Source organism: Gloeothece verrucosa PCC 7822 (genome assembly GCF_000147335.1).
In the GTDB taxonomy this organism is placed as follows: Bacteria; Cyanobacteriota; Cyanobacteriia; order Cyanobacteriales; family Microcystaceae; genus Gloeothece; species Gloeothece verrucosa.
In genome coordinates this window covers 2,261,888-2,377,230 of sequence record NC_014501.1, presented here as the reverse complement: position 1 = coordinate 2,377,230, position 115,343 = coordinate 2,261,888, and the positions used below count along the sequence as shown (strand labels likewise).

Annotated in this window: 97 protein-coding genes and 1 tRNA gene (2 of these 98 running past the window's edge); 39 read left to right on the top strand and 59 right to left on the bottom strand. The window is 40.0% G+C overall.

Annotated features, from left to right (window positions below):
- The 9 genes from CYAN7822_RS10435 to CYAN7822_RS10395 all read right to left on the bottom strand — a co-directional run.
- A protein-coding gene (locus tag CYAN7822_RS10435; RefSeq protein ID WP_013322225.1) for an LON peptidase substrate-binding domain-containing protein crosses the window boundary here: on the bottom strand, positions 1-405 show its 5' portion. 237 nt of this gene lie to the left of the window's left edge; the window shows 405 of its 642 coding nt (coding positions 1-405); its start codon is at positions 403-405; the stop codon falls past the left edge of the window.
- A gap of 273 nt (positions 406-678) precedes the next feature.
- Positions 679-996, bottom strand: coding sequence for a 30S ribosomal protein S10 (gene rpsJ, locus CYAN7822_RS10430; protein ID WP_012597472.1), 318 nt, complete (start codon positions 994-996; stop codon positions 679-681).
- A gap of 118 nt (positions 997-1,114) precedes the next feature.
- Complete coding sequence (gene tuf / locus CYAN7822_RS10425) at positions 1,115-2,347, bottom strand: elongation factor Tu (RefSeq protein WP_013322224.1); 1,233 nt, start codon at positions 2,345-2,347, stop codon at positions 1,115-1,117.
- A 158-nt stretch (positions 2,348-2,505) separates the two neighbouring features.
- Positions 2,506-4,581 (bottom strand): elongation factor G, encoded by a 2,076-nt coding sequence (fusA, locus tag CYAN7822_RS10420; protein ID WP_013322222.1) that lies wholly within the window; start codon positions 4,579-4,581, stop codon positions 2,506-2,508.
- Between the two features lie 154 nt (positions 4,582-4,735).
- Complete coding sequence (gene rpsG / locus CYAN7822_RS10415; RefSeq protein ID WP_013322221.1) at positions 4,736-5,206, bottom strand: 30S ribosomal protein S7; 471 nt, start codon at positions 5,204-5,206, stop codon at positions 4,736-4,738.
- 75 nt (positions 5,207-5,281) lie between these two features.
- Entirely contained in the window at positions 5,282-5,653 is a 372-nt protein-coding gene (gene rpsL / locus CYAN7822_RS10410; protein ID WP_013322220.1) for a 30S ribosomal protein S12, read from the bottom strand.
- A gap of 134 nt (positions 5,654-5,787) precedes the next feature.
- Positions 5,788-6,117 (bottom strand): HesB/IscA family protein, encoded by a 330-nt coding sequence (locus CYAN7822_RS10405; RefSeq protein WP_013322219.1) that lies wholly within the window; start codon positions 6,115-6,117, stop codon positions 5,788-5,790.
- A gap of 127 nt (positions 6,118-6,244) precedes the next feature.
- Positions 6,245-6,661 (bottom strand): phosphomannose isomerase type II C-terminal cupin domain, encoded by a 417-nt coding sequence (locus tag CYAN7822_RS10400; RefSeq protein ID WP_013322218.1) that lies wholly within the window; start codon positions 6,659-6,661, stop codon positions 6,245-6,247.
- Between the two features lie 278 nt (positions 6,662-6,939).
- Positions 6,940-9,159, bottom strand: a complete 2,220-nt coding sequence (locus tag CYAN7822_RS10395; protein ID WP_013322217.1) for a SulP family inorganic anion transporter — start codon at positions 9,157-9,159, stop codon at positions 6,940-6,942.
- 30 nt (positions 9,160-9,189) lie between these two features.
- Between CYAN7822_RS10395 and CYAN7822_RS10390 the strand changes: the two genes are divergently transcribed.
- From CYAN7822_RS10390 to CYAN7822_RS10375, 4 genes are all read left to right on the top strand, one after another.
- Positions 9,190-10,206 carry an ABC transporter substrate-binding protein gene (locus tag CYAN7822_RS10390; RefSeq protein WP_425365338.1) on the top strand — a complete coding sequence of 339 codons (1,017 nt, stop codon included), beginning with the start codon at positions 9,190-9,192 and terminating at the stop codon, positions 10,204-10,206.
- Positions 10,207-10,265: 59 nt separating this feature from the next.
- Positions 10,266-11,078 carry an ABC transporter permease gene (locus CYAN7822_RS10385; protein WP_173362904.1) on the top strand — a complete coding sequence of 271 codons (813 nt, stop codon included), beginning with the start codon at positions 10,266-10,268 and terminating at the stop codon, positions 11,076-11,078.
- Positions 11,079-11,111: 33 nt separating this feature from the next.
- Positions 11,112-11,885: an ABC transporter ATP-binding protein gene (locus CYAN7822_RS10380; RefSeq protein WP_013322214.1), complete on the top strand. Its 774-nt coding sequence runs from the start codon at positions 11,112-11,114 to the stop codon at positions 11,883-11,885.
- A 238-nt stretch (positions 11,886-12,123) separates the two neighbouring features.
- Positions 12,124-12,582, top strand: coding sequence for a DUF29 domain-containing protein (locus tag CYAN7822_RS10375; RefSeq protein ID WP_013322213.1), 459 nt, complete (start codon positions 12,124-12,126; stop codon positions 12,580-12,582).
- A 112-nt stretch (positions 12,583-12,694) separates the two neighbouring features.
- Here the strand turns inward: CYAN7822_RS10375 and CYAN7822_RS10370 are convergent, their stop codons facing one another.
- Complete coding sequence (locus CYAN7822_RS10370) at positions 12,695-13,117, bottom strand: hypothetical protein (RefSeq protein WP_013322212.1); 423 nt, start codon at positions 13,115-13,117, stop codon at positions 12,695-12,697.
- Between the two features lie 188 nt (positions 13,118-13,305).
- On the opposite strand from CYAN7822_RS10370, the gene CYAN7822_RS10365 reads away from it, so the two are divergent.
- The 6 genes from CYAN7822_RS10365 (at position 13,306) to CYAN7822_RS10340 (ending at position 20,616) form a co-directional block, all read left to right on the top strand.
- Positions 13,306-14,748: a sensor histidine kinase gene (locus tag CYAN7822_RS10365; protein WP_041933202.1), complete on the top strand. Its 1,443-nt coding sequence runs from the start codon at positions 13,306-13,308 to the stop codon at positions 14,746-14,748.
- A gap of 87 nt (positions 14,749-14,835) precedes the next feature.
- Positions 14,836-16,590, top strand: a complete 1,755-nt coding sequence (locus tag CYAN7822_RS10360) for a MotA/TolQ/ExbB proton channel family protein (RefSeq protein WP_013322210.1) — start codon at positions 14,836-14,838, stop codon at positions 16,588-16,590.
- A gap of 14 nt (positions 16,591-16,604) precedes the next feature.
- Positions 16,605-17,066 (top strand): hypothetical protein, encoded by a 462-nt coding sequence (locus tag CYAN7822_RS10355; RefSeq protein WP_013322209.1) that lies wholly within the window; start codon positions 16,605-16,607, stop codon positions 17,064-17,066.
- A complete protein-coding gene (locus CYAN7822_RS10350; RefSeq protein ID WP_013322208.1) occupies positions 17,063-17,764 on the top strand; it encodes a hypothetical protein in 702 nt (233 codons plus the stop codon). Before CYAN7822_RS10355 ends, CYAN7822_RS10350 begins: the two co-directional genes overlap by 4 nt.
- 331 nt (positions 17,765-18,095) lie before the next feature.
- Positions 18,096-18,767: a phosphatase PAP2 family protein gene (locus CYAN7822_RS10345; protein ID WP_013322207.1), complete on the top strand. Its 672-nt coding sequence runs from the start codon at positions 18,096-18,098 to the stop codon at positions 18,765-18,767.
- Positions 18,768-18,786: 19 nt separating this feature from the next.
- Positions 18,787-20,616, top strand: a complete 1,830-nt coding sequence (locus CYAN7822_RS10340; RefSeq protein ID WP_013322206.1) for an ArnT family glycosyltransferase — start codon at positions 18,787-18,789, stop codon at positions 20,614-20,616.
- An 86-nt stretch (positions 20,617-20,702) separates the two neighbouring features.
- Here CYAN7822_RS10340 and CYAN7822_RS10335 read toward each other — a convergent pair whose 3' ends face one another.
- Positions 20,703-21,215, bottom strand: a complete 513-nt coding sequence (locus tag CYAN7822_RS10335) for a roadblock/LC7 domain-containing protein (protein ID WP_013322205.1) — start codon at positions 21,213-21,215, stop codon at positions 20,703-20,705.
- A 180-nt stretch (positions 21,216-21,395) separates the two neighbouring features.
- Here CYAN7822_RS10335 and CYAN7822_RS10330 point away from each other — a divergent pair, with 180 nt between their 5' ends.
- Positions 21,396-24,224, top strand: a complete 2,829-nt coding sequence (locus tag CYAN7822_RS10330) for a GAF domain-containing protein (RefSeq protein WP_041933201.1) — start codon at positions 21,396-21,398, stop codon at positions 24,222-24,224.
- Between the two features lie 80 nt (positions 24,225-24,304).
- Here the strand turns inward: CYAN7822_RS10330 and CYAN7822_RS10325 are convergent, their stop codons facing one another.
- From CYAN7822_RS10325 to CYAN7822_RS10270, 12 genes are all read right to left on the bottom strand, one after another.
- A complete protein-coding gene (locus CYAN7822_RS10325) occupies positions 24,305-25,474 on the bottom strand; it encodes a citrate synthase (protein WP_013322203.1) in 1,170 nt (389 codons plus the stop codon).
- Positions 25,475-25,583: 109 nt separating this feature from the next.
- Entirely contained in the window at positions 25,584-26,081 is a 498-nt protein-coding gene (sixA, locus tag CYAN7822_RS10320; RefSeq protein WP_013322202.1) for a phosphohistidine phosphatase SixA, read from the bottom strand.
- Between the two features lie 5 nt (positions 26,082-26,086).
- On the bottom strand, positions 26,087-27,325 hold the full coding sequence (locus CYAN7822_RS10315) for a DHH family phosphoesterase (RefSeq protein ID WP_013322201.1): 1,239 nt from the start codon (positions 27,323-27,325) through the stop codon (positions 26,087-26,089).
- A gap of 1,137 nt (positions 27,326-28,462) precedes the next feature.
- Complete coding sequence (locus tag CYAN7822_RS10310; RefSeq protein ID WP_013322200.1) at positions 28,463-29,440, bottom strand: permease; 978 nt, start codon at positions 29,438-29,440, stop codon at positions 28,463-28,465.
- 476 nt (positions 29,441-29,916) lie between these two features.
- Positions 29,917-32,745, bottom strand: coding sequence for a tetratricopeptide repeat protein (locus CYAN7822_RS10305; RefSeq protein WP_013322199.1), 2,829 nt, complete (start codon positions 32,743-32,745; stop codon positions 29,917-29,919).
- A 99-nt stretch (positions 32,746-32,844) separates the two neighbouring features.
- A complete protein-coding gene (locus tag CYAN7822_RS10300) occupies positions 32,845-33,282 on the bottom strand; it encodes a hypothetical protein (RefSeq protein ID WP_013322198.1) in 438 nt (145 codons plus the stop codon).
- Positions 33,283-33,490: 208 nt separating this feature from the next.
- Positions 33,491-34,306 (bottom strand): J domain-containing protein, encoded by an 816-nt coding sequence (locus CYAN7822_RS10295; RefSeq protein ID WP_245602723.1) that lies wholly within the window; start codon positions 34,304-34,306, stop codon positions 33,491-33,493.
- A gap of 365 nt (positions 34,307-34,671) precedes the next feature.
- Positions 34,672-35,352, bottom strand: coding sequence for a lecithin retinol acyltransferase family protein (locus tag CYAN7822_RS10290; RefSeq protein WP_013322196.1), 681 nt, complete (start codon positions 35,350-35,352; stop codon positions 34,672-34,674).
- A 17-nt stretch (positions 35,353-35,369) separates the two neighbouring features.
- A complete protein-coding gene (locus CYAN7822_RS10285; protein WP_013322195.1) occupies positions 35,370-36,104 on the bottom strand; it encodes a superoxide dismutase in 735 nt (244 codons plus the stop codon).
- 80 nt (positions 36,105-36,184) lie between these two features.
- On the bottom strand, positions 36,185-37,180 hold the full coding sequence (locus tag CYAN7822_RS10280) for a GntR family transcriptional regulator (RefSeq protein WP_013322194.1): 996 nt from the start codon (positions 37,178-37,180) through the stop codon (positions 36,185-36,187).
- A 127-nt stretch (positions 37,181-37,307) separates the two neighbouring features.
- Positions 37,308-37,568 (bottom strand): BolA family protein, encoded by a 261-nt coding sequence (locus tag CYAN7822_RS10275; protein ID WP_013322193.1) that lies wholly within the window; start codon positions 37,566-37,568, stop codon positions 37,308-37,310.
- Between the two features lie 45 nt (positions 37,569-37,613).
- The gene (locus CYAN7822_RS10270) at positions 37,614-38,237 is read right to left on the bottom strand and encodes a tetratricopeptide repeat protein (RefSeq protein WP_013322192.1); all 624 of its coding nucleotides are present in this window, start codon (positions 38,235-38,237) and stop codon (positions 37,614-37,616) included.
- Between the two features lie 136 nt (positions 38,238-38,373).
- On the opposite strand from CYAN7822_RS10270, the gene rpsP reads away from it, so the two are divergent.
- Positions 38,374-38,622, top strand: a complete 249-nt coding sequence (gene rpsP, locus CYAN7822_RS10265; protein ID WP_013322191.1) for a 30S ribosomal protein S16 — start codon at positions 38,374-38,376, stop codon at positions 38,620-38,622.
- A complete protein-coding gene (locus tag CYAN7822_RS10260) occupies positions 38,615-39,037 on the top strand; it encodes a KH domain-containing protein (protein WP_013322190.1) in 423 nt (140 codons plus the stop codon). The genes rpsP and CYAN7822_RS10260 overlap by 8 nt, the downstream gene beginning before the upstream one ends.
- A gap of 182 nt (positions 39,038-39,219) precedes the next feature.
- Here CYAN7822_RS10260 and CYAN7822_RS35625 read toward each other — a convergent pair whose 3' ends face one another.
- Positions 39,220-39,393: a DUF1328 domain-containing protein gene (locus tag CYAN7822_RS35625; protein WP_013322189.1), complete on the bottom strand. Its 174-nt coding sequence runs from the start codon at positions 39,391-39,393 to the stop codon at positions 39,220-39,222.
- Positions 39,394-39,613: 220 nt separating this feature from the next.
- On the bottom strand, positions 39,614-39,796 hold the full coding sequence (locus CYAN7822_RS10250; RefSeq protein WP_013322188.1) for a CsbD family protein: 183 nt from the start codon (positions 39,794-39,796) through the stop codon (positions 39,614-39,616).
- A gap of 877 nt (positions 39,797-40,673) precedes the next feature.
- On the opposite strand from CYAN7822_RS10250, the gene CYAN7822_RS39000 reads away from it, so the two are divergent.
- Positions 40,674-42,698, top strand: a complete 2,025-nt coding sequence (locus tag CYAN7822_RS39000) for a calcium-binding protein (protein WP_013322187.1) — start codon at positions 40,674-40,676, stop codon at positions 42,696-42,698.
- A 140-nt stretch (positions 42,699-42,838) separates the two neighbouring features.
- Here the strand turns inward: CYAN7822_RS39000 and CYAN7822_RS10240 are convergent, their stop codons facing one another.
- Positions 42,839-44,506, bottom strand: coding sequence for an MFS transporter (locus tag CYAN7822_RS10240; RefSeq protein WP_013322186.1), 1,668 nt, complete (start codon positions 44,504-44,506; stop codon positions 42,839-42,841).
- 23 nt (positions 44,507-44,529) lie between these two features.
- Here CYAN7822_RS10240 and CYAN7822_RS10235 point away from each other — a divergent pair, with 23 nt between their 5' ends.
- The gene (locus CYAN7822_RS10235) at positions 44,530-45,054 is read left to right on the top strand and encodes a phosphoribosyltransferase (protein ID WP_013322185.1); all 525 of its coding nucleotides are present in this window, start codon (positions 44,530-44,532) and stop codon (positions 45,052-45,054) included.
- Positions 45,055-45,288: 234 nt separating this feature from the next.
- Complete coding sequence (locus CYAN7822_RS10230; RefSeq protein ID WP_013322184.1) at positions 45,289-45,699, top strand: response regulator; 411 nt, start codon at positions 45,289-45,291, stop codon at positions 45,697-45,699.
- Between the two features lie 134 nt (positions 45,700-45,833).
- Here the strand turns inward: CYAN7822_RS10230 and CYAN7822_RS10225 are convergent, their stop codons facing one another.
- Complete coding sequence (locus CYAN7822_RS10225; RefSeq protein WP_013322183.1) at positions 45,834-46,391, bottom strand: COP23 domain-containing protein; 558 nt, start codon at positions 46,389-46,391, stop codon at positions 45,834-45,836.
- Between the two features lie 287 nt (positions 46,392-46,678).
- Between CYAN7822_RS10225 and CYAN7822_RS10220 the strand changes: the two genes are divergently transcribed.
- A complete protein-coding gene (locus CYAN7822_RS10220) occupies positions 46,679-48,796 on the top strand; it encodes a serine/threonine protein kinase (RefSeq protein WP_041933200.1) in 2,118 nt (705 codons plus the stop codon).
- A gap of 12 nt (positions 48,797-48,808) precedes the next feature.
- Here CYAN7822_RS10220 and CYAN7822_RS10215 read toward each other — a convergent pair whose 3' ends face one another.
- The 3 genes from CYAN7822_RS10215 to CYAN7822_RS10200 form a co-directional block, all read right to left on the bottom strand.
- Complete coding sequence (locus CYAN7822_RS10215; RefSeq protein ID WP_013322181.1) at positions 48,809-50,485, bottom strand: serine/threonine-protein kinase; 1,677 nt, start codon at positions 50,483-50,485, stop codon at positions 48,809-48,811.
- 350 nt (positions 50,486-50,835) lie between these two features.
- Positions 50,836-51,411: a Uma2 family endonuclease gene (locus tag CYAN7822_RS10205; RefSeq protein WP_013322179.1), complete on the bottom strand. Its 576-nt coding sequence runs from the start codon at positions 51,409-51,411 to the stop codon at positions 50,836-50,838.
- Positions 51,412-51,498: 87 nt separating this feature from the next.
- Positions 51,499-52,101 carry a hypothetical protein gene (locus CYAN7822_RS10200; RefSeq protein WP_013322178.1) on the bottom strand — a complete coding sequence of 201 codons (603 nt, stop codon included), beginning with the start codon at positions 52,099-52,101 and terminating at the stop codon, positions 51,499-51,501.
- Between the two features lie 147 nt (positions 52,102-52,248).
- On the opposite strand from CYAN7822_RS10200, the gene CYAN7822_RS10195 reads away from it, so the two are divergent.
- From CYAN7822_RS10195 to gcvP, 5 genes are all read left to right on the top strand, one after another.
- Positions 52,249-53,373 (top strand): EndoU domain-containing protein, encoded by a 1,125-nt coding sequence (locus CYAN7822_RS10195; protein WP_245602722.1) that lies wholly within the window; start codon positions 52,249-52,251, stop codon positions 53,371-53,373.
- A gap of 157 nt (positions 53,374-53,530) precedes the next feature.
- Complete coding sequence (gene pheT / locus CYAN7822_RS10190; protein WP_013322176.1) at positions 53,531-55,960, top strand: phenylalanine--tRNA ligase subunit beta; 2,430 nt, start codon at positions 53,531-53,533, stop codon at positions 55,958-55,960.
- Between the two features lie 173 nt (positions 55,961-56,133).
- Positions 56,134-56,982 (top strand): PEP-CTERM sorting domain-containing protein, encoded by an 849-nt coding sequence (locus CYAN7822_RS10185; protein ID WP_041933198.1) that lies wholly within the window; start codon positions 56,134-56,136, stop codon positions 56,980-56,982.
- Between the two features lie 636 nt (positions 56,983-57,618).
- Complete coding sequence (locus tag CYAN7822_RS39390; protein WP_013322174.1) at positions 57,619-58,311, top strand: PEP-CTERM sorting domain-containing protein; 693 nt, start codon at positions 57,619-57,621, stop codon at positions 58,309-58,311.
- Between the two features lie 278 nt (positions 58,312-58,589).
- Entirely contained in the window at positions 58,590-61,529 is a 2,940-nt protein-coding gene (gene gcvP, locus CYAN7822_RS10175; RefSeq protein WP_013322173.1) for an aminomethyl-transferring glycine dehydrogenase, read from the top strand.
- Between the two features lie 156 nt (positions 61,530-61,685).
- On the opposite strand, the gene CYAN7822_RS10170 is transcribed toward gcvP, so the two are convergent.
- From CYAN7822_RS10170 to CYAN7822_RS10125, 10 genes are all read right to left on the bottom strand, one after another.
- Positions 61,686-62,348: a DUF2290 domain-containing protein gene (locus CYAN7822_RS10170; protein WP_013322172.1), complete on the bottom strand. Its 663-nt coding sequence runs from the start codon at positions 62,346-62,348 to the stop codon at positions 61,686-61,688.
- Between the two features lie 6 nt (positions 62,349-62,354).
- Positions 62,355-64,478, bottom strand: coding sequence for a DEAD/DEAH box helicase (locus CYAN7822_RS10165; protein WP_013322171.1), 2,124 nt, complete (start codon positions 64,476-64,478; stop codon positions 62,355-62,357).
- A 106-nt stretch (positions 64,479-64,584) separates the two neighbouring features.
- Positions 64,585-65,160: a Uma2 family endonuclease gene (locus CYAN7822_RS10160; protein ID WP_041933634.1), complete on the bottom strand. Its 576-nt coding sequence runs from the start codon at positions 65,158-65,160 to the stop codon at positions 64,585-64,587.
- Positions 65,161-65,264: 104 nt separating this feature from the next.
- Complete coding sequence (locus CYAN7822_RS10155) at positions 65,265-65,867, bottom strand: Uma2 family endonuclease (protein ID WP_049802689.1); 603 nt, start codon at positions 65,865-65,867, stop codon at positions 65,265-65,267.
- A gap of 75 nt (positions 65,868-65,942) precedes the next feature.
- Positions 65,943-66,644 (bottom strand): class I SAM-dependent methyltransferase, encoded by a 702-nt coding sequence (locus CYAN7822_RS10150; protein ID WP_041933197.1) that lies wholly within the window; start codon positions 66,642-66,644, stop codon positions 65,943-65,945.
- A 40-nt stretch (positions 66,645-66,684) separates the two neighbouring features.
- A complete protein-coding gene (locus CYAN7822_RS10145; protein ID WP_013322167.1) occupies positions 66,685-68,883 on the bottom strand; it encodes a ComEC/Rec2 family competence protein in 2,199 nt (732 codons plus the stop codon).
- A 112-nt stretch (positions 68,884-68,995) separates the two neighbouring features.
- On the bottom strand, positions 68,996-69,481 hold the full coding sequence (locus tag CYAN7822_RS10140) for a DUF4079 domain-containing protein (protein ID WP_013322166.1): 486 nt from the start codon (positions 69,479-69,481) through the stop codon (positions 68,996-68,998).
- A 393-nt stretch (positions 69,482-69,874) separates the two neighbouring features.
- Positions 69,875-70,375: an SH3 domain-containing protein gene (locus tag CYAN7822_RS10135; protein WP_013322165.1), complete on the bottom strand. Its 501-nt coding sequence runs from the start codon at positions 70,373-70,375 to the stop codon at positions 69,875-69,877.
- A gap of 41 nt (positions 70,376-70,416) precedes the next feature.
- Positions 70,417-71,931, bottom strand: a complete 1,515-nt coding sequence (locus CYAN7822_RS10130; protein ID WP_013322164.1) for an AAA family ATPase — start codon at positions 71,929-71,931, stop codon at positions 70,417-70,419.
- A 145-nt stretch (positions 71,932-72,076) separates the two neighbouring features.
- Positions 72,077-72,580 carry a YceD family protein gene (locus CYAN7822_RS10125; protein WP_013322163.1) on the bottom strand — a complete coding sequence of 168 codons (504 nt, stop codon included), beginning with the start codon at positions 72,578-72,580 and terminating at the stop codon, positions 72,077-72,079.
- Positions 72,581-72,770: 190 nt separating this feature from the next.
- Between CYAN7822_RS10125 and bchM the strand changes: the two genes are divergently transcribed.
- The 6 genes from bchM to fxsT all read left to right on the top strand — a co-directional run bounded on the left by bchM (position 72,771) and on the right by fxsT (position 79,830).
- The gene (bchM, locus tag CYAN7822_RS10120; protein WP_013322162.1) at positions 72,771-73,457 is read left to right on the top strand and encodes a magnesium protoporphyrin IX methyltransferase; all 687 of its coding nucleotides are present in this window, start codon (positions 72,771-72,773) and stop codon (positions 73,455-73,457) included.
- A 233-nt stretch (positions 73,458-73,690) separates the two neighbouring features.
- The gene (panB, locus tag CYAN7822_RS10115) at positions 73,691-74,467 is read left to right on the top strand and encodes a 3-methyl-2-oxobutanoate hydroxymethyltransferase (protein WP_013322161.1); all 777 of its coding nucleotides are present in this window, start codon (positions 73,691-73,693) and stop codon (positions 74,465-74,467) included.
- Between the two features lie 131 nt (positions 74,468-74,598).
- On the top strand, positions 74,599-75,699 hold the full coding sequence (locus tag CYAN7822_RS10110) for an acyl-CoA dehydrogenase family protein (protein ID WP_013322160.1): 1,101 nt from the start codon (positions 74,599-74,601) through the stop codon (positions 75,697-75,699).
- Between the two features lie 38 nt (positions 75,700-75,737).
- Positions 75,738-75,809 (top strand) — tRNA-Gly (locus CYAN7822_RS10105).
- A 443-nt stretch (positions 75,810-76,252) separates the two neighbouring features.
- Complete coding sequence (locus CYAN7822_RS10100) at positions 76,253-76,759, top strand: hypothetical protein (RefSeq protein ID WP_013322159.1); 507 nt, start codon at positions 76,253-76,255, stop codon at positions 76,757-76,759.
- A gap of 119 nt (positions 76,760-76,878) precedes the next feature.
- Positions 76,879-79,830 (top strand): FxSxx-COOH system tetratricopeptide repeat protein, encoded by a 2,952-nt coding sequence (gene fxsT / locus CYAN7822_RS38410; protein ID WP_083786845.1) that lies wholly within the window; start codon positions 76,879-76,881, stop codon positions 79,828-79,830.
- A gap of 148 nt (positions 79,831-79,978) precedes the next feature.
- Here the strand turns inward: fxsT and CYAN7822_RS10090 are convergent, their stop codons facing one another.
- Both CYAN7822_RS10090 and gorA read right to left on the bottom strand, forming a co-directional pair.
- On the bottom strand, positions 79,979-80,269 hold the full coding sequence (locus tag CYAN7822_RS10090) for a hypothetical protein (RefSeq protein WP_013322157.1): 291 nt from the start codon (positions 80,267-80,269) through the stop codon (positions 79,979-79,981).
- 191 nt (positions 80,270-80,460) lie between these two features.
- The gene (gene gorA / locus CYAN7822_RS10085) at positions 80,461-81,816 is read right to left on the bottom strand and encodes a glutathione-disulfide reductase (RefSeq protein ID WP_013322156.1); all 1,356 of its coding nucleotides are present in this window, start codon (positions 81,814-81,816) and stop codon (positions 80,461-80,463) included.
- A gap of 71 nt (positions 81,817-81,887) precedes the next feature.
- On the opposite strand from gorA, the gene dacB reads away from it, so the two are divergent.
- Positions 81,888-83,366, top strand: a complete 1,479-nt coding sequence (gene dacB / locus CYAN7822_RS10080; RefSeq protein ID WP_013322155.1) for a D-alanyl-D-alanine carboxypeptidase/D-alanyl-D-alanine endopeptidase — start codon at positions 81,888-81,890, stop codon at positions 83,364-83,366.
- 36 nt (positions 83,367-83,402) lie between these two features.
- On the opposite strand, the gene CYAN7822_RS10075 is transcribed toward dacB, so the two are convergent.
- Entirely contained in the window at positions 83,403-83,867 is a 465-nt protein-coding gene (locus tag CYAN7822_RS10075; RefSeq protein WP_013322154.1) for a hypothetical protein, read from the bottom strand.
- A gap of 498 nt (positions 83,868-84,365) precedes the next feature.
- Here CYAN7822_RS10075 and CYAN7822_RS35615 point away from each other — a divergent pair, with 498 nt between their 5' ends.
- Together CYAN7822_RS35615 and CYAN7822_RS10070 are read left to right on the top strand one after the other, a co-directional pair.
- Entirely contained in the window at positions 84,366-84,512 is a 147-nt protein-coding gene (locus tag CYAN7822_RS35615; RefSeq protein WP_013322153.1) for a ribbon-helix-helix protein, CopG family, read from the top strand.
- 174 nt (positions 84,513-84,686) lie between these two features.
- Positions 84,687-85,271, top strand: coding sequence for a Uma2 family endonuclease (locus tag CYAN7822_RS10070; protein WP_013322152.1), 585 nt, complete (start codon positions 84,687-84,689; stop codon positions 85,269-85,271).
- A gap of 65 nt (positions 85,272-85,336) precedes the next feature.
- On the opposite strand, the gene CYAN7822_RS10065 is transcribed toward CYAN7822_RS10070, so the two are convergent.
- The 6 genes from CYAN7822_RS10065 to CYAN7822_RS10040 form a co-directional block, all read right to left on the bottom strand.
- On the bottom strand, positions 85,337-86,731 hold the full coding sequence (locus CYAN7822_RS10065) for an NAD(P)(+) transhydrogenase (Re/Si-specific) subunit beta (RefSeq protein ID WP_013322151.1): 1,395 nt from the start codon (positions 86,729-86,731) through the stop codon (positions 85,337-85,339).
- Positions 86,728-87,024, bottom strand: a complete 297-nt coding sequence (locus CYAN7822_RS10060) for an NAD(P) transhydrogenase subunit alpha part 2 (RefSeq protein ID WP_013322150.1) — start codon at positions 87,022-87,024, stop codon at positions 86,728-86,730. Before CYAN7822_RS10060 ends, CYAN7822_RS10065 begins: the two co-directional genes overlap by 4 nt.
- A gap of 81 nt (positions 87,025-87,105) precedes the next feature.
- Positions 87,106-88,266, bottom strand: a complete 1,161-nt coding sequence (locus CYAN7822_RS10055; RefSeq protein ID WP_013322149.1) for a Re/Si-specific NAD(P)(+) transhydrogenase subunit alpha — start codon at positions 88,264-88,266, stop codon at positions 87,106-87,108.
- Positions 88,267-88,835: 569 nt separating this feature from the next.
- Positions 88,836-92,555, bottom strand: coding sequence for a helicase-related protein (locus CYAN7822_RS10050; protein ID WP_013322148.1), 3,720 nt, complete (start codon positions 92,553-92,555; stop codon positions 88,836-88,838).
- Positions 92,545-95,679, bottom strand: a complete 3,135-nt coding sequence (locus CYAN7822_RS10045; protein ID WP_162052171.1) for a hypothetical protein — start codon at positions 95,677-95,679, stop codon at positions 92,545-92,547. Before CYAN7822_RS10045 ends, CYAN7822_RS10050 begins: the two co-directional genes overlap by 11 nt.
- 348 nt (positions 95,680-96,027) lie before the next feature.
- Positions 96,028-97,407 (bottom strand): MFS transporter, encoded by a 1,380-nt coding sequence (locus tag CYAN7822_RS10040; protein WP_013322146.1) that lies wholly within the window; start codon positions 97,405-97,407, stop codon positions 96,028-96,030.
- A gap of 549 nt (positions 97,408-97,956) precedes the next feature.
- On the opposite strand from CYAN7822_RS10040, the gene CYAN7822_RS10035 reads away from it, so the two are divergent.
- Positions 97,957-99,069 (top strand): glycosyltransferase, encoded by a 1,113-nt coding sequence (locus tag CYAN7822_RS10035; protein ID WP_013322145.1) that lies wholly within the window; start codon positions 97,957-97,959, stop codon positions 99,067-99,069.
- Between the two features lie 232 nt (positions 99,070-99,301).
- Positions 99,302-100,717 carry a glycosyltransferase family 4 protein gene (locus CYAN7822_RS10030; protein WP_013322144.1) on the top strand — a complete coding sequence of 472 codons (1,416 nt, stop codon included), beginning with the start codon at positions 99,302-99,304 and terminating at the stop codon, positions 100,715-100,717.
- 60 nt (positions 100,718-100,777) lie between these two features.
- Here CYAN7822_RS10030 and CYAN7822_RS10025 read toward each other — a convergent pair whose 3' ends face one another.
- Both CYAN7822_RS10025 and CYAN7822_RS10020 read right to left on the bottom strand, forming a co-directional pair.
- Positions 100,778-101,452, bottom strand: a complete 675-nt coding sequence (locus tag CYAN7822_RS10025; RefSeq protein WP_013322143.1) for a hypothetical protein — start codon at positions 101,450-101,452, stop codon at positions 100,778-100,780.
- Positions 101,453-101,487: 35 nt separating this feature from the next.
- A complete protein-coding gene (locus CYAN7822_RS10020; RefSeq protein ID WP_013322142.1) occupies positions 101,488-102,186 on the bottom strand; it encodes a hypothetical protein in 699 nt (232 codons plus the stop codon).
- Between the two features lie 237 nt (positions 102,187-102,423).
- On the opposite strand from CYAN7822_RS10020, the gene CYAN7822_RS10015 reads away from it, so the two are divergent.
- Positions 102,424-103,638, top strand: coding sequence for a M20 metallopeptidase family protein (locus CYAN7822_RS10015; protein WP_013322141.1), 1,215 nt, complete (start codon positions 102,424-102,426; stop codon positions 103,636-103,638).
- Between the two features lie 22 nt (positions 103,639-103,660).
- The gene (locus tag CYAN7822_RS10010) at positions 103,661-105,025 is read left to right on the top strand and encodes a TrpB-like pyridoxal phosphate-dependent enzyme (protein ID WP_013322140.1); all 1,365 of its coding nucleotides are present in this window, start codon (positions 103,661-103,663) and stop codon (positions 105,023-105,025) included.
- 4 nt (positions 105,026-105,029) lie between these two features.
- On the opposite strand, the gene CYAN7822_RS10005 is transcribed toward CYAN7822_RS10010, so the two are convergent.
- Both CYAN7822_RS10005 and CYAN7822_RS10000 read right to left on the bottom strand, forming a co-directional pair.
- On the bottom strand, positions 105,030-105,242 hold the full coding sequence (locus CYAN7822_RS10005) for a hypothetical protein (protein ID WP_013322139.1): 213 nt from the start codon (positions 105,240-105,242) through the stop codon (positions 105,030-105,032).
- 200 nt (positions 105,243-105,442) lie between these two features.
- Positions 105,443-106,846, bottom strand: coding sequence for a hypothetical protein (locus CYAN7822_RS10000; protein WP_013322138.1), 1,404 nt, complete (start codon positions 106,844-106,846; stop codon positions 105,443-105,445).
- A gap of 231 nt (positions 106,847-107,077) precedes the next feature.
- On the opposite strand from CYAN7822_RS10000, the gene CYAN7822_RS09995 reads away from it, so the two are divergent.
- The 4 genes from CYAN7822_RS09995 (at position 107,078) to CYAN7822_RS09980 (ending at position 110,974) form a co-directional block, all read left to right on the top strand.
- Positions 107,078-108,367 carry a glucose-1-phosphate adenylyltransferase gene (locus CYAN7822_RS09995; RefSeq protein WP_013322137.1) on the top strand — a complete coding sequence of 430 codons (1,290 nt, stop codon included), beginning with the start codon at positions 107,078-107,080 and terminating at the stop codon, positions 108,365-108,367.
- 300 nt (positions 108,368-108,667) lie between these two features.
- Positions 108,668-109,060 carry a type II toxin-antitoxin system RelE/ParE family toxin gene (locus CYAN7822_RS09990; protein WP_013322136.1) on the top strand — a complete coding sequence of 131 codons (393 nt, stop codon included), beginning with the start codon at positions 108,668-108,670 and terminating at the stop codon, positions 109,058-109,060.
- The gene (locus tag CYAN7822_RS09985; protein ID WP_013322135.1) at positions 109,047-109,559 is read left to right on the top strand and encodes a helix-turn-helix domain-containing protein; all 513 of its coding nucleotides are present in this window, start codon (positions 109,047-109,049) and stop codon (positions 109,557-109,559) included. Before CYAN7822_RS09990 ends, CYAN7822_RS09985 begins: the two co-directional genes overlap by 14 nt.
- Complete coding sequence (locus CYAN7822_RS09980) at positions 109,556-110,974, top strand: KGGVGR-motif variant AAA ATPase (protein ID WP_013322134.1); 1,419 nt, start codon at positions 109,556-109,558, stop codon at positions 110,972-110,974. The genes CYAN7822_RS09985 and CYAN7822_RS09980 overlap by 4 nt, the downstream gene beginning before the upstream one ends.
- Positions 110,975-111,132: 158 nt before the next feature.
- Here CYAN7822_RS09980 and CYAN7822_RS09975 read toward each other — a convergent pair whose 3' ends face one another.
- The 6 genes from CYAN7822_RS09975 to CYAN7822_RS09950 form a co-directional block, all read right to left on the bottom strand.
- On the bottom strand, positions 111,133-111,906 hold the full coding sequence (locus tag CYAN7822_RS09975) for an ABC transporter ATP-binding protein (protein WP_013322133.1): 774 nt from the start codon (positions 111,904-111,906) through the stop codon (positions 111,133-111,135).
- Positions 111,907-111,976: 70 nt separating this feature from the next.
- Positions 111,977-112,801, bottom strand: a complete 825-nt coding sequence (locus tag CYAN7822_RS09970) for an ABC transporter permease (RefSeq protein ID WP_216701595.1) — start codon at positions 112,799-112,801, stop codon at positions 111,977-111,979.
- Positions 112,802-112,881: 80 nt separating this feature from the next.
- Positions 112,882-113,928, bottom strand: coding sequence for an ABC transporter substrate-binding protein (locus CYAN7822_RS09965; protein ID WP_013322131.1), 1,047 nt, complete (start codon positions 113,926-113,928; stop codon positions 112,882-112,884).
- Positions 113,929-114,008: 80 nt separating this feature from the next.
- Positions 114,009-114,698, bottom strand: coding sequence for a hydrogenase nickel incorporation protein HypB (gene hypB, locus CYAN7822_RS09960; RefSeq protein WP_013322130.1), 690 nt, complete (start codon positions 114,696-114,698; stop codon positions 114,009-114,011).
- Positions 114,682-115,059: a hydrogenase maturation nickel metallochaperone HypA gene (gene hypA / locus CYAN7822_RS09955; protein ID WP_013322129.1), complete on the bottom strand. Its 378-nt coding sequence runs from the start codon at positions 115,057-115,059 to the stop codon at positions 114,682-114,684. Before hypA ends, hypB begins: the two co-directional genes overlap by 17 nt.
- 3 nt (positions 115,060-115,062) lie before the next feature.
- On the bottom strand, positions 115,063-115,343 hold the final stretch of the coding sequence (locus CYAN7822_RS09950; protein WP_013322128.1) for an agmatinase family protein. The gene runs 925 nt beyond the window's last position; 281 of the gene's 1,206 nt are visible here — the last part of the coding sequence; its start codon lies off the right edge, out of view; it ends in the stop codon at positions 115,063-115,065.

Here is a 115,343-nt window from a genome sequence, read left to right as displayed (position 1 = left end):
CACATCCCGCAGTAAGTTTTCTACTTCTTTGGCTAGAGGTCTAAGGTCTTCTGTGGGAGACTCATCTTCTATCCATTCCACTAAGCCAACTCGGTAAGGTTTTTCGCGAACATATTCAAGCACTCGGAATCTTTGTTGTCCAACGGTCAAAATTTTCATGCGATCATCGGGTAGGCGTTGAAAACGAATGATTTCAGCACAACAACCCACGTTAGCGATCTCCCCTCGCACCGGATCTACCATCAAAACACCAAAACGGCGATCATCATCTAGGATGGTATTCATCATGATGCGGTAGCGAAATTCAAAAATATGGAGGGGAAGAGGACGACCTGGAAACAGAACCACTTCCGGAAGGGGGAACAGGGGAAGTTCTCTAACTGCAATTGAAGAAGAGGATGCCATTGTACCTTTAGAATGCGATGCTTATGCTGTCCTCTTTATACTTTAACGGATTTTTAAGGGTTAGTCCCCGGTTATTCGTTTTTAGTCTGAAGATTTCCTTGATCTGGGGTTAGTGATTCAACCTAGATGGCTTTGTCTGTCTACTGCATTAATAAGGCAACTAATTTTTATCTCTAGTTAACCTTTAACAGTTAACCGTGAATAGTGAGCAGTTAAAAAAGTTAAAAAGAAGATATTAATAACTGATAACTGTTAACGGTTAACTGTTAACTATTAAAGCTTAACTTCAATATCAACCCCGGCGGGTAAATCCAATTTCATCAAAGCATCAATCGTTTTAGAGGAAGGTTGATAAATGTCAATAATTCGGCGGTGAGTCCGAGTCTCGAAGTGTTCTCGGGAGTCTTTGTCAACGTGGGGCGAGCGCAGGACACAGTAAACTCTTCGCTTAGTAGGTAAAGGAATTGGTCCTATTGCTGTAGCGTTTGTTCGATTAGCTGTATCGACAATCTTTTCACAAGAAGTATCTAATAAACGACGGTCAAAAGCTTTCAGACGGATGCGAATTTTTTGCTGTTGAAGTGTAGCCATAGTTGTTTTTTTTGAGTTTTCAAGGTTCAGAATTTTAGGATTAACAGAGGATTAATGACCAGCTATCAGAACAGAAAGGTTACTGAATTACTGGTCATTGTTGAAGGTTTAAGTTGTCCTACTTAATAATTTTAGAGACAACACCCGCACCGATGGTACGTCCCCCTTCGCGGATAGCAAAGCGCATCCCTTGCTCAATAGCGATCGGGTTGATCAGTTCTACGGTCATTTTAATCCGGTCACCGGGCATCACCATTTCTATAGATGCGCCTTCGTCAGAGGTGTAGTCTTTAATCGTGCCGGTTACGTCGGTAGTCCGAACGTAGAATTGAGGACGATAATTTTTGAAGAAAGGAGTGTGACGACCACCTTCTTCTTTGGTGAGAACGTAGACTTCCCCTTCAAACTCGGTGTGAGGTTTGATAGAACCGGGTTTAGCAATAACCATACCCCGTTCGATCTCATCTTTTTGAACACCCCGCAGTAATAGACCAACGTTATCCCCAGCTAATCCTTCTTCGAGGACTTTTTGGAACATTTCTACCCCAGTTACTGTGGTACTCCGGGTATCTTTTTTAACACCCACTATTTCAACGGTTTCGCCGACTTTAATCTTACCGCGTTCAATCCGTCCAGTAGCAACAGTTCCCCGACCACTGATGGAGAAAACGTCTTCTATTGCCATTAAGAAAGGCTTGTCAACATCCCGTTCAGGAGTGGGAATGTAGGCATCTACTTCATCCATTAAGGCGAGGATTTTGTCAACCCACTGGTTGTCTCCTTTTTTGATGCCAGGAGTTGCGGTTAAAGCATCTACGGCTTCTTTAGCAGAACCAATAACGATAGGAATGTCATCTCCAGGGAATTGATATTCACTTAATAATTCCCGAACTTCTAGTTCTACGAGTTCGAGCAGTTCTTCGTCGTCTACCATGTCTGCTTTATTTAAGAAGACAACCAAGCTAGGTACACCAACCTGTCTGGCTAAGAGAATATGCTCACGGGTTTGAGGCATGGGACCATCAGCAGCAGATACTACTAGAATTCCGCCGTCCATTTGAGCCGCACCGGTGATCATGTTTTTCACATAGTCAGCGTGTCCTGGACAGTCTACGTGAGCATAGTGACGTTCGTCAGTTTCATACTCTACGTGAGCGGTATTGATAGTAATACCCCGTGCTTTTTCTTCGGGAGCCGCATCAATATCATCGTATTTTCTGGCTTTGGCTTTTCCTTGTGCGGCTAAAGCCATAGTAATTGCTGCGGTTAAGGTGGTTTTCCCGTGATCAACGTGACCGATAGTACCGATGTTGACGTGAGGTTTAGTCCGTTCGAATTTTGCGCGTGCCATTTATTAACTATTCCTTTTGAGATCTTTTCACTGGTTGTTCATTTTTCATTATCAATGATTAGGTTGGCGGTTTTGGGTTTTAGAATAGAGATTTTTTTGATTGCTCTAATTTCTAATCCCCAAAACTCTTCACTATTCATTGAGCATGATTGATTGTGTTAGGCGTTTCCTTTGCTTTTAGAGATGATCTCTTCAGCAACGTTACGAGGGACTTCTTCGTAGTGACTGAACTCCATCGAGAAGATTCCTCGTCCTTGTGTGTTGGAGCGAATATCGGTCGCGTAACCAAACATTTCTCCGAGAGGGACTTTAGAAGAAACTTTGCCTAGTCCTTCCTCAGATTTCATGCCTTCAATTTGACCCCGACGACGGTTGAGGTCTCCTATTACATCGCCAAGGAAATCTTCAGGGACTTCTACTTCTACTTTCATCATGGGTTCGAGGATAACTGGAGAGGCTTTGCTAACCGCCTCTTTAATGCCCATTGAACCGGCAATTTTGAAAGCCATTTCTGATGAGTCTACTTCGTGGTAAGACCCATCGAGTAGGGTCACTTTTAAGTCAATCACGGGATAACCGGCTATAATTCCGGTTTCACAGGTTTCTTTAATCCCCTGTTCTACCGCAGGAACATATTCTTTGGGAATCGAACCTCCTACAATTTTGGAGACGAATTCAAAGCCGCTACCGGGTTCTGCTGGTTGCACTTCCAGCACCACATGACCATATTGACCTTTACCACCACTTTGACGGATGTATTTTCCTTCTGCCTTGGTGGTTTTGCGAATGGTTTCGCGGTAAGCTACCTGGGGTTTACCGACGCTTGCTTCTACCTTATACTCTCTGAGCATCCGGTCTACGAGAATTTCTAAGTGTAATTCTCCCATTCCGGCGATTACCGTTTGATTAGTTTCAGGATCTGTGTTGACTCTGAAGGTCGGATCTTCTTCGGATAAAGCTTGTAAAGCTTTGCCCAGTTTTTCCATGTCCTGCTTAGTTTTGGGTTCAACCGCTACCGATATAACAGGTTCAGGAATAAAGAGGGATTCTAGGATGATCGGATTCGCTTCATCACATAAGGTATCGCCGGTGATGGTATTTTTTAACCCAATGGCTGCCCCTAAGTCTCCGGCTCGCAGTTCATCGACTTCAATGCGATCGTTAGATTTTAAGACGATGAGGCGAGAGATTCGCTCTTTTATATTTTTGGTTGAGTTATAGACATAACTGCCTTTGCTCAGAACCCCTGAATAAACCCGTAGGAAGGTTAGTCTTCCATAAGGATCTGCTGCTATTTTGAAGGCTAGGGCTGAAAAAGGCGCGTTATCATCGGCTGTTCTAGACGCTTCTTCTCCATTGGGTAATACACCCTTAATGGCCGGAACGTCTAAGGGAGAGGGCAAGTAGTCTACTACTGCATCCAGTAGAAGTTGTACCCCTTTATTTTTGAAGGCAGAACCGCAAAGCAGGGGCATAATTGCTCCAGTAATTGTTCCTCTTCTTATGCCCTGTCTTATTTCTTCCTCGGTTAATTCCTCACCTTCTAAATATTTTTCTAATAATTCTTCTGAGGTTTCTGCTACTGCTTCAATTAGAATGGTGCGAAATTCTTGGGCTTGATCTACCAAATCTGCTGGGATTTCGGCATCTTCAATTTCTTTACCCAAATCATCTTTATAAATTTTCGCTTTCATCCGCACCAAATCTACGATGCCATGAAAATCACTTTCACTGCCAATTGGGATCTGAATGGGAACTGCATTAGCTCTCAGGCGATCTTTTATTTGGTCGTAGACTTTGAAGAAGTTTGCCCCGGTTCTATCCATTTTGTTAACAAAGGCAATACGGGGCACGTTATAGCGGTTGGCTTGTCGCCATACCGTTTCTGATTGGGGCTGGACACCTCCCACTGAACAGAATAGGGCAACCACTCCATCTAATACCCGCATGGAACGTTCTACCTCAATGGTGAAGTCTACGTGTCCGGGGGTATCAATGATGTTGATTCGGTGATCTTGCCAACTGGTACTAATGGCCGCGGCGGTGATGGTGATTCCTCTTTCTTGCTCTTGGGCCATCCAATCCATAGTGGCAGTTCCTTCATGAACTTCACCGAGTTTGTGAGCGATTCCCGTATAAAATAGGATTCGTTCAGTCGTTGTTGTCTTGCCCGCGTCTATGTGAGCCGCGATTCCGATGTTGCGTACTCTCTCCAGCGGGATACTACGTGCCACAGCAACCTCCTTTATTTTTTCCTGCTAGTTGTGTTATTTGTACTATTTTTTTTACACTATTTACAATTCTATACTTTTCTTTGCGAAAATTTTTAAGCGGCAGAGTAGGGTTATCCACCGCCACGTCCCGAATGCCTTCGGTGATTACAAGTAATCAATATCTATAATGAGCGAAGGCTTTGTTAGCTTCGGCCATCCGGTGAGTTTCTTCGCGTTTTTTAATGGCTCCTCCCGTTTCGTTGGCAGCATCCATTATTTCGGATGCTAATTTAGCGGCCATGGTGCGACCATTTCTATTGCGAGAAAAGGAGATTAGCCAACGCAGAGCTAATGTGGTGCCTCGTCCTGGGCGAACTTCCATCGGGACTTGGTAGGTTGCCCCTCCCACCCGACGCGCTTTCACTTCTACTAAAGGCGTAATGTTTTTAACCGCTTGCTCAAATACTTCGAGAGCGTCTCTACCGGTTCTTTCTCCTACATTTTTTAACGCATCATAAACGATGGTTGAGGCTAGGGATTTTTTCCCTGAGCGCATTACCCGTCTGATGGTCATGTTTACTAAATAGCTATTAAACACGGGGTCTGGCGGAATGGGTCGCCTTTTAAGGTTTTTTCGTCGAGACATGGTTTGTATTTTTCCTTTTCACGCGATGAGACTTTTAGGGGTTTTTTCCCTCCAATGTTGGCTCTGTTGAATGTTTTATTTGGGACGTTTAGTTCCGTATTTAGAGCGCCCTTGTTTGCGGTCTTTTACACCCGTCGAATCCAATGTCCCCCGGATGATATGATATCTTACCCCAGGTAAATCTTTTACCCGACCGCCTCTAATGAGAACCACTGAGTGTTCTTGTAAGTTATGTCCTATCCCTGGAATGTAAGCTGTTACTTCAAACCCCGAGGTTAAACGAACCCGGGCTACTTTGCGTAAAGCCGAATTGGGTTTTTTCGGAGTTGTGGTGTATACTCTAGTACAAACTCCTCGGCGCTGAGGACATTGTTTTAGCGCTGGGGATTTCGTCTTTTTCTGGATTTGAGAGCGTTCACTACGAATTAGTTGTTGAATTGTGGGCATGAGTCAAGTAATTAAAGCTTGAGTATAATCTCCCAATCTTTATTCTAGAATGGTCAGCAACTTATAATCGTAACTAAATTCATGATGGTGTGTCAAGGGCAAAAAAAATGGCAACCGGTTGGTTTCTTGCCGGTTTACACCGCGATGTTAAAAGATAAGCCGCAACCGCAATTTTCACTCGAGGAAGGATTATGGAAACGAAAGCTACCCCCCATTAAATCTTCAGCATAATCTATGGTGAGCTTTTTAAGATAGTGATGAGTGTCCGCATCAATAATGATGTTAATACCCAGACTTTCATAAATGTGATCGCCGATTTCCGGTTGGGGACAGAAGTCTAGTACATAATATAACCCTGAACATCCGCCGGGTTTTACCCTCACTCGAAAATAACTATTGCCTAAAGAGCGGCTATGTTGTAAACGTCTGATCTCATTGGCGGCGGCACCGGTTAAGTCAATCATGGGCAAAAAGGTTTTTATAACTTAACAAATAACTTCTTAAGAGCAAATTTTACTTTTCTTTATCTAGTGATAGCTCCCTAGAGAGTGACGTACTCCAGGGAGAAAAATCCGCAGTTATATTTTAGCTTTAGACATGACGGGCATAGTCATCTTGAAAACGGATGATGTCATCCTCTCCCAAGTATTCACCATTTTGGACTTCGATCAAGATCAATTTAATGACTCCTGGATTTTCTAATCGATGGGCAGTACATTGAGGAACATAAGTTGATTGATTAGCCGATAAAACTTGCTCGTTATCTCCACAAATCACTTTAGCTGTCCCGGAAACCACAATCCAGTGTTCACTGCGATGATGGTGCATTTGTAAGCTTAGGCGATGTCCTGGATTAACTTCTATACGTTTAATTTTATAGCCTGCGGCTTCCTCTAAAGTGGTAAAAGACCCCCAAGGACGCATTTCTGTCACTGGTGCTTTTGTTCTTGTAATGGATGTTAAAACGGAAAGATCTGATACGGGAGAGGTTTCGGTAGATTGAACCATGATTATAACTCCTGAATACTTATAGTTAGTTACTGAGAATTTAAATGATCTTAATTTAAGATAACAGTTCAGTCTGAGAATTTGTCATCAGAAACTTTTGTTATTTTTACACGTATAAGTAGCGGGCATTGACAAAATATGCTAGTATACTCTTACGTAAATTTTCGGACTTCGTTTTTCAGGCTTCGCTAAAGTCAAGCGGAGCTAAACTCGGCTAAGGTTTCGAGAGTTAGTCATAAATCTTCATAAGCGGCTAAAACAAAACCCTTGACTTGAACTTAAGCCGACTCAAGTAAATCTTGTTGAACTCGTTTAAATCGTTTGACTAGCAATTGAGCAATAAAACGATGAAAAGCGACGGCTAAGGGAGCGTCAAATTTCTCCATTTTCTTGAGATTTTCTTGAGATAAGAAATAGGCGCAACTCGGTCTATCAGCCACCACAGAAGCTGAACGAGGCGAGTCATCATAGATGCCCATTTCTCCCAAAATAGTACCCACTTGAAATGTCCGCAGACGTTTGCGTTGTTGAGAAGAAGTTTCGATCATAACGGTCACTTGACCAGATTCTAAAAAATATAGTCCATCAGAGGGTTCGCCCTGTTTAAAAATTAATTCACCGGACGAATAATCTAAACAAATCAAATATTTCATAAATTTAAACACTTGTTCCGGTCTAAGGAAAAGTTGAGTGAGTTGTTCAGCTAAAGTTTGTGGACTTTCTTGAAGATTAATAAATTCTTCTAATAATTGATTTTCACACCATTCTAATCCTCGATCTAAAGTAGGTAAAAGCAAGGCAAGTTTATGTTCATCATCTAAACAATCAGCTTGTAAAAGCCTTTTTCCAATCGAGTTAGGAATGGTGGTATAAAGAATAGATAAATTATTTTGTTGAGCTAAAATTTTTAACTTAATAAAGCTAAATATAGCCGAAGAATCTAAGCCGCTTACATGACGAAAATCTAAGATAACATAGCGCAAAGGCATTTTTTGAGGATCAGCCATGCGGCGACGAATTTGATTCACTAAGTGATTGGCAGTGCCAAAAAAAATAAAACCTTGTAGTTTAATGACATGAATTTGATCAGTTAAGCTTTTGAGCAAATTTTCTTGAGACTGAAAACGCTGTACATTACTTTGGCAATTGGCTCCTGAAAGTTGTTGTTTAATCACATCAGTGAGACTGTAGTTGATGACAAAAATTACTACAGCTAAGATCAAACCAATAGCCACTCCTTGAAGAAATCCGACAAAAACAATAATAACAGCAATCAACAGAACAACAAAAATATCTGCTTGAGCAAGTTTGAAGCGAGATTGCTGAATCCATTCTCCAAAAAAATCTAAGCCAAGAAACAATAACATTCCCCCAAAAATGGGTTTAGGGATCAAGCTAAATAACGAGGCTCCGCCAATCACAACAATTAAACAGACTACAGCCGTCAAAAAGCCCACCAAGCGAGTTTTAGCCCCCATTTTATAAGCCAAAACAGAGTCAGCTAAAATCTGATAACCGACCATTCCCCCCAAGGTACCAGAAATAATATTAGCTATGCCGGCAACTTCTAATTCTTGGTTAATTTCAATATCTTGTTGACTGACAATTTCTAGACTACTGACAGTCAACATAATAGAAACAGCACTAACAATCATGATAGTGATTAAATTTCCCACTTGTCCGAAAACCGCCATCCAGTTAACGTGATTCAAATTTGATAATTTAAAAGGTTGCCAGATCCCCCCTTCGGGAAATTGACTAAATAACCATCCCGAGGACTGTAATTCGGCAATTGTTACGCCAGTTGCCCAGACATAAAGGTAAAATATAATAATAGATAAAGCTAATATACCGGGTACGCTTAGGGGATGATTGGTAGTTCGAGAGATAACAAATAAGCAAGCTCCCACGATTAAACCAAACAGCCAATGAACTATAATATTGGATTGAAAAAATACCGAGAAGTTAGAAAAACTGGGGCTAATATCTGTCATCACTTGCATAGCACCTTGAATTAATAACCATCCCGTGCCAGCTAAAAATCCTCCAATAACCGGATAAGGAATAAAGCGAATTAATCCCCCAATTTTTAATCGTCCTAAAGTTAATAAAAATACACCTGTCAGAACAGAAGTAAGCGCAATAACTGTGATGATCGTATAAAAAATTTCCTCTTCATTGATGCCGGATGTTGATGACATTTGCTCTTGAATCGCTACAGCACTGATGGCTAAAATAGCAGTGGGTAGGGCATCGCTATCAGCAATCATACCCGGAAAAGAACTGGTTAAAGCGATCACTCCTCGAAAAACCACAGCACTGATCAAAGCAATACCTATTCCTGCGGCAATATGATTAGTTAGATTTCCCGAAAAAATCAAAGCCGCATAGGAGATCGAAATCATAATGCCGATTGCGCCACTGATGACACTTACTGCTAGGCTAGGTATTAGATCGTTGAATTCAAATGATATTGGTAACTTAGTTGTACGCCACATAAATTATAGTAAATCCCTGGTTGATTAATGCTGAAAATTCGTCAAATACTCTCGGTTTTCCTGTTATTCTCCCTCAGTTTGTTATTAGTAGTTGGTTGTCAAATTTATCGAGGGGATCAAGTCCTCAACGAAAAACCCATTGTCATTGGCTATAGTACGTGGGTTGGTTGGTGGCCTTGGGCGATCGCCGAAGAGGAAGGATTATTTACAGCCAATAAAGTCAATGTTCAACTTAAGTGGTTTGACGGATATTTAGAGTCTTTACAAGCTCTAGCGGCCGGACAACTCGATGGAAATTGTCAGACCCTTAATGACACCATAGCTTTTGCGGCTGATGCCGTCAATGGTGAAGTGGTAGTTTTAGTAAATGATAATTCTGCCGGCAATGATAAAATCATCGTTTCAGAAGAAATTAACAAAGTTGAAGACCTGAGAGGAAAAAAAGTGGCTGTAGAAGAGGGAGTTGTGGATGATTTTCTCTTAGCGTTAGCTCTGGAAAAACACGGAATGTCTAGAGAAGATGTAGAAATTGTTCCCTTAGAAACTGGGGCAGCAGTGTTATCTTTTGTAACAGGAAAAGTCGATGCTGTTGGGGCATTCGCTCCTTTTTGGTTAACCGCCTTTCAACGGTCAGGAAGTAAAGAGTTAGTTAGTTCAAAAGATTTTCCCGGCGCAATTGCCGATCTTTTAGTGGTGTCTCAAAAATTCATTGATGAACAACCTCAGCAAGTTCAAGCTATCGTAAAAACTTGGTTTGACATCCGTGAATTTATGCAAAAAAATCCTAAAAGAGCCAATGAAATTCTTGCTAAACGTGCTAATGTTACGGTAGAAGATTTAAAGAAATTTGAAGCAGGCGTTAAATTTTTTACTCTCGAGGATAACCTAGAAGCTTTTAGCCCGGGTAATAACATGAAACATATGCCTTATGCTGCCCAAAAAATCGGAGATTTTCTCTTAAAATTTAAATTTACTGAGAAACTACCCGACATAAATAAAATATTTAATAATCATTTTGTTAAAGCCTTGGCAGGTAAACAATCTTGAGGATAAAGTGTAAATAGACACCTTCCATCAAGATAAACTTGACTCTTTCCATGACGGTTATTAGCTCTATTTCTAAAAATCTTAAACCGACTGTCTTTTGGCGCATTGCAGAAGATATCCCTCGATCTCTTCATTGGTTTTTGATGGGATCATCCATATTACTTCCTCTAGCGATTTGGCAATTAATCTGTAATTTCACTGAGATAAAACCGGTTTTTTTGCCTTCTCCTTTAGATGTTTGTCAAGCTTTTATTCATCTTTGGCAACAAGGATTAATACTAAAAGATACCTGGATTAGTTTTTTAAGAGTTTCTTTAGGATTTTTCTTAGGCGCTATAGTAGCAGTTCCCCTAGGAATTTCTATGGGAGCGTTCGCTAGTATTCGGGCATTAGTTGAACCCATTATGGGCGTAGTTCGCTATATGCCTGCCCCGGCTTTTATTCCTCTTTTAATGATCTATTTAGGCATTGATGAACCTTCTAAGATTGCTCTGATTTTTTTAGGGACAGTCTTTTTTAATACATTGATGATTATGGATGGTGTTAAATTTATTCCCAAGGAGTTAATTGAAGTGGCTTATACCTTGGGAGGAAATCGCTTTCAAGTGGTGCGGCAAGTGATTATTCCTTATGTTATCCCCAATATTATAGATACTTTTCGCATTAATATGGCAGCCGCTTGGAATTTAGTCGTGGTGGCGGAATTGGTGGCGGCACAAACGGGGTTGGGTAAACGAATTTTATTAGCTCAGAAGTTCTTAAAAACGGATGAGATTTTTGCTTGTTTAATTGTTTTGGGTGTGATCGGTTTTGCGATTGATTTATCTTTTCGTTTTTTAGCTCGTTTATCTTGTAAATGGGCAGTAGATTGAGGGTTGATTGATGAATGGTAATGGTGAGGGATTATGCACTTAGAAATTGTCAATTTATACAAGGATTTTTCTTCTGAACAAGGAGAATTAGCAGTCTTAAAAGAAATTAATATGCACCTAGAAATAGGAGAACTTCTCTGTGTGGTGGGTGCATCCGGCTCAGGTAAGTCCACTTTGCTAAGAATGATTGCAGGGTTAGATTACCCAACCCGAGGCAGAATTCTAGTGGATGGGGTGCCGATCATTGGACCTGGACCTGATCGCGGCATGGTCTTTCAGCACTATACTCTTTATCCTTGGATGAATATTCAGAAAAATGTCGAGTTTGGTTTAAAATTACAACACATTCCCCCGAGAGAAAGAAGGGAAATTGCCTCTTATTATCTTCATGTGGTTGGGTTATCGGAATTTGCCCAGTGTTTTCCTAAAGAATTGTCTGGAGGAATGCAGCAACGAGTGGCGATCGCTCGGGCTTTAGCTTGTCGTCCTAAAATTTTATTGATGGATGAACCTTTCGGCGCTTTGGATGTACACACTAAGGAAATTATGCAACATTTTTTGTTACAAATTTGGCAAAAGACCGGTTGCACAATTTTGATGATTACTCATGATGTGGATGAGGCCGTATTTTTATCACAGCGTATTTATGTGTTAAGTTCTCGACCCGGAACTGTGCAGCGCGAAATTAGTATTAAGTTACCCCCCCAACGAGATTATAAGATTAAACGTCAGGGAGAGTTTTATCGTTATACAGAAGAGATTATGGATTTATTGAGGGTTAGGCCGGAGGAAATCAGAGTGAGTTAAGGTGGGGTTTTTAGATTTTTTTTAGGTAAAAATATGGGCTATTGTATATATTTGGCAGCTTGTCGATTACTGTCGGGGTTGAGTTGAAATTTAAGTTTCTCGTATTCACGCCGCACCCTCTAAAATACAGTTAGTCAAGCCGCCTAAGACCTGTGATCAACCAGCCGAGAAGATTTTAGATCACAGCGATGTTAAGCGGCTCTAGTCAATTTGTCACTTTATAGAGGATAAAAATTGTATGGATATTCAGACCAAAAAACTTTATGATACCGATTACAATCTCTGGCTATTGACTACAGCCCAATTATTACGAGAGCGCCAACTTGACCAGATTGATTATGAGAATTTAATAGAAGATTTAGAGGCGATGGTAAGAAGCGACAAAAACGCACTCTTCAATAATTTAAAACAGCTATTAATGCACTTGTTAAAATGGGAATTTCAAGCCTCTAAACGTAAAAATAGCTGGAGATACAGTATTGTTGAGCATTGTCAAAGGATTAACAAGGCTTTTAAAGACAGTGCGAGTTTAAAGCCTTACTTCAATGAGATTTTTGATGAATGTTATGAAAAAGCTAGATCATTAGCCTCTGCTGAGACAGGAATCCCTAAAAAAGATTTTCCTGTTGAATGTCCTTTTACAAAAGAATATGTTTTAGATGCTGAAAATTTGTTTGTTGTTGGCGAGGACGAATAACCCCTACAAAAACATCTCTAGGATGGGTTAGGACGTAGATCAAAATTTATCTGTTGATTATTAAAATGCTCCCCAGACCTAATCCACTCTACAACTTGTTGGTTTAAGGTTATTAAGCTTTACCAAAAGCATTTTTTACATTGGGCTGATTCAGATAATATATGATAAAGACGGCAATCGCCACGTTAACGAGCGCTCCTGTCATTTCAAAAAAGCCGCCTGATTGAAAGAATCGAATCACATTGATTAAAATATTGACAATTTGAATAATATATGTTACACCATAAGCCCAATCTTTAAGGGTAAAAAGTCCATAGCTAACGCCGATGGCTAACACACTAATAAACCAAGAAACAGCAGTGGTTACCAGCAGCACAGCACCTCCTCCGGTAATTTGGGCATTACCCGAAACAACGCCGCCAGTGAGCAACAGGCCACCCAAAAGAAAGAGGATTAAATTAAAAATAATCCCCCAAATTCCCCCGACTAAATTTAAGACAGCGAGAATAATTACACCTACAGGACGGTTGTTCATATTTCTTTCCCTTTATGTTAATTTCTTATTTGTTCTTAAGTTTACCGCTATTGACGAGCCGCCTGACATCTTTTCAGCAAAAACTCAGCTTTACATCAAGGAAAAATCATCTTTATGGGTCATACTCTAATATATTGAGCGTGCAGTGTGGAACACGAGCGTTGCACCCCTGTCTTCTATTACTATCGATGAAGTTTCTTGATCGCCTTTTCCAACCTCTCCTTAGACTTCCTCACCAGATTAATGCTACCTCGTTACGAGTTCGTCTCACCCTTGGAGTAGCAACTGTTTCTGCACTGGGGTTAGGAACTGTGGCGGTGTGGATCAGTTGGAAAATGCAAAATATACTCATAGAAACTCATAAACAAAATATTCGCTACATCACTGATCGCTTTCCTCATGATGTGGAAATTTACAGCGATATGGTAACCCTAGAAACTGGACTGCAAAAAGCCATTGATAATTTAACCGATAATAAAACCTTACTATGGGCAAAAAATCCTCAAGGCCAAATTACGGCCGAGTCGATGCCGCTTAAAATGGGCAGTAATGGCCAAAATTTACTCGCCTTTAAGCAAATTTTCTCTCAACCCGAGCTACAATACCTCAATGGACGTTACTGGTTACTGTGTACTAATTCGCTCAAGGTAAAAGGAGTCAATTTAGGTCACATTTATATCGCTCAAGATATCACCGGCGATCAAGTCATGTTTTTTAGTCTGATGATCAATTTAGGCATGGCTACCGTGATCGCCATTGGTATCATGACAGTGACTATTGCTTGGTATGTTAGGCATTCTCTGCAACCTTTACAACGAATTTCTCAGTTAACCGAAAGTATTTCTGCTGAAAAATTGGGAGAAGCACGTATTGACTTAAAAAATGCGCCCCGAGAAGTGAAACAATTAGCTCACACGTTTGACCAAATGTTAAACCGTCTTTCCGAGGCGTGGGAACATCAAAGACAGTTACTTAGTGATGTTTCCCATGAATTACGAACGCCTTTAACCATTGTTTCGGGTTATCTTCAAAGCGCCTTGCGTCGTGGGAATAATTTAACAGCTACTCAACGGGAAGCCTTAGAAATTGCCCTTTCTGAAGCTGATCGTACCATTCAATTGCTACAAGATTTGTTAGACCTGGCCCGGGCCGATAGTGGGCGGATGCACTTTCATCTAGAACCCATTATCCTCAATGATTGGTTAAAAGAGGTAATGGAAAAAACCCAAAAATACGCTGATCGGCAAATAGATTTTGTCATTCCTTGTGATCCTATAACCATTCAAGCTGATCCGGTTCGTCTCAGACAGGTGTTATACAATCTCATTGATAACGGCGTAAAATATTCTGATGCTCAAACGCCCATTACGGTTAAGTTAGAAGCACAACAGCACTCCTGCATTTTACAGGTATGTGATCGGGGTATCGGTATTTCTTTGCCGGATCAAGCTAGAATTTTTGAACGGTTTTATCGAGCAGATGAAGCACGAAGCCGCAGTACGGGAGGAACAGGGTTAGGTCTTGCGATCGTCAAAACCCTTGTAGAGGGAATGGATGGTCATATTTCTTTATCTTCCCAACCGGGACAAGGGAGTATTTTTTCCATCACTTTGCCGCTTTTGCAGAAGTAGCAGGTGCGTTACACTGAGACAATTAACAGTGATTAGTTATAACTTTTAACTAAAGACCGCCAATTTAAGATCTTGAGCTATTAAAAAATGAAACAAAAACGAGGTGCTAATTTTTCTCCTACATCTGGAGATTCTGAAAGAAAGAGATTAGAGGTCAGTTTTGGGCTTATTTTAACCCTTGCTTTGGCCTTGTCTATTATTATTTATGTGGCTGTTCTACCTTTTCGAGCTTCTTATCTGGGGATTTTACTTTATGATCGAGGATGGACTCAGCCGTTAGCCATTTGGTTTGCTTGTATTGTTGCTACCTTAACGCTGATCAAGTTAATCAAAATTAATCGGGAATTTCGCTCACTTAAGCGGATTTGGATCTCCGATGTGATTAACTTTAATAATCCTCAATCTTTAGAAGTTTTAACCTTTCAAAAAAATCTCGCTAGAGAAAACTCGTTGGTGGGCCTACGCTGTAGCCGCGTCATTGCCGCTTATAGTCAATCTAATAGCCGCAAGACCGCCAGCGAATTTGCCCTAGATGATGCTTCTTTTTATGTCAGTAGTTCAGAATCTTCTTATGCTTTTCCTCGGATTTTAATCTGGGCCATTCCGCTCTTAGGTTTTATTGGAACTGTGGTAGGAATTAGTCAAGCGGTGAATGGCTTTAATGGATTTTTAGAAAAGTCTAGTGATATTGGACAAATTAAACAAGGTATTGGCACCGTCACCAGTGGGTTAGCGGTGGCTTTTGATACCACCTTATTAGCTTTGTTGCTCAGTGTATTAGTGATGATTCCTATGGTGTTGGTCGAACGATATGAATCTCGATTATTGCTGGCTATTGATATTTTTATTAACGATGAATTACTGCCTCGCTTTAAAGAAGAAAGCAATAGTTTAGAGCAAAAAAACCTTAAGGAAGCCGTTAATCAAGCCATTCAAGAGTCTTTTCCTCGGGCACAAGATTTGATTGAACCCGCCCATGAATATGCTAAACAAGCGGTGACTGATTTAAGACTCATTTTAGGAAATGAATTAACGGAAATTCAAAAAAATAATCAAAGTTTTATCACTCAACTGAATGAAATTAATCAACTGAGTTTACAGGATAGACAAGGGTTTACCACTTTTCTAGAAAGACAACAACAAGCCTATCAGGATTTAACCGGGCAAATTAACCGTTTATTCGAGGGGTTAAAAATTAACTATACGGATTCTCTAGAAAATCAACAGCAAGTTAACCAAGATTTAATTAATCAAGTTAATGGTTTAGTAGAGAAATTGACAAGTAATTACCGAAATTCTCTAGAAAATCAACAGCAGGTCAACCAAGATTTACTGACAAAAATAAACAATCTCGTAGAACAACTGAAAGTTAATTACACAGGTTCTCTCGAGAATCAACAGCAAGTTAACCAAGGTTTACTGACACAGATTAATCATCTAGTGGAACAACTGAAAGTTAATTACACCGGTTCTCTAGAAAATCAACAGCAAGTTAACCAAAGTTTACTAACACAGATTAATCATCTGGCTGAAAGCTTGAAGAGCAACTACACGCAATTATCCGGTGCTTTAACGACTCAATCTCACCAAATGACTGAGCAACTTAAACAGGCGGCTAATCTTCTCGAAACCCGAATTCAATCTTTAGAAAATGCGGCTTATAAACTCTCTGATATCACCCAATTAAAAACCAGCTTAGATCATTTAATTAAATCCCTAGAAAAAGTCGAGCCAGTGGAACAAGTCATTAAAGAAGCTATGTCACAAATTAAAGAACTTAAACCCAGTTTAGAAAAGTTAAGTAAGCCTCGGATTATTACCTTTGCTGAGTCAGATGAATAAGGAGATAAACCCGTATGCGTCGTCGTCGGTTTTCCCGTTCTTCTACTGAAGTCGAATTGTTTCCTTTCTTGTCTATCTTAGCCTGTACGATAGGAACACTAATTTTATTAATCATTGTTTTAACGACTCAAATGTTTGGCGAAGATGGCGCAGTGACTATTGTCGCTAAAGGAGAAAATGGAAAAAACTCTAGTAAACTTCCTAATTATATAGAATGTAAAGGGGACGGAGTAATTATTTATCCCAGCAAAAAATTAGTTAAAAAAGCTAATTTATATAGTCCATCTTCTCCATTTAAAACCTTGCTAGAAAAAGTCAAAAATCATAAAAATAAAGAGTATTTAATTGTGGTGGTACGTCCCGATGGATTTGATATTTTTCAAGAAATTAGGGAGGTGATAGAAAAGCAAGGAATCGACATGGGTTATGAACCTATTGAAGAAGGAATTAAAGTTAAATTTGAGGCAAAAAAATGAGAAGAAGGCAACATCGTACTTTAAGTTTACCTACTCAAAATTTAGACTCATTTTTAGATATTCTCACTAATACAGTGGGTGTATTAATGTTTATTAGTTTGTTTATTACTCTGGTCAGCGTGCAAGGCGGTAAAATTATTCATACCCCCTTGGTAGCTAAAACTAACAAAAAACCTCACTTTTTTGAAGTGAATAAAAATCGGGTTATTTTTATCGATGATGAAGAAGTTCAGCATCAGTTAGGATTGTTAACAAAATCTTTACCCTCTTGTCCTCATCCTAAGCTTCCTGATACGTCCGATGCCTCGGCTTATCAAACTTATACTGAGCGGCTACAAGATTATGAACAGTGCAAACTTAAGTCCGTTGAAAAAATAAAGAATTTTCAAGTTACCACGAACTCTTATAATGTTCGTTTATATGACTTAAATGCTTTGTTGTATGAGCCGCTCAATGAAAAAGTCGGTGAGACAGTAGAACAATTTACTGAACCTAACTCTGAATTCGAGTCAGTTTTACAAAAACTCAATCCTAAACAAGATTATTTAGCTTTTATTGTCCGACAAGATAGTTTTTCCGCTTTTCGCCTTGCTAGAGAAAAAGCCATCAAAAAAGGATTTGATGTGGGATGGGAGCCTCATAATAGTGACAATCCCATTGTATTTGGTTCTAAGGGCCGAGAAATCGGCGTTCAGTAAACCCAATCCCCAGAAATAGACTGGGGGAGAATGCGAGTTCCGCACCAAGCTCAACCTAATGGCGGGCAAAGGATCACGAAACTATTTTTTAAACGAGTCAGTCATTACTCTATAGGCTGAAAAAAGCCTTAAATACCAATATACTGTTTAAGTGAGGAAATCAGATTGTATAGCAGCCGCTCTTGCGGTTAGGACATTTTTCAAACCTCAAACCTAATAACAGTAAGCTTTTAACCTTCTGCCTCTTGCCTTCTGCTTCTTCCTATATATAACCTTGATCAAAAAAGGAGTATTACCTCATCAATATTCAATTAATGATTAGCTCAACAACATGAAAACCAGACATAAATTAAAATCCCTTTCATGGATAGAGATTTTTGGTAAAATTAATTTAATCATTTCAGGAATTTGTGGTTTATTTTTTCTTTGGCTGACGGTATTAGCCGTAGAAAAAAACGTACAGTTAAAAGAATTTGATGAAAATTTTTTGGTGCAACTGAAAAATAGTTTACCGCCGCTATTTATCTATGTGGCTAAAATCTTCTATTGGGTGGGAGATGCAGAAACTTCAGCCATTGTTGTTTTAGTCAGTTTAGCAATATTATGCTGGAGACGTTATTGGTTAGAAGCCCAAGTGGTTGCAGCATCTTCTTTAGGGGTTCTGATCTTAATTGATAAAATGGTTAAACCCTTGATAAGGCGCTCCCGTCCCCTAGGAAGATTAGTTGATGTGGATGGTAGAAGTTTTCCCAGTGGTCACGCGACTGGTAATTTTCTTTTATATTTTTTATTAGTTTATATCCTTTCGGTTAGATTTCCCAAATATACCCCCTATTTCTACGCCACCGCCATAGTAACTATTATTTTAATGGGCATATCAAGTATGTATTTAAGAGTGCATTGGTTTACAGATATCTTAGGCGGTTATAGTCTAGGCTTTATTTTATTAACCCTTTCTATAGGGCTTTTAAAAATTACCGATAAAAAATATCAAAAATCTTAGTTTTTAGCAAAAATTAAAAATGATCAAAGCGCAGCTAGATACCCCTTCTAATCAGCGAAAAAGCCGGGAGCAAGAATCTAAAAAACTCTGGATTTTTTCCTTACTTTGGTTATTCCTGATTAGCTGGATTGGTTTTTTTGGGAATTTGGGCAGCATTGGGCTAATGGATAAGACAGAACCCATGTTTGTAGAAGCCGCCCGTCAAATGGTGGTGACAGGGGATTGGATTACCCCTTATTGGAATGGGGAGACGCGCTTTGATAAACCTCCCCTCACTTATTGGTTAATCGCCATCGCTTTTAAACTCTTTGGAATTAATGAATGGGCGGCTAGAATTCCCTCAGCTTTGATGGCCATGGCCTTAGTTATGCTTGGCTTTTACACCCTACGCTACTTTGGAATTTCTAATCCTTTATCTCCTCCCGAAAGTCCTAAAGACGATTCTAAACTGTGGCTGAGTGCTTGGCTAGGTTCTGGAATCATCGCCCTTAACCCCGCTTGGATTGCTTGGGCTAGAACAGGTGTATCAGATATGTTTCTGGCTAGTTCGATGGGGATGGCACTTTTATCCTTTTTTCTCGGCTATGCAACAGAAGAAAAAGAAAGCCCTATTCGGGGGTTTTCTGCTAAAGATGGGTGGTATATTCTTTTTTATGTATTTATGGCTCTGGCCGTCTTGGCTAAAGGTCCCATTGGCTTGATTTTACCCGTGTTTATTGTCAGTACCTTTCTGTTTTATCTGGGGAATTTCAAGGAAGTTTTACAAGAAATGAAATGGCGGCGGGGCGGCTTAATTTTTTTAGTGATTGCCGTTCCTTGGTTTATTTTAGTGACTTTGGCCAATGGACAAAAGTATATCGATGTGTTTTTTGGCTACCACAACTTACAACGTTTCACCAGTGTGGTTAGTCATCATCCGGGGCCTTGGTATTATTTTATTCCTGTGGTTTTGGTGGGGTTAATTCCCTGGTCAATTTATTTACCGGTAGCGGTTACTCAACTCGGTTTTTGGCAAAGGGATGTTTGGCGTTCTTCTTTGCGTTCAACTCATCTCGGTTTATTTTGTCTATTCTGGTTTGCAGTTATTTTTCTGTTCTTTTCTGCCTCTTCTACCAAACTTCCTAGTTATGTTCTGCCAGCTATGCCAGCAGGGGCTATTTTAGTGGCGCTTTTTTGGATTTCTTTATTTGATAAAAAGAATAAAAAGAAGTTTGCTAAATATAGAAGGTTTTTTAAAGCTACTGCCATTGCTAATCTGATTATTTTACTTGCCCTTGCGGCAGCGAGTTTTTATAGTCCTAGTTTGGTGGATGGAGACCCCAGAAAACCGGGATTTTCTAGTATGTTACAACAATCCGGATTGCCCATTCTTGGGGGTTTGATCTGGGGACTTGTGACTTTGGGGACTATATTTTTGTTATTACGGCGACGAGATTGGCGCTGGTTGTGGATACCAAATTTAATTGGGTTTATGGCTTTTATTAGCTTTATTGCCCTGCCGGTTGCTCGGATTAAAGATACTGATAGTCAACTTCCTCTGCGACAAATTTCCTCTGTGATTACTCAAGTTCGACAACCCAAAGAGGAGTTAGTTTTGCTTGGATTTATTAGACCGAGTTTAGTCTATTATACTCGGCAAAATGTCAAGTTTTTTAATAATCAACATCGCTTGATTGAGGATTTACAAAGTGAACTGAATGATGCTTCCTCACCGACTATCTTGTTAATTACTGAACAAAAATATCTCGATAGATTAGGGTTAACTCCTCAAGATTATGAACTTTTAGATCAACAAGGCGTTTATCAACTTCTGCGGATCAATAAAAACTTGCTTTTGTCTAAAAAGTAGAACTTTTGAACTGCTATGACTGAAAAAATTGGTGGTTAAGATCACAGCCATGTAAAAACGCCGCCTCTGGTTCACTTTATTGGGCTTTATACTGGCAGTCCTCGATAGCGAATCCTAGTATTTTTAATTCCTCGGTTATTTTTGGGTATGTTTGTCGAATTAGAAGCCGATGAAGCTGGAAAAACCACAGGTTTAGGTAAAGGTTCTTCCTGAAGCGGCACTGTAGGCAAATCGGCATTTGTTTGCAGTTGCTCTTGTAACATTTTAGCCGCCAGATGGATTCTCCTTTCTAATAAACCAAAAGACAGAGAGTTACTGGATTTAACTAACAAAAATACTTCCGGATAACAAGCGGTAAAAATCAGATTTCCCTCGCCGCTTCGAAGGCTAATACTTTCAATTTCTTGAGTGTCTAATTGTTGATAAGTGTTTTGAGCAAGATGAAGAAATATTCCCCCGAGGATCATAGCTGTATTAATATCTATACCGATGGGTTCGGTGAGAAGCTGTCCGTTGGATGAAATCAAAACAACGCCCTCGATTTCTTCTGTTTGAGACATGAATTCAGCTAAAATGGCATTAATCTTATAAATGTTCATAGACAGATTATTTTGGCAGCCCCGAAAATTAGCACTTACGATTTTAACAATTAAAGCCCAAATAGTCTCAAGAACAAAAGTTACTAAAATTTCCCAAAAAATGTAGATAGATTTTTCGGTTATTTTGCATTAAGATAGTCAGCTAATTGAAGATTGAGAAGAGAAAGAGACAAAAGATTAATGAGCATAAGGAGTCTAAAAGCTAAATTGATAACGGGAGCGGTGGTTTTAACGGCTTTACCTGTCTTAGGTGTTACAGGAGTGAGCTATTTAGGCACTCAGTCTTTGAAAGAGCAATTTGTCCCTGCTAAACCAGTGGATGTTTTAGACAATCAAAAAACCCAACAAGCATTAGAACGACAATTATCTTTGATTGCATGGGTATCGGGATTAACAACCTTAGTAAGTGCTGCGATGGCTATCGCCTTGAGTGATCGTCTTTTGCGCCCTATTTTAAAATCTTATCAAACTTCCACTAGCCTAGTAAATCGGTTGCATTGCTCGCCAGTGGTTGACCCCGATGAAACCCGACAAAACGAACTGAGCGGCTTAGAAACTAACCTCAATCTCATCGCCGCAGAACTACCGAATCTTTTATGGAGACAAGAAGCGGCTGATGAACCGTTTCAAGTTCTGATGACTATCAGCCGCCACATTTGGGAATCCTTCTCTGAGGAAAATGTTCTTAGAACAACGGTAGAAGAAGTCCGTCAAGCCCTCAAAACTGATCGGGTGGTGATTTTTCGTTTCGAGGATGATCGGGAGGGAACCTTTATTGCTGAATCAGTGGCTCCTATCTGGCCGAAAACCCTGTGGACCACCATTAATGACCTGGGTTTTTTTGAGGCATATCGCCAATATCCCCATGACCAAATAGATGTTATGGATGATATCTATCAATCAGGACTTTCTGATGAGCATATTGGGCTACTAGAGCGATTTGCTGTCAAAGCCAGTCTCATTGCACCTATTATCCGCAATAATCAAGTATTTGGTTTACTTATTGCTCATGAATGCTCAACGCCGCGCATCTGGCAGCAGCTAGAGATTGATTTATTCGCCCAGATAGCCAACGGAGTCGGATTTGCTCTCGATCATACTAGACTTTTAGAGCAGGTGGATCAGGCAGCAGAGCAAGCCCAGTTATTTACCGATATTACCCTTTGCTTACGGGAATCCCTCCGAGAAGAAGATATTCTTAAAATGACGGTGGAACAAGTTCGCTCGGCCCTGACCACAGACCGGGTGATTGTCTATAGTTTTGATGCTGACTGGTATGGAACGGTAGTGGCTGAATCGGTAGTTCCTGGATTTCCGAAAGCCTTGTGGGCAAAAATTAAAGACCCTTGTTTTGCTGAAAATTATGTGGAGTCTTATCAGAAGGGTAGAGTGTCTGCTACTAATAATATTTATGAAGCCGGACTTACCCAGTGTCATCTGCAACAACTCGAACCTTTTGCGGTAAAAGCGAATTTAGTGGCTCCCATTCTCAAAGATGATCAATTGTTTGGGCTGCTTATTGCTCATGAATGTTCAGGCCCGAGAAATTGGCAGCAGTTAGAAATTGATTTAGTCGCTCAGGTAGCAACTCAAGTGGGATTTGCTCTTGACCACGCTAGGCTTATCCAGCGAGTAGATGCCACAGCGACGCAAAATCAGTTATTTACTGAGCTTACCCTTCGCCTGCGAGAAACTCTTCGAGAAGAAGATATTCTCCTCACTACCGTCGAAGAAATGCGCTTGGCCCTGAGAACAGACCGAGTGATTGTCTATAGTTTTGATGCTGACTGGTATGGAACGGTAGTGGCTGAATCGGTAGTTCCTGGATTTCCGAAAGCCTTGTGGGCAAAAATTAAAGACCCTTGTTTTGCTGAAAATTATGTGGAATCTTATCAAAGGGGTAGAGTGTCTGCTACTAATAATATTTACCAAGCCGGACTCACCGAGTGTCATCTGCAACAACTCGAACCTTTTGCGGTAAAAGCCAATTTAGTAGCCCCCATTCTCAAAGATGATCAATTGTTTGGGCTGCTCATTGCTCATCAATGTTCAGGCCCGAGAAATTGGCAGCACTCAGAAATTGATTTATTTGCCCAGATCGCTATTCAAGTGGGATTTGCTCTTGACCACGCAAGACTTTTAGCTCAGGTAGAAGAGGCTTACCAAAGCACAGAATTATTCCGTCTTCAACAGTCTCAATACCAAGAAACACTCCAACGTCAGGTTTTAAAAACCTTTCAAGAAAGCCAAGCGGTTCTCAAAAATCTTTCAGCCCAAGCGGCTCTCCAGATGGAGTGTGTCAGTGCTACTCATCATCAAATTCGAGCGGTGATAGATTGGGTTGAGGATATTAATTCTCTGATTCAACAAGCAGAGCGGCTTCAACAGCCAGCTAGGCAGATTGTGCAGTCTTGTGATCAATCGATTAGTCAGCTTTTAGAAAACATTTCTACGCTTCAAAATAGATTAGTACAAGCCGTAGAAAAATTTCAATCTTTAGATCGTCCGGCTCGAAAACTTTCTGAGGTGATTAATCTTCTCAATACCACCGTTTATCAAGTAAAACTGCAAACTTTGACGGCTGAACTAGAAGCGAGCCGCATGGGTGAGTCGGCTCAAGAATTGTCTTCAGTCACTAAAAAAGCTAACGCGCACGTAAGGCAATTAGAGATGGAAATCGCGGAAATTATGCCCTTGTTAGTCGATATTCAGACTCAAATATCGGAAATGTCTAGCGTGATGAAAAGCGAGTTTCAGCAGTTAAATATTGGCACTCAGTTAGTAGAGCAAACTCGGTCCTCATCTGAGCAAATGGCTAATGTGAATGATGACCTTAGCAAGCTGATAGCGGCTATTTCAGTTGCCGTAATGAACGGTGTAGAAATTTCCGATTTGGTCAGAGAATCTGTGCAGGAAATGGAAAGATTTAGCCGCCAAACGTCAGAAGAATCGAGAATTTTGTCTGAATCTTTAAATCAGCTACTGGAAGTTATCGAAGAAGATGGGTAATGCTCAATCGTAATAATACTTAAAAATTAAAGCGACCGCCCCCTGCTGAAGCGATCGCAATTGACTAGATTTAATTCAATTTACTGATAGCCATTGCGGGTGACTGCCGTTAAGCGTTTTTCAATGGGAATATAAACCGTATCGTGACGACCGGTATAAATTTGAGTGGGACGGAAAATACGATTTTCATTTAATTGCTCTTTCCAGTGAGCTAACCATCCAGCTACCCGAGAAATTGCAAACAGAGGGGTAAATAAATCGGTGGGGATACCCATTTTCCGATACACTAGACCTGAATAAAAATCCACGTTAGCGTAAATTCCTCTGTGCCCCAATTTTTCCTCGACGACTTTTTCTAACTCCACTGCAATCTCATAATATTCATCATGCCCCATTTGTTCAAATAGCTGCATCGCCAGTTCTTGTAAAATGGTAGCGCGAGGGTCTTTAACCTTATACACCCGGTGCCCAAATCCCATGATTTTCTTTTTATGCTCAATACAATGCTCCACATAGGGGCGAACATTGTCCACTGAACCAATTTCTTCGAGCATAAATAAAACTTCTTCATTGGCCCCACCATGTAAGGGCCCGGCGAGGGTTCCTACGGCTGAGGCTATCACTCCATAGGGATCGGTTAAAGTAGAAGCGGTTACCATGGCCGAAAATGTAGAGGCATTCATGGTATGTTCAGCATGAAGCGTCAAACACACATCAAAAATCTTAGCCGCTAATTCCGAGGGTTTTCGCTCTGTGAGCATATACAAGAAATTGGCGGCATAATCTAAACTATCATTAGGCTGAATCGGATCGTTCCCCCGGCGAATCATGTGAAAAGCCGCTACCATCGTGGGAATTTTTGCCACTAGACGCACCACTGCTTGACGAATGTAGGCGGGGTCATCGAGGGCACGACGGGAGTAAAATAAGCCTAATGCTGCCGCACTGGTTTGTAGCGCATCCATCGGATGTCCCGTTTCCGGGAAACATTTCATCATATCCCGAATATGATATTTTATTCGGCGATGATAGCGAATTTCATTTTCAAATTCTTCTAGTTCTATTTTTGTGGGCAGTTCACCCCAAATGAGTAAATAAGTTGTTTCTAAAAAACTACTATGTTGAGCGAGTTCAACTATATTAATTCCTCGGTATTCTAAAACCCCTCTTAGTCCGTCAACGTAGCTAATACTTGATTGTGCAGCCGGAATGCCTTCCAAACCTGGGCGATATTCACAAACGGTCGTCATGGTTATACCTGTATCGTTGCAAGGATTTAGATCAAGATCTGAAGCTAACTTACCCTATAATTTATTCTCTATGTCGATTTAACCGAAAAGTTTTAAGATCTTTATGAGACTAGAGTAACCACTTCGGGGAAGTTAACAAAAATAACTCACAGTTACCGATCGGTGCTGTTTTGTCGAGTATATTTAGTCCAATTACACCGGCTTTTTTAACGATTAGTTTTTCTTGCGTCTTTCCCCAAACAAGAACTTCTGACCAGTTACCTAAGTCTGGTTGATGACCGACTAGGGCAAGAGAGCTATCTTTATTATTATATCCTGATTGGTTCCACCAATTTACCCAAGTTTCTAGGTTTCCCTCGGGTGCTAATGGTGCAAATTCTTGGACTTTTTTACTTAATCCTACGTCCATTAGGATCACGGCGGTAGAAACTGCTCTCACTAAGGGGCTAGTTAAAATCAAATCAAACTGTATCCCTTTTTGCAGCAGTTTTTGAGCCACTTGTTCGGTTTTTTGACGACCTTTTTCGGTTAATGGACGTTTTTGATCATCGCTATAGTCTGCCGCCTCGGCGGCGATTCCGTGACGAATTAAATACAGTTGTGTCATTGAGCTTAAGTATGAATCACGGTACTATCAGGATTAATTAAACGGAGTAGTTTTTGTTTTATCTGAGTATCAAAGACTTCCCATTTCAGTTTGGTATACTGATTGTTTTCATTAAATCCACCTAAGAAACCAATGGGTATTTCAAACCCGCCGGCCATATAGCGCCCTCCCCCAAAGTAACGTCCCTGTCCATCATGGCCAAAGGCTTCTTTGAGAAATTCATCGGGGTCTAAGGTGAGTTTTGTGGTTCTCAAGGAACCGATAATCAATTCTATGTCATCATCTTCGTCATGAACTATCCCATAAACGACGGCTGTGTGGATGTTTTCTTCGGTGACGAGAAAATCAGCCGCTTGGGGAATGGCATCTCGGTCATCATAACGTAGATAGCCGACTCCGGCAATGGAGAAGTTGTTTTTAATCAGACGGTTTTTTAGAGAGCGTTCGATAATATCCATGACTCGACGAGAGCGAGCCGATTGTAGTACAGCATTTAGTAACTGTATATCATAAAAGCGGCTCAGATAGGCGGCGGCGAGAAATTCAGCTTCTTGCGCTTGTAGCAAATTATTGCTATCTGAACGGATGCCGTGCATTAAGGCGGTGGCACATTTTACATGAGTATTATCATTACTATTGAATTCTATTACTCCTTGTTGAATATACTGGGCTAGTATGGTGGCGGTTGCGCGAATTTGAGGACGCAGATCAATAAATTCTGCTTCGAGGTTTCCCTGTTTGCTGTGATGGTCGATCACCACTACGATCGGAATGTGATGCTGTTGGATGAGGGGGAATAGCTGACTGGTGGTTCCTTGACTGTCCATTAGGACACATCCCGAATAAACCGATAAGTCTCTATCTTTGAGGGTGTAGACTCCCCAACGTTTAGCCGGTAGTCCGGTGAGTTTTACTAGAGCAATATTTTCTTGATGAGATAGGGTGCCTGCATATACGATATCGCAATTGATTTGGTATTGTTCTGCAATGAGTTGATAGGCCCAAGCACTGGCTAAAGCATCAGGATCGGGGAAATCTTGAATGACGACGATTTGGCGATCGCCGCGATGGTTTTCTAAAGTCTGGCGGAATTTCTGGATAATTTGGGCTAGGGAACGAGTTGTACCATCTGGATCTCCTCCTAGATCTGAGTTTCCATTAGAAGATTTACTGATGGTCGGTTTTGTCTCTTCGTCAGACTCTTTATTTTTATAATTGCTTGAATTGAGTAATTCTGATGTCATTTGTTTACAATACCCATCATTGGGTTGATCTATAATACAATTAACACTTAAAACCGGTAAAGAGAAACTGAAAAGCTTTTTACTCTCTTCCGGGGTGGCGATAAGTTAATTTTATTGATATGTCGGTAGGTACATTTAAAATGAACTTGTGTTTCAATTTTAAATGTTAAACAAATTATTGCTTCAATACATCTTCATCAGGAATAGTACGCGGCTGGTTTATTTCTTCCTCAAGTTTGAAACCTTTCCCGGCACATCGTTCTGATTGATGATTCGGTCACGTCACTCAAACCACTACTAGATCTATTTTAGATTTTTTTTGGCTTTATCTGGTGAAAAAACTTTGAGTTTAAATACTTATGGCGTTTCGGAGTCTTAGGTCAGGCTTATTTGAGGATTTGAATACTTTTAAAAAGAGTTATTAAATGACAATAACAGCAATCAAGCATTAACAACCAGTGATTTCCTCTTTAATAGTTGAGTCTTCTCGGAGTCGCTCTGAAGATTATCCTTCAAATGCTTTGCTCTCTTTTTTTCACTTGAGGAAATATGATGATTCAAGTTGATTACTGTTATTTGGGATGAACGAGACAGATGTTAACTTTAACAGGGTTTTCTCCTTTTGGTTTTATTAATTTACCTTGCAAGCTATTCTGCCAGGGAAGCTTATCTAGCTTCAATTATTAATCTAACATTTTTTTTTCAACCCAAGCATATTTTGCAATTAAACTTTACATCTTTTTGGGTTTTTATAACAATAACAGCAATCAAGCATTAAAGACCAGGGATTTCCTTTTTTAAGTTGATTTTTCTTGGAGTCCTCTGAAAATTACTCTTCAGGTGTTTTGCTCCCTTCTTTCACTTTAGGAAATATGATGATTCAAGTTGATTGCTGTTATTTTGGGTGAACGAGACAGATGTTAACTTTAACAGGTTTTTCTCCTTTGGGTTTTATGAATTTACCTTGCAAGCTATTCTGCCAGGGAAGCTTATCTAGCTTCAATTATTAATTTAGCATTGATGAGGGAACCTTTTCTCAGGTTGTAAATAAACTTTACATTTAGGGATCAAGATAATTAGCCAACAAAAATAGGAAATTTTACGGATACCCTTGAGAAATATCCGTCTTTGATCTTACTAACTCGGGTAAAAATTGAGGATTAAAGCTGATAAAATCGTCAATTCTAGGACTAAAATTATCAAATAAAGAGCGGCTTTAAATCGCAACACAAAAAATAATAGGCACACGCTTTTGAGGTCTACAACTGAACTAAACAGCAAGAAACTCAACAGCGATCCTTTGAGAAACGTTGGAGCGAAAAAGCTTAGAAACGCGGCACTATTCGGTGAGCCGAGGGATAATATCACCCCTAATAAAATCATAACAGAGATCTGGACCACAGGCGCTTGTGCCCAAGTTAGCATTTGACCTTGAGGAAGAAACATCTGTGCTAAAGCCGCTATAGCACATCCAACCATTAAGATGCCTCCTAACTCAAGGGTTTCTTTAACCACATTTTGCCAGAAGAGACTTAAGCTAATTTTTAAAGATTTTCTAAAAGTGGCGGTAGTTTTGTACTCATAAACTAAATTCCCGATGCGGTGTAGGGGTTCACTTTCATCGGAGGGGCGTAAAAAGGTTCCTGAAGGCAGTAAATAGCAACGAGGAGAAGCCAATTCCTCAGCAGATGCGGGTTTTTCTCTGTAAGTGCTAAAGATTAAACCAATTATAAAAGCGATTATCCAAGCCAATAAGAGGCGGTAGAATAAGATGCTGGCGTAATCGGGAAAAGCTTGCCAGGTCAACCAAAGCACAATAGGATTTACGGTAGGAGAAGCCAGCAAAAAACTGATGGCCACCGATAGAGGAGCGCCCTGCATTAATAAACGTCTGGTGACTGGGATATTGCCATATTGACAGACAGGGATAATCATCCCTAGACTACTGCCGAGGATAGCCCCTAAGATGGGGTTATGAGGGAATTTAGCGGCTAGTTGATGCTCATCCACAAACACCAGTAACCAACTAGAAACGAATATACCCAACAATAAGAAGGGGAGAGAAGTCAGTAATAAGCTTAAAAATAAGGTTATTGCGTAATTTAATTGAATCATGTTGATAAACTAGAGGGAGGATGTGCGATGAAGCATCATGTATATAGCATAGGGGATGAAGTTATGGTTTATTAACTTTCAATGGCAGAGCAGATGAAAAGCAATGACGCTTTCTGGTTTGACCTTTGATGAGTTTACCCAATTAGTTGCAACTGGGTCTAGCTTAGGAGTTACGCACTCCTGATGAAAAACAACAATTTTATGTCATCCCTCGCTGTGCGAAGGACCTCGAACCATCTCAAACCCTTGTGATTTGGTTATGGTGCGTAAGTCCTAGTACGATAAAAAAGTTCTACTTCACACTGGCGGACTTCTGCTTGCTCAGGGATCAAATCATTTAGGAGTTACGCACTCCCAATTAAAAACAAGGATTTTATGTCATCCTGAGCCTTGCGAAGGATCACGGACAATCTCAAACCCTAATGATTTCGTAGAGAGTGCGTAAGTCCTATCATTGTTCAACTGCCGAAACTTATTCACCGCAAGCGACGGAAGAAGAAACTAAACAACTGCTTAAACAGCAACCACAGCAAATAAAACGGTAAACACACAATTGCTAACAAAAATTCCACAAGCTTAATTAAGCGACGACTCCAGAGGTAGCGGCGAGTACGTTGCTGTGACAGCAAGACAAGATTTTCTCGAACTGTTATGGTAGAAGGATGATTAGGCCCTAAGATGGGTTCGAGTATGGCTAAAGCTTGTTGGTACAGAGTTTCGGCTTCGCTGTAGCGCCCCATTGAAGAGTAGAGTCCTGCTAAATTGTTCAAACTGCTTGCTACATCAGGATGCTCCGTCCCCAACAGCCGCTCTCTCATCTCCCAAGCTTGTTGGTACAGAGGTTCGGCTTCGCTGTAGCGCCCCATTGAATCGTAGAGTCCCGCTAAATTGTTCAAACTGGTTGCCAGATCAGGATGCTCCGTCCCCAACAGCCGCTCATTGATCTCCAAAGCTTGTTGGTACAGAGGTTCGGCTTCGCTGTAGCGCCCCATTGAATCGTAGAGTCCCGCTAAATTGTTCAAACTGGTTGCCAGATCAGGATGCTCCGTCCCCAACAGCCGCTCATTGATCTCCAAAGCTTGTTGGTACAGAGGTTCGGCTTCGCTGTAGCGCCCCATTGCCTTGTAGAGTCCTGCTAAATTGTTCAAACTGCTTGCCAGATCAGGATGCTCCGTCCCCAACAGCCGCTCTCTCATCTCCAAAGCTTGTTGGTACAGAGGTTCGGCTTCGCTGTAGCGCCCCATTGCCTTGTAGAGTCCTGCTAAATTGTTCAAACTGGTTGCCACAGAAGGATGCTCCGTCCCCAACAGCCGCTCATTGATCTCCAAAGCTTGTTGGTAAAGAGGTTCGGCTTCGCTGTAGCGCCCCATTGAAGAGTAGAGTCCCGCTAAATTGTTCAAACTGGTTGCCACAGAAGGATGCTCCGTCCCCAACAGCCGCTCTCTCATCTCCAAAGCTTGTTGGTACAGAGGTTCGGCTTCGCTGTAGCGCCCCATTGAAGAGTAGAGTCCCGCTAAATTGTTCAAACTGGTTGCCAGATCAGGATGCTCCGTCCCCAACAGCCGCTCATTGATCTCCAAAGCTTGTTGGTACAGAGGTTCGGCTTCGCTGTAGCGCCCCATTGAAGAGTAGAGTGCCGCTAAATTGTTCAAACTGGTTGCCAGATCAGGATGCTCCGTCCCCAACAGCCGCTCATTGATCTCCAAAGCTTGTTGGTACAGAGGTTCGGCTTCGCTGTAGCGCCCCATTGAAGAGTAGAGTGCCGCTAAATTGTTCAAACTGCTTGCCAGATCAGGATGCTCCGTCCCCAACAGCCGCTCATTGATCTCCAAAGCTTGTTGGTACAGAGGTTCGGCTTCGCTGTAGCGCCCCATTGAAGAGTAGAGTGCCGCTAAATTGTTCAAACTGCTTGCTACATCAGGATGTTCTTCTCCAAAGTGACTTTTAAGCACATCGAGACAAGGTTTATACCAAGGTTCTGCTAAAGAGTACAACCCCTGACCTTGATAAAACCTTCCTACTCCCAGAAAAGGCCAGATAAGCGACTCATCGGGCACTGATGCTAAAGTTATTCTCTTTTCTTCTCTTTTTTCCTTTGCTTCTTCAATTAAACTTTCTGTTAGTGCTTCTATATGGGGAATAAAATCTTTAACATCTTCAATATCTTTAGAGGTGGGTGAGTCAGGAATAATTTTAGCGACGCTTATCATAGCGATGGCGAAAGTTTGTCTGAAAACGCCCTTTATCTCCTCTGACTCCTCTAACTTTTCCTGTAAAAACCACCGCACCAAAGCATGAATTTTATAAGATCCTTCTCTCTCTTCTTTCCGTTGTAGCAAATTTCGTTGATAGAGTCGCTTTTTCCCCTCGTTTAACTCATACTTCGACCAACTTAAATAATTATCTTCTTTTTTTACTTCTCCGGAGGAGTCGAGTTCAGCATTAACCTCTGTTTCCTCTTCATTTGCGATCTCTTCGTGCCACTTTCTAAGCGCAACCCACACCACCAAATCCCAAATAATCAACTTAGGAGAGAATAAACTAAGGAACATTCCCACTTGCTGAGACAAAGGATCGAGTTCTTCCCAAGTTAAAGCAAAAGCCGCCCTAACACCCCTTTGATACTGGTTAAGACTTTCCCTTACCTGTAACGATTTTTCTGCTAACTTTCTCTCCTGCAACTGCCCTAGCATCATCTCTAAAGATAAATCCGGGTCTTGTACCAAATAACCCCCCACTAAAATTATCCCCAAAGGCAAATACTCCAAACACCGACAAATATCTGCCGCCGCTTCGGGTTCCCTATAAATGCGCCTATCTTTCTTACCTAACAAAGCTTGTAACAGTTCTAACGCCTTCCCCGGTTCATATTCTGGGGAGAGAACCTCTAAACCCACCTCACTAATAAAATTCGGGTCTAAATATTGTAATCGAGTCGTCACCAAAACTCGGAAACGGTTTTCACTCGGCACAACCTCCCGAAGATTATCTAAATTAGTAACATCATCAAAAACCAGTAATATAGGCAATTCAGAAGCCGCATATTGACCCCAACACTCCCGCACTTGTTCAGAAAGCGTTAACCGTTTTCCCCTTAACTGTTGGGGAATCTCATAATTTAACTGCAAAGAAAAATACTCTAAAACCTCTGCCGCTAGACCTTTTTGTCTATCATTAAACCAAGTAATGCCCTCATAAGCTTCTCCATAGCGGTGAATATATTGACTAGCTAACTCGGTTTTACCCACTCCTCCCATTCCTGTTATGGCAACATAATTACCTCGCTGTAAATCTTCATGCAGCAAGTGCAGTTCTTTTTCTCGTCCTACAAAATGGACAGAACCGCTATAAAGTTTAGATTTAGAGGGAGTTAACTTTACCCGTTCCCTAAAGGGCGACTGTAGTCAATTAAATGTGACTGGAGCATTAAATATAGGATTTTGGAAGAAATTCTTGAGATCATCTGCCAATTTTTCACAGTTAATGGTATTTTGCGAGCTTTTTGCTGACTTCAAACTATTTAATATTTCCTGTATCTGTTGCTGCAATTGAGGATTAGATTCTGTTCTAGCCGCTTGTGCTAATTCTGCCATAGATTTAGCCACATCAGGATTAGCTTTAGCCGCCGACTCGATTTCTAATATAGCTGTGCCATAATCTAGAGGTTGTTGGGGGGCTTTTTCTATAGCGGTTACTGTATCAGGAGATTGTTTTTTCAGAGATGCTAGAAATTTACTCGTCTTGTCGTAGAGGGTTTCTCCTACCTTTTCGCCGGCGTTTTCCAAAACTTTAGTAGCAACAGCAGAGATGATAGATATCGTCGCGATACTTAAAGGGTCCATAAGCTTATGACATCCCTAAATGTTTTTTTGCCCAATTCTAGCATAATAAATCTCTATGAACCCAACAAAACCTGTATTTATAACCATTCTTCTTATTTCAAGTTAACTGTGAGGTTAGGGTGCAGGGAAATGGGGGCCGGGTGTGGGGGAATTGTGGGCGTTTTACAGTTCTTTATACAGAGTGCTTTATTGATGTCCAGATACTTACTTATTTATTTCGATTTGTTGTAATCCATTCCCGAATTTTTACCCATAACTTGGGATTTTTCTGAAAATTATTATTACTTACAGTTACAGGTTTAGACTTTTCATATAAAGCTTGATATTGTTCATAAGCAACATTAATCCTTGCCGTAACATCTGTTGCTAAAGGATGCTGATTAAGGTCTGGATGCCAGGTTCTAACCAGTGATTTATAAGCTTGTTCAACTTGTGAAAAATTCGACCGAGGTGGCACCCCTAAAACTTTCCACCAAGGGGCAGATTGATCGATTAAATATTGTGAAAAAATTAAAAAGGTTTTTTCGGCAAAAATTTCCTCTATTAATGACCAAGATGCACCATAACACACCCGATAAACCCTTTGTAAAGCGGCTAGTCCGATTTGTTGCTGGGCTAATTCATGCCATTGTTTAAATGCCACATAGATTTGCTTTTGCACTTGAAAGTCTTGTTGATCAAATTTGCCCTTATTTTTTAACGTTTCCTGATAAAAACTCGCTAGGGGATTTTTCCCTGCGGCTAAAATTTCTAAAAAATCTCTAGCATAACCTTTCGGCTCTGTCAAGTCTAACAATAAAGTTAATTCCTGACAGACATTTTTTGATTCAGGTTTATCTCGCCATTCCCAATAATTCACCCCGGGTTGACCTAAATTTTGTCGGTAAAAATCCTGCCAAGTTCGAGGTACTATACAAGCTAGAGGGGTCATTAACGGTGTTGCTAATGGATAAAATTGACCTCTTAAAGAACTTGGCGGCGCATCTTCTAATAAACAAGCTAAATGATAAGATGAACCATCCAATAATTTACCCTGATTTATTGTTAAATTTTGAGAGTTATTAACTGAGTTTTTACTGCTATAAATCAACCAACAAATAAAGCAAAAAATTAAGCTAAATAAAAAGATACTGAACATCAATAATACTACCCTAATAGTATGTTTTATTTTAGGTATGTTAGGCTTCGCGCTTCACACCCCACGTTACTTGTTTCTCCCTTTATTAAGGAGGGTTAGGGGGATATTGCCTTATATTTTATATGAGTTTAGGCATTAAGTAAATTAGATTTTTTAGGTGCGTTACGCTTTGCTAACACACCCTACGTTTTGTATTTTATATTAATGTCGTATATTGATGTAGGTATTAAGATGTAGTTTTTACCCCTTGATTAAACATTCAGTAAATTAGTTAAAACATCTTCGGTCATAGTTGCCAATTGCTTTAACTGATTTTCTAATTCGGTTGCTCGCCGCTTATAGCCTAGTTTACGTTCTAAAGCCGCTCTTGCCAAGTCATCTCGATTTCGTTTAACAGCTTCTTTGGCTACTTTATCCCAAGTTTCTACCTCTTTTAAACTTAATTTATACTTAGGCTGTAGCTCATCCCAAACCCCTTTAAGATCGCCTAAAGCATTATTTAATAAACGTTTGGCATTGTTGGGATCTGATTGCCCTAAAGCCTCTTTTAAAGGCTCATATAAATTCGAGGTTTCCAGTTGACTAATAATTGGGATAAAATCGCGGATTTGTTTACTATCATTAATTCCCGTTTTACACCAGGTAGCAAAATGCTCACAATTATTAAATAAAAGATTATATTTTTGTTCTCCTAAGCGGCTTTGTGCCCGTTGCACGACTATGTCAGGAATAAAACAAAACCCCTGAGCATATTGCCTAATATAAGTGGGATTCCCGCGCGTAAAAATATCTAAAGAAGTACGCTCAATTGTCTCGCTAGGTTTACGATAATGAATGACTGTATCATCTCCACAGTCAATCCCATGATGCTCATAAAGTCCCTGCAAATTGAGCAACTCTCGATATACATAAATTTGATCGCCTCTAGCCATTCATTAATAATAATTAACTAACTTTTTGCTTGCTGAAAACGCTTATTCACTTCATCCCAGTTCACCACATTCCACCATTGTTGTAAATATTGACCTCGATTATTTTTATATTTAAGATAATAGGCGTGTTCCCAAACATCATTCCCCATAATGGGATAAATGCCCTCCATTAAAGGGCTATCTTGATTAGCGGTACTGCTCACTTTAAGCTTACCATTTTTATCTAAAATCAACCAAGCCCAACCACTGCCAAATCGGGATTCACCAGCCTTATTAAAAGCAGCTTGAAAAGCTTCAAAACTGCCAAAATCCTGATTAATTGCTTTGGCAATTTCTCCTTTGGGTTTGCCCCCGGCATTAGGACTCATAATTTTCCAAAACATATCATGATTGACGTAGCCACCGCCATTATTTCGCACGGTAGTTTGAATGTCTTGGGGTAAACTATTAATATTTTTGATTAAATCTTCGGCACTTTTTCCCTTTAATTGTGGATATTTATTCACTGCCCCATTCAGATTTTTGGTGTAGGCGGCATGGTGTTTGTCGTGGTGAAAGCGCATGGTTTCTTGATCAATATAAGGCTCCAGCGCATTATAAGCATAAGGCAGAGGGGGTAAGGTAAACGGTTCATCTGAGCCGCTTGTTTGAGCCATAGTTTGAGCGATCGTCTGACCTGGAAACATTCCTAAAGCGGTCGCTCCTGCACCGGCACCCAAAAGATAAAGGAAATTTCGGCGATTGATAGTCATCGTTAAATTAATACAATTACTCTTGTATTTCTCGGTTAGTCAATGAGCTTTTGTATTACCCATTACAGACTCACTATAGTTTAAGTCTCTTCTGTCCCTAAGCCAAGTTCCCGACGGAGTAAATTTATGGATTTTTCTCCAATATAATTTTTACTACAAATAATTTCCGGTAGCCGAATCAGGTCATCTCTGACTGACTCGATGGCCCTTTGGACAATGGGATAACTATCTTGATCGCTGATAATGGTTTGGCTGGTACGCACGATCGACATGAGTTTTTCAGTTTCACTGACTTGGGCGCTCATCACTAATAAGTCTTCTCCCCGTAAACTATGAATTAAGATTTCAGCCACTCTTAAAATCCCGTCACTGAGACTGACTATCCCTAGACGACTATCAGTAGGCAGTTTTTTAACAAATTCTAATTCCTTGCTGTAGTCATAAATATCAATGGGAATGACTCGAATTCCATAAGGCGTAGCAATGGCCTCGGCTGGTCCGATAAAATAGCGGCTAGTGACCACTGTTCCTGATTTCGTCTGTGCTAGAACTTGGGTTAACTCTTCTAGCGGCACTAATTGAACCGGAACGGCTAAAGATTGTTCGAGTTCTTTGAGCATTAGTTTTCCGGCCCCTAAATCTGCCGTAGGTACCGTTATCCAAACTTGCGCCCCACAGCGTAAACGCCAATCAATTTCACTCAAAAATAATTCTCGCACTTGGGAAAGGGTTAACCCCTGTGAGAGTAAATCATCTAGACTTTTGCGTATTAACTGACTAGCTTGGGGATATTGTTGAAGGATAGGAGACTGAGAGGAGAAACCGCCTTCATGGCCTTGAACTTTAACATAAATACCCGAACCGGCCAACGATTCTACTAAACCATCTTCTTCTAATTGCTGATAAACTTTACTGATGGTGTTGCGATGTAAACCCGTAATCATCGCTAATTGTCGGGTACTGGGTAAGCGATGTCCAGGCGGATATTGGCGAGAGGCGATGGCAAAGCGAATTTGGTCAAACAGTTGTTTAGAGGCGGGAATTTCGCTGTCTGACTGGATTTGAAACTGAAGCATATCACCTAAGACCTTGCGGGAGTGGAGAAATTACCTCTCTCAAAGAGGGGGAGAAAAAAATTAATCATATTTATACTAGGGGCAGTAATAACGTGCTGCCCCTACAACACAGTCTGTGACTGGGGGATTAAACCGGTTGTCCTGCTTGTTGCCAAGTTTCAGGGGTATAGGTTTTCAAAGCTAGGGCGTGGATAGACTCATCAGCCATAGCCGAAGCAACAGCACCATAAACCATTTGATGCTGTATGACTTTTGTTTTCCCTTCAAACTCAGAGGAGACAACAGTTGCTTCTAAATGATCTCCACCGCCGGTTAAATCTTTGACAAAAACTTGAGCATCAGGCAGTTTGGCTTGAATCATTGTTTCAACCTGTTTAAGGCTAACCATGTAAACTCCTATAACGACATCAAAAAAACATTACACCCAAGCCGCTTATTTCTTGGCTGAAGGAGCCGGTGCTGAACTCGAGGCGGCGGGTTTTTCACCATTAAGAGGGGCATTGACAAATCCTAACTCGTAAAGTTGTTGATAGCATTTCTGCCCCATTTCACTGGTTGGGTTTTGGGATTCTATGACTTGAATGAGCAAAGGAACAGCCAATTCAGGCTTGTTTTGCGCGCGATGGACTAAAGCTAGTTGATAAGTCGCCTGATCCCGCAGTTGTCCACTTTTTAGCGCGTTACTCCTTTGCGCTTCCACGACGGTTCTATCAATCCCTGAAAAAATAGTAGCAAGTTTTAAATGATAATTCGATAGTTGATTAAACACACGGCGAGCTTGGTTAAGTTTAGCGGCGGCGACATCATACTTTTCAGTGTTGATCGCTTCGCTGGCTTCTTGCATTAATTTTTCCCCTCCTTCAAGACTTAGAAGGCTATCGGACTGGGCTAAGGGACGCAATTCATCTGGATTTGGTGTTGGCTCACCATTGGGTGTTTCTTCTGTTATCTGTGGAGTTGATTGAGCCAAGCTTTGAGCTTGAACCGGCCACGGCACTGTCCCCAAGCTTAAGGCGACACACCACACACTAAAACAGCTAACCGTTATCTTTAGCATGATATAACTCTACTAATAATTAGGTAACAGATTTTGTTTATACTTGAGGTATATTAGCATTTGTCTTATCATTATTGTTTTGTCAAATTGTTTGATTAATACGCTATAATCGGTAATTGCAGTATTTTGGGTTACTATGATCAAATTACGTCTGAAGCGTTATGGGAAAAAAAGAGAAGTGAGCTATAGAATTGTAGCCACTACAAGTACCAGTCGTCGGGATGGTCGTCCTTTAGAAGAATTGGGATTTTACAATCCTAGAACTGATGAAACTCGCTTAGATGTTCCTGCCATCGTCAAGCGTCTTCAAGATGGAGCGCAACCGACTGAGACTGTACGCAGCATTTTAAGAAAAGCGAAAGTGTTTGAACAAGTCAATGCCTAAGTTAGCTTTTTATTCTTCTCAAGCAGAATATGCTAGTCCGGATTATCCTGGGCTAGTAGAATTTCTCATCAGTCCCTTTTTGGAATCTCCAGATTCATTAAGTGTAGATTGCGAACAGGCCAACCAAAGTCGACGAATTTGGATTCGTTTAGCATTTGAAAGTGCTGATAAAGGTCGAGTATATGGTCGTGGGGGAAGAAACTTACAGGCCATTCGCACTGTTTTGGAAACGGCAGCCGCATCGGCAGGTCAAAGCTTATATTTAGATATTTACGAAAACCAGGCCGAAGTTCCCCGTCCCAAACGAACTGTGAGAACTGATAACGGTTTTAATAAACCGACTACTAGAAGAAAACATCGTACTCGCCGTTCTCCTACTTCTAAGTTTGCGCCTAAGCCGCGATTTTATCAGTAAATTAAAATCCCCTCTCTTTTCTCTCTAAAAGTCAAGCCTAAAAATCGAGAGGGGTAAATTTTGGTATTTAAAAGCAATTTTTTGGAAAACCATCTACATTAGACCTTTTGCCAATGCTCAGTTTGAGCAATGTGTTGTTTGTAAGCTGTTTGTCACCTCTGCAAGCAGTCTCTTGAATTTGATTAAATGCTCCGTCCTTGCATAAGACTGGCCACCAGAGTAATTGCAAAGATGATCAAGAAGACAAAGAAGAGTATTTTAGCAATTCCGGCCGCACTGGCGGCAATACCTCCAAAGCCAAAGAACGCAGCGATTAAGGCAATAATGAGAAAAGCGATCGCCCACCGTAGTAACATATACTTGCTCCTTAATTATTATTAATTGTTTTAATGAATTCTCATAATAAATAGATTAAAAGAGGTTTTTTCTTTCTAACACTATCTTTAGGTAGAGCTTTATCAGCTTAAAAAATCTAAAAAAGCCAAATCAAACTTAAAAAATATAGGGTATAAGAGCTAAAAAATTGCGCTTATACCCTGGCTATCTAAAAAAAGTTTTACCCAAAACAGAGAAAGATTAGTCGATTAGTTTCTTCGCTTCGTCCTTGACATCTTCAACCGCTTGACGGGTTTGCGCTTCGCCTTGTTTAGCTTTGCCTTCGGCTTTATCTTTGGGGTCGCCGGTTACATGACCTACAGCTTCTTGAGCTTTACCTTCTAAATTTTTTCCGGCTGCTTCTGCTCTTTCTTGAATACTCATAGTTTTTCAATCCTTTTTTTAAAGTAAATTACCGTAAAAATCCTGTTTTTTAGAATGATTTTTACTTGAACTATTTATAATCTAATCTTTAAAAAACTCTCTTGCTTCTACCTTGAGAAGGAACTCTTGACAAGGTTTTTAGTTGGCACATTCAGTACCTAGACATAAATCAATAAAGTCGACGCGGGTTAAGAAATGTAACATTCCTGAAAACATACTTTGATTGTCTAGTCCCATAGTTAACATTACTTTTATTTATTATCACGGCTTCCTTGCCGCTATCCCCACTTATTTCAAAAACTTATATAGAGTTTAAAGTCATTAGGAATTTTTTCTTTAAATTAAATTTAAAAATCGGGATTTACTTAAGTACATAATATAGTGTATAAAATAAAAAATATAAAATAAATAGCAATTTTTATCTTTTTTCTTTTCAGAAAAACTATTATTATATCAAAGAAAAACCCCTAGAGCAACTTACTTAGGTAAGATTAACTAAATCTTTAAATTTTTTTTTTCTTATAGGGTTTATTTTCAGTAAAATCCGCTAAATTTTTATGATAAAGTAGAGGAAATTAATTAAATAGAGGAAATAAATATAATCTTGTTCAGAAAATAATTAGGCTAAAACTATAGCAAAAATAAGCAAGCAAACTCAAAACAAAGGATTCTGCTTAGGGGAATAACTTATTACCTAATAGCTAAACTAACAAAATTCTCTGTTTATAGACTTATTCATATTAAATCGCTGAATTTACCAAGTAGGTAATCACGCTGAAATGGGATGTGGTGACGGAAAGGATCAGCGAATTTAGGGAAGATATGTCATTAATCTAGTTAATTACAGTTAAAAATTATAAAATCGAGGAAATTACTGATGACAGATACAGTTAATACATCTAATTCTAATGATCCCAATGGGATTGTCAGTGTTAATAGCGAACCAACTAGCGGTAATGACGTGCTTAGCGGTGGAGCAGGAAATGACATCCTTGTTGGCAAAGGCGGTAGCGATACCCTAAGCGGTGGTGCAGGCAACGACGTACTCTACGGCGATATCGATAGCGTTGGTGCGGCTCCCCGGCTCGAATTTACGGCGGGTCCGTCTCTGACGGTAGTAGGTGCAGGCACTAGCGTTGCTACAGTGGATAATACTTTTATCCTCACTGCCTCTACTCCAGGTGCTACCCCGGCCGGAGGAGCCAAAGTGGCCTACCGGGCGGTGGATCAGACTGGGGTATCCGAAGCCGGTTTTGGGGTTAACGTGGCTAACGATACGGGGGTCTCTGATGCTCGTGGAATTGATGGGGATGGCTCACGGGGGGCTTACATTGAGCAGTTAGACGTGGGTTTGACCCTGGAATTGATGAACCAAAATACTGCGGCTATTGCCGGTACCATTACCCTGGGTGTGAACTCCAACAATACTTCCTTAGCTGGCCCTGGCTATCAAATAGATGCTTACTATGGTAATACTTTAATCGGCACTGTGGTGGGAATGCTCACCGGCGGTCCGAATTCCCTGAGTCAGGTTTCTCTGGACTTTGATGGGAAACCATTTGATCGCGTCTCTGTTCGTAACACCGAAAGAACGACTGATGCCTTTGTCATCTCAGCCGGTTCTTTTTCGATCATCGACAAAACCGTAATTGGCAACGATCTTCTTGACGGCGGTTATGGCAACGATCTGCTCGACGGCAGTTACGGCAATGATTTTCTCGAGGGGGGTTACGACAATGATACCCTCAATGGCGGTTATGGCGATGATACTCTCTATGGGGGTTACGGGGATGATACCCTCAATGGCGGTTACGGTAATGATTTACTCTACGGCGATAGCGATGGACCTCTCCCAGTTACGGTACTGGAATTTACGGCGGGTCCATCTCTGGCGGTGGTAGGTGCAGGCACTAGCGTTGCTACAGTGGATAATACTTTTATCCTCACCGCCTCTACGCCGGGTGCTACCCCGGCCGGAGGAGCCAAAGTCGCCTACCGGGCGGTGGATCAGACTGGGGTATCCGAGGCCGGTTTTGGGGTTAACGTGGCTAACGATACGGGGGTCTCTGATGCTCGCGGAATTGATGGGGATGGCTCACGGGGGGCTTACATTGAGCAATTAGACGTGGGTTTGACCCTGGAATTGATGAACCAAAATACTGTGGCTACTGCTGGTACTATCACCCTAGGTGTGAACTCCAACAATACTTCCTTAGCTGGCCCTGGCTATCAAATAGATGCTTACTATGGTAATACTTTAATCGGCACTGTGGTGGGGATGCTCACCGGCGGTCCAAATTCCCTGAGTCAGGTTTCTTTGGACTTTGATGGGCAACCGTTTAATCGCGTCACTGTTCGTAACACCGAAAGAACTACCGATGCCTTTGTCATCTCAGCCGCTTCTTTCTCCACGATTAATGACGTTATTGTGGGCGATGATCTCGTTAACGGGGGTTACGGCAATGACACCCTTAATGGCGGTTACGGTAATGACATCCTCAATGGGGATTACGGCGATGACAATCTTAGCGGCAATTACGGTAATGATACCCTCACTGGCGGTGACGGTAATGATCTCCTCACTGGCGGTTACGGTAATGATACCTTTGTCTTTGTTAACCCCTCAGAAGGCATTGATATCATTACAGACTTTAATGTCATCAACGATGTTTTTAAGTTAGGTTCTGGCTTTGAGGTTAACCGAATTCTATCTAATGCGGCATTAGACTCTAGTCAGTTCGTGATCGGCTCAGAGGCTACCACAGCAGACCAGCGATTAATCTATAATGACTTGACTGGGGTACTTTTGTATGATTCCAACGGTAATGCTGCCGGTTCCGAACAGCAAATCGCTCAATTGAATTCAGGTCTTGCTTTAAGTGCCGCTAACTTTATAGTTTAAAGAAGGCAGGAGTCAGGAGGCAAGAGTCAGAATAAAGGAATTTAGGCTAAACATTCTCTCTTCTCTCCTTGGCAAAACCTGCCAATTCCTTACATCGAACTCAGGCCTATAGCAATCCTAAACTCAATTAGGCCAAAAGTTTATTCGGTTTTTGGTTGACTTCTCATTTTTTCCTCTAGTTGCAAACGAATTTGAGCATGGACTTCTCGAGTAATAGGATAAAAATAAGCCAAAACCAAGCCGACAATTAAAAACAAAGCGGGTAAAGGACTAATAGCAATCCGAATAGCGAATAAAGCACTTTCGGGTTGAACAGGCACAGGCTTATCGGGCATTTTTTCCAGAAATCCTGCCGCTTGTAAAGCTATTCCTACTAAAAATAATCCTAATGCTAATCCAAACTTTTGCAATAAAACCATAAAGGCATAAAAGACCCCTTCTCGGCGTTTTCCTGTCTTTAATTCATCCAATTCGATCACATCTGGAATCATTGACCAAGGAATAAGATAGGCCACAGAGACTCCGAAGCCGGCTAAAATGGCTAGAGCATACATTAAATTCACTTGACCCGGTTGCAGGAAAAACAAGCCTATTTGAGCAATAATCCAAACACTCATCCCCATAAAATAAACGGCTTTTTTACCATATATATCACTGAGTTTCTGCCAAAAAAAGAGCATCACTAACGCCGTTCCTTGTACCGCTAACGCTACCAGAGAAAACATAGCCTCTGATAAGCCCATCCAACTAACCACAAAATACATCAGAATCGAAGCAGTTAATTGCACGGCTAACCAGGAACATAGATAAATTCCGATCACATATAAAAAAGGTTTGTTACTAAAAGCTACTTGGAGTTGCTCTTGATAAGAAATTGTGGGGGTATTCGCCTCATCAGAGCGTTTTTTGACCGCATCTTCATCAATTAAATGAGTCTCAGGTGTAGCCGAAATTAAGGTCACGCCAAATAAAAGAATTAATAAACTTAACAACAGAGAAAAAGCACTTAGATAAAGCGGGGATTTAAAAATGATTAGATTACCTAAGCCATAAAGTCCACTCAGCCCTCCTAACCCAATTAAAAAATATCCTAATAGTCTTTTTTGGGGTTGATTTAAAATTGGGATTGCTCCCCTTTCTTGAATTCTTAAAGCGCACCAAAAAGCCGGTATAACTGATAAAATACTACACTGTAATCCCAAGATTAGATATTTTTTAATGTTATCTTGAGGTTCAGGAAAAGCCGCAAAAATTAAGCCGGCTAAAATTAACGAAAGAATGCTACCTCCAATAGAAAAGGTAAAGCGAAAACTATTGAGCCTAGTTCGTTCATCGTAATCTTGAGTTAATTCGGGCGTAAGGGCAGTATAAGGAAGATTGACCGCCGTGTAGGCAATATTAAACAAAATGCCAATTAAAACATAATAGACAAAAAGACACCAGTTATTGACGGCTCGACTGTCACTGAAGTGAGGAACAAGCCACTGTAAAAAATAGAGTAGCCCAAAAGGAATAGCCCCCAACAAAATCCAGGGAAGACGGCGACCCCAACGCGAACGAGTGCGATCACTCATCACTCCCACAATGGGATCATTAATCGCATCAGCAATTTTACCGATCATTAATACACTTCCCGCCATCCCGGCAGGTAAACCGGCCACACCGGTAAAGAAAAACAGCAGGTAAAAAGCTAAAATATTGGCTGTGATAGCCGCACCGAGATCTCCAGCACCAAAAGCGAGTTTTGTGGTGAAGTTGAGTTTTTCGGGTTTAGGTTTTATAACATGGATGTTAGGGTTATTGGTCATTAGTTATTGGTTCTTAAGGGTTTATGTCAGATTTGTATGTATCTTGGTCAGAGTACCATAAAAATATTGAAAGCCTAGCTATTACAATTTATCAATCCGGTTGGGAATTTAATCAGATTGTCTGTTTAGCCAAAGGAGGATTACGCTTAGGGGATATCCTTTCTCGTCTGTTTAGACAACCTTTAGCCATACTTAGTGCCTCTTCCTATGGCGGTACAAGCAATCAGGTTAGAGGAAAATTAGTTTTCAGTGAGCATCTTTCCATGACCACTCCCAAGTTAGGGAATCGTATTCTATTAGTTGATGATTTAGCTGATTCGGGAATCACACTCTCTCAAACAATCAATTGGCTTAAAAGTCGTTATCAAATCCAGGAAATTCGCACTGCCGTCATTTGGCATAAGGCGAGTTCAAGCTTTCAACCCGATTATGCGGCTCACTATCTTTCTTCAAGTCCCTGGATTCATCAACCTTTTGAAATTTATGAACAGATGACTGTAGCGCAACTGGCTCAAGTTGATCCACAAGCGGCTATCATTGAAACTTGATTAATCCATTGGTTTACTCGAGAGCAAGCCAGTCAAGAAAAAAATACAACAATTAATATCATAGGCTCAGTTATTATTTGAGGTAGCTTCTCAAGAGAGATGATCAATTTTTAAGAAAGTTGAATATTATTATACTTTAATTTAATCTCCCGGATGATAGACCCTCAAAATCGACCTAATCTTTTACACTAAAATATAACAGGAAAAGCAAACAGAAAAGGTTTGGAAGTGTCAATGCTATTAACCAATCGGCAGTGTATGGTTCGTGTTTTAATTGTTGATGATCATGACCTAACTCGCCTTAGCCTCAAACTCTCTTTATCAAAGGATGAAGAAATCGATATTGTGGGTTTAGCGGAGAATGGTTTAGAGGCCATTGAAAAAGTCAAAGCGAGTTGTCCAGATGTCATTATTTTAGATCTACAAATGCCTATTCTCAATGGGTTAAGTGCCGCTTCGGAAATTAAACAAATTGCGCCGAATACCCGAATTATTGCTTATACTTCCCTAGAAGATCCCCAAACTGAGGTAATGTGTCAAACGGTACCTATTGATAGAGTCTGTCAAAAAGATATAGCTATTCATCAACTGGTTCATCTAATTAAAGAACTGGGAAAGCAGCCAAACATTCAACCACTCTGCTAATAAACCAGTTGTCGGACCCTTTTCTAACCCTCTATTTGAACAGGCAAAGAAATTGAGAATAATCTATAGCAATTCATTGAGGAGTTAAAGGGGAAGGATGACAGGCAGCATACCTTGCCCCTTCACCCATTAGATCATTGGGGTTCAACCGGAGCGGTGGCAAAAAATTGATTCATATCAAGGGAAATATACGCTTGTGACTTATCCATCAAACGAGGAGAGGGCAGACTAACCTTATGCCCTTTAAGTGCTTGTTGAATTTGGCTCAACACTTTGAGAGAATCCGTAGAAGAACGTAAGCCGAAAAGCACAGTGACACAATGACCAAAAAAGCGGCTAGTGCCACAAATTCTCGGTTGTCCATTCAGGTCTTGATCGTTAGTAATATAGTTGAGGTTACCCTGGTCATAGGCAAATTGAAAGGTACTTGCTACTGTCTGACAACGACCTTGTAAAACCACATCCGGATCACCAAACCATTGATATTTCCAACGGACTACGGCAATTTTGCCTCGCTCGGTTAAAGCATAGGTAGTAGGATAATATTGATTATCTTGAGGATCAAGTCCATTGCCACAAATAAAACGAATTTCGGGTTTGGGTTGAGCTTGGATTTCGGGAATAATGCCAGTTAGAGTCATTAAAGAAACGGCGCAACAAGTTAAAAATTTCAAACTTGATGGAAAATTCATCACGAGCAACTCCTAATACTAGGTAAACTATCGACACTACCAAGAGCGAGTGAGAGCGTGGGATAGAACTCAGTGGATCTGACTTTAGATTTTAAAGGCTTTTCTCAAGTCGGTGCTTGATCTGACACAATTTTTTTCCACAGTTGCTCATCGAGAGATGGCCAATATTTCGCGCGTCTTGCCGTTTCCTGTAACAGCCTTATTATAGAAACCCGAGAAAATAATTTCTTGAGAAATCGTCTATTAATTTATGTATATTGTAGAATGAACTTTTATTACTGGTTTTGATGAACCATTCCATGCACTTAGGAGTCGTCTTAAATGAGCGCTATCGCACATTGCGACAGTTGGGACATAGTAGCGTAGGGTCTACCTATCTCGTTGAAGATACCCATCGCTTTGATGAATTGTGTGTTGTTAAAGAATTAATTCCTCAACTTGAACATCCTGAACAACTCCAAAAAATTGAGGAACTCTTTGAACGAGAAGCTAAAGTTCTCTATAAGCTGCAACATCCCCAAATTCCTCGTTTCCGAGAACTGTTTCGACACCAAAAGCGGCTATTTTTGGTTCAAGATTATATTCAAGGGCAAACCTATGGCGACCTCCTCAAAATTCGCGCCTTGCAGGGTCAAACTTTTACTGAAGAGGAAGTGACCCAATTATTAAAAAATCTATTGCCTGTGATCGCCTATATTCATGCGAGAGGGATCATTCATCGAGACATTTGTCCGGATAATATCATTTTACGCCATAGCGATCAATTACCGGTTTTAATCGATTTTGGCAGCGTTAAGCAACTGGCCACCACAGGAACTCATCCCATGTCGAGTCAACCCCTGACGATTGCTGTGGCTACCCAACTCGGACAAATGGGCTATGCTCCCCCGGAACAGATTCAAAGCGGAATCGTCTTTCCTCATAGTGATTTGTACGCCCTAGCTGCTACTGTCTTGGTATTACTTACAGGCAAACCGCCTAGCGAGGTACTTGAAGTCACTAGCCTGAGAACGGACCCAAAACAAGATTTGTTGCTGAGTCCGAAATTAAAAAATCTGCTGTGGAAAATGCTGGCTAAAAATGGGCACGAACGCCCCCAAAATGCAAGGGAAGTTCTGGAAATTCTCAAAGGCACTCAATCTCAACCTGTGCAAGCCGCAGTAATTTCTAGTGATCCAACCCAAGCGACCCTTGTGGTTATGCCGTCGGTGGCTTCTAGTTCCTCTAATGGCTCATCTGTTGTAGCGACTCCAGTAACGCCAGTCACACCGGTAACACCAGTCACTCCAGTAACGCCAGCGAGTGCGGAACGAGCTCCGCACCCCAGTCCAATAACACCCGCCAATTCATCGCTTCCTTCTTCTACGCCCTCACAGCTAAATTCCCTCTCGCTTTCTGAAAATAACTCAACTATGACCTCTACTTCTACCAGAACGGTTAACCCTTTGAATGGCTGTTTGGGAAAATTGATGCTAGTCTTGCTTCTCAGTATAGGTTCGGGAATGATGGGATGGTTAGCCGGTAAGACATGGCTCGATCAAATTACTCAAGGTCACAAAAGTTCAGATTCAAAGACATCTACTGTCTTTACCGATAATTCATCGTCTAAGCCTTCCTCGGGGATCTCAGATCAAGAATGGCAACGGAAAAATGATCTTCAAAATCGTCGACTGAGTTTGGGGATTAATAGCCAATTTTTTTACAACCTAGTGGATCAGGTTTATAACAGTGAATATCCTTCTCAGCAAGGCAAAATGTTGACTAATAAACCCGAAGATGCTGAGTGGCGAGAAAAGTGGGATAAAATTGCCGCACAGTTATTAGATAAATTAAGTTTTTTAAGTGAAGCGGCTCGCCAAAATTTGGGACAGTATAATCAAGCACAACGCGATAGTTGGAAACAGCAAGTTAATCAACTCCATCTCAGTAGCCGCGCTCTTTACGATTTAGCTGACGCTACCTTTTTTTATTATTTTCCTGAGCAAGAAAATCAAGATTTTATTGATAAACCCATTGGTCAAGTTTGGAATGCGATTATTTATAGTAAGCTTCAAGACCTCGACTCCGGAAAAATTTATCAAAAACTGGAACTCGATGAACAGCAATTAGCCACTGAAGCCACTGGAAGACTTGAACCCGGAGAAGGCAACGCTTATGTGGTGCGGCTATCTGCTGCTAAAAATTTTAAAATACAGCTTCAAGCTGACCATGATACTCTTTTTTCTATTTATTCTCCTACAGGTAAAAATAATTTATTAGAAGATTCTAAAGAAACTCAATGGTCTGGTGTGCTGCCTGAAGATGGCTTTTATGAATTGACGATTATCTCCAAATCGAAACAACCTCTTGACTATAAATTGACGATTAGTGAAGATAACTCTTTTTTAAAACCGAATAGCAATTAAGCGGTTGCCTCATTACCAAAATCCGCGTTTTCCACTAGGCATTACGGTTAACCAATTGGTTTTCGCCATAGCGAGTTGTTCTTGAGTGACTTGTGCCTCATATAAATTAGCTCCACATAAATTCGCGGCTTTTAAATTTGCAAATTTAAGATTAGCGCCAGTTAAATCTGCTCCTCGTAAATCGGCTTGTTCTAAATTAGCATAGCCTAAATAAGCTTGCCCTAAATTGGTATTTTTTAAAACAGCTTGACTTAAGTTAGCCCGTCCTAAATCAGCACCGGATAAATCTGTCGATTGTAAATTAGCTCTCACTAATTCGGCTTGATACAAATTAATCCCGGGGATCTTAGCTTTAGATAAATTAATCGCTTTCAATTCTTGTTGGGCAAAATCTCGTCTTCCTTTTTCATAATTATTTAAAAGAGTATGAGCATCAAATCTAGGTTTTTTCTTTAATCCAGCTTGTTCGTTTCCATTTTGTCCCTTGAGCAGATGCGAGGTATGAGCCACCTGAAAATCTATCTGACTACTACGAGGTTGATGTTTATTGAAGTGACTTGACAAAGGCTGTGAAGGCATGGCCGGAGAAGTACGACTCGACACACCGCTACTGACTATGGAGGAATTTTGACGATTCCGCACACTGCTATTGGGCAATGAGGACCTCGTTCCCGATCCTATGCCATTGTTGACTTTAGTGATTAAGCCAGAAGCGCGGCTTTGGGTTGGCATATTAGTTTCTTCGCCTTTACCCGCCATAATCATTCCTTGTTCTAAGGAAAGAGTGTAATCTGTCAGTTCAAGCGCATCTAACACCTCTTGGGCTGATTTATAACGATGGCGAACAGATACCTCGAGCATTTTTTTCAGGACTTCGGCAAAACCGTTGCTGATCTCTACCCAACTTTCCCAAGTTAATTCTCCGGTTTCTGGATCAATACCCATCTCTTTAGGAGATTTCCCGGAAAGTAAATAAATACAAGTTACCCCGACAGCATAAATATCACTGGCATAGACTGGACGCATGGCCATTTGTTCGGGAGGAGCAAAGCCAGCCGTTCCGACAGCAAAAGCTGTAAAGGCAGTCTGTTCTGAATTACTACTGGCTACTACGGTATTAACTTGATTTTTAACGGCTCCAAAATCAATTAAAACCAGCTTTTTATCGGTTTGACGGCGAATTAAATTTGCCGGTTTAATATCTCGGTGAATAACTTTTTGGGCATGAATATATTTTAAAATCGGTAATAATTCTGAGAGAAATTGTTTAACACCAGCTTCACTAAATGGCCCATTCTTTTTAACTTCCTGGTGTAAGTTGTTGCCTTTAACGTATTCTTGAACTAAGTAAAATTGTTGTGCTTCTTCAAAATAGTCTAATAATCTGGGAACTTGAGGATGAACCCCGACTTTGTCTAAAGTTTGGGCTTCTCGGACGAATAACTCTTTTGCCATGCGGAAAACATTGGGGTCATCCGAAGATGGCCTGAGTTGTTTGACGACACATAAGGGTTTGCTGGGAATTTTTGTATCTATAGTAGCAAAAGTCGCTCCGAACCCTCCTTTACCAAGAATGCCAAGTACCTGATAGCGATCGCGCAATAAGAGTTTGGAACCGCAGGCTTGACAAACGACGACATTATCAGGGTTTTTCGGATTACTACAGGAAGGATTGACGCAGTAGCTCATGCAAGGTCACCAAAGATTGCTGTGTCCAAATGGAAGTGAAAATAGGATTTCAAAAAGCGGGTTAGTTTGGCCCAGGGATTTTTTGGAATCTAATCTTATAATGCCCGAAAATTCGCTTAATTTAACAACTTCTCTTAGATATTTATTTTTATAAAAGTAGTTAGACTCGAGAGAAGCTTCATTAACAGACTGTGATACACCTTCCATAATACCATACTTTAGATAGAGGCGTTTCAGTAAATTAATGAGAGATAATATATAGTTTTAATAAAATTGCCCTAAGATTCAGAACATATACGCATAAAAGAGCTTAATGCCAGTGCAGGAACTAAAGAGGCAGCATCCAAACCTCAAAGCTTCAGCCAACTAAAAATATCCTTGACTTTTAGATTGAGTTGTGTTAGAAAATCCGGAACAGGAAGCTGTCGATCTTCTTCTTCAAAAAATAGGGGTTGTTGTTGGGGTGGAAAAATTAACAGTGAATGCACTTGAGGATCGATTAACCATCCTAATTTACAGCCGCAATTGAGGCAATGTAAAATTTTGTTGGTGACTCGAGATTGATTTTGCTCAGGGGAGAGAATTTCAATAATCCAGTCTGGAGAGGTAGCAACCACATTGGCAATATCTCCATTGTCATCTTTGGGTATGTTCTCCCATTTTAAGACGGCTACATCAGGAACAATAGATTGGCCTCCAAAGCTACAACGTAACTCGGGTAAGGCTAAAGCAATGCGTTCAGTTTCGGCGATAGCATTGATGGTTGTGACTAATTTACCTTGTATTCTACTGTGTTTTCCTTGAGGCATCGGTTTTTGAATAATTTTACCATCGAGGTATTCGCTCTCCGGTTGGGTTTCTGGGAGTTTGAGGAATTCCTCTAAGGAGAGTGCAGGTTTAGCGGTTTGTATCATGAGTTTGACCATCTGAGCAATTTTCGGGTTGATGTTTATATTGTAAATTTGATCCCCCCCAATCCTTAAAAAGGCTTTAATCAGGGGGCAATCAATTGATTAATCAGTATCCGTAACAGATAATAACCAAAGTTGATTATTACCCTTATCAATACCCAACCAAGTCATATCCCAAGCAACAGCACCAAACCAATTTGACCAAGGTTCATAACTCACATAAATTTTCACTTCATCATAGCGATCACCAAAAAGAGCGGCAGAAAAATTACCTCCTAAAGTTTTCGCTTCTTTAGCAGAACCTTTAAATTTATTGTAAGCGCCGCCCTTGAAGAGAACCTTGGCTAATTCTCCATCAAAGGTAAATGCACTGCTATCATCTTTTAAATTTAGAGAAGACTTTAAGCTAGTCTCAATCTCTAATGAAGGTAAAGCTTCCCTTACCGCAGTCCGGGTGATACATTGGTCAAAAAAATTAATCTCCTTTAAGCGATTATGAGAAGAAAACCAATCAAATACAGGGTGATTAGATAACTGAAATCGAGCAAACTCTGCGCCACCATTAGCATAAATCTCCCGAAACTTTTGCAACAGTTGAATAATAGCCGGCTGGTCTAAGGGACTAGGTATAACTTCCAATTCCCTAAACATTTGCTCGATCTCTTCCTGTGAAGGGCGGTTTTGTCGTCGATTTATGGTGGTCATTAAGCGGAACTCCTTTATAACTTATTTAGGTAAAATTTAGGTTATGTTATCTATGTCCTCTGACTTTAATAAAAAAAAAGTTAATATATCCTCAGTACCATTAACCTTACACTATTAAATGGTATCTCTGCTCGTTTAAGCCAGAAGATGAAAAAAACAACCTTGCTATCTTCCATGAAAAAATTGAAATCTGTCCTTTGTCTAACTTTATTAGCCGGACTAATTTCTCTGATCATTTTACCGAGTGCCGCTTGGGCACAAACACCCTATACGGGTAGATTCACTCTCACTCAACCTTGTAACGGTACTACTTCCATTAGTGGGAAAAATCCCATCCCTTTAGAAACATCTATCCCCTACGAAGCAGTGGGACTAAATAAACAAGATAATCCTACTTATGTTTACATCAAGATTCCCAATTCAACCAATCATTGGGTCGCTTTAACCTGTGGGGAACTCAATCCGGCTTTAGCCACTTCTACAGAGAGCAATCCTTCAGAAACGGGAACTACCACTGGGGAAAGCGGCAGCCAACCAACCGCATTTATTCCTTTTTTTGACGATAATTCTGATGGTTTGTTCAATAGGCAACATCAAGACATTACCCCTATTCCTCGTGCATTGAATGATTTTGATCTGGCGATCGTTGAACTCTGTGGCCAGCCGGGTAAAGTCGTTAGTGAGAACGAATTTAAATCAACTCTAAATAACTTTCCCGGCGTTCTAGCTAATATCAAAGAATATGTAGGAGGTTCTTTAGAAGAAGGACGTACTTCTGATGATGAATTCCTGGATGATTTAACCGATGTTTGGTTTAAGGTCAAGGGTTTTGATCATGTATTTTGTGGTGAACCTGGTAGAGGTATTGGCGGATTACACTTTGCAGGACGCTACTTAGATTTGCAACAAAAAAATTTAGCTGGCATTTTACCCAGGAGTATTCCTAACGCAGAAATTCAAGAGGGAGCAGTTTATACCCTAGGTGTAGAACTGCAACTCGGCGACCGTAAAGTTAGCGCCCCGATCAAAGGTTATGCTTATACCCTCGATGCCGAAGAAATTTTAGAACTGGGTGCTAGAACCTACAAAGATAACCCCAATACAGACTCAACAAATATAGCTTGTTTAGTAGGAATTACAGACGAAGGGCAGACTTTTGAAAACGTTTTTGTCGCTCGTGAAGGGGCAATTCGTACTTTCTATAGTGATGCTAGTCCGGATTTTGGTCGTACTGGTGAATGCAATGTTGATAATTATGAGACTCCTACCTAGGCTCGTTGAAATAGCGAAAGCGCCTAGGAAAAGATTAATAAACTAGAGTATTGCTACAGTTGCCACTCATTTTGAATGGGTGGCTAAATCGCCTAAATACAGAATAATAGGTCAGTACAGGTTAAACTGATAACTGGTCACTGATAAGAAAGAGAAGATGCGAATCTCTATTAATTGGCTGCGGGAATTAGTCGATATCACCTTAACTCCAGAGGAGTTAGCGGAAACCTTAACCATTGCAGGTATAGAAGTTGAAGAGATAGAAGATCGTCGTCAACAAGCGGACGGGGTAGTCATCGGAAAAATTCTCAAACGAGAACCCCATCCCAATGCGGATAAATTAAGTGTGTGTGAAGTGGATATCGGAGGAGAGTCTACCTCTACAATTGTCTGTGGGGCACCCAATGCAAGAGCAGATATTTTTGTTGCTGTCGCCACCCCCGGAACCTATTTACCTGCCGTAGATCTCAAAATTAAACCGGCTAAACTGCGCGGCGTTCGTTCAGAAGGCATGATTTGCTCTTTGGCTGAGTTAGGATTAACCAAAGAGTCTGAAGGAATTCATATATTTTCACAAAAGAATTTAGAATTAGGTTCTGATGTCCGTCCCTTATTAGGGTTAGATGATGTGATTTTAGATATCTCTCCTACCGCTAACCGCGCGGATGCCTTGAGTATGGTGGGAGTAGCACGAGAAGTCGCCGCCTTAACCGGTGCGGCCTTAAACCTTCCTCAACCCCCCGACTTATCTATCCCCTCTAAAAAAGGCAGTTTAAGTCTAGAGGTGGATGATGGGGTAGCTTGTCCGGCTTATATGGGTACGGTGATAGAAGGCGTTAAAATTGCTCCCTCTCCCCAATGGTTACAAAAACGCTTAGAAGCGGCAGGGGTTCGTCCGATTAATAATGTGGTGGATGTCACCAATTATGTATTACTAGAATGGGGACAGCCGCTTCATGCTTTTGACCGGGAACGCTTGAAAACCGTAGGCAAGGGCAAAAGTTTAAGTATAGGGGTCAGATTTGCCCGTGAAAAAGAAGAAATTAAAACCCTCGATGGTCAAACTCGCTCTCTGGTTCCCCAAAATTTACTCATTACCAGTAATGATGTTCCGGTTGCCATCGCTGGCGTGATGGGAGGAGAAGAAACCGAGGTTTATGAAGGCACGGAAAATCTTGTTTTAGAAGCGGCACTATTTGATCCGATCACCATTCGTCGGTCTTCAAAATCTCAAGGGTTACGCAGTGAATCTTCTGCCCGATATGAGCGCGGCGTGAACCAAATTGAGTTAGACTTAGCTTGTGCTAGGGCCATCTCTTTGATTACGGAAATAGCGGGAGGTAAGGCGGTTCATCAAGTGATTGCCGATGCTAGACCCGATCAACAAACTCGTTCGATCGAATTGCGTTTAGAAAGACTACAGCAAATTTTAGGTAATGTCAAAACATCCGACGGAATAGGTGTTGTAGAAGCGGCAGATGTAGAACGTATTTTAACCGATCTCGGTTGCCAGTTAACACCGATTAAAACTGATGTTTGGACGGTGACAGTACCCTCTTATCGCTATCGGGACTTAGAAAGAGAAATAGATCTCATTGAAGAAGTTGCCCGCTTGTATGGTTATGATCATTTCTGTGATACTCTTCCCCGTAAGACAGAACCCGGCGCACTGTCTTTTGAAGAACAATTACAGCGCAAAGTTCGCGCGTTGTTTCGCGGCGTAGGACTCACCGAAGTGGTGCAATATTCCCTGGTGAAACCCGAAAAAGATGAGGTGGTTTTAGCTAACCCCTTATTAGCTGAATATTCGGCCCTCAGAACCAATTTATTAAATGGGTTAATTGATGCTTTTGAGTATAACCAATCTCAAGGAAATGGGGCATTTAATGCTTTTGAAATTGGGCGGATTTTCTATAAGTCAAATGAGGGAATACAGGAACAAGATTCTCTGGCAGGAATTCTCGGCGGCGAGGTGACTCCTCTGGGCCGTTGGACAAGGGGCGGTAAATCTCAACCCATGTCTTGGTATGAAGCAAAAGGCATCTTAGAAAGTGTGTTTGAAGCTTTAGAAATAGTAGTAGAATATCAACCCGACCAAAACGATGAACGTCTTCATCCGGGGCGTACTGCTTCTTTATGGTTAGAGGGGAAACAGTTAGGGATATTTGGACAACTTCATCCTCAACTCCGACAAAAGCGGGGGTTAATTGATGAGGTTTATGCTTTTGAATTAAGTTTTGATCGGTTGTTAGAGGCGCTTAATAAAGATGAGTTAGTCACTCCTCGTTTTCAAGCCTATTCTCCTTTTCCGGCAGTGGCGCGAGATTTAGCTTTTTTTGCACCGATAGATTTATCGGTTTTCCAGTTAGAAAAAGTGATGAAAAAAGCCGGAGGAAGTTTATTAGCTGGCGTGGAATTGTTTGATGAATATAAGGGTCAAAATGTCCCTGAAGGTCAACGGAGTTTGGCGTTTAGTTTGGCTTATCGAGTGGGAGATCGTACCTTAACTGATACGGAGGTTGACCCGGTTCATAATCAGATTCGGGAGGCATTAGTTGAGGAGTTTAAGGTAACTTTACGGAGTTAATACTAAAAGGGCAATTTTACCAGTTGCCCTCAAATTTTTGCCAAATTTTAGCTAAATTATACATCAAGTTATACATTATTCAACGTAAAACTAACTTTAACTCTAACAGCGTGGTTATACACTTAAGGGTGTAATTAAAACTTAATAGGCAAAAACTGAAGAATTTAATGATTATGAATAGTTTTTTTGCTTCTCGCTTCTGGGGGAGTATAGGGATTGCTAGTGCCCTCGCACTAACTTGGCTTCCTTTAATGCCAAAAGCGGCTCAAGCAGCAACCTATACTTTCACCGCAGGGAATATGGATGCTTACAATACCAGTGATGGTCTCGAACCATCTAACCCTAGTCCTGGTGCTGTTGCATTCATCAATAATCTCTACTCTAGTTCAAATATTTCTTGTACAAATAATCCTTTATGCCAGATCAGAAATTTTGATCAACCAGGTGCAGATAGACAGTTCATTCATACTTTTAGTTTCTCCAATCTGATAGGAAACATAACTGGTGCTAATTTAGAGATTCGGGTTAGAGCAAGTGCAGGAGGGAGTCAAAATGATGCTATTCACTTATTATTTATTGATTCTTTAGGAAATTTAGATCCTGTTCGTTGGGGTAGCTATTTTGGGAGTGGCAACGGTACACCAAGCAGCAGCGGTACTATATCAACCATTGACCCTAGTCCACCCAGTAACAGCACCAATAGAACAAGCAGCAATCAGACATCAACTTCTACTGTTCCGGGTTTGTTAAATACTTCTTGGACAGCATCACCAACACCAGTTGATCAGACATTTTATCTTGATTTAAGTAGTCTTTCTCCCTTGGCGCTACCAAATACTACAGGTAACTTGATTGCTACTCTCAACACCAAGGGATTTTTAGATGTTTATGTTCAAGATGACACGGAGGTTGATTACATAAAATTAACGGTGGAAACTGTTCCCGAACCTTTTACAATTTTAGGTGCAGGAGTGGCTTTAGGATTTGGGTCTTTGTTTAAGCGGCAAAAAGCCAAAAAGTAATTAAATCAACCGGATTTTATATAACACAAGCGAGAACGGATCAAGCTTAAATCCGGTTGAACGGTGGCTAAACGCTGGCGACAGATGCGGCTAACTCTTCTCGGCGGTTAAGATAGGCTTGTACAGTGTCTTGGTATCGCAGATAATAACCTATTGTGGTGTAAACATCGGATAACGATACAGTTGAGTAACGACTGACAATGGTTTCAGAGGATGTACCATCTTGAAAGGCGCGGATGACTTTTAATCAAGCTATCTAATCAACTTGGCGAACCTCCATTAGAAATAAGAAGACCTTTTTTTCCACGACAATTAGACCTTTTTAGCTAGACAATCATTAATATAAATCTATAATTTATCTCTAACCCAATCCCGAAATGCTCTTAAACTTTGAGTTGTCCCCCTTGTTTTACTCATCTCTAAAAATGCTTCTATACCTTCTTTAGTCGGAAAATTATCAAAAATTAATAAAGAAAGTATGATGCCTAACTTCTAGCATTGCCCTCCATATCGACAAAAAATATTAAATTATACCTAAAGTTATACGTTATTGAAGCAAATACTAACGCTAACTCTAACAGCCTGGCTATAGAGTTATATAAATAGCTCAACTGAAAATTTGGAGACAAATTAAAGATGCCTAAGTTTAACCTCTTTGTTTCAGGGACAGTCTTAGCAAGCGGACTAGCTTCCCTGGCATTAGCGGCTCAACCTATCCAGGCGGCTGAGATTTCAATAACAGGAAGCAATGGAAATTGGTTTTACCAGTACGACAACAGCGAAGAAAATTCACTTACATTGTATGAAAGGGCCACAGACTTAGGTGCTTTCGATGTAGGAATTGCACTGACAGGATATGAACCAAATACCTCTGTAGGGATTCAACTGTTAAAGCTCGTCTATAACTATTCTAAGCTTACCTGGACCGACTTTCATATTACTATAGGGACAGGATTAGGAGATGAATTTACTCAATTAGATCCTAACGGCGATCTTTTTGCGCCAACCGTTGATAATGGTGAAGGTATATCTGCACCTTTTGATCTAGCCTATCTATTTAGTGGAGGCACTCTTGGCTTTGCTAAGGTGACCAATTCAGGAACTTACATTTCTTTTGACCATGGCACTGTTCTTAGTGGCATACTAGGTGTCCAAAACCCTGGTGTGACAGCCCCAGCTTTCTTGTTGAATGTACCTATCGATGCTGACGGAAATGCCTTCTTTACTTTGCGTCAAACCGCAAGCGTTCCTGAACCCTTTACCATTTTAGGTGCAGGAGCGGCTCTCGGCTTTGGCTCTTTCTTTAAACGACTAAAAGCCAAAAAATAATCAACAAGGTTGGTCTATCTACTCAAAAAGTTTTCAGAGTCCAAAGAACTTTTTAACTTTTTCTGAATATTTTTACTTAATATTACTTGCCTTAATAGTCCTCTATTTCAGGGGACTATTCATCTATCTCAAGAATTATTTTTCTCTGTCTACATCATGGAGTGAGTCGATGTTGCATTTTGGGGGCTGGCGGAGTTTATTACAAAATCTTAACAAATTGCGTTAAGATCACCAATAATACCTGCCTAAACCCCTTACAAGATCTCTAATTATCTTCTATGGTTAACTTGGAAATCACCCCCACCGAACCAGCCTCAACCACAGTTTTAGCCGCTACAGATTCATTTGTCAATCGGCATATCGGCCCCAACCGCCAAGAAATTGCACAAATGCTCTCTATTTTAGGGCTTTCTACCCTAGATGAATTAGTCGATAAAACCGTTCCCGCCGCCATTCGTCTGGAAAGAAAACTCAATTTACCGCCCGCACAAAGCGAATATGCGGCTTTAACTCAATTAAAATCTATTGCTTCAAAAAATAAAGTTTATCGTTCTTATATAGGCATGGGATACTATGACTGTATCACGCCGCCGGTTATAGTTCGCAATATATTAGAAAATCCTGGATGGTACACCGCTTATACCCCCTATCAAGCTGAAATTGCCCAAGGACGACTCGAAGCTTTACTCAACTTCCAAACCATGATTATTGAGTTAACGGGTTTGGAAATAGCTAACGCTTCTCTTCTCGATGAAGGAACCGCCGCCGCCGAAGCTATGAGCATGAGTTACGGTTTGTGTAAAAATAAAAATGCTCATGCCTTTTTTGTCTCTAGCGGCTGTCATCCCCAAACTATTGAAGTTATTAAAACTCGGGCCTATCCCCTCGGTATAGAAATTATTATCGGCGATCATCATAACTTTGATTTTGAAACCCCTATCTTTGGGGCGCTGCTTCAATATCCCGCTACTGACGGCACGATCTACAACTACCGCGAGTTTATCACGAAAGCCCATCAAGCCGGCGCATTAGTGACTGTTGCGGCAGACCTCCTCAGTTTAGCCCTACTCACACCCCCTGGCGAATTTGGGGCAGATATTGCGGTAGGAAGTGCCCAGAGGTTCGGTGTGCCGATGGGATACGGGGGACCTCATGCGGCTTATTTTGCTACCAAAGACGCTTATAAGCGGCAAATACCGGGGCGTATTATTGGGGTTTCCAAAGACGCACAGGGTAAACCGGCTTTACGCTTGGCCCTCCAAACCCGAGAACAACATATTAGACGGGATAAAGCGACCAGTAATATTTGTACTGCCCAAGTGTTACTCGCGGTGATGGCGGCGATGTATGCGGTTTATCATGGTCCACAGGGTATTAAACAAATTGCCACACGGGTACATCAGTTAACGGTTATTCTGGCCACCGGGTTAAAACACCTGAAATATTCTATTGAGTCAGAACCGTTTTTTGATACCCTTCATGTAAGGGTGGGAGAACAGAAGGCGAAAACCATGATCGAAACTGCCCAGAAACATCACATTAATTTGCGTTTCCTGGATGATGCGGCAGTGGGTATCAGTTTAGATGAAACCACAACCCTACAAGATGTGATCCAATTGTGGCAAATTTTCGCCGGACAAGATGAATTACCTTTTACCGTAGAAGAAATTGCCAAGTCTGCTAAATTTGAATTTCCTGAAGCGTTAAAGCGTACCAGTGACTATCTTACCGACCCGGTGTTCAATAAATATCACTCGGAAACGGAATTATTACGTTACCTGCATCAACTCGAAAGCAAGGACTTAGCCCTCAATACTTCCATGATTCCCTTGGGGTCTTGTACCATGAAGTTAAATGCTACCGCCGAAATGATACCGGTGACTTGGCCAGAATTTGGTAAATTGCATCCCTTTGTCCCCCTTTCTCAAGGGGAAGGGTATCAGATACTTTTCCAACAGTTAGAAACATGGTTAGCGCAAATTACAGGGTTTGATGCTATTTCGTTACAACCTAATGCCGGTTCTCAAGGGGAATATGCCGGCTTGCAAGTTATTCGCAAGTATCACGAAACCCGAGGCGACAAGGACCGCAACATCTGTTTAATTCCTGAGTCGGCGCATGGGACAAACCCCGCTAGTGCGGTGATGTGCGGCATGAAAGTAGTGGCGGTAAAATGTGATAAGGAGGGCAATATTGACTTAGATGACCTTCGCGCAAAAGCCGAAAAACACAGCCAGAATTTAGCGGCTATTATGGTGACTTATCCTTCTACTCATGGGGTATTTGAAGAGGGAATTATCGATATCTGTAACATCATCCACCAACACGGGGGACAGGTGTATATGGATGGGGCGAATATGAACGCCCAAGTGGGGTTATGTCGTCCGGCGGAATTTGGCGCTGATGTGTGTCACCTGAATTTACATAAGACTTTCTGTATTCCTCATGGGGGTGGTGGCCCCGGTATGGGACCCATTGGGGTTAAGTCTCATTTAGCCCCATTTTTACCGGATGTATCCCTAGTTCTGGGGCAGTTGACCGGAGAACAGGGACAATGGCAAGATACTATTGGGGCTATTTCTGCCGCGCCTTGGGGCAGTGCAAGTATCCTGGTGATATCTTGGATGTATATTGCGATGATGGGGGCAGAAGGGTTAACTGAGGCGACTAAGGTGGCTATCCTTAATGCTAATTATATTGCTAAGCGTTTAGAACCTTTTTATCCTGTGCTGTATAAGGGAACTTCAGGGTTAGTGGCCCATGAATGTATTATTGATCTACATCCTTTGAAAAAACGGGCAGATATTGAGGTGGAGGATGTGGCTAAACGGTTGATGGACTTCGGTTTCCATGCGCCTACGGTGTCTTGGCCGGTGATGGGAACTATTATGGTAGAACCGACGGAAAGTGAGTCTAAGGAGGAATTAGACCGTTTTTGTGAGGCGATGATTACTATTTATGAGGAGGCAAAAGCCATAGAAGAGGGTAAGATTGATCCTAAAAATAATCCTCTTAAAAATGCGCCTCATACGGCTGAAGTGTTGATTTGTGGTGAGTGGAACCGTCCTTATTCAAGGGAAGTTGCGGCTTATCCTGCCCCCTGGACTAAGCAATATAAATTCTGGCCGGCTGTGGGACGAATTGATAATGCTTATGGGGATAGAAATTTGGTCTGTTCTTGTGAAGGGATGGACGCTTATAAGAACCCTACACCCTGAAGGGTGGGGCTACACGAACAAAGCCCGCCTGCGCGGGCTAAAATATTCTGTAGGGTGGGCAAAGCTTGCCCTGAGCGGTAGCGAAGGGTTGGCGATAACTTTCGGTAAAGGTTTTAACTTAAAATCCAACTTTGCCCACCATCAATTATTATTAGTCTAGAAAATTGCTATATGTAAAATTTCCTTTTCTAATTGAGTAATAGTTTCGTCAAATAAAACCTTGTTTAAGTTTAATTCTTGAGAATATTTTTGATAAGCTGTATTATAAAAACTACTGAGAATAAAAGATATAAATACATTGGGGGTTAGAGGAGAGCATACAGGAATACGACAATTTTTAAATTGCCCTAAAGTTAAATGACAGTGGGGATGTTCAAGTTCTTTAAAATTTTTTGGGTCATAATCAAATCTAATTGGAACAACCATAATATTTTTATCTAAAATATCAGCATAAATTTCATCTTCTATATAAATTTCAGGTTCATTCTGAAATGATTCCAAATAAGGAGAAGGAAAAAAAGCGAGTCTATGAGCAATTAAAGTTGAACCTTGATAAGTATAAAGAAGTTGTATTAAGGCTCCATCAATCATTTTTATATTATAGTTTTTATTTTTATGTAGTTCATCATAAATTTCTTCATACTTAAGATTTTTTAAAGCGATAGATAAATCACTCATACCGGCGTAGGCAATTTGATAAATGTTATTACCCAAGGTTTGACAACTCGGAAAATTTTGTTGAACGGATAAATCTACTGAGATTAACTTGCTGGTAACTTCATTAACTTCTTTTAAAATATTTTGATGATTAATTTTCATTTAGGATTATTGTTCTGAATCTACAGGATTTTGCCATTTTTCTATTATTTTACGTCTTTCTTCTTCAGGCAAATCAGCCATAATTTTATCAATATATTCTACAGTTTGTTTTTGTTTAGTAATTTTTTTACGTTCTTCTTGACTTATATCTCTATTAATTAAATTCATTTGTTGACGCTGCTCTTGTGTAGGATAAGTAAATTCAAGAGCAAAATTATGATGTTTAATTTGATTAAATTCTTGCTCTAGCCTTTTCATTCCTTCACCATAACCTATTACTCTTAGCCAGGCTTTACTTCTTGTCATAGCAGTAAATAAAATATTTCTTTTTTTAGCAAGTTCTGTTCCTGAATAACATTCTTGAGCATTGATTACATAAACCATAGCTGCTTCATTACCTTTCGCTCTATATATACTTGTGAAGACAATAGCATCATCCTTAAAAAATTCATCCTGCGATGTAGTTACACCGGCTAAGTTAGAATTAATTTCTTCTTTAAAAAGTAAATCTCTAGCTTTTCCTACAGCAGATTTAGTAGTCTTAGGTTCAGTGTGAATTACCATGATATCATCATATCTAAGCTCATCTTCTTGAAGATTTATTTTTATTTGTTGTAATAACCATTCAATTTGCTCTTGATTATTATTAAAAGTTTTAAATATTATTAAATCATCTATTGGTGAATGATCTTCCAGAAATTTTGGGCTAGTTTTTGGTGTTCTACTCAATTTGACAAACTTTCCATCCTCTAGTCTTCCATCTTTTACTTCATAACCAATATCTTCCCATAATCCTGCATATTCAAACATTTGGATTAAACCACCAGTTCTATATATTCCAAAACCTAAAGCATGAGCAGAGGTTAAAATTGGTCTGGAATTCCTATAGCAGGTATTAAGAACAACATCTTGTTTAGGTTCTCCTGGTGAGTTTTTGAGAGTTACTATTGGCTTATTTTCTTCATCGTTGCCAAAAAGGGATTCTGGAGATTCCATTATTTTTTTATTAAGACTTTGTAACTCATCATAAGCATAAACTAAACGTTTTGGTTTTTTTAAAATATGGTAACAAATTCTTAAAAAATATTTAGAAAAATCTTGAGCTTCATCAACTAAAATTACATCATAGTATTGTAAAAAACGCTCTCTTAGTTGAGTTAAAGCCTTTTTACAAACAGCATCAAATTCTTGACCTTCATAAGGCGTTAATTTTTTAGCTGCCTCAAAATCGAAATATTCTATGTTATGTATTTTACAAAATTCATAGTAAATTCCGTCCATTTTTGGACTTCCCCAAGCATGAATAATTTTTATCTTTTCCCAATCAGGCTCTTCATTAGTATGTTCATAGGTAAATTTAGTAATTAAATTGATAAACTGACCTTTTAAAGAACGGGTATTAAAGGTTACAGCAATCTGCCAATCTGGATGAGTAGCATGAAGATAGGCAACTTTTAGTGCTAAAACTATAGTTTTACCTGAACCAGCAAGTCCTCTAATTCTTTGTACCCCTTCAACGGTTTCTAAAACGGCGGCATTTTGAGTTTCATCTAAGTTAGCTATAGACTCTTCTAGATGTTTTAATTTTGTTCCTCTAGAATCAGGTTTAGTTGTGGTTCTTGGATTTTTCTTTCTAATGGTTGTTATCGCCTGAATCACTGAATTGACTTTTTCAAAATAATCCTCTCCCTGTTTCCAATCACACTTATTAATAAAATTTTCCAAATCTTCATTACTAATTAAAATAGGATACTCATCTGGTGAAATATGATTTGGATAATTTCTGACGGCAGGAGCATAAGTAACTACAGCTATCTCTACCATTAATTTTCGTTTGTTTAAAAGTTCTTTATATTGTAAAAATTTTGATTCTAGTTTAGTTATACTTTCATCCTGAATTTCTTCAACATTTTTATTTATCTTTGTCCCTTCTTCTATCTGAAAAACAATAACTCCATGTTGTTTAGAAATCAAAAGAGCATCGATTTTATAGCCACCTTGAGCCGTTCCTATAATAGGATATCCCAGATACAACGTGCCTTCAATATCAGTACGCTTTTCAAAATAATCAGCTAAATTTTGTGATGAAACTGGTTTGTCTGTAGTCGTACCGCGAATAACGTTAACCATAACTTTTTTATTAATCAAGAATTTTTAGTATATCAATACTAACATCTGAAAGATCAGATTAAAATTAAAATCAACATTTTCCTAAAATGTAAAACACTCACCCACCTTAAAGAATCCTATCTAAATCCAACACAAACCCCGGCAAAACATCCTCACCCGACAAACTCGAGGGAGACTCTAAAACCTCCACCTCCTCTCCTAAGCGATAAACTTCCACTCGGCGAAGGATCGGATCGATAAGCCATCCCAAGCGTACCCCATTACTCATATATTCTCGCATTTTTGCCTGTAAACTATCCAACTCATCGGTAGGAGAACGCAACTCGATAACAAAATCAGGCGCTAAGGGAGGGAATTTTTGACGCTGTTCGGGGGTTAAAGACTCCCATCGTTCTAGTATAATCCAAGCCGCATCCGGAGAACGTTTAGCACCGCTAGGCAACTTGAAACAAGTAGAAGAATCAAAAGAAACGCCGCTATTATCTTCATCAGTCCAGTTCCCTAAACGTTGGGTAATTCTCCGATTCCGAATTCCCGTTTCTCCTCCTGTCGGTGACACAATAATTAGTTTTCCGTCCTCTGTGCATTCAAATTTTAGGTCTGGGTTAGTGCGGCATAGATTGTAGAAAGCTTCATCCGTTAGCTGACCTACTGATGATAAGTTTAAGGTTAAAACGGTCACAACTTTCACCCATACACCTTATTGTCCCCATTTTTGCATAAATGTGAGATTTAGTCAATCAGAGCTTAAAAAATTAGAATACAAGAGTCAGAAATGAGGAGAATTTATTGACTGATCATAGGGGCTAAAAGATCTCGAACAACAAACTTTAACTCAGGAAATTCTAAAGGCGAAACTTCCTCATTTTCTGAAAGAATAACCTGACTAGAATAACCCTCTTGTCCCGGTTCTCGAAAGAGATACAACTGACGGTTATTCACATCCAACACCCAATAATCTTTAATCCCTGCACTAGCATACTCCTTCGCCTTTAACTGACAATCTCTCTTAAGAGTTTTATCTGCCACTTCAATGAGTAATAAAATATCATCAGGATAAGGATGATGTTCAATATAATCCATCGGATCAGGATAAACCACCGCTATATCGGGTTCTGGTTCAGAATAATCATTCAAATGAACAGGCGCTTGTATTCGCAATAATACCCTAGTCCCCAAACCCTGCCGCAACATTCGTTCAGTTCGGGTAATAGTTGTATAGTGAGGTGTACCCTGTGGACTCATCTTTTGATAAATTTCCCCTGCAATTAATTCTACCCGTTCATCTGGCCCTAGAATTCCCACCTCAGCCATGTGATAATATTCCTCAACCGTCCATAAACGGACAGAAGTATCTACTTCAATAGATTCACTTGATACAACTGACATAGCCATCATTAAATAGCCTACTTTTTAAATGATAACAAGCCGAACTTGAACGGCAAGCAAAGCATTAAATAAAGCCTAAGAATTTTTAATCAAGGCAAATGCTTTGTGAACATCGTGTTTGCCATCATAAATTAATTTTACTTGATTAAAACCTATCTCTTGCGCCCAATGTCGGAGAGTAGATTCTGATTCAGGATAATCGCTGGTGGAAATGTGCCCAACAATTTTACTAATTGACTGAGATGGGATTTGTTGCCATTGAGTTTGTATATGTCCGCAGTATCTGGCTAAATATTCTGGTAGAGTTTCCTGATTTCTACAAAAAACATCAATTAGTAATAGTGTTCCTTTTGAATTAAGACAATTCCAGCACTGCTGTAAAAATACTTGCTTTTGTTTTGAGCTTAAATGGTGCAAGGCAAAAGAAATGAGGATTAAATCAAAGCTTGAATTACAAGACTCTAAAAAATCAGACATCTCCTGTTGCTTTAGCTCGACAATACAATTAATATTCTTTAGATTTTTAGGTGCTAAGTTTAATCCACCTAAAGAAAGATCGACTCCGGTGTAATTACTAATGGCTGTTGCTAAAAGAGCTTTAGCAGAATATCTAGCATCCCCACAACCTAGTTCCAAAAAAGAAAAGGGTTCCCGGTAATTTTTGACGATATACTGATGAACTATTTCATAAATGTCCTGATGCTCCATGTAGTTTAATGCGGTGACTTGTTCGTAGATTGACCAGGCATCCCTAAAATATTCTTTATTATTTGTTATTTTCTCACAAATCCATCTGTATAAGCAAACCTACTTTGAATTAAATATCTTGATCCTCTGTAATTATACTTGTCTTAAACCCACCTTTAGGAGTCCATTGAATAGCCCCATCTTTCCCCGTCCAATATAACTTAATCCCCTGATATTGAAATAGCCGCCGAGTTTTTGCCTCTACAAACCGAGAAACCGCGATCCCTATTTTCGGTTTTACCCTCTCTATCCACTCAGCATTTAACCGTTTACCCGACCACAATAAAACATCAACTGACTCCCTAAACCTATCATCAGGCGGCTGTGACCCTTGCGTCAACCATAACCACTTGTGATCAGCAACTCCCAACTGCACAATCATAGGCTTAACATTTATTACCTCAATTTCCACCTTTCCTACAGAAATCTTATTATCTTTTAATAACTGCTCTCGATTTAAAACTTGTTTTACCCCTAAATAAGACTCTAGAGTGGATTTTTGCTCATCAAAAACTATAACTGAATCAATTTGATTCACTCCCTGAACCGTTAAAAAAGGCACAAGACTATATTTTTCTGCCGCTTCATCCCCACCATTAATAACCATAACCCTACCCCTATCTTGAATGACAATCGATAAATGAGGTTGAGTCTCCAAAACTGTAATCTGAACCAAAGTTAAACGACTAATAACAATAGGAACTACCACCACAGTCAACAAAAATAAACTAATTACCTTCCCATGCTTTTGACACCATCGATTTAACCAAATTGCCAACAAACCGACATAAATCAACACCATCACCCCTACTGAAAGCTTACCCACTGCATAGGAACTCGCCGGTAAATTGACAAAAAATTTGGCAATAGCAATCAGCAATAAAGTAGGATAGTAAAGTAGCCAAGCAATGGCACTTCCCCCCAAAGGAAAAAGTAACGCTACCGCCGCGCTTAACATCCCGCCCAAACTAATCACCGTTACCAAAGGGGCAGTGATAATATTACAGAGAATACTATAAGTTGCCACAACACTAAAAGACTGCATTAATAGCGGCAACGTCCAAACAGATACCCCGATAGGAATAGCAATCATCGGGCTTATTGTCGGCGGTAAAAAGTCTAATTTTTGTTCTAAAGGCGGTACAGTAACTATTAAGCTAAAGGTAGCCAAAAAACTCAACTGAAATCCTAAATCCCAAATCCATAACGGATTAAATAAGAGTAATAAAACTGCCACTAATAGCCAAGAACCCAAACGGTTAACTTTTCTGTCTAATACCAGTCCAATTAATCCTCCAATTCCCATTAAAGCCGCACGACTGACCGAAGGTTGTATGCCGGTTAAGCCTACATAAAAAATTAAAACCCCAACGCCGATCCATAACTGTTTGTCTGGGGATAAGTTACGGGTAAAAAAGATAACAACCCCTAACAATAAAACGACTTGAAACCCAGAAGCGGCTAAAATATGAGCCAATCCAGCCTTATTAAAAAGACTGCGGATGTCTTCAGGTAAATCCACCGCTTGTCTTCCTATAGATATCGAACTAATTAACGGTCCTACAGGCGTTCCTAACCAACGACTTTGAGAACGAACGATTCGTTTTCTCAATAGCCAAAATCCCCAAGGCGGTTGTCCCTCTTCGATGATTTGTTGTCCTTTTAAACCGGAAAATGCTCCCTCACGCGCTAAATAAGATTTAAAATTAAAACTACCAGGAGTAGCGCGAGAACTCGGTTTATATAATATTCCTTCAATGGTTAAAGATTGACCTGGATAATATTTTTTATCTGGGTAAAAAGGCACAGTCACATATAATTTTCCTGTTACTTCTTTAGTCTCTTCTTTACTTTGTTGGGGAGTTATCTTTTGGGTGATGCTATTAACCTGTAACCAAAAAGATTGCCGAAGACTAGCATTAAGGCGGCTTTCTGTTAAAACTTTCCCCGCAACAATAACGGTTTGACTTGGAGATTTTTTAAGCAACTGGGAGATATCATTTTGGCTGGGATAGGGAACCCGCAACTGAAAATAAACTACGGCACTTAGTGCAACCATCGCTGCGCCTAACCAAAACTTTCCTCTTGGTGCAGTTGGCCAACGTTTAGGGATAATAACGGCTAAAAAAAGACTTAAACTACTGATTCCTGTTACAATTACTATCCACTGTAACCCACTCCTATGAGAATCCGGAAATCCCAACACCCCCGTAAACAATAATCCCACTAAATAAGATAAACAGATTATTGTCCAGTGAGTGCCATTCATTCAATTATTTTTCCTCGACATAATTAAATATCCCCCCTCATAGAAGGGGGGTTAAGGGGGATCTCAAGGGGAGACTAAAGGAGATCCATTAAAAATTTTATATTACCATTATTTAGATCGAAAGTCCCAGTTTTAAGCCAAATATCCCATGAGCAAGCAAAATTAGCGCGATGATAATCCCTAAATAGGCGTGAACACTACGCAGAGTTGCTTTCTGTTCGCTGGCAAAACCAAAGGCAGCAATGCCACCATTGAGGGCTAATAAAAATAGTACCGCCGCCGCCGTCCAAAAGTGGGGACTTTCTGTAATGGGTTGCTGCTGCATGACTAAAGAGAGGATGCCGCCAATGGAACCTAAGCCTAAAAATATGAATACCCAAGGCATCAGTTGACTGTGCATTCCCAGGTTTTTAGCCCGGACTTCGGGTTCAGTAGCGACTCTGCCGCGCCATCCTGCATAGACAGCATAGCCACCCATCGCTAAGATGACGATAGACATCATCACGGGATGTCCCCAGTGGGTGATCGGTTCAGGGATGTTTAAGCTGCGAAACCAGGCGGCGATCGGTTCTAGTTGTTGACTTAGATTTTCTTCCATAGCTTTATCTTTTTTTAATATTTCTTCAATAATTGTAGTCGAACTTTGGGCGCGTTATTTATCGATCCTGTTAAAATTTTTTACACATTTCGGAATTTTGTATATATAATTACAGACATAAAAAACAATCCCGATTTGGGAGATGCAAAAATTAACTTATCCAATGTAATAATTGAACAACAATAGGACGAGGTTAAGAGTATGACCAAAATTCTATCGTCATTCCCAAGCAACTTGAACTCTCCCAACGACAGCATATTCTTAAAATCGATTAAATACCTAGGCACTTAAAATTTGAGACGTTGCCGCCAACGTCTCTTGCATTGATTTGAGGTTTGAAAAATGTCCTAACCCTTTGTAAGGATGGCTAGTAGAAAAATTTCTCACCTAGATTTATTCTATCTTCTGTATATTACCCGCTTTAATCCAACCTTCTTGAGTCCCACCCACTATACGGATTTTTTGCCATTGTCCATCGGGAGTAGTTTCAAGAACAATAATTTTATCGTTATACATTACCCCACCAATGCGACTAGCATCAGCACCGGCTTGATCGCGTATACTTAACCCTTCAGGCCAAGTTACGGTCGCTTTATAAGCGCCTTGGGGTAATTTTTCCTCTTGTTCTTGAGGAGAAGGTTCAGGTTTTGACTCTTCTTTTGCCGGTTCTGATGCCACTTTGGTTTCTGTTTTAACAGGAGAAACTTTAGCTACAGGTTCTTTTTTAGGATTTTTATCTTTTTCTTGTTTCTCTGCATCAAAAAGCGGTTTTGGAGGTGGGGCAACCATTTGGGAAAAGAAGACAAATCCTAATGCGGCTGTTCCTCCAGCTAAGAGACAAACGCCTAACAAAAAACCGAGAATAAATTGTAATAAACCTGATAAACGACCCATAGTTCCTTAAAAATTCCTAATCAAAAATTTAAATTAATAGGTTAGTTGAATTGGCGTTGAATACGATTATTTAAACGACTATCCCGAGAAGCTAAACGCGCTTTACCGGCTGCTGCCCAATTTTGTAAGAACTCTATTTGTTCTTGGGCGGTGCGGGCTAAAGGAACAATTTGACTCGCCGCTTCTAATATATCATCAGTGGTAAAGTCTCGATTTTGACTAAAACCGATGTGCATTGCTTCGACGATGGTTTGTTCAATTTCGGCACCCGAGAAATCAGGCGTTTCATAAGCTAATCGATTAATATCATACTGTTTGAGATTGTGAGGGCGCAGTCGGGATAAATGGACGCTAAAAATAGCCACTCGTTCCTCTTGCGTGGGCAACCCGACAAAAAATATCTCATCAAATCGTCCTTTTCGCAACATTTCTGGGGGCAAAGCCGCTATATTATTGGCCGTAGCCACCACAAAAACCGGTGATTTTTTCTCGGCTAACCAGTTAATAAAAGTCCCAAATACCCGTGAAGTGGTTCCCCCGTCTCCTTTTCCATCTACTCCGGCAAAAGCTTTATCAATTTCATCTATCCAGAGGACACAGGGCGCTAGTGCTTCTGCTAAATTAATCATTTGACGAGTACGAGACTCCGACTCTCCCACTAACCCCCCAAATAAGCGCCCCACATCTAAGCGTAAGAGGGGTAAATGCCAATGATGAGAGATGGCTTTAGCGGTTAAAGATTTACCGGTTCCCTGAATTCCCACTAATAATAAGCCTCTGGGATGGGGTAACCCATAAGCCCTCGCCCTGTCACTAAATGCGCCACCTCGCCTCAGTAACCAGTCTTTGAGGTTATCTAAGCCGCCAATATCCGATATTTGTTCTGTGGCGGGATAAAAGTCTAATATTTGGGTTTGACGGATAGATTGACGTTTTTCCTCGAGAATCAATTCTACATCTTCTGATTCTATTTTCCCGTGACTGGCGATACAACGGGTTAAAACGCGGCGTATTCGTTCTAAGGATAAGCCTTGGGCCGAACGTACTAATTCATCTAAGAGTTTATCCCCTAATGATTGTCCGGTGGCGGCTAAAATTCGCCCGATTTCTCCTTTAATTTCTGTGCCTGTGGGCAAGGGAAATTCAACCACTGTCAAAACTTCGCTCAATTCTGAGGGGATTTCGACGCTTGGGGAAATAATCACTAAATTTTTCGGTTGAGACTTTAGCACTCTTGCCAGATTACGCAATTTCCGAGAAATAGAAATATCTTCTAAAAAGCGGTGAAAGTCTCTTAAAATAAAAATTCCTCCGCTTTGAGGAGGCAATTGTTCCACATATTCTAAAGCTTGTAAGGGGTTACGTCTGCCAAACCCTTCATTATTAGGATTATCTTGATAACCCTCGACAAAATCCCAAATATATACATTACGATTGCCAACGCTTTTGGCACAAGCAGTTATGGCGGCTTCTAATCGTTCTTCTTCTGGGGTAGGGATGTATATTAAAGGGTAACAGGCTCTCAGGAGTAATTCAAACTCTTGGTAAAAGCTCATTTTTCAGTTATCAGTTTTTAGTTAACAGTTAACACTCAACAGTTAACCGTTGCTAGTTAACCGTTGATAGTTTTAAAACTTATTAACTTATAACTATAACTGATCGCTGTTAGCTGTTGCCCGTTGCCTGTTGCCTGTTGCCTCTTTATTGAGAAAGTTGGTTTTTTAAGATGGCTAAAGCCGCCCAACGACTATCAGAGTTAGATTCAGCTTCTGAGTCAGGGGTTAATGGTTTTTGACAATTTTTACCACATAAGTGTCTTAAAGGCAAATTAAGAGATAATTGTTCATACAACCAAGTTTGCGGCTCAAAATGTCCATCCGCCGAAAGGGTTTCTGATAAGTCATCCCAAGAAACTTCTCTCTCTTGGGGGTAGCTTTCAGGGATAAAATCATTTTTGTCTAACCAGATCAGTTCAGAAGTGTCTAGGGCTAGACGATGATTATACTGTTGTAAACAGCGATCACAAGTCAAAGTAATAATTGTCTCTGCGGTTACAGAAACTTCTAAAAAATTCCCTCCATGTTTCACTATCATTCGTCCTCGTATGGGGGTTAGGCTATCAAACCCAGAAATAAACTCATCAATGGTTATGGAGAGCGTTCTTTCTCTTGCTCTCAGGAGTTGAGGAATATAGATGGCTTCCATGTTCTTACAGCGTCAATTAGTGGCGATTACTGCCTAGGATAATTATAGACGTAACTTTAGCTGATCGTGCTGAGGATTTTTTAGCCAGAACCTTAAAAGATTTTTATTTAAGATAACTTGTCTTCTTTAAGGATAACGGGCTTATGGTACAGTAATTAATCGTCCTCGCATATTATTACCATTACCTTTTATGACTAACGCAGTAAACGACAAAGCCGTAGTAAAAGAGTATTTTAATGCCACTGGGTTTGATCGCTGGCGCAGAATATACGGCGATGGCGAAGTAAATAAAGTTCAACGCGATATCCGCATAGGACATCAAAAAACCATCGATACGGTAATTGACTGGTTAAAAACCGACGGAAATTTAGCCGAATTATCGATCTGTGATGCGGGATGCGGGGTAGGTAGTCTCAGCATTCCCCTAGCGCAAGCCGGGGCAAAAGTTTGGGCGAGTGATATCTCTGAAAAAATGGTAGGAGAAGCCAAAGAAAAGGCCAAAGAAGCGTTAGGAGAGATAGATAATCCTACCTTTAGTGTACAGGATTTAGAAAGTTTAGGCGGTCAGTATCACACAGTGATTTGTTTAGATGTGTTAATTCACTATCCGACTGAAGATGCCGAGAAAATGATCTCTCATTTAGCCGCTTTGGCCCAACAACGCTTAATTCTCAGTTTTGCCCCTAAAACTTTATGTTTAACTGTTCTCAAGAAAATCGGCGAATTTTTCCCTGGACCCAGTAAAACAACTCGTGCCTATCAACATCGGGAAGCGGATATTATCAAAATTTTAGAAAATAACGGCTTTAAAATTCAACGCACTAGCATGACTAGCACTCGCTTCTATTATTCTCGGATCTTAGAAGCCGTGCGGTAACTCCGTCATCAGTTCGATATCAGTTTAGAGATCAGGTGTTAGCTTGTAGTTAATAGTCTAGTCAATAGTCATTAGTTAATAGTCAATAGTCATTAGTTCTTAGAAAGGAGGCAATGGTGAATAATCAATACTCGGGCCTAAAAGATGCAATAGCTACAGTAAATAATAGAAAATCACAACTAATGACTACTGACTAATAACTAATAACTAATAACTAATAACTAAATAAATCAATGGCAGTCACAACCGGACAAATTATTAAATGGAAACAACAACAACGCCCCATCGTCACCTTAACAGCGTGGGATTATGCGATCGCTCGAATTCTCGATGAGGTAGGAGTAGATATTATCTTAGTCGGTGATTCTTTAGCAATGGTTGCCCTAGGCCATGAGACGACTTTACCCATTAGCCTTGATGAAATGATACATCATGCCGCAGCAGTGCGTCGTGGAGTCAAACACGCTTTAGTAGTATGTGATCTACCCTTTTTAAGCTATCAAGAAAGCATCTCTCAAGCCATTCATTCAGCCGGACGAGTCTTAAAAGAAACCGGGGCCAATGCAGTTAAATTAGAAGGGGGTCATCCGGCCATGGCTGAAACCGTAGCCCGACTAACCACCATAGGAATACCTGTGATGGGCCATGTGGGGTTAACCCCTCAGTCAGTACATCAACTCGGTTACAAAAAGCAAGGAAAAACCGATAATGAAGCCGCTAGAATTCTCGATGAAGCTTATGCCCTCTATCAAGCGGGGGCCTTTGCCGTAGTATTAGAACATATTCCGGCGGACTTAGCCGCACTAATTACCAACAAATTACCCATTCCTACCATAGGTATTGGGGCCGGACCGGACTGTGATGGACAGGTATTAGTGACAGCAGACTTGTTAGGATTAACCGATAAACAGCCGCCCTTTGTGAAAGTGTATGCTAACTTACGAGAAGTCATAACCCAAGCCGTACAAAACTATTCCCAAGAAGTGCGAGACAAGAAATTTCCTATTTAATTTCTGGACAATTTTATCAATAGAAATGAGTCGTTCACTCTTAAAAAATTGTAAGTTCAGTTTAGGTGGGCAGATTTTAGCCGGCAAAATAGAGTCATTGCTAGAATTCGATCAGATTAGGTCCTCAGCCCATGCAATTAGAAGCTAATTTACCGCTCAACTCAGAAGAACAATTATTACAAACAGCAATAACCTATTTTCAGGATATCATTGCTCCTCAAGCGAACCTACTGGATCAATCTCCCCAGGCCTTAAAAAAAGCACTTCAGGGAATGGGTGAACGCGGCTTACTGGCCTTAAGAGTCCCCCAAGAGTGGGGCGGCGCGGGGGTAAGTGAACTGACTTATCGTCACTTTCAAATGTTGATCAGCCGCTATTCGGGGGCTTTATCGTTCCTACAAATGCAACACCAAAGCGCCGGTTCTCAACTGGTAGCGAGTGAGCATGAGGCACTCAAGCAGGAATATTTGCCGCGTATGGGAAGCGGGGAAGTCTTATTAGGGATAGGGTTTTCTCACTTACGTCGCGCGGGTGAACCTGTGATGAAAGCAACTCCGGTTGAAGGGGGTTATATTTTATCGGGGATAGTTCCCTGGGTCACGGGGCTAGGTTTTTTTGATGATTGTATTATGGCGGCGACGTTGCCGGATGGTCAAGCTTTATATGGGGTGATTCCGCTACGAGAGATGGATCAACCCGGAGGCGGCCAAATTCGCTTTAGTGAGGCGATGGAGTTGATCGTGGTGGGTTCTACCAATACGGTAAGGAGTGAGTTAAAACAGTGGTTTTTAGCGGCTGATCGGGTGGTGTGCATTCAACCCGCTAATGCTATTCAGGAAAATGATGCCAAAAATGTCCTCCATCATGGTTTTTTTGCTCTTGGCTGCGCTCAAGCGGCACTTGATATCGTGGAGAGGGTTTATTATCAAAAGCAGTTACCTTTTATTGCTGAGGCGTTTAATAGACTTTCCGATGAGTTAGAAACCTGTCGTCACAAAATGTTAATTGCCACAGCTATTGAGGGGGCTTTTGATGACGAAGGTTTACCCTTAAGGGCGTGGGCCATTAATTTAGCCGGACGATGTGCTAGGGCGGCGGTGGCGGTTTCCAGTGGTGCGGCCAATGGGTTAGATCATCCAGCCGGGCGCGTATATCGAGAAGCCTTGTTATTTACGGTTGCCGGACAAACCACTGCCGTGATGGAGGCCACCCTAGAACAGTTGCTTTGTTGAAAGGATTAGGATATAATAGGAAATACTTAAATTTTGCTGCGGATGTAGTTCAGTGGTAGAACGTCACCTTCCCAAGGTGAATGTCGTGGGTTCGAGTCCCATCATCCGCTTGCCATACTGTACTGTACATTAAAGACTTATTTGTCCACTTGGCCAATTTTTAAAGACTTATTTGTCCAAAATTTAGGCTCTTTCGGCATCGTGGGGAAAAAAGTTAATTAAGATACAAAATGCTATCTGGTATGATAGTCAACAGAAGAGTTAAGAAATATAATTATTGTAGTATTCGCCCTCTTTAGGCAAAATATAGTAAAATAAAATTATAAAAGCTAAAATTTTGCGTTATTACTATTGTTATGTTGCTCATCATACCAGTTGGATGTGGCGACGTATTCTCGGGTTAAAGCCTGATTCTCAGGAGTGCCGGTTGGCTCAAAGTTACAACTGCCTGGGAAAATGATTGGGAAGTGGATAATAACTAATCCTTCTTCTTACCCCTTGAGGCTAAATTTATACTGGTTATATACTTTTATCGTTAAATCTAACGTAAGTCATGGATATTGTTACTATTAGTGGAATTTTTACCGCCATTACAACGGGTGCTAAATTTTTGAAGGAATCAACCCAAATCGCTGCTGAAATTTCTAAGAATGGAACTCAAATCGTCGATAATATAACCACTGCCTACGGTAAAATCAAGAGTTTTTTTATTCGAGATAAAAAGATAGATGAGAGTGCATTTGCTTTCTTAGAAAGTAATCCCAATAATGAAGTGGCTAAAAATGCTATTAAACAGACAATAGAAAGCGTTTTAGATGATGACACTGCAAGAAATAATGAACTAGCTGAGAACATCGCTCAGATATTAGAAGCTATCAACAATATCCCTCAAAATTCAGCCGAAGAATTACAGAGAACTGTGGGTCTTGATTTAAGAGAATCGAAGTCTGCTTTAGTAAAATATAAAGAGGTCGTGGCGGAGAAAGGGACAACTGCTATAGATGCTCGAAAAAGTGAAGGGGCTACCTTTGAGGGAGAGAGTTTAAGGACAAAAAAGTAATAGATACCCCTGCTACAACTGCTAATACTGGTATTGATAGTAGAGGGGCTATAAATCCTACTTTTATAATTGGTAATTTACCTGTTGGTAGTTCAGAACCATCAACAATTCCTTATAAGTTGCCTAAAAGTGGTGTTCGTCAATTCGTGGGAAGAGATGAAGCTTTAAAAAAACTAGACAAACAGCTTCAAGAATCAGAAAGGATAGCCATTTCAACTTTGACGGGAATGGGAGGTATAGGTAAAACTGAATTAGCCTTACAGTATGCTTTAGCCGATAGGGACAAAGTAGAAGAAGAACGTAATTATCAAGCGGGAATTTGTTGGATTAATGTTTCTGAAGAAACAAGTAATATAGAAGAAAAAACTAATGTAGGGATACAAATATTAGATTTTGCTAAAAATTATTTGCAAATACAAATACCAGAAGAAAATGAATTAAAATTAAAAGATAGAATCCAAGTTTGCTGGCAGAAATGGAGAAAAGGCGACACATTAATTATTTTTGATAATGTTAAATATTTGGAGCAAATAGAAGATTATCTTCCCCCACAGTCAAAAAAATTTAAACTTATTATTACCACGAGAAATATTAATTTAAGAAACAATTTTAACCTTCTAGAGTTAGACCTACTAGATGAGGAATCAGCTATCAAATTGTTAGGTTCATTTATAGGAGATAAAAGAATAGAACAAGAAAGAGAAGACGCAGAAAAACTATGCAACTGGCTAGGTTATCTTCCCCTAAGTATAGAATTGGCAGCCCGTTATCTAGAAGATACGGGAGAAAAAATTGAAAATTATTACCAAAAATTGCAACAGCAAAAACTTAAAGATAAAAGTTTAGAAAGACCCAAAGACCAATTAATGACGGCGAAAAGAGGAGTGATAGCCACTTTTGAGTTAAGTTGGCAAGAACTATCAGAAGATACAAAACAACTAGGATGCTTTCTGAGCCTCTTTGAAGCCCAACCCATTCCTTGGAAATTTATCGAAACCCACCTTGGTGAAGCCGCCGTCAAATCTACTAGCAAGTTTAAAAACATTTTTTCCTCAATTGTTCAAATTTTTATTAGAAATAAAAGCCAGATAGAACTAAGCCAATCTCAGCAACAATTACGAGAACTAACTAAACTTAGCCTGATTAAAGAGAAAAATGAACAGGTTTATGAAATACACACATTAATTCATGAATATTTAAGAGATAAATTAAATGAATCAAAACTGGTCAACAGTGCTAAAGAGACTTATTGCCAGTTAATGGGAGCTATCGCTAAAGAAATCCCAGAGCAAACTGTACAGAGTGATATCCAAAAACTTACCCCTATTATTCCCCATTTAGCAGTAGCAGCAAGAGAGCTAAGTCAATGGATAAAAAATGATGATTTAATGTGGGTTTATGTAGGATTAAAAAGATTTTATGAAGGCCAGGGTTTATATAAAGAGGCAGAACCTTGGGGTAAACAATGCTTATCTGTCACTCAAGAGAGATTCTTTGGAGATGATCTGGATGTGGCAAGGAGCTTGAACAATTTAGCAGGACTCTACAAAATCCAAGGCAGATATAACGAAGCCGAACCTCTTTACATCCAAGCTTTAGAGATGTATAGGCGAATGTTTGAGGGTGACCATCCCGATGTGGCAACAAACTTGAACGATTTAGCAGCACTCTACGATGACCAAGGCAGATACACCGAAGCCGAACCCCTCTACATCCAAGCATATGAGATGTATAGGCGAATGTTTGAGGGAAACCATCCCCAAGTGGCAACAAGCTTGAACAATTTAGCAGCACTCTACTATCACCAAGGCAGATACACCGAAGCCGAACCCCTCTACACCGAAGCCTATGAGATGACAAGGCGAATCTTTACTGGAGACCATCCCTCTGTGGCAACGAGCTTGAACAACTTAGCTTTATTCTACAAAAGTCAAGGCAGATACACCGAAGCCGAACCTCTCTACACCGAAGCGTTAGAGATGAGAAGGCGAATTTTTACTGGAGACCATCCCGATGTGGCAACAAGCTTGAACAACTTAGCTTTACTCTACAAAATCCAAGGCAAATACACCGAAGCTGAACCCCTCTACACCGAAGCGTTAGAGATGATAAGGCGAATGTTTGAGGGTGACCATCCCGATGTGGCAACAAGCTTGAACAATTTAGCTTTACTCTACTCTAGCCAAGACAGATACACCGAAGCTGAACCTCTTTGCACCGAAGCCTTAGAAATGAGAAGGCGAATGTTTGAGGGTGACCATCCCGATGTGGCTTCGAGCTTGAACAATTTAGCAGTACTCTACAGAATACAAGGGAGATACACCAAAGCTGAACCTCTTTACACCGAAGCATTAAAAATGAGAAGGCGAATCTTTACTGGAGACCATCCCGATGTGGCCAGGAACTTGAACAATTTAGCAGAACTCTACAGAATACAAGGCAGATACACCGAAGCTGAACCTCTTTACACCGAAGCCTTAGAGATGAGAAGGCGAATGTTTGAGGGTGACCATCCCGATGTGACAACAAGCTTGAACAATTTAGCAGAACTCTATTGTAGCCAAGACAGATACACCGAAGCTGAACCTCTTTACACCGAAGCCTTAGAGATGACAAAGCGAATGTTTGATGGAAACCATCCCTCTGTGGCAGGGAGCTTGAACAATTTAGCAGTACTCTACTATAACCAAGGCAGATACACCGAAGCCGAACCTCTTTACAACGAAGCCTTAGAGATGACAAAGCGAATGTTTGATGGAGACCATCCCTCTGTGGCAACAAGCTTGAACAACTTAGCTTTACTCTACAAAAGTCAAGGCAGATACACCGAAGCCGAACCTCTTTACACCGAAGCGTTAGAGATGAGAAGGCGAATTTTTACTGGAGACCATCCCGATGTGGCCCTGAGCTTGAACAATTTAGCAGAACTCTACTATAGCCAAGACAGATACGATGAAGCTAAATCTCTCTACACAGAAGCTTTAGAGATGGCTGAACGAACTTTAGGAACAGATCATCCTACGACTCAAAGTATTCGTCAAAACTATGACGACTTACAGTCAATAATATAAGCGTTTGTGAGGTCTTAGTGCTATATTTAGCTAATCCTCCCGCCCCCACCGAAAAAGAATTTTACGCAGATTTATTTTCCATAATGTTATTATCAGCCCATTTGAACTACAGGGGGTCAGATTTCTATAAAAATGTACAGCCTGATCCTTATTTTTTTAAGTTAATATTATAGGATACAGATTGATCTGGCTGCATAAAGCAGGTATTTTTACCAAGAGAAATAAAAGCTGTTGCAAGCAATAAATAGCTAATTATCGTTGTCAATAACCAAACCCAAATTCTCTTCTGATGGCTTTCGGTTTTAACAGAATCACCGGCTAATACTATATATTGTTGTAGTAATAACCAACTGCTATCGCTATCATAATATAACCATTCATCGTTACTATTAGAATTTTTAAAATTTTCGGATGGGGGTTGTAAAGAAGTTTTTGACATCGATCTAGCCTCCGATAGCAATTTGACTTTCTCATACAATACCCAGACGAAATGAACATTCTCTGACAGCCATATGAAAATATGATGAATTTTTTTCTAATCAGTACCTAAATATAAATAAAGACCACGCTAGTTAAGAAAAGTAAACTCCCCTCCCACAAGGGCACTCTTAAAGAGCGCCCCGACAAAATTTATCGCATGGTGACAAATTCTTCGCCCGCAGTAGGATGAATACCAACAGTAGCATCAAAATCGGATTTTTTCGCGCCCATTTTAACCGCGATCGCTACTCCTTGAATCAATTCGGCGGCGTGTTCTCCCACCATGTGCGCCCCTAGAACGCGATCAGTGGCTTTTTCCACCACTAATTTCATCAAGGTTTTTTCATCCTTGCCAGTTAAAGTGTAGTACATCTGACGAAACTTAGCGCGATAAATCTGAATAGCATCCTCTCCATATTGTTGCTTGGCTTGGGCTTCGGTTAACCCTACAGTAGCGGCTTCAGGCTGACTAAACACCGCAGAGGGCACATTTTCATGGCTCATAATACGATGTTTTCCCCCAAACATAGTATCAGCAAAAGCGCGACCTTCATTAATGGCCACCGGGGTTAAATTGATACGATTTGTACAGTCTCCTACCGCATAAATATTCTCTTGAGAAGTTTGGCTATATTCATTCACAACGATTGAGCCATTTGTGACTTCTACTCCGACTTTTTCTAATCCTAATTTATCTATATTCGGTATACGTCCAGTGGCGGCTAATCCTACCGCATCCGCTACGACTATTTCCCCATGACCATCATCACATTTTACATAAACTTTTAACCCTTCAGGGGTTTTTTCGATGGCGGTAGGCTGGCTATTATTGAGAATGCGAATCCCGTGAGCTTGCATCGCGTCTTGAATGGTAGAACGAATATCCTCATCAAATCCCCGTAAAATTTTATCTGAGCGAATAATTTGAGTAACTTCTGTGCCTAAGCCGTGCATAATACAAGAAAATTCTACTCCAATATATCCCGCCCCAAGGATGACAATTCGCTTCGGTTGTTCACGCAGATGAAACATATCATCAGAGACGATAGTATATTCTATGCCCGGAATATCGGGTTTAAGCGGATGACCCCCAACCGCAATTAAAATTTTATCAGCCGTGACTTTTGTGTCTCCTACTTCGACGGTATGAGGATCAACTAAACAGGCATAATTACGAAAGAGTTGGACCTGAGAATTATCCAACATACGCTGATAAATTCCGTTGAGGCGATCCACCTCATTATTGACGGCGGTGATCATTTTTTCCCAGTTTAAATGACTCTCTACCGGACTCCAACCATATCCTTGAGATTCTTCAAAAATATCCGGAAAGCGGGAAGCATAAACCATTAATTTTTTAGGGACGCAACCCCGGTTAACACAGGTTCCCCCTAAGCGGTTAAATTCTGCTAACCCGACTTTTGCTCCGTATTCTGCTGCACGTCTGGCGGTTGCTATTCCTCCGGAACCTCCACCGATCACAAATAAGTCAAAGTCATAAGTCATGATATTACTGTCCTTCTATGTGGTTTAATTTTATTATTTTTTCATCTCAGGCAGAGAGCTAAAGAGGTTAAATGCTAATTCAAGCAAAATTTTGGAGAGCATTTTTATTAGGTGCTGTTTGGTTGGTAGGAGTACAATTTCCTCAGCAAATAGTTTTAGCTGAAATTCCCTCAACTAATTCTAGTGTAGCGACAGCCGAGCCGATTTGTCCGGCCAATTTGCGAGAGGCTATTGAGGAGGTGATCACTCGTCCGGAATGGCGGCGATCTCGTTGGGGTATTCTCATCAAAACCCTTAAAGATGGAAAACGGCTTTATGGTTTAGATGAGCAGAAATATTTTGTGGCGGCTTCTAATGTGAAATTATTAACCACTGCTGCGGCTTTACGTGAATTAGGGGCTGATTTTCGCATTCGGACTTCGGTTTATGCTGTGGGTAAACCTCCTCGTTTAAAAGATTTACGGGTTGTGGGTAGAGGCGATCCGTCTTTGACGACTGCACAATTAAAACTCTTGGCACAGCAGTTAAAACAAAAGGGTATTCGCTACATTGAGCAGTTAATTGTTGATGATAGTTATTTTAAAGAATTGCCGCTTAATCCTTCTTGGGAATGGTCGGATCTGGTGTTTAATATCGCTCCTTCGGTGAATAGTTTGATTCTCAATGAAAATGCAGCCACGATTAAATTAATCCCTCAACAAGTGGATGAACCCACTCAGTTAGAATGGTTAGATTCGGTGGCGGCTAGACAATGGCAAGTAGAAAATGAATCGATTACTGGGCCTAAAGGCACAAAAAATACTATTGATTTTAACCGCAGTTTTACTCAATTAGACCTCAAAATTACTGGGCAGTTAGCGGTTGATCAGGAAGCCGATACAACGACTATTGCTATTCCTGATCCGGCTAGGTATTTTTTAGAATCTTTTCGTCAAGTGTTATTAGAGGAAGGGATTGAAATTAATCAAGCAACTATCGTTAAAGATTCATCGGCGGCTGAAGAAGGAAAAGAATTAGCCTTTGTTGAATCGCCACCGTTAATAATGTTAGTGGATAAAGCTAACACAGAAAGTAATAATTTATATGCTGAAGCAATTGCTAAAATTTTAGCCACTCAGTCAAGGGATAAGGCGGCGGTAGATGTCATTAAACAAAGTTTAATTGATTTAGGCGTTGAAGCCGATAGTTTTAAGTTAGTAGATGGTTCGGGATTATCTCGTCAAAATTTAGTCAGTCCAGAAGCGATTGTTGAAACTTTGGAATTGATGGCCGAAAGTTTACAAGGAGAAATTTATCGAAATTCCTTAGCCGTAGGGGCAGAAAAAGGAACCTTACAAGGTCGATTTATAGACACGGCTGTTGCTGGTAATTTACAAGGAAAAACAGGAACTCTAACCGGAGTTTCGGCTTTATCAGGTTATTTAAATGTGCCCAATTATCAGCCTTTGGTGTTTAGTATTATCGTTAATTCTACCGATCAATCTTCAATAAATGTGAGAAAAGCGATCGATGAAATTGTCATATTCAGTAGTGGGTTACATCGTTGTTAAATTGCTGGCCAACGTCAGAGAAGTAGAGAAAATTATTTATGCTTGAATGGGTCCTGCCAATAATTGTTCAACGTTTTGCGGTTGACTAAATTCTAGGTATGAAGGAACAAAGTCTGGTGTTAAAAGTTCCAGCATGAACCAATTTTCGACCCATAATTCTATCACTTGGAAAACGCCACGATCCCCCTGTTGCACGCGCCAACCTTCTCTTGTAGCGATGTTTTCGATGCGCTCACGTTCAAGGGGAACGGATATGGCAGCATGAAAGGGAACAAAAGTAGGAATCGCTTCTTGTTGGGTAATTTCAGGAATTCCATTTCCCGGTGCAAGTTGTGTTCCGAGGGGATAAACTTCAATCCCTGTACCCTGACCATCGTCAATCATTACCATATAAGAACCGGGAACTGGAGGAAAACGATGAACTTCGCCCTCGAGGATTTCTGCTAAGGCGTTAGCAACTTGAAGCGGCTTTTGTGCGGGGATAGAAATGTGATGAATCATGGTTCACCTTCTGAGTTTGAGGGAGTTATAGATTGGGGTGTTTCACTGTGTTCCGCACTGGTCAGAGTAAGTTTTTCTGACTTGATGTTTTTAGTATATCGAGAGAGTTTGGCAAATGTGTGTTGTAGGTAAGCTTACCCCGCACTGAAGTAGCGGGGCATTCGCCCTCCGCTTCAGATTGGAATTTTCAGCAGCCCTAACTCTCCATCTCCGACACACTCGGTATTGTTGGAGTAGCGGTTTTGGCGTTGAACCTCTAGGTCGGCTTACATTCTTTCCTCGCCAAACATGACAAGTTCCAATGTTGTTTCTACAACCGATGCAATCATCGGACGACCTCGATACCTTAACCAATGCAGCCGTACTGTACAATGTCAAGGCTCTTGACTGGTTTGCGAGATCCTCGCCATCTCTTACCCTACTGCATTAGCTGTTTCTCTAGTCGGGAGTGTCTTAGCGTTTCAGGTATAATAGTAGTGTACCATTAAAGGATACACGATGTCAAGAGACGAGCAACTAAAAGTCAGGTTAACAAAAGAAGAAATGGAGCGTTTAGAAGCTTATGCAAAATCAAAAGGATACTCAAAGTCAGAAATTATAAGAGATTATATTAAACGACTTCCAAAACCTTGTCCTGAGCGATAGCGAAGGATTGACGGCTAATAAATTAGCCGAGTCGCGCTTCCTCCCTGGTTTGAAAACGCAGGGCACACCAAGCTCCCGTATTACCTACGGTGACGTTTTTTAACAGCATTTAATCTTTCCCAAAAAAATAATACAATTGAACCTAAATCTCCCTTTAAAACAAGGTATAAAAATATGATCGCCATTTCCGACCGCCAATATATGACCCCCGAAGAATATTTACAATGGGAAGAACAACAAGAGATTAAATATGAATATCTTGATGGGGAAGTGTACGCTATGACTGGGGGGACACTTCCTCATAATGATCTTGCGCTTAACCTAGCTTCTATTTTAAAAAATCATGTCCGAGGTAGGGGATGTAAGGTACAGATATCAGATGGTAAGGTAAAAGTTTCTGAGGCTGGGCCTTTCTTTTATCCTGATGTGGTGGTTTCTTGCGATGAAAGAGATAAAACGGCTATTAAACATTTACAGTATCCCTCTGTCATTGCTGAAGTGCTTTCTCCGAGTACAGAAAGGTTTGATCGGGGTAAAAAATTTCGCTCTTATCGCCGCCTTTCTAGTTTAAAGGAATATGTGTTGATCAGTACCGAGCAAAAGATGATTGAGGTTTTCCGCTTGAATGAAAAAGGGTTGTGGGAACTTGAGACTTATGGGGAAGAGGATGAGTTACAGTTAACCAGTATTAATTTTAGCTGTCCCATAGCTTTAGTTTATGAGGATGTTATTTTAGAACCGGAGTCTGATGAAATATAGATAAATAGAAATTAATAGGTGTTAGAAAATAACCCCTAACACCCCTAAAACTTCTTAGCTGAACATTACAACTGTTTCACTTGAGAAACTAATTGAGACACCATATTTTGAGCGCTACCAAACAGCATCAAGGTATTCGACTTATAAAACAACTCATTATCAACGCCAGCAAAACCCGTACTCATACCCCGCTTAATCACAATGGTATGTTTAGCCTTATCCACATCTAAAATGGGCATCCCATAAATTGGACTAGCCGCATCATGCCGCGCCGCCGGGTTAACCACATCATTCGCCCCAATTACCAGCGCCACATCGGTTTGTTCAAAATCGGGATTAATATCATCCATGTCGTACAGTTGCGGATAAGGCACATTGGCCTCTGCCAATAACACATTCATGTGTCCGGGCATTCTTCCTGCCACTGGATGAATAGCATATTTAACCGTTACTCCCATCTTCTCTAACTGATCAGCCAATTCTCGCACCGTATGTTGTGCTTGGGCGACTGCCATCCCATAACCGGGAACAATAACCACAGACTGAGCATAGCCTAACATCATCGCTCCTTCTTCAGGATCAATCGCCCGGACGACTTTATCTTGTTCGAGGGCACCACCGCCAGCCGCAACGGTACTTTCACCCCCAAAGGCCCCAAACAGAACGCTAAACAGGGATCGATTCATGGCTTTACACATGATCTGGGTTAAAATAATCCCCGAAGCGCCCACTAAAGCGCCAGAAATGATCAGTACGTTGTTCATTAAGATGAAACCGGCAGCAGACGCGGCTAAACCCGAATAGGAATTTAGCAACGAGATCACTACTGGCATATCTCCCCCACCGATGGGCAGCACAAACAGCGCCCCAAAGATCAGGGAAAGCACGACTAAAGACAAGAAAACATCGATAGAACTCGGATCAAAGAAGAGATAGGCACTTCCTGCCAAAAACAGTGCCATTAACAGGGCGTTAAAGGGTTGCTGAAAGGGAAAAGTGACCGGAGAACCACTGACTAATCCCTGTAACTTGGCAAAAGCCAACACACTACCAGTAAAAGTAACGCCGCCAATCAAGATCCCCAAAATAGCAATTAGGGTAGCATCAAAGGTAATGGGTTCACCGGTACCGAGAAGCCGCCAATATTCCCCTATGGCAATTAGAGAACTTGCCGCACCGCCTAAGCCGTTAAAAATACCGACCATCTGGGGCATTTCTGTCATGGCGACTTTTTGGGCGGTAAGGGTTCCAATCAGTGAACCAATCAGGACCGCCACCAGAATCATTTGATAATTTAATACCGATTGATTTAACATCGTGGCAACGATGGCAATTAACATCCCTACTGAGGCCACAAGGTTACCTTGACGGGCAGAAGCCGGCGATCCCAGTTGTTTTAAGCCGACGATAAATAGGGCAGAGGCGGTTAAATACGCTAGTTCAATTGCTGTATTATTCATGACGATTTTGCCTCCTTTTTCTTAAACATTTGCAGCATTCGATCTGTAACGACAAAGCCGCCTACAACGTTGATCATCGCTAAAATGACGGCTATCAGCCCTAAAATTACAGTCAGATTCCACTCAGTCGGACCTGAGATCAGTAATGCACCTACTACCGCAATTCCCGAGATAGCATTCGCCCCAGACATAAGGGGAGTATGTAAGGTGGGTGGAACTTTATTAATCACTTCAAAGCCAACAAAAGAGGCTAAAACGAAAACAACTAGGCCGGTTAATAATTCTGGACTCATGATTAATGGTTAATAGTTAGAGCGACTGATCACTAATGACTAATCACTAATGGCTAATGGCTAATGACTAATGACTAATGACTAATGACTAATCACTGATGACTGAGGTAATAAATCTCTAATTCTGGCGTTCATAATTTCCCCGGCATGGGTAACACAGGCACTATGGATAATGTCATCGTCAAAGTTAAGTTGTACTTTCCCATCTTTAACGAGATATTCCACCAAAGTTTGTAAATTCTTCGAGTACATTTGAGAGGAATCTATAGGGAGAGATGCCGGCAGATTCACCGGTCCGATAATAGTTACCCCATGATATTGAACATCTTTACCCGCTTCGGTATGGGCACAATTTCCGCCTTGTTCGGCGGCTAAATCCACGATGACCGATCCCCGTTTCATTTGGGCAATCATTTCTTCAGTGACTAACAGGGGCGCTTTTTTACCCTGAACTTGTGCGGTTGTAATCACCACATCGGCTTTTTTGATATGTTCAGTTAACACTTGCCTGATAATCTCTTGGGTATTGTTAGAGATTTCTTTGGCATACCCTCCGCCGGCGTTGGTTTCTTCTTGTAGAGGAATTTCAATAAATTTAGCCCCGACGCTTTGCACTTCTTCTTTAACCGTTGGGCGGATATCAAAAGCCTCTACTACGGCTCCCAATCTTCGCGCTGTGGCGATGGCTTGTAATCCGGCTACTCCTGCTCCCAAGACTAATACTTTTGCTGGCGGAATGGTACCGGCAGCCGTAGTCATCATGGGAAACATTCTCGGTAAATGGGCGGCGGCTAATAAGGTGGCTTTATGCCCTGCAATATTGGCCTGAGAGGATAGAGCATCCATACTCTGGGCGCGAGTGCTGCGGGGAATTAATTCCATGCTAAAAGCCGTTATTTGCCGTTGAGCAATTTGCTGGATTTTTTCAGGATTTCTTAAAGGATCAAGGAAGCTAATTAAAATGGCTCCTGCACGGAGTTGGTTAATTTCTGCTTCCCCATCGAATTCGCCGGGCGGTGCCACTTTCAGCAAAATGTCAGCTTGTTGCCACAGTTGTTTGGCATCTGCAATAATTTCTGCTCCAGCTTCTATGTAGCTTTGATCATGAAAATGAGCCGCTTCTCCGGCTTGAGTTTCCACTAGCACCTGAAAGCCTTTTTTCGTCAAACGAGCGACTATATCCGGTACCAGAGCAACTCGCATTTCTCCGATTTCTTTTTCTTTGGGAACAGCTATTTTCATGCTGGTAAAAGCCTCCTAAGTAATGAGTCGTTTAAGTAGAAACCTGTGTGTTTTTTCCCAATTTTTGATGGGGTTGTTTCCCCAGATGTTGACTAACTGATATTTCTTTTACTGTGGCGACAGCTATATAAACTCGCTCTGGGGAGGGTTGACTAAAGCGTTTTTTAGGTTAATCGCTCTTCTCAATTTTAACTTCTTTTAATAATCTAGGAACATCGTCCTCTTTTGTGGCAACATAAGGCTTTTTGGTTCTTTTTCGTTAATTTTTTCCCCATGATTCAAAAAAGTTTGCTTGAATTGATTATAAAAAGTGCTTTCTGACAAATGATGAATCTGTAACAATTAATTAAGATTCATGCCTAGGCATTTGTTACCATCAGATATGGGTCTTTATTTAACATTTCCAGGTAAAATTTTTTTTAAGATTTGATGACAATTTTAAGAAAATTCCTTGGCTATCGAGTAAATATACTTACCTATGCCGTTGGGTTCATGCTTTTATATTTCCCTGCCTTGGGTTTATGGTTACGCTCAGATTTGAAGGATTTTAAGAAGATTTAACTTTAATATTAATCTTCTTGGGAAAGTATTAAATTTAAAATATTCATTTCTTTTGACTGAAATATTTGATTTTCATTGAATAAGCTTTTTACCAATTGAGCCATTGCGCCACTGTTAAAAACTACATAGGGAAGATTTTGATAATTAGAGTCAGTCGGTAAGATGTTATAGGCTAATCCCAAGGTATAAACATACTTAGCTAATAGCTCTCTGAAGGGAAAATTATACACTTTTCTCTCATCTTCAAAATAGTCCTCAAAAGCCTGAAATGCGATAAAAGTTTGTATAGGCAAAGCATAATAACGTTCTGAAGAAAGAGAAGTTTGAGTGAGTTTTTGCGAACGTTCCAATTCATTAAAAAGCGTTTTTGCTAAATTTTTTAAAGAGTAAGCAGCGCTAGTAATTTGTTTTGAATATTTATTATCACTATAAATCAACCGATCAATTTTTTTGATAAACTCTTGGTTTTTTGCTGGGTCAATAATTTTATCTAAATCTATATAATTAGTTTCTTTGACAAATTTGTCTGACAACGGCACAATTAGTAAACTGCCTCTAACATAAGTTTTTTCTATAGGTGGTAGTTTAAGCAACTTATCAAGACTTGTCTCTATTTGTTGTAAAAGTTTAAATCCTATTGAAAAATAGGAGACTTGTTGATTTTGTTCTTCATTTTCCACAGTAAGATTTTTTTCCTTATTAGGACTAATTTCTATTTTTTGAACAGCCAGTAATACCGACAACTTTTCTTTTATAGTTTTTAGTAAATAATCTTCAGGATGTTTTTGAATTTCCTTAGCAATTTCTCTTAAAAAATTAGCCAATGCGCCAAGAAATGTTTCTCCCGCTTGACTTACCGCTTTACCTCCGATAGGAATAATCACATAAGGCTTTTGACCTATTTTTCCTGATCCCATAATCCGAGTCTGAATAGAAGCTTTAAGGATAATAAAAATATTTAATACATTTAAGCAAGCTTCTTGTAATGAGAGATTAGCAAATTTTTCTTGTTCATCAGCAGTTAAAGGCTTTTCATCCTCATCTAATTTTTTGGGGTAATAGATAGCTGTTTCTGATAAGTAAAAACTTAAATGTTTTTCGCTTTTATCTAATTCGCCTCCTCTGCCTCGGTAAATCACTTGTATAATTTCCATCAAATTTTGTTCAATTTGAAAACCTGGAATTTCAACAAGAATATATTTAGCATTAGGAAAAGATAAACCGCGAGATCCAGAAGCCGTCATAAAGACTACTTTGACTTCATTTTGGTGTTTCTGAATATTAGCTTCTTCCCCATCTGATAAGCTGGCGTGTATTTCCAAATATTCTTTATAAAGCTTAAAACTTTGTCTTTGCTGAGAAATTTTAGTGATTAATTCCTTTAAACTATCTTTGTTTTGAATATAAACGATAATTTGTCCATCATTTACATTTAATAAGTTTAAAATATCATCTTCTATCTTTTGCAGAATTTTTTGATTTAAAATAAAATTGTTTTCATCAATTATTTCTGAGCTTATGGACTGTATAAATATGTGATAGTTTACCGTCAGTTTAGAAGCAGGATAAGAATTAGCATTAATAAAAGTTGCAGGGATACCCAAAAACTTAAATTCTTCAATTGACAAACATTGATGTCTTGAGTCGGAAACTTGCCTCACAAATATTTTGTCTCCCTGAACCTGCTTATTAGAGAGATGATGCTTAACTACATCTTGGATAGTTAAAGAAGCATCAGCCGTAATCACTTTAACATTAAAGCCATATTCAGGCTTAAATAAATTATATTCTTCTAAAAAATCTAAAATGCCATGTAGAAAAGCAACTCCTTCCTGCGAACCTGTAATTTCGTCAATCATAATGAAAATATTTTTCATACGGCTGGCAATTTCTTTCATTTTTTGCGGAATAATACCAGGAGGCTTGCCTTTAGAATTATAAGCACTATCAAAAATTCTTTTTAAATGCTTTAAAGTGTTTCCAGAGCTAGTTTCTTTGAGAGCTTGAATAGAAGCCGTAGCAATAATATTATTAGGTAATTCTGGATTAATAATACAGGTGTGAATGGCTTCACATAAACTAGCAATAACACCCTTCTGATTAGGCTTTTCTAATTCTATGAGATTATCGGCATATCTAACCGATTGATTAGGCAGTTCAAGCACTTTGTCTTTTAGAATTTCAGCATCTAAAAATTTAACCTTTCCTAGGGAATTATCTCCCTTTTTTTTATTGCTATAATATTCTACCGCATAGCTTCCATTAGCATAGTCAAGAATTCTTCTGTTTGTATTAATACAAATTAAATCATCAGAAACTAATTCTGTGCTATTGTTCTTTCTAAATTTTTCAATAATGTCTCTATTAACTTGAACTCGGGGACTAATATAAATTAGAAGAGAACCTTCATTTAACTGTTTAATAATTTGCTCTACTACAGCCGTAGTCTTTCCAATCCCTGGATTGCCAGTTAGAAATAATAATGGTCGTTGCTTATCAAGAATAGCTCGATATATTAATTCTGCATGAGCATCTCGCAATTCGGTTTTTGTGAGTTGCAATGATTGCTTTATAGATTCAGGAATCAAGCCAGCAGTATTAAAAAAGTCTTTTCCAGCCTCAAATATTTCAGTATTTTGAATATAATTTATCGTATCCCTTTTAGCTTCAACTATTTCCTTAACAAATTTTCGGCCATTTTGAAAGTTCATAGCCGCATTACTTTTAATCGCTTGAAGAACTCGATAGCGGCTGTCATCAATTTCTTGGAAAGTTTGCTGTTTGTAAATTAGGTGACAAGTTTTTAAGATACTAAGACTGTCTTGATGATCATCTTTGTCTTTAATTATAGTAATACCATTAACCATCCGATCGCTATAACCAAAGCAGTTAAATTTAATAGGATCAGTTGGCAAGATTTTTTTATATGACAATAAGAATTGATAAAAGCTCCAGGCATAACTAGAAGCTTGAATAACTTTAGCGGCTTCTTTATCTTTAGTCTTGAAAGCCGAAAAGTATTGCGATAATTCTTTAGAGTAAATTTCGTTCAGTTTATTATTTTTATCCCCACTATTGCCGGTATCAATACCCAGTCCACAAAAATTAGATTTAGAGCGCACATAATTTAGCTCAGTACGCAATGAGTCATGCAAGCTTTGAATGTTGTTTAAGTCAGTTATAGATCTAATTGCTGAATTGGCAAAAGTGGATAAATCCACTACCAATATTCCATATTTACCTGAATATCGAATCACTAAAAGAGTATCCGCTTTGAGAAATTCACCACGCTCTTTATAGCGGCTAATATCTACATTTTCAAACCCATGAGTTTCCAAAATTTCCTTGTAGCACTCTATTTCATCCCTATCTATTAGTCCAAAAGAATTTTCGTGGCTGTGAAAATTACATTGAAAATAAACAATTTCTATTTTACTTTTATTAGGGGTAGCTGAATCGATATATTCTCTAATAAAGTTGTATCCTGAAGTCCATCCTTTTTGAATAAATAGCTTTACCCAATCTCCGATAATTTTTTTATGAGACTTATCTATATAATCTTGAGCGATAACTTTTTGAATTTTAGCTAGAGATAATTGACTCAAAGGCGTTATATAAACATTTCCATAAGAATGTTTTAATTGGGAGTGCTGAAAATAAGTCAGGATGCCAATATTAAAACTAATTTCAAAGACAAATCCTAAGTTAATACCTAAACTATTTTCCATATAGCGCACTCCTGATGCTAGTCAAAAAGGCTAGGTTATTAAATTTGACGTTTTTGTCTGAATAATTATAAGTTGAAACAGTACCAATACCTTTATCACCAATGAGTTTACTGTAAGGATCAAGCTTAAAAGCTAGGTTTCGACTCATTTCATAGCGAGAAAAGTGAAATAAAGTAATATACTGTATTAGGGTTTGTTGTAAAGGCGAATTTTTATCTAAAAGACCTTGCATAATAACTTTAGTATCAGCCACATCATAAATATTTAATAAACTGCTGTAACAGACGACACTGTTATAAAATCTTCGTTTTTTATCTATAGTACGTCCGGTAAAAAGATTAAGAAATACTCTCGTTTGTTGGCTTTTGTCTCTCGATAATTTTTCTAGTTCTTCAGTATCAGGAATATACAAAGAATCGACTTCTGATTTAGTCAAATTAATAGCCGGATAAGTATCCATAAATATTGGATAAAGTTTAATATCTTCTTTCCCTTGTTTAAGAAACTGTATTACCTTCTGATCCATAAAAAATAATGAGTCTGGATCGGATTCCAATTTAGTTATGCCTAAGCTTCTACTATAAGGAGCCTTTGCTATAAATAGAAAATCTCGATAACCCTTTTCGTAAAGCTTGAGTATTTCATCTCTAACAATTTCCGGTTCTGAATAGATTTTAGAATGGGGTTGATTATCAGCAAAGGTTTTAAGAGGTTCAATTTTTACTGTTGTCTCGGATATTCGATTAATTACCGTAATCTCACCATAGATATTAGAAATTCTATCCGCTTTATCTCTTTCATTCCAAACAGCATCACTCAGCCAACTAGAAACAACAATCATGGCTAGTTTATCTAATTGAGGTTTATATCCTCCTTTAAATTCAAAAGTTTTGGGAATTAAAGAATATAATGATGACATGGCTTGTTGTACACGAAATGTAAAACTTTTGTCTTCTTTAACATTAAGTCCCTGAGCATCAGCAAGACAATCTCGACGCAAAATATGAGCTAAGGCTTTTGATAAAGAAGAAAGAAATTCCTCATCTTCTGTTGTTATTTCTTTTGCTGCCTCGTTTTCATGTGTCTCAGTTATCACCTTTTCTGCTGTTTTATTTTCTCTTTTTACTTTTTTTGCTGCTAGGTTAATATCTTTAAGATGAAATCTAAAAAGTGGGATAAATAATTTTTCATTTTTTTGACTATCTAAAATAATTGGCTCTCGACAAACACTAATGCACAAGTAAGTTAATAAAGTAAAGACTTGTCGATATATTCTTGCTTCTGGTGATTGACTATTGTCGAAAATTTGCTCTTGAACTTCTTCAGGCTTATAATTAATCAAAATCAGTTTTTGATTTTGAAAATCTTTTAAATACATATCATGATATTGCCATTGTTTAGTTTTAATATTTCTTAAACCCGGAACAAAAACTACCGGCAAAGCTTTAATTCCATTCAGATCATACTTCATCGAAAAATTTTGCTTATCATCTTGTTTAAAGTAACGAACATCATCAAAAGTAAAAGTAACAGATAGTGAAGTAAGAGATTGCGGATTAACTTCGTCTGGCATTACTTCCATATAGGCTAAAGCTTCTTGTGCTTTGGCTTTTAATGTATCATTTTCTTCAAGATTCATCCGAAAAAATTGATGAGAAGTGATAATTTTGCGGCTGGTTTTCTTGAGGATATCTTTGTTTAGGCAAAGTTGAACTGTTTTTGAATGGGGTAACAATATCTCTTTTAGCTTGAGAAAATCTTGTAGTATTTTTTTTAACGAGTCTAACTTTTCACGAACTCGCCAAGTCTGGGAATTTAATATCAAGTTTTTTATATGTTCTAGCAAACTTTTTACTTCTTCATCTGAAACTGCACCGGGTTTTAATTTATTTAAAACCTCTGCTTCAAATTGAACACTCGGATCATAATCTTTGTCAGCGATTTGGCCATCTTCATCAACCGCAAAAATAAAATAGTAGAGACAGGCAATCATTAAAACCTTTTTCTTGAAATTTTTGGCTTTACCTGGATCGTCTAATTGATCGATGTGACGTTTATTTTTAGGGTCAATTTCATTCATGTAGTAATCAATTACTGATTCTTCGCTATAAGTGTTTACAGAATTGTTAAATTTTAAATTAAGACCCAAGTTAAATTCTTTAATTCCTCTCTCTTTATCTACACTTTCGCCTATCACTCCTTCATACTGAGGAATGATAGGCAACTTATCAAAGGCATCTGCTTGAGAAAAAGCTGTTCTTAGATTAAGAGCGTCACCTTCATTCATTAAATAAGTTACTTCATAATGAGAATCCTCTAGATCTGATTTGTTAATATAATCTAAAAATCTACTCAGCCGATTAATTAATGCCTCCAAACATTGAAAACCTTCGGGGTGATTTTGACCTAAATTAGTTTTTGCACATTCTTGTTTTAAATAATCCAAATAGTCTATTTTAATATCTCGCAGAAGCCTCGGTAGAGATTCGGTATCGATGATTTTTTTGATTTCGGTTAGTTCAGATTGTTTTCGATTTAAGTTTTCATCTAGAACATCTGTTAAAACTTCTTTCAATTCTTCGCTATCAAAATCATCAGACTCAGACTGAACGATTTTATCGATATAAGCTCTAAGACTATTCAGCAAATTATCATTAAACTGTGATATCCCTTGAAACTTGACATTCAAAACATGAGCTTTTATTATTGAGTCACTGCCTTTCCGTCTTTTGGAAAGAGAACTATTTTCAATAATTAAACGCTGAGATATAAAATTATAATTGTTACTAAAAGGATAACTAAAGGGTAATTCTATTTGATTATTTTTACTATTAAAGTTTGATAAGGGTGTACAAATATTTTCCAAGCAATCTTGAGGTTTTTTGTCTCCACAAGCCTTTTGAAGCTGTTTTGTCAATTCCTCTTTAATTTCCTTAATTTTAGAATAATATTCAGTGTCTGAAATAAAATTGACTGTGGCTGCTCTAATACCCAAATTTTGTTGTAAGGGATTGAGTTGTGGCTGATTGGGTTTTATGGCTATTTTATAAGCAATGTTATAAGCAGAAATTAAAAGCCTATCGTCATTCTCAGAAAACTTAAAAATTTGCCAGTTTTTAAGCACTTTTAAAACCTCATCCAGCAAAGGGATATAGTTTAACCTAGCTAAAGGATTTGAACTTTCCTCGATTGAATGTCTTGATATCATTGTGCCACAGGGTTTTAAACGAAATATTTTTGGGGTTAATTAAGCTTTGAGTAATATCTAATACTCATGTTTATCGAAAGTTGCATTCAGACAACTAACCTTGTTTGTTGCTCGTCTCCTCCCCTCTTAATAACGGGGGTAGGGGGGATCACAGAGGAGGTTAGGGGGAAAGATTTTGATTATCTTTGTATTTAGCTTATTATAGTATTTTTATACACCATTAGTCCTAAATAACTCTCTGAGGTACTACTAATCCCCAAAGAATTATTTTTTAACAGGCTTATAAATAAAAGAGAGTAGTCCTCCAGTCAGTGAAAATAAAGCCAGACTCACTAAAACCGGGCGCACTCCCAATAAAGTTTCTGCTACTCCTGCCAAAGCTAGAGGTAAAGAAAGCGCTATATTAACTGCATTATTTTGTAAACCAAATATCTTTCCCCGTAGTTGCACAGGGGTTTCTTCTTGTATGGCGGTTTGCATAGGAACACCCACAAAAGCGGCAAAAACTCCTAAAAATACAGTCATCAACCAAGTTAAAAACAGACTGTCCACCGATAAAGCTAAACTTAATAAAGATAGGCTAACTCCTAGTGATCCCCACAAACTCATTTGGGTGCGATCAAAGCGCTGTCCCCAATTGCCGATAATTCCAGCCCCCAAAGCCATTCCTGTACCGGCTCCCGCTAACAAGAAGCCAAATTGATCCGCTTTCAAGCCGGGAATTGTTTCTGCAATTCTTACTGCCAATACCGACAAAGCCGCAAAAATTGAAAAGAGAATCACTAATTGAATTAAAGCATTGCGGACTACGGAATTTTTTCCTAAATAAAGCACTCCTTCCTGAATATCTTGCCAAACATGGGGTAATTTTTCCTTTTTATCGAGCCGCTTTTCCCCGAATTTCAGTTGAGTGAGAATTCCTGCCGCCAGCACATAAGCACCGCCCACAATAGCCGTTTTTCCCAGTTGCTCTGACAAACCGACTCCCTCTGATAATTTTGCCCCCACTTCTAAAAGCGGCTCTCCGATAGCAAAACCGATAATCATCATCGCCATCATCGTCGTGGTAAACAGAGAATTGGCTCCTAAAAGATCACGCCGCCTAACAATTAAAGGAATGGTTACCTGTTCAGCCGGGGCAAAAAATTGGGTAATGGTAGAATTAATAAAAGTAAAAAATAGAAGAATTAAAAACCCTGTAGGTAGTTCAAAAGTTTCATGAATACCCGAATGCCAAGAGCGTAGATAAGAAGGCAGCCAGTTAACCGGCAAAGAGAGGGTTTGCCCGTCAAATCCCCACAATAAAGGTAGAACTACAAAGACGAGCAATCCTCGCACTAGATTAGAATTAACTAAAATGGGCTTTTTTGGCCATCGATCTACATACACTCCAGCCACTGTCCCAAATAAAAAAGCGGGAATGGTAAAGGCTATCATAATAGCTGATACCCAGCCGCTAATCGGTTGACCCTCGGCTTGATAATAATGAGCTATGAGTCCTATTGTCCAAATTAAATAAATTTTATCCCCGAGTTGCGAAAGACCCTCTCCTATCCAAAAAATTAAAAATCGACGATTTTGGAGAATTGATAAAAATCCTCGGTTTGAGTTGGATGTCGGTGAAACTGGGGAACGACGGTTCATTAATTTTTGTTTAGATTGTAATTATGCTACAAAAAATATTAAATTATAACACTTAACTCAATAATTTACCAAGAGAGTTTAGATCTAATAGGCTTTCTATCTCATCTTGTCATTCATTAGCCTTAATGTCAAGAAAGAAGCCATCGTCAGGGGATGATCGTGAAGTAATTAGACTCGTCAACTCATGTTTAAAATAAAATGATTTAAAACTAAAATTAGAAATTTTTTTAACCTTAATCCTTTAAGCCTTTCCCCATAGAGATCACCTTTTTTAAAGAGTCATCAAACTTTAGTTAAAGTTATTTAAACCCCGTTCCTTTGCCAAAGTCCCTCAAAGCTCATTTTTCTTGGCACGGCGAGGGGTGAGGAGGAGTCAACTCAAGCGGCTAAATTTTCATCATCAGCAGGCCACAAGCCGCCTGTAGAACTTCAAAGATGCTGGTAAGTTGTCTGTGTGGTAAGGTAATTTAAACCCCCTTTTAAGAAGCTTGGGAAAGACGCGGGGTTTTCATCAATATCATTAATAAAAAAGCGGAGGAATAAGTAATTATGTCTCAAGGAAAAGGTAAGCATCTCGCTATTTATCTTCCCTCCTTTTATAACGGTGGAATTGAACGGGCAATGATCAATTTATCTCATATGTTAATTGAGTATGATATTCAAGTGGATTTTGTCCTTAATACCCTTGGATTTCCTGTGGTAGCATCTCAATGTCCATCCCAAGCCAGAATAGTTGATTTAAAAGTTTCTAATTTTCCTAGCCGCTTTACCCGCTTATTAAAATATTTACAGCAAGAACAACCAGATACTTTACTGACAGCTTATCACTTTACTAACGAAATAGCTCTGTTAGTTAAACGCTTTGCTAAAACATCCACAAGAGTGGTGGTATCTGAGCATAATACAATCTCTGTAGAAACACAGGATGAACCCCTCTTATCCTCTAGACATTGGATTCCTTCATGGATCAAACTTGTATATCCTTGGGCAGATGGGATTGTGAGTTGCTCAATGGGTGTAGCAGAAGATCTCGTCAAAATCACAGGCTTGCCCAGCGAGCGAATTAAAACTATTTATAATCCTGTAATTTCTGCTACTATTCACCAAAAAGCCCAAGAAAAAGTTAATCACACTTGGTTAGCACCTGGAGAGTTACCCGTAATCTTGGGAGTAGGACGATTAGAACTGCAAAAAGATTTTGCTAACTTGATTAAAGCTTTTGCACAAGTGCGAGAAAGCATCCCTGCTCGATTATTAATTCTCGGGCTAGGTAGCCAACACTCTCAGTTAAAAGCTTTAGTGGAAAAGTTGGAATTAGATCAACAAGTCGCCTTTGGGGGTTTTGTCGATAATCCTTATGCTTACATGGCTCGAGCTTCTGTATTTGTGTTGTCTTCAGCTTGGGAAGGTTTAGGGAATGTGCTTATAGAAGCGATGGCTGTAGGTACTCCTGTGGTATCTACCGATTGTCCAAGTGGACCTGCCGAGATCTTAGCTCAGGGAAAATACGGTGAGTTAGTTCCTGTGGGGGATAGTAATGCTTTAGCTCAAGCCATTGTCAAAGTTTTGTCAGGTCAAAAAAAATCAGTAGATTCCTCATGGCTTCAACAATTTACATTAGAATCTGCCGCGCTAAAATATATGAAGATTTTAGGATTTTAAGATTTCAGCAATCACAGATAACAATAAACAAGTGTTCGACTTTTAACTTATTAGTTAAAGGCTTAAAATATATTCCTGTATATTAATCACTTGATTAAAAACAATTGAACTCGGAGTATTGCGGTACGATTCATCCAATCTCAATGGTCTGGTGCTTGAAAGTAAAGTTAAAGAGCAATTACTTATTTTTCCATCTAGCTGAGTGGTCAAAACTATAATTAAGGATCAATTAATGGTGAGCAATTTACTGGGCTTTTATCAAGGGAATAACTCTTCTCAAATGCGAGTTCTTATCGTTGCAGAAAATGTGTCTCTGAGCATGGGGGGCGAATCAAGTCTTCCCTTATACTATTTTCAGCTTTTGCGAAGCAGAAATATTGAAACTTGGTTAATCTGCCATGAAAGGGTTGAAGCCGAACTGAGAGAGTCCTTTTCCCCTGAAGAATTACATTATTGTTATTTTATTAAAGATAACCCTTTTCAGAAAATGTTTTGGGAAACTGGCCTCTGGTTTCCTTATCGGATACAAGATTTAATTTTTGGTCAGTTTATACACTTTTTTACTCAGCAAAAAACTCGTTTATTGGCTAAACAAATAATCCATGAACGAAATATCCAATTAGTATTTGAACCGTCTCCTATTACACCTAAAGGAATTAGTTTTATGTATGATATGGGAGTTCCCGTTGTTATTGGGCCATTGTGTGGAGGGCTAAACTTCCCACCGGCTTTTCAGTTTATGGATTCTAAATTTTCGGGTTTCACGATAAAATTAGGACGATATTTGGCATTAATTTGTCATAAATTTATTCCCGGTAAGCTACAAGCAGCCGCCTTAATTGTCGCCAATCAAAGAACAGCAAAAGCTTTGCCTGTAGGAGTCAGAGGTAAAATTTATGAAGTCATAGAAAGTGGAATAAATTTATCAGTTTTACAGCTAAAAAATGAAGATACTACCCTTCAAGAAAGAGGAAAGAAAAGCGTTCGTTTTGTCTATTCTGGACGCTTTGTAGATTGGAAAGGGATTCAATTTATCGTGAAAGCATTTGAGCAGGTTGCGCCCAAAACTGATGCGATTTTAGAATTAGTCGGTGATGGGCAACTTCGTCCAGAGATTGAAGCAAAAGTCAAAGAATTAAATCTTGAGCAACGCATTATTTTTCACGGTTGGTTAACCCAGGCAGAAAGTATAAAAATTGTTCGGAACTGTGATGTTTTTGTCATGCCTTCTCTGCGAGAATGTGGCGGAACGGCTTTATTAGAAGCTATGGCTTTAGGAATACCTGTCATTACTACAAAATGGGCTGGACCTGCCGACTATGTGACCCCTGAGTGCGGAATTCTTGTAGAACCCTCTTCTATACAAACATTTATTGATGGATTAGCACAAGCAATGTTGCGTTTAGCACAATCTCCAGAACTTCGTGATCAAATGGGTAAGGCAGGAACTGAGCGAGTGAAAACCAATTATTATGATTGGGTGGCAAAAACTGATCGCATTATCGAAATTTTTCAAGAAGTTCTTCAGGACGGAAACAGGGAACAGGAGATGCCAGTGCCGTTGGCGGGTTCCCTGAGTGTGATCACAACTGGCACTCAAACAGTGGCAGGTAACCCAGGGGGACAGGAAGCCAGAGGCAAGAGGTAGCGGGAGCAGGAGGCAGGAGTGCTGACCATAGGAAGCGGGGAGGTCAAGTTTTTCCCCGTTTTATTGCCAGTGGGCATGGAGGGCTTGAGAACATTCCTCAACAGATGCTCGTTGTTTCATCGCTGTTACTAAGGCTTCATAAGAAGATCGATGTTTTTCAATTAAATTTTTGGCTTGTAGCAATGCCCATCGTTCTTTTTGCTGATAAGAGTTTTGAGAAACACCAGCCCACTGTAAAGCGGCTCTAAGCTTTTGTCGGTCTTCTTCTCCTCCCTTAGATTCTCCATAAATTAAGGTTTCTGCCGCTATTCCCGCCATCCACACGGTAGAAAATCTATCTAAAATTAAAGGCATTTCTGTAAAATTCACTTTTTTTTCTAATAAAGCAGTGGTGTCAAACATCACCCCTCCTAGCCCGGGTTGTCCTTGCTTAAACGCTTCCCAACCCGAAAGAGCATATCCCGTCACCGGAATGCCTAAAAAGTAAGCGGCTAAAAAATGTCCGGCTTCATGGTGTATGACTCGTTGACGATGTTGTTCCCCCGATAAAATGTCTAATAAAATCGTGATTCCTCTACCATTCCAAGCTAAACCATCCAAAGTTGTCAATCCTAAAACGCTTAACGTGGTTACGGCGGGAATAAACGGCGAAATATGGAACAAAGGGCCGAGTAAAACCGAAAGAGTCATAGCAAAAATGCTAATAGCGATCACATTTAAGGCAGTCTGTTCCATTGTGAGTATTGATAATTTAAATCTTTAAGTTGCTTTTACATTTTAGATGATGAGCTTTTTATTTTGCCAAAAGTCCCTAATAATCCCACTGTGATTAAAGCCACAATTGAAGCGGGTTCTGGAACAGGCGTAGCAACAAATGTCAAAGTGATCTCTGTGGGTTGCTCAGTATAAGATGACTGTTGAACCCAAAAAGCATAGTCGCCTGATAGTAAAGGAGGAATAAAACCTTGAGGATTCGGGGATGGATAGCCATTGGGAAGGTCAGGACGATTTTGATTTAGCCCCATTAAAGGCAACAGATCCTCACCTATATTAACAACACTCTGGGCCGGATTTGTTCCCACTTCAGCAAATCCTAAAAGATTTCCCGGATTAGGCGCTTTCGGGTCTTCGGTAATAACTGAACCTTTTTCAATGGCAATAAATGCCGCATCATCTCCTAAAACATAATCCGTTAAAATGAGTTTAGTCAGGGATAAATTTTTCGGAATTGTTAAGGTAAAATAATCTAAATCTTTGTCAGTAGAATTAGCTGATTGATTGTTAATAATAATATGGAGCAGATTCTCCCCAGCCGCTAAGTCAGGTAGATGAGTGGGTGATAAACGATTTCCCGAGAGATCTCCGTTCACCGTTTCATCATAGAGCCAGGCTGCTTTGAGGGAAGATGGAAAGCTAAAAAAGCCCGCCAGTGCTATTCCAACCGCCACACAAAATTTACAGCCATCCATGATTGTTCGTTCCTTGATTTTCTAAATTCTCATTAGAAGAATAAAAGGATTTTCTTAGTTCAAACAATCTACAATATTTAGCTCCCTCATGCAGATTTTTTGGCATTTTTCCTCAAAGGTTTTCAATGGCAAAAGTGCCGACTTCCTAGAGCCTATTAAAGACAAATTGGTCACCGAGCTTGTAAGATGGAAAGTTAAAGGCAATAACATCAATCTATCCAGCAGTCCACAGGCAATATGATATCTACTTTAACGTCGTCCACCAATGGGTTTAATCAATCTCAGATTCGCCTCAAAATTCGCTCCCTGCAATCTCAATTAGTCCAATGGCGGCGACAACTCCATCAACACCCAGAATTAGGCTTTAAAGAAGTGTTAACCGCTCAGTTTGTTGCCCAAAAACTACAGGAATGGGGAATTAATCATCAAACCGGTATCGCTAAAACCGGCATAGTCGCAACCGTTGACAGTAACCAACCCGGGCCAGTCTTAGCCATTCGTGCTGATATGGATGCTTTACCCATTCAAGAAGAAAATGAAGTGCCTTATCGTTCTCTTCATCATGGCATTATGCACGCCTGTGGTCATGATGGACATACGGCGATCGCCCTGGGAGCCGCTTATTATCTTTCCCAACATCGTCAAGACTTCCGAGGAACTGTAAAATTCATTTTTCAACCGGCCGAAGAAGGCCCAGGCGGCGCTAAACCGATGATCGAACAAGGGGTATTAAAAAATCCGGATGTAGATGCCATCATCGGATTACATCTTTGGAATAATTTACCCCTGGGTACCCTAGGAGTGCGTACAGGTGCATTAATGGCGGCAGTAGAATGTTTTCGCCTTCAGATTCAAGGGAAAGGAGGACATGGTGCCATGCCGCATCAAACCGTTGATTCTGTGGTGGTTGCCGCTCAAATTATCAATGCCTTGCAAACCATTGTCGCCCGCAATATTAACCCCTTAGAATCAGCCGTCGTAACGGTGGGAGAAATTCATGCCGGTAAAGCCCTCAATGTTATTGCTGATAGTGCCAAAATGAGCGGCACAGTACGCTATTTTAATCCTGTGTTTGAAAACTATTTTGCTAAACGCCTAGACGAGATCATCGGCGGCATTTGCCAAAGTTACGGGGCCAGTTATGAGTTAGACTACTGGAGACTCTATCCTCCCGTCATTAATAACGCCCAAATAGCAGATTTAATTCGGTCTGTCGCTTTAGACGTAGTAGAAACCCCTATCGGAGTTGTTCCAGAATGTCAGACAATGGGGGGTGAAGATATGTCTTTTTTCCTAGAACAAGTGCCGGGATGTTATTTCTTTTTAGGATCAGCTAACCCAGAAAAAGGTTTAGCCTATCCTCATCATCATCCCCGTTTTGATTTTGATGAAACTGTTTTAGGAATGGGAGTAGAAATGTTTGTCCGTTGTGTAGAAAAATATTGTTGTTAAATTACCATCTTCAACAAACCAGATGAACACGATCAAATACACCTTATCCGAAGACCATCTCCCCAAAACTTGGTATAACATTCAAGCCGATCTTCCTACGCCTTTACCCCCAGTTCTACATCCTCAAACCCATCAACCCATCACACCGGCTGATTTAGAACCCTTATTTCCTCAAGCCCTCATTGAACAAGAGGTTAGTCAGCAAAGATATATAGATATTCCCTCACCGGTTTATGATATCTATCGTCAGTGGCGACCTACGCCGCTTTATCGCGCCAGACGTTTAGAAAAAGCCCTCGATACACCCGCTAAAATTTATTATAAATATGAAGGTGTTAGCCCCACCGGTAGCCATAAACCTAATACAGCGATTCCTCAAGCTTACTATAACAAAATCGAAGGGGTAAAACGCCTAACCACTGAAACCGGAGCCGGGCAATGGGGATGTTCTCTAGCTTTAGCGGGGATGTTTTTTGACCTGGATGTCGAAGTGTATATGGTCAAGGTGAGTTATCACCAAAAACCCTACCGCCGCGCGATGATGGAGTCTTATGGGGCGAAAGTGATAGCCAGTCCGAGTGAGACAACCGCAGCCGGACGCGAAATTTTAGCCCAATATCCTGATAGTACAGGGAGTTTAGGAATTGCTATCGGGGAAGCCATTGAAATAGCCGCCCAAGATTCTAAGACAAAATATGCTTTAGGAAGCGTATTAAATCACGTGTTGCTGCATCAAACCGTGATCGGGTTAGAAGCGATAGAACAGTTAAAGATGGCAGAAGATGAGCCGGATATTATTATTGGTTGTACTGGCGGAGGAAGCAATTTTGCCGGACTGGTTTTTCCGTTTCTTGGGGCTTCATTGCGAGGAGAAAGCCAAAAACCGATTAAATTTATGGCGGTAGAACCTGCGGCTTGTCCGACTTTAACGCGAGGAAAATATGCTTATGATTTTGGCGATACTGCCCATTTAACCCCGCTAGTTAAAATGCACACCCTAGGCAATTCTTTTGTTCCTGAAGGATTTCATGCGGGGGGGTTAAGATATCATGGGATGGCTCCTTTAATCAGCCATTTGGTTCAGTTAGGTTTGATTGAATGTAGCGCTTATCCTCAATTAAGCTGTTTTGCTGCCGGCTTGACGTTTGCTTCTTCGGAGGGAATTTTACCCGCCCCAGAAGCTAATCATGCCGTGAGAAAAGCCATTGATGAGGCATTGCTTTGTAAAGAAGAAGGCATTAGCCGCACGATTTTATTTAATTTGTGTGGTCATGGTCACTTCGATATGCAGGCCTATATTGATTATCAAGCCGGTAAACTTCAAGATAGTGAGTATAATCCTCAAGAAATCGCGATGGCTTTAGCGGGTTTACCGAGTTTTGAATAGTCTTTTAGGTACTGATAAAAGCGATAGTAAAAAAGAGAATAATCGAAAGTATAATCAGAAATAGTCCCATCACTCTGACTATTTCAAAAATTTTCACCACTTCGTTATCATCGTAGTTCCATAAATTGACTTTTAACAAATGTAGAGCGACTAAAGATAAGGCTGTTGAGATCATGCCAATTTGAGCAAGATTAATAAAAAAAATGGCTAAGGTCATAAAATTTTTCTCAAAAATTCTAATAGTTATAGCATTCCCAAAAAGTGAGTAAAAATATCATCTCATAGGAAATTTGATCATTCAAGTTCGGATATCTGAGTATAGTTACTTAGATTTCTCAAAAATTAGCGCAAACTGAGCAAGACCGAACTCATGCGGGGTTGGGGGGAGCAATGAGAGCAATTTTAGAGAAAATGGGATTACTTCAAACCCGGAATCACATCTCGAACTACAATAGTTTGCTCTTTGGAATAACCCCCGAAAGAACGAGTGGCGATAATTTCTATTTCAAATCCTTGTCCGGGTTTAATATCTTCAGGATCAATCGGTAATTTTCCGATCTCAAAGGTAAATTTATTGCCTTGAAAACGGAGCAATTCTGGCGGCATAGGTCCTTCGTATCGAGTGCGATAATCTGACACTGGACGAAAACGAGGATCAGAGCGAGTGGTACGATATTTAACCAAAAACTTTGTGGAAATGAGATTGGATAAATTGGCTTTGTCTTCCAACGTTAACTGAAAATCTGTTCTATTTCCCGTAATTTTTTCACTGACTAACTCGGTGGCTTCTTTTTCTAAAATCGCATTGTAAACAATAAACTGAGTAAAATTATTTTGTTGTTGAGTTGTTGCTTCAAGCCAGATTTGTGCCGGAGGATTAACCTTTATCTGTCCATTATTTTCTAAACTCAAAGACATTTTTTGAGCGGCAAATTTTTCAAAAGATTGGGGAGCATTCCAAATCAACAAAAAAGAATGTTCTAATCGTTCTACCAAAAACCGATATTGATCATCAATTACCGAACCCGGAGCAAATAAAGCTAAAGCACCCGTAAGAGTTTCCCATTTATTTTTTGATAAGGTAAAGCCTCTATCTTTCAATTCCGATAGAGCCACGCTGGCACCTGGTTTATCATCTACTAGAGGACGATTCAGGTTAATTAAAGTTAGTTGTCCTAAACGTCCTTCTCGCCCCACTCTTCCTGAAGTTCCATTAATTCCATCTAGCCCATTTTGACAGCGAAAGGTTTGAGTAGTACAACGATAATTCGCATCACCGGGTTTTCCTTTACAGGTTTCTACTGTCCAATAGGGTTGACTACAGCGACATCCTTTACCGCCTGTACCCCCTATGCCGGGCTGTCCTGCTGTACCCCCCACAGCATTAACCGTAATTTGTTTAAGGTTAGCTATATTAGTGGAATAAACCGTTAAATCTCCTCCATTTCCCCCATCACCGCCATCGCCGCCATTGCCGGCATTACCCCCATTAGCCGCACGTAGATCATAAGTCACATTTTGGGGTTGTTCAAGACATTTAGCATCTGTCCCATTCTGTCCGTTGTTACCGTCCTTGCCATTTTGTCCCGCTAAATTGAGCTTTATGGGAGAACCATCAGCAAAAACGGTGGTACTGTCTGCATTTTGAGCATTTTGTCCCCGTTCACCATTTTTACCATTAGTTCCCTGAGAACCAAATTCTCGTGCTTCACCGGCTCCCCATGCCATCCAGTGACATTGACTGATTTGGGAGGAGGAAGGCAAAATATAGGGGCAACTTAGAAAGATTAGACACAGAGAAATTTTGCCAAGAAAGCGCATGGAGTTCGTTGTCAGTTATGAGTCATCCACTGTTGCTCTTGGACTAACTCTACTAAAATTTTGTTTCACCGTAAAAATTTTTCCTCTTGAGACAGATGCAAAAATCCTGCTGTGAGGGGTTTTGCTGTAAATTTCTGTCTTTTGATGCCATCCCCCCCTACCTAGATTTGCCAGAGAGTCTTAAACTTGACTTGAGAGGTAACAGTAACAGGCAATCGCGAGGTTTTATTCGTGAAAAAAGTCTTATCTATCATACTTGGAGGCGGTGCTGGAACACGCCTTTATCCCTTAACCAAACTCAGAGCAAAACCCGCAGTTCCCTTAGCCGGTAAATATCGCTTAATTGATATTCCTGTAAGCAACTGCATTAACTCAGAGATTACCAAAATATACGTTCTGACCCAATTCAATTCTGCATCCCTCAACCGTCATTTGTCCCGAACCTATAATTTTAATGGTTTTAATGACGAATTCGTTGAGGTACTGGCAGCCCAACAAACACCGGAAAATCCGGGTTGGTTCCAAGGAACGGCTGATGCTGTGCGTCAGTATCTTTGGCTGATGGAAGAATGGGATATAGACGAATATCTGATTCTTTCGGGGGATCATCTTTACCGAATGGATTACCGTCAGTTTATACAACGTCATCGGGAAACCAACGCCGATATTACCCTATCAGTTGTTCCCATTGATGAGAAACGGGCATCGAGTTTTGGTTTGATGAAAATTGATGATAACGGTAGGGTGATTGACTTTTCTGAAAAGCCTAAAGGTGATGCCCTCAAACAAATGCAGGTGGATACTACTATTTTAGGCTTATCTCCAGACCAGGCTAGAAAAAGCCCTTATATTGCTTCAATGGGGATTTATGTCTTTAAGAAAGATGTTTTAGGTAAGTTGCTACGAGCTAACTTAGAACAAACAGATTTCGGTAAGGAAATTATCCCCGCCGCATCTGCGGATCATAATGTTCAGGCTTATCTATTTAAGGGTTACTGGGAAGATATTGGGACGATAGAGGCGTTTTATGAGTCGAATTTAGCTTTAACTCAGCAGCCTTACCCAGCTTTCAGCTTTTATGATGAAAAAGCCCCCATTTATACCCGTGCCCGTTATTTGCCTCCGACAAAAATGGTCGACTGTACCATTACAGAATCGATGATTAGTGAGGGCTGTATTCTCAAAGAATGCCGCATTCACCATTCTGTTCTCGGGATTCGCGCTCGGGTTGAAGCCGGTTGTACCATTGAAGATAGTTTGCTGATGGGGTTAGATTTTTACGAATCCTCGGCACAACGCAAAGCGGCTTCCCAAGCCGGTAAAGTTCCTCAAGGAATTGGCGCAGGTACAACAATTCGTCGAGCAATTATTGATAAAAACGCTCACATTGGCAAAAATGTGTTAATTATCAATAAAGACCGCATAGAAGAAGCTGACCGTGAAGATCAAGGTTTTTTAATCCGCAATGGTATTGTTGTGGTCATGAAAAACGCCACTATTCCTGACGGGACAGTTATCTAGAAGACCCATTTAAGAGGACAAGGAGAGGATTTTCCTTGTCTTCTTTTAGCTAGAGTCTTGAAACCGATGGATAGACTAAATATTTTAAATTTAGAATATAGTTCTTAAAATATTCCATGCTAGAATATTGAGCGAAGTCTTTCATCAAAGCTCAGATGCAACAGTTACCGAAAAATATTCCTAATCTGCCGATAGGAGAAGGCCTCTTCAGAACCCATCCTGCCTATAGAATTCCTTGGTACATCCTCAGACTTGGCCAACTATTCTAAATATGTAATAATATAAGGGGAGAGTTCAGGAGTGGATGAAGAATGGCAAATTGAGTTTTACCGCGAATTTGATACAAATGAACCAGTCAAAAAGTTTCTCAAAGAAGCTAATTTAACTGAAGGGGAACTGAAGCAGTTGCAACTACGCCTGAAATTACTGAAAACTTGGGGATTACAGTTATTAAGAGAACGATCAGATATTCTCAGTAAAATCAAAGAACAAAATAACCTCTATGAATTACGCTTAGACAACACCCCTAATAACCCTCGAATTTTCCTTTGTGCTTTCACAGGTAAACGTTTAATATTGCTACATGGTTTTAAGAAGAAAAAGCAAAAAACCCCTACCAAAGAAATAGCCATCGCTGTTAAACGGTTAAATAGTGTAATAGAAAGGGAGGAAAGCGAAAATGACTCAAAATAACAACAATGATGTTTTAGCTTTTTTAGATGATATTATTCCCGACACTCCAGAAAACCGTCTAATTGAACGACAAGAACTATTTAGGATCGCGTTAACCCAAGGGATGCGGAATCTTCGCAAACGGGTAGGAATGACACAAAAAGAATTAGCGCAGAAGTTGGGAGTTACTCAGGGATGGGTATCTAAACTAGAAAGTGCTAATAATGACCATACTTTTGCATCAGTTTTAGCTTATTTAGATGGGTTAGCAGCCGATTTTGAAGCCGCTATTTTACTCAATGACCAAAAATTTCAAGTCATCCCTGCTTATTTAAGAAAAGAACAAGAAGAAATTGAAGGAGCAATTACATCAGTTTTAAACCCTCCTGAAAATTTATCTTCTACACCAGCATCAAAACCCCCTGAATTCCCATCGATTTCACCCGAACAAAAAAGGCAATGTGAAGAAGTAAAAGAGATTATTAAAAAGACTCACAGTTTATGGGGGATTGCTTCATGAAAACCATTACATTTTATTCTTATAAAGGAGGTGTAGGAAGGTCCCTTACGGCGGCTAATTTTTCAGTTTATCTAGCTAAGTTGGGATTAAAAACAGTTCTGATTGATTTTGATTTAGAAGCACCTGGTATAGACGCGAAGTTTAATTTACCTGAACCGCCGCACTTTCAAAAAGGTGTTTTAGATTATATCCTGCATTATCAGCAGTACAACGAAGAGTTAGGAAATATTAAAGACCTTTGTATTTCTGTTCCTCTAGAAGCTTCTGAAACCGGAAAACCGGCTTCTTTGTGGATAATTCCCGCCGGTCAATATTTGACTGAAGAATATTATAAAAAATTAAGCCAGTTAGATTGGGGAATTATTTTTTCTCAACGAGAAGGAGTGGCATTTTTTCAACAGTTTTTAGCGCATATTAAGGAAGAATTACAAGCGGATTTTGTGATTATTGACTCTCGAACAGGGATAACCGAGAGTTCAGGGTTATGTACTCAACAACTTGCGGATGAAGTGATTATGCTTTCTTCTTTGAGTTCGGAGAGTATTCGGGTTACAAAGCATATTAAAAACTTAATTGAACAAAGTCAAATTGCTAAAGCGTTGGGGAAGTCTATTGAGGTTAAATTAGTTGTCTCTCGGGTTCCTAAACCTGATGATTTGATGGGGTTTAAGCAAGACTGTTGTGAGTTGTTTGATATTGAGGATAACAAACTGTTTTTCTTGTTTTCTTGTCCTGCTTTAGAGCAAAAAGAGTTTCTTGCTATAACTGAGTCTGACAGTCATGAAGAATTAGTCAGTAATTACGTAAAATTATTTTATGCTATTCAAATAGAGTTAGCTGAAACCAATATTTTAAAACAAATAGAAATTTTTACTCAAAAAATTCTTTTCCTGCCAGAAGAAGAAGCAGAAAAGCAGATTTTAGAATTAGCGGCTATCTATCCTCATCCCGAAATTTATAGAACGGCAATGCGCTTTTTTAAACTAACTAAAAATTCAACGCAAATGAAAATTTTTTGCTGGAAGTTATTGGAATTATTACCCGACGATGAGGAAGTTCAAATAATTTTAGGAAAAGAATATCTTAGACAATTAAAAATTAAAATTGAGCATCAAGCAGAACGATTTATAAAAAATGCCATTCGAGCAATAGAACCACTCTATCAAAAAAATAAATTAAATGTTGAAGAAAAAATAATTTATGGAGAAACTTTAGTAATAAATAAAGAATATCAAAAAAGCCTTGAAATTCTTTTACCTTTATGTAACGATGAAGAAATTCCCATGAATTTTCAATTTAACGCTTGTAATATAGCGGCTGATGCTGCCATTATATTAAATGATTATCCATTAGCAATTCAGCTACAAGAAAGAGTTAAAGCAATAGAGAAAGAACTAGACGATATTCCCTTCTAATTACTTGCACATAAAAGAAAATAATAGATAAATTTGTTATCTGTAGTAACCGTTTACAAAGTCCCCCTAGAAGGGGGAGGTTTTTAACCCAAAATCTTCGATAAAAAAATCTCTCAGCGTCCTTGTTGCGGCTTTGCTCATAACCGCGAAATAATCTTTTAAGCCGCCGCCATTGCCTCCTGGCCATGAGTCCGCATCAAATCCATCAACTCATCGCGATAACTATGAAAACTCGAATGCCGCTTAACAGTATGACTACGCTCGGGTAAATTAATCTTAATCTCCTTTCTCACCGTACCCGGGCGAGCGCCAAGCGCATAAATTCGATTAGAAAGAAACACCGCCTCTTCCACATCATGAGTAATCATAAAAACAGTAATATTGGTGCGCTCCCAAAGAGTCAGCATAAACTCGTGCATAGACTCCTTAGTATGAACATCCAAAGCGCCAAACGGTTCATCCATCAATAACACTTTGGGATTAGAAGCCAAAGCACGAGCAATAGCTACACGCTGCTTCATGCCGCCTGACAACTGATTCGGTAAGGATTTAGCAAAATTGGATAATCCTACCATATTAAGAAAATAACTAGCTAATTCTCGTCGTTCTCGAGGAGAAAAACCTTGTAACTTTAGGCCAAATTCTGTATTTTCTTGAACATTCATCCAAGGATAAAGCGTATAGTGCTGAAAAACCATTCCTCTATCTGGACCTGGTCCTGTAACTCGTTTTCCATCAATTTTCACTTCTCCCACCGTAGGCCTATCGAGTCCGGCTATTTGGCGCAAGAGAGTAGATTTTCCTGAACCACTAGCACCCACAGCACAAATAAATTCTCCTTGCTTAATGGTCATATTAATATCTTTGAGAACCACTAAATTTCCTTGTTTGGTGGCAAAATGTTTATGTAGATTGATGATTTGTAGATACATAGCTTAACTCCTTAAAACTCACTGGAACGTAAACAATTTTTCTTAAAATTTTACAAAACTTATCAATAAATTAACGCTTTTGAGTTGCCCATTGACAAGAAACGCGCAACAGATATTGAAAAAGCAGGTCAAAAAACAACCCAATCACACCAATAACAATTAACCCGACAAAAATTTCATCGGTTCTTAAAAAACGGCCTGCTACACTAATCCGACGGCCTAACCCTTCTGTAGAAGCAATTAATTCAGAAACAATTACTAATTGCCAAGCCGCCGCTAAATTAATGCGGCAAGCATCAATAATTCCGGGTACAACATGGGGAAAAATTACTTGAATTAAGGTTTGCCAACGATTTCCCCCTAACATATAAGTTGACTCGATTAAATCTTTGGGGACAAACTTAACCGTATCCATAACCATCAAGGCATTAAAGAAAAATACCCCAATAAAAATTAGGAGAATTTTCGGTTCTTCTCCCACGCCTAAATATAAAATTAATAAAGGAATAAAAGCCGGAGCCGGCATATAGCGCATTAGTCCAAAGATCGGCTCTAACAAAGCTCTAATTGTGGCATAACTGCCCATCAAGATACCCAGAGGAATTGATAAAATAGAGGCCAAGAAAAACCCTACTCCCACACGCCAAAGACTAGCTACTGTATCTTTTAATAACTCTCGGGTACTCCAAAGCCGCCCAAATGCTTCCATCACTTTAGCGGGTGACGGTAAAAATTTTGGGTCTATGTTCCCGAAAGTAGTAATTAACCACCATAAAAATATAGGAACGGCAATAGAAGTAATAATTAATAGGGTAGAAATGGGTTTAGGGATCTCTTCAACCAGTTCCCATAAAACGGTACGACGTAAAATTTTTGAGCGGCTCTGTGTTGTCATAGTTCCTGAAATTCGACTCATTTTTATAAGTACCCAATTTATGATATAATTCCCTCCGATTGCCGCTCTGAGATTGGTTATCATTGCTGATGTTTTTGAGCGTAAGTTTTAACAAATCGAGCATCAAATAATTGATTAATATCGGGTTTACTTTTGGCTAAACCCACATCGATCAAGAATTGACTCATTTGTTGAGCAGCATAACTCAAAGAACTGAGGTCGTTTCCGGGCTGGAAAGCTTTTAAATTCTCTTCAACAGAAAAAAGTCGAGTTCCTTGAGCATATTTTTGATACTCCGCCAGTGGCACTCCCGCTCGTTGCGCCATAATCTTATAGGCTTCCTCTGTATTAATTTTAATATAATCCAAGGTTTCAAACCATGAATTTACAATCGCTTGAACCTGGTCCGGCTTTTCTTCGATAAACTGGCGAGTAAAAACCAGGTGATCAGAAATTGCACCCGGAAAGTCTTTAGAACTAAAAAGCTCTCGACTCCCAGGACGCTTTAAAGCCTGAGTAGTAAAAGGCGCAAAAACAGCAACAGCATCTACTTGTCCACCCACAAAAGCGGTGGCGGCTTGCCCGGTTTCTAAAGGGACAAATTCAATATCTTTAGGAGATAAATTCGCTTTTTTCAAGCCTAATAATAGCAGAAAATGATCCACTGTACCTTCTTCAGCCGCTACTTTTTTTCCTTTGAGATCAGTAATTGAATTGATGCCATCTCGAACAATTACCTTATCATTACCTGTAGAGTTATCGTTAACTAACACAATAACTTGATCGGCTCCCCCTGAGACAGAATTAACTGTATCTCCTAGCGTTTGGCTGTTAGCATCAATTTGCCGAGCGGTTAAAGTGTTGATCGATTCAAGATAGCCATCAAACCATTTGAGATCGACGGGTATACTATTGTTTGTAAATATGCCTTTTTGATCGGTAACTTCCCAAGGAAACCAACCCGGCCAAGCACTAAATCCTAATCTAACAGCCCCCTCTCCAACCGAAATAGTTGTATTAGTTTCGTTGGTGGTTTTAATATATATAGCCGGATTAACACAACCGACAGTCAAGGTCAGCGTAACAAAAAATAAGGTGATATAAAGAATGAGCGCTCGCTGTTTCATAACTTATCTAACAATTTTAGTTATGAGTTCTTTTGACTTAACCCTTAACCGGCGAAAGACCAGTGACTAATGACCAATGACTAATGACTAATGACTAATGACTGATGAATTTGAGCGCGTACCCAATCAAACCAAACATTTAACCCCTCCCCAGTTTTAGCAGAAATGGGAATGATGGTTACATGGGGATTCATCTGCCGAACATTATTTTTAATTCGTTCAATATCAGTATCTAAATAAGGCGCTAAATCAATTTTTGTAATCAATAAACAATCGGCTTGTTGAAACATAATTGGATATTTTAAGGGCTTATCTTCTCCTTCTGTTACACTCAAAAGAGCAATTTTAGCGTGTTCGCCTACTTCAAATTCTGCCGGACAAACTAAATTACCGACATTTTCCACTAAAACTAAATCAAATTCTGAAGGGTTATATTGGTGAGCCAATTGATGAATTCCACCCGCTACCATTTTCGAGTCCAAATGACAGGAACGACCAGTATTAATGGCAATAACCGGAACCCCATACAGACGAAGGCGATCAGCATCTAATTCTGTGGTCATATCGCCTTCAATGACGGCAATTTTTAACTCTTGGCTGAGGTGAGAAAGAGTCTTTTCTAATAAAACGGTTTTGCCGGCTCCGGGGCTACTCATGATATTAAAGCAAGTAATTCCCCATTGATCAAAATGTTCTCGGTTATGGTCGGCTCCTTGTTGGTTAGCATGGAGCAAGTTAATTTCTAAGGCTGCATCAAAGGTTTGGTGCATAAGTTTCACTTGAGTTTGAGTATTGTATATGGTCTATTTTGAGTTCTCGTCCTGAACGAATATCTTCCATTGGCGATCGACATTGAGGACAAGCATAAGCAATGCCAATGGCCGGGCGATACTCCTGTTGACAGCGATGACAAAAAGCAATTAAGGGAGTTTCTCTAATAACCAGTTTGACTCCCTCTAAAAAAGTATTGCTTGTTTGAACATCAAAGGCGAATTGTAAACTAGCTGGTTCCACACAAGTAAATTGCCCAACGATCAGATGAATGTGGGAAATTTTGGGCTGATCAGGTTGAGCTTCCCACCAGTCAGTTACAGTTACAATTAGGGCCTTAGTCATGTCGGTTTCGTGCATGGTTTAATTCCAAGCGACGGTTTCAGGTTGATCTTCAGCATGAATGTAAGCAGGCTTTTCTTGGCGGGGAAGTTGACCGGAGAGGATCAAATGAGCCATCGTGTCACAGATCACCCGAGTGGCCATCAGCGAGGTCATATCACTGATATCATAAGGAGGAGACACTTCCACCACTTCTAAACCACAAACGGGAACTCGCTGCACGATTTTACCTAGCAGATAGAGGGCTTCTCGAGGTAATAATCCCCCGGGTTCGGGCCAACCGGTACCGGGAACAAATCCTG

Coding starts and splice junctions, on each gene's coding strand:
- rpsJ (WP_012597472.1), bottom strand. CDS start 996: ATGGCTACACTTCAACAGCAAAAAATTCGCATCCGTCTGAAAGCTTTT.
- tuf (WP_013322224.1), bottom strand. CDS start 2,347: ATGGCACGCGCAAAATTCGAACGGACTAAACCTCACGTCAACATCGGT.
- rpsG (WP_013322221.1), bottom strand. CDS start 5,206: ATGTCTCGACGAAAAAACCTTAAAAGGCGACCCATTCCGCCAGACCCC.
- rpsL (WP_013322220.1), bottom strand. CDS start 5,653: ATGCCCACAATTCAACAACTAATTCGTAGTGAACGCTCTCAAATCCAG.
- CYAN7822_RS10405 (WP_013322219.1), bottom strand. CDS start 6,117: ATGATTGACTTAACCGGTGCCGCCGCCAATGAGATCAGACGTTTACAA.
- CYAN7822_RS10400 (WP_013322218.1), bottom strand. CDS start 6,661: ATGGTTCAATCTACCGAAACCTCTCCCGTATCAGATCTTTCCGTTTTA.
- CYAN7822_RS10395 (WP_013322217.1), bottom strand. CDS start 9,159: ATGTGGCGTACAACTAAGTTACCAATATCATTTGAATTCAACGATCTA.
- CYAN7822_RS10380 (WP_013322214.1), top strand. CDS start 11,112: ATGCACTTAGAAATTGTCAATTTATACAAGGATTTTTCTTCTGAACAA.
- CYAN7822_RS10375 (WP_013322213.1), top strand. CDS start 12,124: ATGGATATTCAGACCAAAAAACTTTATGATACCGATTACAATCTCTGG.
- CYAN7822_RS10370 (WP_013322212.1), bottom strand. CDS start 13,117: ATGAACAACCGTCCTGTAGGTGTAATTATTCTCGCTGTCTTAAATTTA.
- CYAN7822_RS10365 (WP_041933202.1), top strand. CDS start 13,306: ATGAAGTTTCTTGATCGCCTTTTCCAACCTCTCCTTAGACTTCCTCAC.
- CYAN7822_RS10360 (WP_013322210.1), top strand. CDS start 14,836: ATGAAACAAAAACGAGGTGCTAATTTTTCTCCTACATCTGGAGATTCT.
- CYAN7822_RS10355 (WP_013322209.1), top strand. CDS start 16,605: ATGCGTCGTCGTCGGTTTTCCCGTTCTTCTACTGAAGTCGAATTGTTT.
- CYAN7822_RS10350 (WP_013322208.1), top strand. CDS start 17,063: ATGAGAAGAAGGCAACATCGTACTTTAAGTTTACCTACTCAAAATTTA.
- CYAN7822_RS10345 (WP_013322207.1), top strand. CDS start 18,096: ATGAAAACCAGACATAAATTAAAATCCCTTTCATGGATAGAGATTTTT.
- CYAN7822_RS10340 (WP_013322206.1), top strand. CDS start 18,787: ATGATCAAAGCGCAGCTAGATACCCCTTCTAATCAGCGAAAAAGCCGG.
- CYAN7822_RS10335 (WP_013322205.1), bottom strand. CDS start 21,215: ATGAACATTTATAAGATTAATGCCATTTTAGCTGAATTCATGTCTCAA.
- CYAN7822_RS10330 (WP_041933201.1), top strand. CDS start 21,396: ATGAGCATAAGGAGTCTAAAAGCTAAATTGATAACGGGAGCGGTGGTT.
- CYAN7822_RS10325 (WP_013322203.1), bottom strand. CDS start 25,474: ATGACGACCGTTTGTGAATATCGCCCAGGTTTGGAAGGCATTCCGGCT.
- sixA (WP_013322202.1), bottom strand. CDS start 26,081: ATGACACAACTGTATTTAATTCGTCACGGAATCGCCGCCGAGGCGGCA.
- CYAN7822_RS10315 (WP_013322201.1), bottom strand. CDS start 27,325: ATGACATCAGAATTACTCAATTCAAGCAATTATAAAAATAAAGAGTCT.
- CYAN7822_RS10310 (WP_013322200.1), bottom strand. CDS start 29,440: ATGATTCAATTAAATTACGCAATAACCTTATTTTTAAGCTTATTACTG.
- CYAN7822_RS10300 (WP_013322198.1), bottom strand. CDS start 33,282: ATGGACCCTTTAAGTATCGCGACGATATCTATCATCTCTGCTGTTGCT.
- CYAN7822_RS10290 (WP_013322196.1), bottom strand. CDS start 35,352: ATGGCTAGAGGCGATCAAATTTATGTATATCGAGAGTTGCTCAATTTG.
- CYAN7822_RS10285 (WP_013322195.1), bottom strand. CDS start 36,104: ATGACTATCAATCGCCGAAATTTCCTTTATCTTTTGGGTGCCGGTGCA.
- CYAN7822_RS10280 (WP_013322194.1), bottom strand. CDS start 37,180: ATGCTTCAGTTTCAAATCCAGTCAGACAGCGAAATTCCCGCCTCTAAA.
- CYAN7822_RS10275 (WP_013322193.1), bottom strand. CDS start 37,568: ATGGTTAGCCTTAAACAGGTTGAAACAATGATTCAAGCCAAACTGCCT.
- CYAN7822_RS10270 (WP_013322192.1), bottom strand. CDS start 38,237: ATGCTAAAGATAACGGTTAGCTGTTTTAGTGTGTGGTGTGTCGCCTTA.
- rpsP (WP_013322191.1), top strand. CDS start 38,374: ATGATCAAATTACGTCTGAAGCGTTATGGGAAAAAAAGAGAAGTGAGC.
- CYAN7822_RS10260 (WP_013322190.1), top strand. CDS start 38,615: ATGCCTAAGTTAGCTTTTTATTCTTCTCAAGCAGAATATGCTAGTCCG.
- CYAN7822_RS35625 (WP_013322189.1), bottom strand. CDS start 39,393: ATGTTACTACGGTGGGCGATCGCTTTTCTCATTATTGCCTTAATCGCT.
- CYAN7822_RS10250 (WP_013322188.1), bottom strand. CDS start 39,796: ATGAGTATTCAAGAAAGAGCAGAAGCAGCCGGAAAAAATTTAGAAGGT.
- CYAN7822_RS39000 (WP_013322187.1), top strand. CDS start 40,674: ATGACAGATACAGTTAATACATCTAATTCTAATGATCCCAATGGGATT.
- CYAN7822_RS10240 (WP_013322186.1), bottom strand. CDS start 44,506: ATGACCAATAACCCTAACATCCATGTTATAAAACCTAAACCCGAAAAA.
- CYAN7822_RS10235 (WP_013322185.1), top strand. CDS start 44,530: ATGTCAGATTTGTATGTATCTTGGTCAGAGTACCATAAAAATATTGAA.
- CYAN7822_RS10230 (WP_013322184.1), top strand. CDS start 45,289: ATGCTATTAACCAATCGGCAGTGTATGGTTCGTGTTTTAATTGTTGAT.
- CYAN7822_RS10225 (WP_013322183.1), bottom strand. CDS start 46,391: ATGAATTTTCCATCAAGTTTGAAATTTTTAACTTGTTGCGCCGTTTCT.
- CYAN7822_RS10220 (WP_041933200.1), top strand. CDS start 46,679: ATGAACCATTCCATGCACTTAGGAGTCGTCTTAAATGAGCGCTATCGC.
- CYAN7822_RS10215 (WP_013322181.1), bottom strand. CDS start 50,485: ATGAGCTACTGCGTCAATCCTTCCTGTAGTAATCCGAAAAACCCTGAT.
- CYAN7822_RS10205 (WP_013322179.1), bottom strand. CDS start 51,411: ATGGTCAAACTCATGATACAAACCGCTAAACCTGCACTCTCCTTAGAG.
- CYAN7822_RS10200 (WP_013322178.1), bottom strand. CDS start 52,101: ATGACCACCATAAATCGACGACAAAACCGCCCTTCACAGGAAGAGATC.
- CYAN7822_RS10195 (WP_245602722.1), top strand. CDS start 52,249: ATGAAAAAAACAACCTTGCTATCTTCCATGAAAAAATTGAAATCTGTC.
- pheT (WP_013322176.1), top strand. CDS start 53,531: ATGCGAATCTCTATTAATTGGCTGCGGGAATTAGTCGATATCACCTTA.
- CYAN7822_RS10185 (WP_041933198.1), top strand. CDS start 56,134: ATGAATAGTTTTTTTGCTTCTCGCTTCTGGGGGAGTATAGGGATTGCT.
- CYAN7822_RS39390 (WP_013322174.1), top strand. CDS start 57,619: ATGCCTAAGTTTAACCTCTTTGTTTCAGGGACAGTCTTAGCAAGCGGA.
- gcvP (WP_013322173.1), top strand. CDS start 58,590: ATGGTTAACTTGGAAATCACCCCCACCGAACCAGCCTCAACCACAGTT.
- CYAN7822_RS10170 (WP_013322172.1), bottom strand. CDS start 62,348: ATGAAAATTAATCATCAAAATATTTTAAAAGAAGTTAATGAAGTTACC.
- CYAN7822_RS10165 (WP_013322171.1), bottom strand. CDS start 64,478: ATGGTTAACGTTATTCGCGGTACGACTACAGACAAACCAGTTTCATCA.
- CYAN7822_RS10155 (WP_049802689.1), bottom strand. CDS start 65,867: ATGTCAGTTGTATCAAGTGAATCTATTGAAGTAGATACTTCTGTCCGT.
- CYAN7822_RS10145 (WP_013322167.1), bottom strand. CDS start 68,883: ATGAATGGCACTCACTGGACAATAATCTGTTTATCTTATTTAGTGGGA.
- CYAN7822_RS10140 (WP_013322166.1), bottom strand. CDS start 69,481: ATGGAAGAAAATCTAAGTCAACAACTAGAACCGATCGCCGCCTGGTTT.
- CYAN7822_RS10135 (WP_013322165.1), bottom strand. CDS start 70,375: ATGGGTCGTTTATCAGGTTTATTACAATTTATTCTCGGTTTTTTGTTA.
- CYAN7822_RS10130 (WP_013322164.1), bottom strand. CDS start 71,931: ATGAGCTTTTACCAAGAGTTTGAATTACTCCTGAGAGCCTGTTACCCT.
- CYAN7822_RS10125 (WP_013322163.1), bottom strand. CDS start 72,580: ATGGAAGCCATCTATATTCCTCAACTCCTGAGAGCAAGAGAAAGAACG.
- bchM (WP_013322162.1), top strand. CDS start 72,771: ATGACTAACGCAGTAAACGACAAAGCCGTAGTAAAAGAGTATTTTAAT.
- panB (WP_013322161.1), top strand. CDS start 73,691: ATGGCAGTCACAACCGGACAAATTATTAAATGGAAACAACAACAACGC.
- CYAN7822_RS10110 (WP_013322160.1), top strand. CDS start 74,599: ATGCAATTAGAAGCTAATTTACCGCTCAACTCAGAAGAACAATTATTA.
- CYAN7822_RS10100 (WP_013322159.1), top strand. CDS start 76,253: ATGGATATTGTTACTATTAGTGGAATTTTTACCGCCATTACAACGGGT.
- CYAN7822_RS10090 (WP_013322157.1), bottom strand. CDS start 80,269: ATGTCAAAAACTTCTTTACAACCCCCATCCGAAAATTTTAAAAATTCT.
- gorA (WP_013322156.1), bottom strand. CDS start 81,816: ATGACTTATGACTTTGACTTATTTGTGATCGGTGGAGGTTCCGGAGGA.
- dacB (WP_013322155.1), top strand. CDS start 81,888: ATGCTAATTCAAGCAAAATTTTGGAGAGCATTTTTATTAGGTGCTGTT.
- CYAN7822_RS10075 (WP_013322154.1), bottom strand. CDS start 83,867: ATGATTCATCACATTTCTATCCCCGCACAAAAGCCGCTTCAAGTTGCT.
- CYAN7822_RS35615 (WP_013322153.1), top strand. CDS start 84,366: ATGTCAAGAGACGAGCAACTAAAAGTCAGGTTAACAAAAGAAGAAATG.
- CYAN7822_RS10070 (WP_013322152.1), top strand. CDS start 84,687: ATGATCGCCATTTCCGACCGCCAATATATGACCCCCGAAGAATATTTA.
- CYAN7822_RS10065 (WP_013322151.1), bottom strand. CDS start 86,731: ATGAATAATACAGCAATTGAACTAGCGTATTTAACCGCCTCTGCCCTA.
- CYAN7822_RS10060 (WP_013322150.1), bottom strand. CDS start 87,024: ATGAGTCCAGAATTATTAACCGGCCTAGTTGTTTTCGTTTTAGCCTCT.
- CYAN7822_RS10055 (WP_013322149.1), bottom strand. CDS start 88,266: ATGAAAATAGCTGTTCCCAAAGAAAAAGAAATCGGAGAAATGCGAGTT.
- CYAN7822_RS10050 (WP_013322148.1), bottom strand. CDS start 92,555: ATGGAAAATAGTTTAGGTATTAACTTAGGATTTGTCTTTGAAATTAGT.
- CYAN7822_RS10040 (WP_013322146.1), bottom strand. CDS start 97,407: ATGAACCGTCGTTCCCCAGTTTCACCGACATCCAACTCAAACCGAGGA.
- CYAN7822_RS10035 (WP_013322145.1), top strand. CDS start 97,957: ATGTCTCAAGGAAAAGGTAAGCATCTCGCTATTTATCTTCCCTCCTTT.
- CYAN7822_RS10030 (WP_013322144.1), top strand. CDS start 99,302: ATGGTGAGCAATTTACTGGGCTTTTATCAAGGGAATAACTCTTCTCAA.
- CYAN7822_RS10025 (WP_013322143.1), bottom strand. CDS start 101,452: ATGGAACAGACTGCCTTAAATGTGATCGCTATTAGCATTTTTGCTATG.
- CYAN7822_RS10020 (WP_013322142.1), bottom strand. CDS start 102,186: ATGGATGGCTGTAAATTTTGTGTGGCGGTTGGAATAGCACTGGCGGGC.
- CYAN7822_RS10015 (WP_013322141.1), top strand. CDS start 102,424: ATGATATCTACTTTAACGTCGTCCACCAATGGGTTTAATCAATCTCAG.
- CYAN7822_RS10010 (WP_013322140.1), top strand. CDS start 103,661: ATGAACACGATCAAATACACCTTATCCGAAGACCATCTCCCCAAAACT.
- CYAN7822_RS10005 (WP_013322139.1), bottom strand. CDS start 105,242: ATGACCTTAGCCATTTTTTTTATTAATCTTGCTCAAATTGGCATGATC.
- CYAN7822_RS10000 (WP_013322138.1), bottom strand. CDS start 106,846: ATGCGCTTTCTTGGCAAAATTTCTCTGTGTCTAATCTTTCTAAGTTGC.
- CYAN7822_RS09985 (WP_013322135.1), top strand. CDS start 109,047: ATGACTCAAAATAACAACAATGATGTTTTAGCTTTTTTAGATGATATT.
- CYAN7822_RS09980 (WP_013322134.1), top strand. CDS start 109,556: ATGAAAACCATTACATTTTATTCTTATAAAGGAGGTGTAGGAAGGTCC.
- CYAN7822_RS09975 (WP_013322133.1), bottom strand. CDS start 111,906: ATGTATCTACAAATCATCAATCTACATAAACATTTTGCCACCAAACAA.
- CYAN7822_RS09970 (WP_216701595.1), bottom strand. CDS start 112,801: ATGACAACACAGAGCCGCTCAAAAATTTTACGTCGTACCGTTTTATGG.
- CYAN7822_RS09965 (WP_013322131.1), bottom strand. CDS start 113,928: ATGAAACAGCGAGCGCTCATTCTTTATATCACCTTATTTTTTGTTACG.
- hypB (WP_013322130.1), bottom strand. CDS start 114,698: ATGCACCAAACCTTTGATGCAGCCTTAGAAATTAACTTGCTCCATGCT.
- hypA (WP_013322129.1), bottom strand. CDS start 115,059: ATGCACGAAACCGACATGACTAAGGCCCTAATTGTAACTGTAACTGAC.